The organism is Ruegeria sp. F12 (assembly GCF_056533885.1).
Window position 1 is genome coordinate 227932 of record NZ_JBQFOV010000003.1, and the last position, 113700, is coordinate 341631.

Sequence of the window (113700 nt, forward strand, 5' to 3'; positions counted from 1 at the left end):
GCGACGGTGAACCGGGCGCTGCGTGAATTGGCAGATCAGGGTTTTGTCGAACGCAAACGTAAAAGCGGCACGCGCGTTAAAAAAGAGCCGAGCAAACATGCTAAGCTGGAGTTCTCGCTGGCGCGTCAGTCGGTTGAAAGCCAGAACTCAACCTATCGATACGCTCTTGTCGAAAGGAATGTGGTCCCCAGCCCGGGTTGGTTGGCATCGCAGCTTAGCGTATCGCCTGATGTAAAAGTTCTGCACGTCATCTGTATGCACTACGCTGACAACCGGCCTTTTCAGCTTGAAGAACGCTGGATCAATATCGACGCCGTCCCCGAGGTCGAGCACGCCAATCTGAACGATCACGGCCCGCATGAATGGCTGCTGAACGCAGCCCCCTTTACCGAGGCCGAGGTGGCGTTCTGCGCAATTTCTGCTGATGGACGGCTGGCAGAGTTCATGGGCACGACGGCGGGGACCTCGATGATTCAGCTTGAGCGGACGACATGGAAAGATGGTCAACCCATGACATTTGCTCGGATGACGCACCATCCCGGCTATTGCATCAGAACCAAATACTGACTAGCCGATCGGCCCCGGCAAGCGTTCTTCACTGAGCAAAACATTGGCCTCGACATCGCCTGCACCGGGGAGGGTCATGATCCGACGGCGCAGCACCCGTTCGAAATCGGCCAGATCGCGCGCCACGACGCGCAGACGGTAGTCATATAGTCCCAGAACATGCTCGACCGTCTGAACCTCGGGGATGGCGCTGACGGCACGTTCGAAATCCTCCAGGCTGATCTGACCCTTGCGGGCCAGTTTGACGCCCAGAAACACCGTAACTCCAAACCCAAGCGCCTCGGCGGTTAGGCGCAGGCGCCGGCCTTTGATAACCCCTGCGTCTTCCAGACGACGGATGCGCCTCCATGTGGCGGGTTGGGACAGGCCCAGTTTGCGTCCCAGCGCCCCGGCGCTTTGGGATGCGTCCCGCACGAGCGCACGCAGAATTTTGCGGTCGATTTCATCCAACTCGTTCATACCGGCAGCACCACGTCGCTTTTGACCCGCGCGATATGCATCAACGCTTCGATATCCGCGATATGCGGCAAGGTGAGGATCTGATCGCGGTAGAGCTGCTGATAGTGCGACATGTCCCGCGCCAACACGGACAGGCGTACATCGACACGACCCAAAAAGGTCTGAATCTCGATCACTTCGGCCACGCTACGCGCGGCTGCGGTGAATTCGTCAAACGCACGGGGCTGGGTCTTGTCCAAAGTCACCCGCAACGAGACCTCGACAGCATAGCCTAAAGCCGACCAGTCTATGACGGCCTCCTGCCCCTCTATAATGCCAGCCTCCTGCATTTTTTCGATCCTGCGCCAGCACAGGCTTGTGCTGATGCGCGCGCGTTCCGCCAATTCTGCGGTCGAGAGGCTGGGATCGGCCTGAAAATGCCGCAGTAATCTGCGATCGACATCATCTAGCATGATTTTTTCACCAAGGAGTTAAAGCGAGAATAAATTCTCACGCCTGCCGGAATAATTCAAGTAAAACACCATCGCCTTCCCTGGCATGAGCCAGTAGAACCATCCTCAATCGAAAACAGAAAGGACCGGCGACATGCGCGTCTACTACGATCGCGATTGCGACATCAACCTGATCAAAGACAAGAAAGTGGCGATCTTGGGCTATGGCTCGCAAGGTCACGCCCACGCGCTGAACCTGCGCGACTCGGGTGCGAAGAACCTTGTTGTGGCGCTGCGCGAAGGCTCGGCCTCGGCCAAGAAAGCCGAAGCCGAAGGTCTGACCGTAATGGGTATCGCCGAAGCCGCCGCCTGGTGTGACCTGATCATGTTCACCATGCCCGATGAACTGCAGGCCGAAACCTACAAGAAATACGTGCATGACAACATCAAGCCCGGCGCGGCCATCGCGTTCGCCCATGGCCTGAACGTCCACTTTGGCCTGATTGAGCCGAAAGAAGGCGTCGACGTCATTATGATGGCCCCCAAAGGTCCCGGCCACACCGTGCGCGGCGAATACGTCAAAGGCGGTGGCGTGCCCTGTCTGGTGGCCGTCGACAAGGACGAAACCGGCAAGGCGCTGGAAATCGGCCTGTCCTATTGCTCGGCCATCGGTGGCGGTCGCTCGGGCATCATCGAGACCAACTTCCGCGAAGAATGCGAAACCGACCTGTTCGGCGAGCAGGCCGTTCTGTGCGGCGGTCTGGTTGAGCTGATCCGCTGCGGCTTTGAAACACTGGTCGAAGCCGGTTATGCGCCCGAAATGGCCTATTTCGAGTGTCTGCACGAAGTGAAGCTGATCGTGGACCTGATCTATGAAGGCGGCATCGCGAACATGGACTACTCGATCTCGAACACGGCTGAGTACGGCCAGTACGTCACCGGCCCGCGTATTCTGAAATACGACGAGACCAAAGCGCGTATGAAAGAGGTTCTCAGCGACATTCAGCAGGGCAAGTTCGTCCGCGACTTCATGCTGGAGAACGCCGTTGGCCAGCCGACCATCAAAGCGTCGCGCCGCGCCAATGACGAGCATATGATCGAGGAAACCGGTGCAAAACTGCGCGCCATGATGCCCTGGATCTCGGCCGGTAAAATGGTCGACAAAGAAAAGAACTGATCCCCACGGGATCACGCGAAAGGGCGGCCTTCGGGTCGCCTTTTTTGTCCCAATCGGAGGCCGCGCATGGTCGATCAACCCACATCCCGCGACTGGAGCGGCGTCATCGCACTTGGCCTGATATGGGGCGGCACCTTCATGGTCGTGGCTATGGCGTTGGAAGGGTACGGCCCCGTCACGGTTGCAACCGCGCGGACCACTTTGGGGGCAGTCACTTTGTTGGCAATGATGGCTGTGACTGGTCGCAAATTGCCTGCGGGCGATGCCAAGCTGTGGTCCTTCATTGCCATCATCGGCCTGCTATCGACCGCGTTGCCCTTTCTGTTGCTGAGCTGGGGGCAGCAATATGTGCCTTCGGCCTTTGCGGGGCTGTCGATGGCAGCGATTCCACTAATGGTACTACCGCTGGCGCATTTCTTCTCGGACGAGCCGTTGAATCTACGCAGATTTCTGGGCGTATCGCTGGGTTTTTCCGGGGCATTGGTGCTGATCGGCCCAGGTCTAACGCAGATCGGACAAGGCACGGAACCGCTGGCGCAACTGGCCTGTATCGGAGCGGCGCTTTGTTATTCCTGCGCATCGATCTTCACTCGACGTTGCCCACCGATTGATCCGGTCGCGTTGGCGGCATTGTCGCTGATGGTGGGGGCGGTTCTGTTGCTGCCCGTCATGCTGCTGACCGAGGGCATCCCGCAGTGGCAGGGCACGCGCCCCGGTCTGGCAATCATTGCGCTTGGCCTTCTACCCACTGCCTTCGCCACCCTATTGCGCGTGTCCATTATCCGTAGCGCGGGGTCGGTATTCCTGACGCTGGTTAACTATCAGGTGCCCATCTGGTCGATGGTCTTTGGCGCATGGATTCTGTCTGAGGCGTTGCCGCTGAGATTCTTCATCGCGCTGGCCATGATCCTGACCGGGCTGGCGATCAGCCAATGGTTCAGCCTACGCCGAATGCTGATTGGGCGTTAACCGGCGACAGCCTCGACCTCGGCGACGATGCCATCAACGACTTGGGTCAGCAGCGCATCGTCCTCGCATTCGACCATGACGCGGATCAGTGGCTCGGTCCCCGATTTGCGGATCAGCAAGCGCCCCTGCCCGTTCAGACGCGCCTCGGCATCAGCGATGGCCGCTTTGACGTTCGCAGTATCGAGCGGCGTTTGCCCTTCGCCGTAGCGCACATTCTTAAGTAATTGCGGGACCGTTTCGAATTGCACCGCAAGTTCCGAGGCTTTGCGGCCCGAATGCACCATCTCGGCCAGAAAATGCAGCCCCGCCATCAACCCGTCACCAGTGGTGGCATAGTCACTCATGACGATATGGCCAGATTGTTCGCCGCCCAGATTGAACCCGCCTTCGCGCATCCGTTCGACGACATAGCGGTCTCCAACCGCCGTCCGTTCCAACCGCAACCCAAGCGCGTTCAAATGCCGTTCCAACCCCAGATTGGACATAACTGTCGCCACCAAAGCACCGCCTTTAAGGCGGTCAGCCTCGGCCCAGCTCCCGGCCAGCAGAGCCATCAACTGGTCGCCATCCGCAACCTGCCCGTGTTCATCGACCATAACGACCCGGTCCGCATCGCCATCCAGACAGATGCCTACATCGGCACCATGGGCCACAACCGTCTCAGCCGCGAGTTGAGGTTTGGTCGAGCCGCAATTCAAGTTGATGTTTTTACCGTTTGGCGTGACGCCAACCGGGATGACCTCGGCCCCCAACTCCCAAAGAACCTCGGGCGCGGTGCGGTGGGCGGCCCCGTTGGCGCAATCAACCACCACCTTCAACCCATCCAGCCGAAGATCGCGCGACAGCGAGGATTTGACTCGCTCACCATAACGGAACCGCGCATCGTCCACCCGGCGCGCGCGGCCAATATTTTGCGCTTGCGCGGGTTTGACACCCTCTTCGATCAGACGCTCGATCTCAATCTCAGCCTGATCCGACAGTTTGAACCCGTCCGGGCCAAAGAACTTGATGCCGTTATCCTCGGCCGGGTTGTGGCTGGCCGAGATCATCACGCCCAGATCCGCCCGCATCGATCGCGTCATCAATCCAACCGCAGGCGTCGGCACCGGCCCCAGCAACAACACGTTCATCCCGGTCGAGGTCAGCCCCGCTGTCAGCGCATTTTCCAGCATGTACCCGGACAGGCGCGTGTCCTTGCCAATAACCACGCGGTGCGCACCGGATTGATCGCGGCGGAAATACCGGCCTACGGCCGCTCCCATGCGCAGGGCCATCTCAGCCGTGATCGGATGGGTATTGGCAGTGCCCCGCACCCCGTCGGTTCCGAACAGCTTGCGCATTGGTCTCTCTCCGTCGTTTCTTGCCTGCGACCGGATTACCGGACGGCAGCCCACAGACGCAAGGCCTGAGCGGTCTCAGCCACGTCGTGAACCCGCAGGATCTGTACCCCTTGTGCCAGACCAGCCAGCCCAACCGCAATCGAACCGGGCGCGCGGGCGTCCTTGCGCGTCTCTTTGCCGATCTGCCCGATGAACCCCTTGCGCGACACACCCAATAGGATTGGGCATCCCAACCCGTGAAACAGGCTGAGATTGCGCAACAGAGTTGCGTTGTGGTCCACGGACTTGCCAAAACCGATACCCGGATCGACAATGATCTGGTTGCGGTTCAGACCAAGGGCCTCCAGATACTGCACCTGATCGTTCAAGAAGTCATACACGTCTAGCAGCACGTCATTATATCTGGGATCGTCCTGCATGTTGGTCGGGTCGCCCTGCATATGCATGACGCAGACCGGTGCCCCAACTTCTGCGCAGAACGGGGCCAAGTCTGGATCGAAAGTAAAGCCCGAGACATCGTTGATCAGGCCAGCCCCCGCCTGCCACGCCGCCTTTGCGACGCTGGCTTTGCGCGTGTCGATCGAAATCAGCGCTTTGGTCCGCTCGCAGATCGCTTGGATCAGGGGCTTGGTGCGGGCGATCTCTTCGTCCTCTGGGACAAACGCGGCTCCGGGTCGGGTGGATTCGCCGCCGATATCCAGGATCGTCGCATCTTGCCCAACCATTTGCTCCGCCGCGTCCCGGGCAGTTTGCACCGAATTGTGTACCCCACCGTCCGAGAAACTGTCTGGCGTTGCATTCAAGATGCCCATGATGTGCGGGCAGTTCATATCCAGCCCTGCAATGGGCGCGCGGGGACGCGAAAGGATGGCCAGAATCTCATCAGGCACGTCCTGCACTGCGACAACAGAGGCGTTTTCCGTCCGTCTCAAGCGTTCCACATGGGTAAACCACAGCGCTTGTCCGGCCAAAGTCACGGCCCCTTCAGGACGCCGAGCGCCGTTCTGAACCAAAGGTCTGTAGTAGGTGGTCACAGTTGCGCCTGATCCACAGAGACAGCGCGCAATGGTGTTTTAGGGTCGTCTGGCAGTGCGCCTCCAATGACCATCATCTCGCTGGCTTCAAATGTGGCCGCAAACCAGGCCGCCAGCGCCACCGCGTCCGACGGCGCGGCCGAGGGACCATCAACCGCATCCAGCACGATCTTGGACGGGGCCCAAACGCAAATCTGCCCGTTCTTCATCGCCCAATCCAGCTCGGTCCGGGTCGAGACAACAACGCAGCGGTGATCCCGCGCGGCCAGAACCCAGGCATTTTGTTCGATCGCCAAAAGATCGATCCGACGCTGGGTCATCGCATGACCCGTCTGGGGAACAGCCAAGTCTGCACTTCCAACGCACAGGATAAGCGGGCGTTGCCGGTTCTCAAGCTGGTCGATCCAACCGGTTAGATTGCCCGAGGCAATCGCCTCGTTCGACAGGAAGACAAGACGTGGATGGGGACGTTCTTCCTCGACCACGTCGTGGTGCACAGCATCCTTGCCACGCACAATCTCGACCCCCAGTGCGCCAGGCCCGCGATCCAGTTTTTCAATTCGAACAAAAGCTTTTACAGCCTGCGGTTCAAGCAAAATACGCTCGGCAACACGCTCTGCCAATGTTTCCAGCAGGTTCAACCGCTCGGCAGCCAGTTCAAAGGCAATCGCCTCGGTCACGCGGTCATAGGACAGGATGCGGTCAACATCGTCATCAATCGCATCGGTCAAAGGCCGCACCTCGACCACAATGTTGAAGCAGATGCGCTGTGTGGTCCCACGTTCGGCCTGAAAGGCACCGATCTCGACCTCAACAATGTGATCCCTCAGCGAGATTCGATCCAAAGGCTCTCCGGCGGCCATCGCTTCGGACCGTTCCGAAGGGTGCGCAAAGGCGAGGCGGATTTCAGAACTCATAAGACGGACCTTCTCGGGCATTGGGACTGATCTGCCCAAATTAGACATTGCGGGCGCGTATAGCACCGCAACAAACGCCTTTCCAGTCGTCGAATGCGTCGTCAGGTGACGCGAAACCAGCTCATCATCCCCGATGCGGCATGGCCCAACATGTGACAATGCAACAGCCAACTGCCCGGATTATCCGCAACCAGAGCGACCTGTCGGGTTTGCCCCCGCCCCAGCAGGACGGTGTCGCGCCACGGACCAAGGCTGCCATCCGACAAGATGATACGGAAATGATGGCCATGCATGTGCATCGCATGGGGAAACGCCGTCTGGTTGGCAAACTTGATCTGGTGGGTTTCCCCCAGTCGGGTGTCCAGAAACGGGTCCTTGGGGCGTTCAGCATATCCGTTCAACGCCCAAAACCGCCCAAGTTGGGCCAGTTCCTGCCCCGTCAGCTCGGTTTCGCCCAGCTTGGCCGAGCTGAGCCAACGCATCGCGCCGCCCTGCATCTCCATCCGATGCAGTGGTGCACTATCCGTGGATATCACCGGCAGAGGATTGGGCGGCAGCGCCGCGATGCCGGATCGCACCGCTCTGCCCGCACCCGACACGTCAAAGCGGACCAGGCCGAAACCACCGTCACGCTCAAAGCTGACAAGGCTGGCGGTTTCTGAGGCCAAGGCGCGCACGTCAACGATCATGTCTGCCCGTTGCGCCGGCCCCAGCGGGAAGGTGTCGGTAATCTCCAGCGGGGTCTCCAACGGCATCCCGTCCAGCGCCACGATCCAGCCGGTCAGCCCATCTATACCCAGATCGAATATCCGAGCATTCGAGGCGTTGATCAGACGCAGGCGCAGCCGCTCGGCCGCACCCACCTGATACGAGGGATCCAACTGACCATTTACGGTAATGATATTACCCAGCCGCCCGGCATGGCTGAGGTCATGTCCATTGTCGAAATCATCCGTTATCTGCCCGGTTTCCTGGTCCAGCCGCCAGTCATCCAGCATCAACGTCAGATCCCGATCGACGTCTGGCGCGTCAGGCTCTTCGACGATCAGCGGGCCATAAAGGCCACGGGCCACCTGTTCAACCGTGCGATTGTGTGAGTGATACCAATAGGTTCCGGCATCAGGGACAGCAAAGTCATAGTCGAACGCGCCCCCGGACTCGATGACATCCTGCGTCAGCCCCGGCACACCGTCCATCGCATTGTCAATTCGAATGCCGTGCCAATGCACTGACGTGGCCTGAGGCAGAGCATTCGACACCCTGCGCTGCACGCGCCCGCCTTGCGGTACGCGGATTTCTGTACCCGGTACGGTTCCGCCAAAGCCCCAAACCGGTGTTTTCGGGAATTCCACCGGCGCAATCTGTTGCGCCGCTTCGCGCGCCACTAGTTCTGGAAACGCAGCCAAGCCCACTTTTGGAAAGGCAGATAGGGCAGCAGACGCGCCCAGGAATTGTCGACGGTTAAACAGCATTATGAGCCTCCTGGCCCATAACATAGATCATCCAACGCCCCGCGCCATCAGGGTTCCAGCGCGGGTGCGTCAGTTAGTTGCTAGCCGTCCGATAATTGTGGCGATAGAAAATATGCACACCAATCCGAGCCGTTTCCTTGTAGACCCGCGCCCAGGACGGTTTCACCGCCTTGGTATGATAATGGGTCGCCCCTTCGGTCAGCGCATCGCTGAGGCCGTCAATCGCGGCACGGGCTACTTTGGACACCCGCTCATAGGCTTTTTTCTCTCGGATCACTTCCTTGCGGCCATCACAAGTATAAGTGAACTGGCACTGGTATTTCTTGCCGGTCCCTTGCTTGATCACCCCACACAGCGTGTCCGGAAAGCGGCTGCTGTCTACACGGTTCATGATGACCTCAGCCACGGCAAATTGACCGCGCACGCTTTCCCCACGCGCTTCGAAGTAAAGCGCCTCGGCCAGGCATTTGAAGTGCTCATCCCCGGTTGCGGCGGGCTGGTCATCCAGCCAGTCCTTGGAGTAGGATATTTTCTGCTGTTCAAGTACCTTTCGGGGCTTGAACAAATTCAAGTATTCGCGGAAGTTTTGACCGGGCAGTTCAGTCCGAGTCACAAGTTCACGCTTGGCAGTATCAGTGGTTTCCCTCTCAGCGACGGAAACACTTGGCAGCACGGTTGCCGCCAATGTGGCAGCAGCCAGTATGTATCGTAGCATTCAGATAACCTCGCACAGGCACATTCGGCGCCATACCCTCCCCCGGCGGGCGCGACGAGGCTCATACCGAATTGAATCGGAAACGTCCAGTTTTCTAAAAAAAGCAAGTGGAAAATCGCCGTAACGTCAAAAATATATGACGACGGTGTGATTTGTTTCCTACTAATCCTAGCGGACTGTGCCGCTGTCAACCCCCAAGTCTGGACGAAATCGCCAGTTGCGCGGCAGCCAGCCGAGCGACCGGGACCCGGAAGGGTGAACAGGAGACATAGTCGAATCCAAGCGCACGGCAGATGGCGATTGATTCGGGGTTTCCGCCATGTTCACCACAGACCGATAGGGTCACGTCCGGTTTAACTTGCCGCCCCCTCTCAGCGCCCAGTTTCAGCAGTTCTCCCACGCCATCCGAATCCAACACGTGGAATGGGTCTTCGGCGAATACACCCTGCTGGACATAGGCCGACATAAAGCGTCCGGCATCGTCGCGCGACAGGCCGTAAGTCATCTGGGTCAGGTCGTTGGTACCGAAGCTCAGAAACGCAGTCTGCGGCGCAATCTCATCGGCGCGCAGACAGGCACGCGGGGTTTCGACCATGACACCCAACCGATATTCAAACTCTTGCCCGCGCTCAGCCGCGACCGAGGCGGCAACCGTGTCGATGCGCGATTTGACGAGCTCGACCTCGCGCTTGGCCGAAACCAGAGGGATCATCACCTCGGGCACAACTGGTGCGCCGTTCTTGCTGGCCTCAAGCGTCGCCTCAAAGATGGCGCGGGCCTGCATGTCGTAAATCTCAGGCACGGTCACGCCCAGACGGACGCCGCGCAAACCCAACATGGGGTTATATTCGGTCATTGCGTCCACCCGGCGTTCAACGTCCGAGACCGGCAGATCCAGCGCTTCGGCCAGCTCACGCTGACCGCTGCGAGTGGTGGGCAGGAACTCATGCAATGGTGGGTCGAACAGGCGGATACAGACGGGTTGGCCTTCCATAATGCGGAACAGTTCGACAAAGTCTTCGCGCTGCATCGGCAAAAGGCGTTCCAGCACCGCCGCGCGACCCGAAGAGGTTTGCGCGAAGATCATCTCGCGCATCACGATCAGACGACCGGGATCAAAGAACATGTGTTCAGTCCGGCACAGTCCTATACCCTGCGCCATAAAGTTGCGTGCAGTCTGTGCGTCGGCAGGTGTGTCGGCATTGGCGCGGATGGCAATGTCACGCTCCGCGTCAGCCCAGCCCATAAGCGTTTGAAAACAATCGTCCAGGGCGGCTTCAAGCATTGCGGGCTGCCCTGCCAGAACCTGGCCCGAACTACCGTCGATTGTCAGAACATCCCCGGTTTTGAACATCCGACCATCCGGTGCGGTCAGCAGCTTCTTCTTGGTCTGGAATCGCATCTCGGACGCGCCGACTATGCAGGGCAGACCCAGACCACGGCCAATCACCGCCGCGTGGCTGGTCATCCCGCCCTTCTCGGTTAACACGGCAACAGCTGCGTGCATCCCGCGCACATCCTCCGGCGCGGTTTCGCGGCGGACCAGAATACAGGGTTCACCCCGTGCGGCGCTGGCCTGTGCCTCGGCGGCTGTGAACACGATCTTGCCAGTAGCAGCACCCGGACTGGCGGCAATCCCGGTGGTCAGGACGTCGCGCTGCGCGTCTGGGTGAACCTGACGGTGCAACAACTCGTTCAGCGAATGCGGATCGACTCGCATCACGGCCTCTTGCGGCGGTATGATGCCGTCTTCGGCCAGACGCACGGCAATCCGGACCGCCGCCCGAGCGCTGCGTTGCACCCGCACACCGTCCAGAATATGGACATGACCGTTTTCGATCACGAACTCGACCTGCATCTCCTCGCGTAGCTTGGCTCGCATCTGCGCGGCATGTGCCTTCAGGTCAGCAAACGCGTCAGGCGCAACCTCTTCGAGAGATTTCCCGCGCGGGTCCTTTTCAAGATAGAGCGCGGCCACCCCTTCCCCCAGCGCATCGCGGCCCTGGCTCTGGCTCAGATAGCGACCGGTGATCTGCGGCATTCCTGTTGTCGGATCAATAAGTTGCAACACGCCCGACCCGCATTCTCCCTGACCGACGCCGGGTATCATCTCTTGAATCACAAGGCCCAGCCCGGCATCCGCGGGCGCACCTTTGGCCTGCCGCAGCAACCGCGCCGAAGTTCCATCCCACGCCCGCGCCATCGAGCGCAAAACCGCAACCAATTGCTCGCCCCGGTCCTGCGGAAAGCTTTCATCCGTCTCGTCTTCGTAGGCGCGCAGGGATTGTTGCAGACCTTCGCGCCCGTCCGCGTCGATCTCGTCAAACAAATCCGCGTCCAGACGTGCCACGTGGATCGCGTAGCTTTGGACAAAACGCAGGTACAAAGCTGCCGCAGCCTCGACGCCCATCGAATCCGACAGGTCCACATAGCGCGCGTCGTTCATCCCGATATTCAGAATTGCGCCGGGACCACCCCAATCGGGGTCTTCAGAGCTGGGACGGACACACAACAGATCCGTCTGCGCGAACTGCTCCAGAATAGCGTCGATATCAGGAACTTGGCCCTGCGCAATGTTCTGCACCGCATCAAAAGACAGAGCCACGGTGCGCGGAACCGGCATATCCAGACGCACAAGCCGTTGCAGGCACTTCGCACGCCCCCCGTGCGACGAAGCGGTCACGGGTGCTGTGGGCGTAATTAATGTAGTATGCGGGTTATTCTGCACTGCGGCACCTTTTGTTTGCCCGCAGCATAAGCCCCTGCACCAATGGCGCAAGGGCGATCTGGATCAGCCCTCGATCTTGCTGAGGTCCGCGACGCGCGCGCAGACCTGCCGGATCTGGCTGAGCAGGTTCAGGCGGTTGCGCCGCAGGATGTCATTGTCGGTATTGACCTGAACATCCTCGAAGAAGGCATCTACCGGACCGCGCAGTGCGGCCATAGCGGTCATGGCTGCGGGGAAATCCTCGGCCTTCTGCGCGGCTTCGATCTTACCTTGCGCGTTATCCAGCGCCGCAAACAGCGCCTTTTCGCTGTCGGTCTCGGCGAATTTCACATCCGCACCGTAGGAATACTCGACCCCGTCCTTTTCCTCGGCCTGTGTGAGGATGTTGTTGGCGCGTTTGAAGCCCTGAACAAGGTTCTCGCCATCCTCGGTCGCGATCACCGCGTTCAGAGCACGAGCGCGTTTGACCAACAGGTTGAGGTCATCATTGCCGTCCATCGCGATACAGGCGTCGATGATGTCGTGGCGGATGCCCTCGTCTCGCAGGAACACCTTGAGGCGGTCGTGGAAGAAGGACAGCAGGTCCGCCGGAGCATTGCTGACGATCGCTGTCGCGGCTTCGACCTGATGAGCCAGCCCATGAACCTCTTGCGCGGCGGCCTCAGCATCCTCGGCCTTGGCTTGTTTCGCCTTGGCCTCTAGCAGGGCTGCCTGCCATTCGGGCAGTTTCAGCAAGCTTCCCAATGCCGATGCGAAGGTGTCATTCAGCGACAGTCGCAAATTGTTGTTCAAGATCAACCGGATCACCCCAAGCGCTGCGCGGCGCAGGGCAAACGGGTCTTTCGATCCCGTCGGCTTTTCGTCAATCGCCCAGAACCCGGTCAGCGTGTCCAGCTTGTCTGCCAGCGCCACCGCCACGGAAACCGGCGCGGTCGGCACATCATCCGACGGGCCAAGCGGCGAGTAATGCTCCTGACCGGCCTGCCCCACCTCGGCTGGCAATTCGGCAGCCTGAGCGTAGTAGCGGCCCATCAAGCCCTGCAATTCGGGAAATTCGAACACCATCTCGGATGACAGATCGGCCTTACACGCCTGTGCGGCCATCATCGCCAGTGCGGGCGTCGCACCCGTTGCCCCGGCCAGTTCATGCGCCAGCGCGGCGATGCGCAGAACCCGCTCGCCCTGCGAGCCCAGTTCGGCATGGAACGTCACCGCATTCAGTTTCTCGACCCAAGGTTCGAACCCGTCGGACTTGACGATGCGCAGGTCGTTCTCCCAGAAGAACTTCGCATCCGCCAGCCGGGCGGACAGCACCTTTTGGTTCCCTGCCAGAATGGTCGCACCATTGTCGGCGGTTTCGCGGTTGGCGACGGTTATGAACTTTTCAATCCGACCGGTCTTGGGGTTCTTCACCGAAAAGAACTTCTGATGTTCTTTCATCGAGGTCTGCAGAACCTCAGGGGGCAGGTCCAGAAATTCGTCATCGATCTTACCCATCAGAACCACCGGCCATTCGACCAGACCGGCAACCTCAGCCAGCAGGCCCTTGTCATCGACCACTTCCAGACCGGCAGCAAAGGCCATGTTCTGCGCGTCGTTCCAGATATGCTCGGCCCGGTCCGCAGGGTTCAGGTCCACAAAGGCGCGTTTAAGTTTGGCGGAATAGTCTTCGAAAGACGTGACCGAGAACCGATCCGGAGCCATGAAACGGTGCCCCCCCGTGGTATCCCCGGATTTGATCCCATCAACCTCAAGCGGCACGACCTGAGCGCCCGCCTCATCCGACAGAATGCACAGGATCGAATGCAAAGGGCGCACCCAGCGCAGCGGGCCGCTGCCCCAGCGCATCGACTTGGGCCATGGGAAATTGCGGATGGTGGCCTCAAGCACTTCGGCCACGATCTCGGCTGCCGGGCGACCGGCTTTTTCGATGGTGGCGAAATAAACCGCGCCCTTGGGGGTGTCGCGTTCTTCCAGCTGATCACGGGTCAGACCCGCACCGCGCAGGAAGCCTTCGATGGCTTTGTCCGGGGCGGCGACCTTTGGGCCCTTGCGTTCTTCGCGGATGGTTGGGCTTTCCGCCAGCAGCCCCTCAACCGCCAGAGTCAGGCGGCGCGGCGTGGTCAGCGCTGCGGCCCCGGCATAGGTCAGACCGGCCTCGACCAGACCATCGGTAATCCGCTTTTTCAGATCCTCACCGGCACGGGCTTGCATCCGTGCGGGGATTTCCTCGGAAAACAGTTCGATCAGCAGGTCGGGCATGGTCGGTCCTTAGAAGTTCACGATCGTCTGGATGACGATGGCATTGGCAATATCCACAAAGAACGCGGATACAAGGGGCAGCACGATAAAGGCAATAGGCGACGGGCCATATCGCTTGGTAACAGCGGTCATATTCGCGATAGCGGTCGGAGTGGCCCCAAGGGCGAACCCGCCGAACCCCGCTGACAAGACAGCAGCGCGGTAGCTGCCGCCCATCACCGGGAACAATACCCAGATAACAAAAGCCACGGCCATAAGTGTCTGCGCTGCCAAAATCACAATGATAGCCAGCCCCAACTCGGCAATGGTCCACAGCTGCAAACTCATGAGTGACATGGCCAGAAACGCGCCCAGCGAGAACTCGGAAATAAGCGCCAGCGAGGGCGTTCGGGCAACGGGCGGAGCCTTGGGGAAAAGCGCAGAACGCAGATTGGCAATTACGATCCCCATGATTAGGCAAGGCACGAAAAGCGGCAGCTTCAACCCCGCCGCGCTGATGGCCTGATGAAGCAAATACCCGGCAACAATTGCGATGTTCAGATACAGCATCACCCGCATGATGGTCAGGTGATCCACCTTTGAGGCAGCCTCGGAGGGGTTTTCGGGTAGGCCGACGGTGTGCTCTTCGTCCGGTCGTTCAGGTGTCAGGTTCCGGCCCTCGATCAGATAACGCGCGATGGGGCCGCCGACTAGAGCCGCCAATACAAGGCCCAAGGTTGCAACGGCCACACCCAGTTCGGTCGCGCCCTCTAATCCAGTTACCGCACCCACTTCGGGGGCCCAGGCGATTGCTGTGCCGTGCCCGCCGATCAGCGCGGCCGAGCCGAACAGCACCCCGGCCTGCGCCGGATAGCCAAAAAGCACTGCCCCAACAGCGCCCACGCCATTTTGCAAAATAATCGTCACAAGTGTCAGAATCAGAAGCAAGAGCAACGGCTTCCCGCCCGCGATCAAATCCGACAGCCGGGCATTCAAACCGATCCCTGCAAAGAACACCACCAGCAGGAAATCCCGCGCGGCCAGACCAAAAGTCATCTCAATCCCGAAAAGCAGATAAAGCCCCAGCAGAAAGACCGAGGCCAGCAACCCTCCGGTTACGGGTTCAGGGATGTTGAATTGCCGTAGCGCTGCTACACGGGCGTTGATCTCGGCCCCGATCAGATAGACAGCAAACCCCATTGTGGCCGTCAGGAAATCCGGGATTTGCAGCATCTCTTCGATCATTTCGCTACTCCTGCGGGCGCGGCGGGCACTCTTCGCCCACCACGGTTCCGTCATAAGCTTTTTCGCCGCAATTGTTCAGCGCATGCCAGACATAGCCTTTGCCGTCCTGCGTCACGGCAACGATCCGGTCCACGCCATAGTGGATGTTCTTTTGCCCCATGAAAGCCTGCGCCTGTCCCGTTTTCAGTGCATCCGCAATCGTCACGGCATCATAACAGTCAAACCACCCGGGCGCGGTCAGTGGCTCAGCATTGTCCACCAGCTTGAAAGCGGCCAGATCTTCCTGGGTCAGCTCGGTTTCAAAGCAGGCCCGATACCGGATCGGAGAGCTGTCGGCATCAATCGCCTGAAACGCAGAATAGGTGATCGGTTCTGGCTGATCGGTCTCAACGACCACCAGATTGACATCCCGCCCCGGCTGCGGTTCGACCGTGTAGTAAAACCCATAGACCTGAAGATAATACATTCCCACACCGGCCAAAACAGCCGAGCCAAGCAACAGAAGAGCAAGCAGTTTTCCGGTCATTGGTCACGCAGCCTCTTTCAAATGCGCATGAAATCGGACAGGGTCCGGCACGTAACAGGTTGATACGAGGCTTATCGAATGGACTCCACCCTTACCGTCGGATTCTTCGGCGCTTTGTTTGCGATCATGAACCCGATCACCAACCTGCCCGTTTTCCTCAGCGTGACCGAAGGGTTGTCCTCGGCCGATCAGCGTAAGGTGGCGGCGAAAGTGACGATCTATTGCCTGATCCTGGGGGGGGCTTTTGCGGCCATCGGCAATCAGGCGTTGGGGTTGTTTGGCATTTCGGTCGATGACCTGCGCGTTGCGGGAGGACTGGTCGTCCTGATGATCGGCCTCAACATGCTGAGCGGCAATCAAAGCACCACCCATCACGGTACCGAGGATGAAAAGCAATCCTATCCCGAACCCGACACCGTTGCATTCTATCCGCTGGCCTTTCCCATTCTGGTCGGTCCGGGCACGATCACGACTTTGATCCTCTATGCTCATCACATCACCAAACCAGTGGATGCGATGCTTTATGCAGGCGTATTTCTGGTCGTCCTGCTGTTGCTGTTCGTCACCTTCTGGAACGCATCGGCGCTGGCCAAACGCTTGTCCGCAAACGCGCGCGTTATTATGAGCCGCTTCATGGGCATGATCCTTTCGGCCATCGCCATAAGCATGATCGCCGACGGCCTGAAGGTGTTGCTGCCCGGATTGGCGTGATCTGGCCATCAAGCCTCGTACCCGGCAGCCTCGGTCATGACAAACGCATCTGCGCATTGTTTGGCCAGGGCACGCACCCGCCCGATATAGGCCTGCCGTTCGGTGACTGAAATCACCCCACGCGCATCCAGCAGGTTGAAGATATGGCTGGCCTTGATGCACTGATCATAAGCCGGATGCGCCATCACGATGCGCTTGCCCGTCTTTGGATCATCATGCTCTTGCGCCAGAATAGTGGCGCATTCCGCCTCAGCCTCTTCAAAGTGGCGCAGCAGGACCTCGGTATTGGCCACGTCAAAATTCCAGCGGGCGTATTCTTCCTCGGTCTGTTTGAAGATATCGCCATATTTCAACGGGCTGGGCGATTGAGGGTCATTGAAGGGCATGTCCATCACATGGTCGATACCCAGCACATACATGGCCAGACGCTCCAGCCCATAGGTCAGTTCGCCCGAAACGGGTGTACAGTCGTGGCCGCCGACCTGCTGGAAATAGGTGAACTGGCTGACTTCCATACCGTCGCACCAAACCTCCCAGCCCAGACCCCATGCGCCCAGAGTGGGACTTTCCCAGTCATCCTCGACGAACCTGATATCGTGCAGCTCCATGTCGATACCGATCGCTTCAAGCGAACCCAGATACAGCTCTTGCAGGTCCGGTGGGCTGGGTTTGATCAACACCTGATATTGGTAGTAGTGCTGCAATCGGTTGGGGTTCTCACCATATCGCCCGTCGGTCGGGCGGCGCGAGGGTTGCACATAGGCAGCAGCCCATGCCTTGGACCCCAGGGCGCGCAAAGTCGTCGCCGGGTGGAATGTGCCTGCACCGACCTCCATGTCATAGGGCTGCAGGATCGCGCAGCCTTTCGAGGCCCAATAGGACTGAAGCCGCAGGATAATCTCCTGAAAAGAACGAGGTGCGCTGGACTGTTCGGTCATGACATTCCCTTTGGGCGCCGCTGCGCCGGTAACGATGGGTTTTGCCCTTCCTATGCAAGGGGCCAAGGGGCGTCAACGGGCCAGTGCGTCCGGCCTGTCACTGCGTCGCCACACTGCAAATTCCCCGCAATCTGGGCATGGTGTTCAACCCTGCACTTGGCGTACTCTGCCACCCAGATAAAAATTGCGGACACGGGCAGACAATGACACGCATATTTACAGCAATTCTATTTCTTTTCCTCTTCGGCACCCGCGCCGTTTTCGCCCAGCAAGAGACAGGCGTCTGGGTTCAGGTCGAGGCACGGCCATCCCTGAGCCAAGCCCAAGAGCGCGCGCAGGCCTATGCGTCCCTTCTACCAGACGTGAATGGGTTTCGCTTGAACTCTGGCTGGTACGCCATTGTTATAGGGCCGTATTTACGCGCTGATGCCGAGCAAGTTCTGAGGGTTTATCGCGCTGAAGGCCAAATCCCCTCCGACAGTTACATCGCGGTTTCCAACAATTTTGGGCCGCAGTTCTGGCCTGTTTCGAGCACCAGCCAAGACCGCGCCGCAGTGGAACCTCCGACAACCGCTGCGCCGGAACAACCTGCAACCGGGCTGACGCCGCAGACATCAGATGAAACCCGCGCGCAGGCGCTACAATCCGAACGGCTGCTCAGCGCGCAGGATCGACGCGCGTTGCAAACCGCCCTTCAGGCCGCCGGGTTCTACAATTCGACCATTGATGGAGCTTTCGGGCAAGGCACCCGTCGTTCGATGGCGGATTGGCAGCGCTTCAACGGGTTCGAGGCCACCGGAGTTCTAACCACCGCGCAACGCACCACCTTGATGGACGACTACAACGCCCCTCTGATCAGCGTCGGGATGGCCCGCCATTCCGACCCGCAGGCGGGGATTGATCTGGACCTGCCGCTTAGCGCTGTTGCCTTTGACCGGTATGAGGCCCCGTTTGCCCATTTCAACAGTATCTCTGACCTGAATGCCAAGGCACTGCTGATCAGTCAGGAAGGCGACAAGAACACCCTGCGCGCGCTTTACGAGGTCATGCAATCGCTCGAGATCGTGCCGCTGGACGGCCCTCGTCAGTTGCGCGGTGACCGTTTTACGCTCGAAGGGCGCGGCAATGGCATCGTGTCTTATACCGAAGCCCAGCTGCAAGACGGCCAGATCAAGGGCTTTACCCTTGTATGGCCCGACGGGGATGAGGCCCGCCGCGCCCGTGTGCTGGCGGGAATGAAGGCCAGTTTTGCCACCAATGACGCCGTTCTGGATGCCAGCGCCGGGGCCGAGGCTGAGCAGCGCATTGACCTGATCTCGGGCCTGCAGCTGCGCAAACCCCGTCTGTCGCGTTCGGGCTTTTTCGCGGACGCCAACGGTACGATTTTGACTGTGACCGAGGCCACCGACATGTGCACCCGTCTGACGCTGGACGGTGATCAGGAACTTCAGGTCGCCTGGACCGATGTGGATCTTGGAGTCGCCGTCCTGCGTCCCAAAACCACCCTCGCCCCGCTGAATGTTGCCGAGTTCAACGCCGCTACTCCGCGCATTCAGACCGAGGTCGCCGTGTCCGGGTTCTCCTACGAAGGCGCGTTGGGCGCACCGACGCTGACCTATGGCCAGATCGCCGATGTGCGCGGGCTGAACGGTGAAGAGGGCGTGAAACGTCTGGCGCTGGCCGCACAACCCGGCGACGCAGGTGGCCCGATTTTTGACACCAGCGGTCAGGTTGTGGGGATGCTATTGCCGACGCCCGCGGACGGCCGAACCCTGCCCGCCTCGGTCAGTTTGGCCGCAACCGCGGCGCGTCTGGGTGAAATCCTTGATAAGGCGGGCGTTGTCGGTCAGGCCGGTCAATCCACCGGTCAGGTGTCGCCCAACGAACTGAACCGTCGCGCTACAGGTATGACTGTACTGGTTCACTGCTGGGAGTAAGCACTTAATCCAAAACAAAAAAGCGCCGCAAAACCCATGCAGCGCTTTTCTTATGTCAGGATGTCGGGCGTCACCCGTATCAGCGTCGGACCCGGCGCCGAGAATGCCCCACGAACCGTCTGCTGCATCTCCTCCAGGCTAGAGGGGTTTGCGGACAGAGCGCCAAACGCTTCGGCGAGTTTGCAGAAATCGGGGTTGCGCGCGACCACGGCGTTGGGTGCGATCTGACCCCGGACCATGCTGTCCTCGATCTCTTTCAGCTTGGCGTTGTCCCAGAGAATGATGGGCAGAGACAAGCCCAACTCGACCGCGACACCCAGCTCGGCCATTGTGTAGTGAAACCCGTAATCCCCGGCCATCACCGCCGTCGGTTTTCCGCGCCGTGCAACCGCACCGCCGATCCCGGCGGGTAGAGCGTAACCCAGCGTGCCGAACCCGGTCGGGTGATGCCAGTGGTAGGGGAAGGTCATGTCCCAGACCTCTTTGCCGACATAGGCTAGCTGGGTCATGTCCGAATAGATCATGGTCTCGGCCGGCATCGCTTCGCGCAGCGCGTCCAGCACGGGGACGATGCCGGGGCGTTCGGCGTCCACCTCGACCCGCCATTTCGCGCGGGCTTGCACCACTTCGTCCTCGGTCCAGCCAGTTGCCGGTTTCACATGGTCGATCGCCGCCCAAAGCGCATGGGCGAAGCTTTCTCCATCCACCTGCAATTTGACCGCTGCCCGGTGGCGGTCGGACAGTACAGCCGGGTCCAGATCGACCCGCACCAGATTTCCGGAATACCCCAGATCGTCGCGCCACAGGTCAACTTCACCCAGCTCCGATCCAACGACCACAACCAGATCGGCCGAGTCGATAACTTCCGCGCTGCCCGGCCTGGGCAGGTAGGAACCAAAATCCAACGCATAGTTCAACCCGGCCATGCCGCGCCCCGCATAGGTGGTGAAACAGGCCGCCCCCAGTTGGGTCAGGATCTGCCGCCACAGGTTGGACCGCGCCCCGCCCCCCAAGATGAACAAGGGCCTGCGGGCGATGTTCAGCATCGACAGAACGGGCGCGACATCCGGCGGCGCGGCCTTGGTGCGCAGCCCCGGCTGATTGGGAAACGGGGCCGGATCTGCTTCGGCCTGGAGCTGTTTGATCGGCACCTGAATATGCTTGGGACGCGGGCGCGACAGTTCGAATTCCTCAAAGGCGCGCTCGACCAGCCCGTAAGCGGCTTGGGCCGAATTTGCCTGCACAGACCAATCAGCAACCGTACCGGCGGCCCCGCGCTGGTCCTTCATCTGGTGCAACTGGCCCTTTGACGCCTCGGTCTCGTCCAGACATGAGGACAGAACCAGAATCGGCACCGAATCCGAATATCCCTGCCCCATAGGTGTCATGATGTTGCACAGGCCCGGCCCGGTAATCACATAGGCCACCCCCGGCTTACCAGTTGCCCGCGCATAGCCGTCGGCCATGAACCCGGCCCCTTGTTCGTGCCGAGCCAGAACATGGGTGATGCCCGCCTCTTCGATCCCCCGGTACATTTCCTGATTATGCACGCCGGGGATGCCGAAAATCACATCCACACCGCGATCCCGAAGCATATGCGAGATTTGCGCGCCGAGGGGTCTTTTCATCAGTTTCTCCAGAATTGAACGGTGAACAGGGCGTAAACGGCCAGAAGCTCAAGCCGCCCGACCAGCATCCCGATGGACAGCAACCACTTGGCGGTATCGCTCAGCCCCGCGAAATTGCCTGCCGGACCGATCTGATCACCAAGCCCCGGCCCTACATTGGCCAACGCCGTCGCCGCGCCTGAAACCGAGGTGATAAAGTCCAGACCCGTCAGCGCCAGAGCCCAGGCCAGAACGCCCATTGACAGCACAAAGAACATGAAAAAGCTCATCACCGAGGTCAGAACATCCGTACTTATCGGCCGTCCATCATACAAAGGCATGAACACCCCATGGGGCGAGCGGATGCGGCGTATTTGGGTTTTGATCGAGGCAAACAAAAGCTGGTAGCGGAACACCTTGATCGAACAGGCGGTCGAGCCCGCACAGCCACCGATCAGGCCGATCAAGAAGAAAACCATGACCGGGAAACTGCCCCAGGTCATGTAGTTCACGCTGGCATAGCCTGTGCCCGAGATGATCGAGGTGATGTTGAACAGAGATTCCCGAAACGCTTGTTCCCAGTGATGCGGAAAGACGGTTAGCAGAAAGACGGTCATTATCGCGACTAGCAGAACGATCGTGGCCAGGAAGGCACGGATCTGGCTGTCTTTCCACAGCGAACTGGTGTTGCCATTTGCCAGTTGCACATAGCGCACGAAAGGAAGAGCCGCCAAAATCATGAACACCGAGGCGGCATATTCCGTCGGCCCCGAGAACGTCCCGAACGAGGCGTCGTAGTTCGAGAACCCTCCAGTCGCGATTGTGGTCATGGCGTGGACGACGGCGTCGAAAAAGCTCATGCCAAAGCCGGCATATACCAGCACACAGACGAAGGTCAGAAAGACGTAGATCAGGGAAATCTGACCCGCGATCTCTTGCGCGCGGGGTAGTATTTTCCCCATAGTTTCAAACCCTTCCGAGCGGAAGATCTGCATCCCGCCCACCCGAAGTTCGGGTAGAAATACCATAGCGACGACGATGATCCCGATCCCGCCCAACCATTGCAGCACTCCGCGCCACAGCAACAGGCCCTGCGGGAGCTTATCCAACCCGGAAATCACGGTCGAACCGGTGGTCGTCAGGCCGGACATCGCTTCGAAGTAAGCGTCGACAAAGCGCAGTTCTGTTGCGCCGATCAAAAAAGGGATCGCGCCGAAAAACGGCAGAGCGACCCAAACCCCGGTGGTCAGCAAAAAGGTCTGACGGATTGTCAGACCTTCGCCCACCCCGTTCGAGCAGCTCATTGCCAGAATGACGCCTGTCAGGACGGTGATGATCCCGCTTTCAAGGAACACATGCCATTCGTCGCGCCCTTCGATCAGGTCCGCAAGCAAAGGCAGAATCATGGTCGCCCCAAGAATGGCAACCAGCAGGCCAATCACATATCCAACCGGGCGTATATCCGTCATGAGGCGCAGCGTTGGCGCGCCTGCACGACTGTGTCAAGCGGATGCCCCGATTTACTTTTGCGTTTTGTTGGTCGCGCTGGGCATTGCGGGCGGCTTCGATGGCGCACGGGTCCGGCGGGTTGGTGCCACGACCTCTGCCTTGAGGGCTGCAGGTTTGACGGCTTCGGCCTTGGGTGCAGCAGGTTTCGCGGCTTCGGCCTTGGGTGCAGCAGGTTTCGCGGCTTCGGCCTTGGGTGCTGCGGGTTTGGCAGGTTGCGCCTTGGGTGCGGCTGGTTTGGGTGCCTCTGCCTTGACCTTTGCCGTTTTTGCAACTGCGGGTTTTACCGCCGAAGGCTTAGGAGCGGCTGGTTTTTTCGCCACTGGTTTGGCTATGTGCGGTTTGTTGGCCGGTTTGGCAGCCACTGCTTTGGCCGGTGTGGATTTCACGGCTGCCGGTTTAGGTGATTCGGCGGCTGGCTTCGCTGCCGGTTTCGCTTTGACCGCAGGTTTGGCTTTAGCCGCCGGCGGCGTTTTCACCTTGGCAGCACGGGCTACCGGTTTCGGCTTGGCCGGCGCTGGAGGTTTCGGTGCAACAGGCGCGGGCGCAGCGGATGAGGCGTGTAGTGCCTGCACCTGAAAAAATGGCAGCTCCATCGCCGAGCAAGCCAGAATTTGCATGATTTTCATCTGGTTACTCACCGCGTAGCCTGCCATGCGGATAGCGGCAGCCTGAAATTCCAAGGGCTGGGTAATCGGATTCATACGTAGTCTCTCCTCTGAAAGTAACGCAGCACGCTTGAGAAAAAGAGGCCCTGCCCGCCCTGGGATAACGGGCGGGAAACGATGTCACGCAGGATCAAGCGTTGCACGTTTCAGCTTCCTTCAGAGTGGCTTTCCCATTGACCAACGGTCTAACCACGGCTGCATTCCACATCAGTCTACTTCAAAGACCGTGCGAGTGCAGCATTTTTTGCTGCGATGCGGCAAAAACGTGCCGTAAGGTTAATCCTGAGACTTTGCGCGTTCAGCCGACATGGAACAGAGTCGAGAACAGCCTTGGGTCAAGGCTGGATGACACAAAGGTCGGCCCTTCGGTCAGAACTGATACAGCGTCGTGGCTGTGCAGGCTTTCCTGATGACTGGCCACTATGCGAAAATCACCCACGTGGTGGTCGGCCAGAAGTTCGGCGCAGAATAGGCGCGCAGCATCTTCGACAAAGATCGGGTTTGCGGCGTTCAGCTCGGCAAAGGCTTGCTCGTCCTCGCGTTTAACCATCACTTGTGTTTCCGTGGGCACGGCACGACGGCACAACGCGATCAGGTCCTCGAACCAAAGGCAATCGGCGTCGCAATCTACCACTACCGAAATCCGCGCCACCGACCGCTGTGAATGCGGCGTCGCCAACTGGCCACGTGTTGAACGAGCATGTTCGCTCAGCTCAAGCGAACAGGGACAAGTCGAAGAGTAGACATAGTCCAGATGCATGATCTTCTGGCGCACGCCGTTCTGTTCCACCAGCTCCAGCGCGATGTCGTAATACTGATAGCCTTCCAGCCCCGAGCGCAGGCTTTTCACCTTGTCGGGATAGGAAAACCGCATCTGTATACGCGCGTCAAAGCTGTCCAGATCGGTCATATAATCATCCAGCGCGGCTTCCATGACTTCGAAGCTGAACGTGCGCTCGGCGTGTTTGTAGAAGGACCGCATGATGCGGGACATGTTGATGCCCTTCTTCTCAGCCTCAAGGCTGACCGAGCCCGTGACCGAGGTCTCAAGCGTCAGGTCTTCGCCATCCTTGCGGTGAAACCGGATCGGCAGGCGGAAATTCGAGATACCCACATGCTGAATTTGCTGCTTCGCTCCCCGGATCAAGCTGGACGGACCGTTTTGCAGATCGGGCAGCGTGGCGCGATAGGCCTCATCGGCCTTGAAGTCCTCGGGGTAGTCGCGCGACAAAGACGGATAGTTGGACGTCTCCTGACCCGGCACAAGGCGCGCGATTGCCGGATCAAGCTGACTGATCTCGGCGTCGGTCGCGGATACCGCCCATTTGCGCAGAACTTTCAGCGCCGCAGCGGCCTCGTCATGGTCGGGGGCGTCGTCAATGTCACGGGGATGCACGTTCATCGCTTGGGGTTCCTCGGGGTTCGCCGCCGGACTATATACAGCTTGGGCGTGTTTTCCAGTTTAACCGTATACGCCGGAAAACACAGTCCGGATCGATTTTTGGTGCGGGATGAGCGATTTACCACCCCGCACACATCTCTTTGAGCCTGTTTGTAGCACCGTTGACGCGACGTTTACTGCTGAGAAACGTCCAATGCGCGCTTAATATCGGCAAGCAGGTCGCTAGCATCTTCCAACCCGACCGAGAACCGGATCAAGCCGGGTGTAATGCCCAACTCGTCTTTCTGCGCATCGCTCAGGCGTTGATGGGTCGTTGTTGCCGGATGCGTCGCGATCGACTTGGCGTCGCCCAGATTGTTCGAGATCACCGGGATCGTCATCGCGTTGAGGAAAGCAAAAGCCGCTGCTTTCCCGCCCTTGATGTCCAGGGACAGAACCGTACCGCCCTTGCCGCCCAGCTGAGATTGCACCAACGCATTTTGGGCATGGGTTTTCAGCCCCGGATACAAGGTGCGTTCCAGCGCGGGATGGCCCTCCAACGCCTCGGCAATGATCTGCGCCGTCTCGGCCTGAGCATTCACCCGCAGAGCCATCGTCTCAAGCCCTTTGAGCATGACCCACGCGTTGAACGGGCTAAGCGCGCCGCCGGTATGTTTCAGATAGGGTTCAACGGTGCCACGGATGAACTCTTTGGTACTGATGATCACACCACCCAGAGCCCGGCCCTGCCCGTCAATATGCTTGGTTGCGGAATAGACCACCACGTCCGCGCCCTGCTGGATCGCGCGCGAAAAGACCGGGGTCGAGAACACATTGTCCACGATCACGGTTGCACCGACGGCATGGGCCAGCGTGGCCACCGCTTCGATGTCGATCACCTCAAGGGTGGGGTTCGACATGGATTCGAAGAAAACCGCTTTGGTGTCGGGGCGGATCGCCGCTTTCCACGCGTCCAGATCGGTGCCGTCGACAAAGGTCACTTCAACGCCGTAGCGGGTCAGGATGTTTTCAAGGATATAGAGGCAAGAGCCGAACAAAGCCTTGGCCGACACCACATGGTCGCCCGCCTTCAGCATCGACACCAGCGCCGCGTTCACCGCCGCCATGCCGGATGCAGTGGCGAAGGCGTCCTCGCCCCCTTCCAGCGCCGCGATGCGCTGTTCGAACATGGACACGGTCGGGTTGCCATAACGGGCATAGATGAACTCATCCGGGCCGGTCTCGATAAACCGCGCCTCGGCCTGTTCGGCGTTTTCGTAAACAAAGCCCTGCGTCAAAAAGATCGCCTCGGACACTTCGTTATATTGGCTGCGACGGATGCCGCCATGGACGGCCTGTGTGCGTTTGTTCCAATTCTCGCTCATGTCATTCCTTTCGGCCCCTCTTTGGAGGCAAACAAAAAACCCCAGACGCGGCCAAGCGAAAGGGGTCTTTCATCCTGACCTTTTAGCGGTGTTGTTTAGCGTGGCCCGCAATCCGGTAACAAATCGCCACGTGGTGCCTTGCCCTTACGCCGCGCATGCAAAGGCGTCAAGCCTTAGGCGCAATCAGTCACGGTTTCGTAACAGTTTGCCCCTGCCCCCTTGCCCAATGGCCCGAAACCTTCATGATCGCCGTCAACCGAAGGAGAGACCATGATTGATCTGTATTTCTGGCCTACGCCAAACGGGTGGAAGGCGTCTATCGCTCTGGAAGAGATGGGGCTGCCCTACACCACCCACCTGATCAATATCGGCAAGGGCGATCAGTTCGATCCCGAATTCCTGAAAATCGCGCCCAACAACCGGATGCCTGCCATCGTGGACCCCGACGGCCCGGATGGAGAGCCGATCTCGGTCTTCGAAAGCGGTGCTATCCTAATGTATCTGGCCCGCAAGACCGGGCGGTTCTATGGCGAAACCGAGCGTGACCAGATCGCCGTTGAGGAATGGCTGATGTGGCAAATGGGCGGGGTCGGACCCATGGCCGGTCAGGCGCACCACTTTTTGAAGTACGCCCCGCAACTGGATCCGCCACAAGACCTGCCCTATGCCAAGGATCGCTATCGCACCGAAGTTGGGCGGCTTTACGGCGTGCTCGACCGGCGGCTGGCCGAGAATGAATATGTCGCGGGCGATTTCTACTCCATTGCAGACATGTCGATCTGGGGCTGGGCCAGCCTGTGGGAAGGTCAGCAACAGGTGCTGGAGGACAAACCTCATTTCACCCGCTGGCTGGAAACCGTCAGCGCCCGCCCCGGCGTTCAGGCCGGTCGCGCGCTGCACGCCGAGTTGCGCGGAGATCACCGGGACAAGCAATCGCAGAGCAATTTGTTCAAGCGATGAACACGGTCGGCGGCTGACCCTTTTCCGAAGGGTTCACATTCAAATCACCCCTCTACCGGTGGCACCGCCCGCTGGTAGAGATGCCATGTCGTATGCCCCAGAATCGGCAAGGTGAAGATCAGGCCCAGAAATGCCGGAACTAGTGACAACAGCATCGTGACCGAAATAATCGCCGCCCAACTCAGCATGACCACAGGGTTTTCGGTGACGACGCGGATAGATGTAAGCATGGCCGAGACAAAGTTGGTCTCGCGATCCAGCAACATGGGCATGGCGACGACAGTGACCGAGAACAGGACCGCGGAAAGGAATGCGCCTATGGCCGTGCCAACGGCCAGAAACGTCCAGCCCTGCGGGGTAAAGAAGACGATGTTCAAAAACCCGTCCAAATCCGAGAACGAGGCGTTTTGCAGGATAATCGCCAGCCACAGCCGAACCTGATAAACCCATACCCAGAAAATGAACAGGGTGACAAAGGCCATCCAGCCCATCTCGCGTTTGCGCTGATGGGCCATGACGGTCAGGATGTCGGACCACCCGAACGCCTGTCCCTTTTGCAACCGGCGTGACATTTCATACAGCCCGGCGGCTGCAAATGGTGCAATCAACGGAAAGCCGACAATGGCCGGAATGATCATCCAGATCTTACCCAGCCAGACCATGACCCAAACCAGTAGAATGCCGAAGACCGCATAGAACAGACCAAAAAAGCCGCTCATGACCGGGCGCGCCAGAAAGTCGGAAAACCCCGCCTTCAAAGAGGCCGTGATATCGCCAGCAGTGATCGTATTGACGTTGGCCCTGTCCTGTGGCTGGGGCGTCAGGTCGTCTGGCGGTGTGGAATCTGCGATTTTGGATGGCATGTCACGGTCCTCCCAAAGCGTGGCACGGCAGCCTGTCGGCGCCGCCAAAGTTCCGATGATGAAACTGTGCATCAACGCTGACGTTTGGGCAAGGCAGGAGTAAGTTTCAGGCGGGCCGTGTACCGTATGTCGGCATGTCCAAGAACCACCGGGACAAGCGATAGTCGGCAGAGTGCTAAATCGATCCGCCGCTTTTACCAGGCGGATCTTCATTAAACTGCTCGAAAAACCGCGCAAGCCCGACCAATGGCGACACATACGGCAAGTCGACCAGCGCAATCGAGGACAGACCTTCGGCGGCATCCAATCTAGCATGCAAATGGTCCGCTCCGAAATCCTGCACCCAAAAACCCAAATCTTCGTACAGGTTTCGTCGGCTTCTGATTGTCACTGTCTCACATATCGCGGTCTGCCCTTCGCTGCGGACAGTCAAGCGTTCGACGTCCACGTTGGCCTCTCCTTCAACCGTGTAATAGGTCGAAATAACCTGACTCGTACCGCTCTCTTGCTCGATCTTGCATTTATAGAGCATTTCCATGTTCTCCGGGTCCCAGGTGTCGGGATTTACCGTGTTCATGTTCATCGAGACCGTGAACAACCCATCATCCCCCACCGGGCCGGTTTTGTATTTTCCGCTGTAGCTGTCAGGTGCTGTCTTCAGAATGTCAAAGGCACGCTGTGCAGGGATGAGGTATCTGGCGCGCGACTTCCATTCCCGCAAACCGAGGGGAACATGCAGAAAAACGCTGGGCAGCCAGTTCAGGCCGAGCCATAAGAAAAAACTGACCAGAACCGTTCCGAAAATCGTCCAGGCTGTTGCCTTCCCTTGATTTTGCGTTGGCGCAAGGTCGGGCAGCATCTCAATCACCGGCAAGAGCATTAGCGTTATCCCAAGCACCAAGGCCGTTGTGACCGTCTCCCACCAGACCCGCGGATAAATGAGCACCAGTAACATGATTGCAAGTACACCAAACAAGGCCGTCACGAGTTGCATTTTCGGACCCGCCAAAAGTGCGGAATGACCAAATACCTGCGTCCCCACAGCCCATGGCACGAACAAAAGAAACAAACTAAGAAATATCAGCCGGCGCAGTCGAAATACGCGGTACAAATACTTGTTTTTCATAATGTAATACCCGTCAAACTGGTGACTGAATTACATTCAACCTTGGCAAAACCATGACGTCTGGGTGTTTTCTTCTCACTTGCTTTGGGGCGATTGCCCCTCCCCCCGTACCAACACGTCCAACATGGCCGAGATATCTTCGATCTCTTCCGCGATCACATGGGTTACGGAATGCGCCCGCTGCATCCGCCCCGTGATCCGCAGCAACCGGCCCGAGATCACCGCCCGGCGAAATTGTTCATACATCGCGCGCCAGACAACCACGTTCACGATGCCGGTTTCGTCCTCCAGCGTCAGAAAGATCACGCCCTTGGCTGTACCCGGCCTCTGCCGCAAGATCACCAACCCGGCCACGGTCACACGCGCATGATCGGGCGGATCGTCCAGCCGATTGGCTGGCAGGCAAGCGGGTGGGCGCGGCCAGTCTCGGTTTGAAACTGCACTGCGAACAGGGGTAACAAGCATGAGAACAAAAATAGAACATATCACAGGAATGTCCAGTCGCGGCATCCCGAGTCGCAAATGAGGGTGGAAAGACCTAAATGGCTTGACTAAGGAAGGTTTCGAACATCGTAAAAGGAAGACGCACGCAATGGCAAAGATCACCTATGTCGAGCATGGCGGTACCGAGCACACTGTCGAGGTCGCCAACGGACTGACCGTCATGGAAGGGGCCCGTGACAACAACATCCCCGGCATCGAGGCCGATTGCGGCGGCGCCTGCGCCTGCTCGACCTGCCATGTCTATATCCACCCTGATTGGGTCGAGAAAGTGCCAGCCAAAGACGACATGGAAGAAGACATGCTGGACTTTGCGTTTGAGCCCGACCCAGAGCGGTCCCGCCTGACCTGCCAGATCAAAGTCACCGACGCGCTGGACGGTCTGGTCGTTCAGATGCCCGAGAAACAGATCTGATGATCTCCAAAGCGCCGCGCCGACTCTCTCGCCTCTGGCAAGGCAGGTCACGCGGCGCGCTTATGGCAATGTGCTTGTGGTTGGTCACAACAGCCCCTGCCATTGCAGATACGATTGTCGCGGCTCGTTATACCGAACCCACGACCCGATATCCTCATGGCGTCCTGGGGGATCAGATCGAATATGGAGCGCTTGAGCTTACCATAGAAAACACGCCTGCCACACAAGGCTCGACGGGCGCCAAGGAACGATCTGCCCTGACCATCCGCCTGCCCGAGGACCGTGTTTTCGAAGATCTAGCGCCTCGGCTGTCGGACGTTGATCAAAACGGCACGCTCGAAGTTCTGGTTGTCGAAGCCCAGAAGGATACAGGCGCACAACTCGCCATCTATAACACGCACGGGGAAAAGATCGCCGCCACCCCGCATATCGGCACCCGTTTCCGCTGGCTCGCACCGATCGGCGCGGCCGATCTGGACGGCGACGGCTACGTCGAGATCGCCTATATCGACCGCCCTCACCTGGCCAAAACCCTGCGCATCTGGCGCTTCAAAGATGGCGCACTGACCGAAATCGCGGTACTGCCTGGTCTGACAAACCACAAAATTGGAGAAGCTTATATTTCGAGCGCCATCCGCGATTGCGGCACCGGCCCCGAGATGGTCGTCGCAAGCGCCGACTGGAGCACCATCGTCAGCGTTTCTTACCGAGGCGATTGGCAAACCCGCGACCTTGGCCCCCTCAAGAAGCGCAGTGACCTAACAAACGCACTCATTTGCTGATCCGCCCTTCATCTGGCCCAAAATATCCCAGGGAGCGCGAGGGGCTGGCCCCTCGCCCCAAAAAATCGAGACGGGCGCAGCCCGGCAATCAGATCACAAAGCGCGCCAGCCGATATCGCGGCGAAAGAACCCATCGGGCCAGTCAATCCCATCCACCATCGCATAAGCCCGATCACGCGCCTCCTGCAATGTCTCGCCCCGAGCGGTGACGTTCAGAACCCGACCACCCGTGGCCAATACCTGCCCATCCGCAGCCTTGGTCCCGGCATGAAAGACCATGTTCTTGCTGTCCTCGGGCAGCCCGTCCAGACCGCCAATAACACTGCCCTTCTCGTAAGACCCCGGATATCCCTGAGCCGCCATCACAACGGTCAGCGCATGATCATCGGCCCAGTTCACCTGCGCCTCACGCAAACGGCCCTCGGCTGCGGCATGCATCAGATCCATCGCCTGCGCGCCCAGGCGCATCATCAGCACCTGACATTCGGGATCGCCAAAGCGCACATTGTATTCCACCAGTCGCGGCTGCCCGTCCTTGATCATCAAACCCGCATAGAGAACCCCCTGAAACGGCATCCCGCGCTTTTTCATCTCGGCCACGGTCGGCTTGATGATCTCTTCCATCGCGCGGGCTTCGACCTCGGCGCTCAGGACCGGAGCCGGAGAATACGCTCCCATCCCGCCTGTATTCAGCCCGGTATCCCCCTCGCCTACGCGCTTATGGTCCTGCGCGGTGCCGACCGACAGGATATCCTCACCGTCACACAGCACGAAAAGCGAGGCCTCCTCGCCCTCCATGAATTCCTCGATCACCACCTCAGCCCCGGCCCTGCCAAAAGCCCCGCCAAACATGTCGTCGATGGCCTCCAGCGCGGTCGCTTCGTCCATCGCCACGATCACGCCCTTGCCGGCGGCCAGACCATCGGCCTTGACCACAATCGGCGCGCCTTGTTCGCGGATATAGGCCTTGGCGGGCTCGGCCTCGGTAAAGCGCCCATAGGCTGCCGTCGGCGCGCCCGAGGCGTCGCAGATTTCCTTGGTAAAACTCTTTGATGCCTCCAACTGCGCCGCCGCAGCCGAGGGGCCAAAGACAAGAACGCCCGCTTCGCGTAGGCGGTCGGCAACCCCAGCCGCCAAGGGGGCCTCAGGGCCGACAATCACAAAATCAATCGCGTTGTCTTCGGCAAAGCTGACCACAGCGCCGCCATTTTCGATGTCCAGAGCCGCGCAATCGGCAATCTGAGCAATTCCGGCATTGCCCGGCGCGACTATCAGACGGTCACACTTGGGGTTCTGCATCACCGCCCAGGCTAGGCTGTGTTCGCGTCCACCGCTCCCGAGAATGAGGATATTCATGACTGCTCTCCGATCTGCTTGGCCTCGACTTCCGCGCGTTCTAAGCTGGGTGGGCATTTGACACAAGGCGCTGAAATGTCCGACCTGCTTGACGATCCCATTCCCGGCCAAAACACACCTGAATACAGTGTTTCCGACATTTCCGGCGAGGTAAAACGCACACTGGAAGGCACCTTTGGCCGAATCCGTGTGCGTGGTGAGGTCGGGCGCGTGTTCAAGGCGCGCTCGGGCCATCTTTACTATGATATCAAGGATGACCGGAACGTGCTGGCTTGCACCACGTGGAAGGGTCAGATCTCGGGACTGTCCGTGGTGCCCGAAGAAGGGCTTGAGGTCGTCGTAACCGGGCGTCTCACCGCGTTTGGCGCGCAATCGAAATACAACCTGAATGTCGATGAGGTCGCCGTCGCAGGCCAAGGCGCACTGATGGCGTTGCTGGAAAAGCGTAAGAAACAGCTAGAGGCCGAAGGGCTGTTCGCGCCTGAACGCAAGAAGCCCCTGCCCTATCTACCGCAGATCATCGGCGTAGTGACATCACCATCTGGCGCGGTGATCCGCGATATCCTTCACCGCCTGCGCGACCGGTTCCCGCGCAAGGTGCTGATCTGGCCTGTCGCCGTGCAAGGATCGAACTGCGCGCCCGAGGTTGCCAACGCGATCAACGGTTTCAACCAACTCACCCCCGGAGGCGCCCTGCCGCGCCCAGACCTGATCATCGTCGCCCGCGGCGGCGGGTCGATCGAGGACCTGTGGGGTTTCAACGAAGAGGCCGTCGCACGGGCGGCTGCGACTTCAGACATTCCACTAATCTCAGCCGTGGGGCACGAAACGGATACGACACTGATCGACTATGTCTCGGACCGTCGCGCGCCGACGCCCACCGCCGCCGCCGAACTGGCCGTGCCCGTGCGGATGGAACTGTTGGCCTGGACCGGCGAACAGGGCGCGCGCCTGTCCCGCGCTGCGACCGACGCCGTGCAGCGCCGCAGCCAACGCCTGCGCGACCTGTCCCGGGCGTTACCGCGCCCCGACAGCCTGTTGAACACACCGCGTCAACGTCTTGATCTGATTGCCGATCGCCTGACCCCGGCTTTGGAACGTGGTGTTCAAGCGCGACGCATCAAAGTTGTGGAACTGTCGGCCCATCTACGCCCCTCGACCCTGCGAAATCTGGTGTCCTCACGGCAGGAGGCGGTGCGCAACCTGTCATCCCGCCTGTCCTTGCGCCCTATTCAGCGCGACATTGACGCTCAACGGCAAAACCTGGCCCGCCTGACCGAGCGTCTGAACACCGCCCAAACCAGCCGTTTGGATCGGATGCGTCAGGCGTTGGAGGCCACGGATCGGCTTCGTGAAACACTCAGCTACAAGGCCACGTTACAGCGGGGCTATGCCGTGGTGCGCGCCGACGGTCAGGTTCTGACAACCAAGGCACAGGCGGCAGGCCACACAGCTATTGAGATTGAATTCACTGATGGCATATTGGCGATGGGACCGGCCTCAGCAAAACCTGTTGCAAAGAAATCAGCAAAGAAAACGCCACCCGATCAGGGTTCACTGTTCTAGGTCTGGCTTAAACGCCAACCTCGGGGCCAAGGCAGACCATCTCCTCATCGATATCTTCGGCCTCGTACAGCTCCGTCTGCTCGGGGTTGCCTTCAAACTGAGCAATCAAGCCGCTGCCGGATTCGACAAACACCCAGCATTGCGGGTCCAGCCGGTCTTCGTACAGAAAACAAATCTGGCCATTCTGCTCGTACCAGACGCCTTCCTTGCAATCTCCGTCCAGAAAGGACCAGATCACGCGTCGGTTGGGCAAATAACGTTCGACCCCGTAAACCTGCCCCTCAAAGCCGTAGAACAAGGTTTTACCCTGCGTATACGAGTCAAATTCAGCCCCCGAAAGCGCGGATTGCGCCCCCGCCATCTGCGCGGACATAGCCAGAAGAATCGCAACATGCCTGATCATGTCCGCATGATGTCAGATGCCAACCGGCAATGCCAATTACCAATCTGTCAGGTCAGGCTTCCTTAACGTCATGGGTTGAGTTGCGGACGCATTCCCGATGAAGCTGGACGAAAAAAGGGACACTTGAATGACAACTGCGCTGTTTCTGGTCGCTGCTGCCTGCGCGTTGGCCTATCTGCCCTTGGCGCCTCGCCCGGCCAGCAAACTTAGGTCGGTGCTGAAAACCGCCTCGGTCGCCTGCCTTGCCGTCATCGCCCTGCTGTCTGAGGCGCCACTCCTTTTGATCGCCGCACTGAGCCTCTGCGCCATCGGAGACGCGCTGTTGTCGCGCGAAACCGACGCAACGTTCATGGCAGGGATCGGTGCCTTTGCAGCCGGACACCTGGCCTATATCGCACTGATTCTGTCGCATCCCAGCAGCGATACCAGCCTGATTTTAACTCACCCCGGCCTATTCTGGTCCCTGATCCTGCTGGGTATCGTCGCGGCAACTCTTCTGGCCCCACGTGCCGGGGATCTCAGACTACCAGTTCTGGGCTATATCCCGATCATTCTGGGCGTGGGCGTCACCGTTTTGGCCCTGCCCGACACCGGCGCTTTGCGTTGGGCCCTGCCCGCAGCGATGGCCTTCATCGCCTCGGACCTGATCCTTGCGACCGAGAAATTCCTGCTGCCCGCCCATCACCCGGCCCTGCGGATGACGCCTTATCTGGTCTGGCCGCTATACTGGGGCGCACAGGCCGGTCTGTTGATCGCCTTTCTCTGACCCTTTGCAACTGCCGCAAATCCGCATTAGGTGAAAGGAACACCTGCGGAGACCAAAAATGGCGTTTTTCTCAAAGCTCAAAGACAAGCTGTTCAAATCCTCGTCCCGCCTCGAACAGGGGCTGGATGCAATCGTCGACGATGGCGGAGAGGAAACGGCTGCACCCGAGCCCAGCCCACTTGAGCCTGCACCGCAAACTGAACCCGTCTCCGCACCGCCCGAACCTGAACGCACGCCACAACCGGTCGAAACCGCGCCACCTGAACCTGCCGCACAACCCGCGCCCGAACCAACCCAGCCCAAAGGCGTCTTGAGCCGCCTGTTCAACCGGTCCGAGTCCCAAACCGTTGTCCGTCGCACCCTGGACGATGACATGCTGGAACAGCTCGAAGAGCTGCTGATCGCCTCGGATATGGGCGTCGATACCGCCCTGCGTGTCACCTCGAACATGGCCGAGGGGCGCTTTGGACGCAAATTGTCTACGCAGGAAATCAAGCAGCTGCTGGCACAGGAAGTCGCCCGCGTGATGGAACCCGTGGCCAAGCCCATGCCGCTTTACCCCAAACGCCCGCAGGTCGTGCTGGTTGTGGGTGTCAACGGTTCGGGCAAAACCACCACCATCGGCAAGCTGGCCAGCCAGTTCAAAGCCGCGGGCAAAAAAGTCGTCATCGCCGCGGGGGATACCTTCCGCGCCGCCGCCGTCGAACAATTGCAAGTCTGGGGCGACCGCGCAGGCGTCCCGGTTCTGACCGCCCCCGAAGGCTCGGACCCGGCGTCGCTGGCCTTTGACGCCCTGACCAAAGCTCGGAACGAAGGCGCAGACCTTCTGATGATCGACACCGCTGGCCGATTGCAAAACCGCGCCGACCTGATGGAGGAACTGGCAAAAATTGTCCGCGTCATTCGCAAGGTCGACGACAGCGCCCCTCACAACACCCTGCTGGTACTGGACGCCACCACCGGCCAGAACGCACTCAGCCAGGTCGAAACCTTCAGGAAATTGGCTGATGTATCCGGTCTGGTGATGACCAAGCTCGACGGCACCGCCAAAGGCGGGGTTCTGGTGGCGCTGGCGGATAAATTCGGTCTGCCCATCCACGCCATTGGCGTCGGAGAGCAAATCGACGACCTCGCCCCGTTCGACCCCGAAGAATTCGCCGCCGCCCTCACCGGCCTGCAAAGCTGATCCGCCGCTTCATCTGGCCAAAAATATCCTCGGGGGGGCGTGGGGGGGGCAGACAGCCCCCCACTTCTCCGCCAAAACAAAGACCGAAATTTGAGCGACTGGCTGATCTCCCTTGAAGGCACCGAAGCGGGCCACAGGCTCGCCCTGGCGCTTGCGCTGTCAGCCGCTTTCCTGCACGCAGCCTTTGGCGCGCTGCAAAAAGGGCGCCACGATCCCTGGATGTCGCGCGGGGTGATTGACGCCTGCTATTGCCTTATGGCGGCCCCGTTTGCCCTCTTCGTCGTGCCTTGGCCCGAACCCTTTATGTGGCCCATATTCGCAGTCGTCTGGCTGATCCACATCCTCTACAAAATCCTTCAGGCCCTGGCCTACACCAAAGGCTCATACACAGTGGTTTACCCGGTCGTGCGCGGCACCGGTCCACTGTTCACCGTGATTGGCGCTTACCTGTTGTTTGACGAAACCTTCACCGGCACCCAATGGCTCGGTGTGGCTGTCCTGCTTTGCGGGATTTTCGGACTGGCCGCCTATAACTTCCGGTTTCTCGAAACCAACCGCGAAACGCTGGGCATCGCCTTGGCGCTGGCCATCGCGACCGGTTTGTTCGTCGCGCTCTACACGACCTATGACGCCTATGGCATCCGCGCCACCGCCGACCCGTTCACCTTCCTCGCCTGGTTCTTCATGATCGACGGCGCCACGCTACCCTTCTATGCCTTCCTCAGATGGCGCGCGATGATCCACCGCCCCGCGCTTGGCCCTTTGATGCTGCGCGGGCTGGCTGGCGGTATCATTGCACCTCTGTCTTTCGGTTCGATCATGCTCGCCACCCGTCTGGATAAAGTCGGCGAAGCAGCTGTCCTTCGTGAAACCTCAACCGTCTTCGCAGCGCTTATTGGCTGGCTGGTTTTGAAAGAAACCGTTGGCCCCAGACGCATCGCACTGATGGCATTGATTGCACTCGGCGCCGTAATAGTTGAAATGGGCGGGTAAACAGCAGGAAACCGACATGACAGGCAAGAATGAGATCAACCCGTTTCTGAAACAGGTGCTGGAGCTTGGCCCGCCGCTGGCTTTCTTCTTCATCTATTTGCGCCTGCGCGACGACAGCTTCCAATTCGCAGGAACGGAATATTCCGGCTTTATCGTCGCAACGATCATCTTCGTCCCACTTATGCTGGGCGCAATGGGGATATTGTGGTTCCTGACCGGAAAACTCAGCCGGATGCAGATCTTCACCGCTTTCATGGTGATCTTCTTCGGCGGCCTGACCGCATGGTTCAATGACGAGCGGTTCTTCAAAATGAAAACCACCCTGGTCTATGGCTTTTTCGCCCTGATCCTCGGCATTGGTCTGCTGCAAAAGAAATCCTACCTCGCCTATGTTTTGGACGAGATGCTGCCCATGCGCCACGAAGGTTGGATGATTCTGACACGCCGGCTGTGTGCCTGTTTCGCAGTGCTGGCCGTCGCCAATGAATTCGTCTGGCGCACCATGTCGACCGATCTGTGGGTCAAAATCGAAACCTTTGGTTTTCCGATCGCACTAATGGTCTTTCTCATGCTCCAGTTCAGCATGTTGCAGACCTATATGGACGATCCTGACCAGCAATAGGCCGTAGATTCCGTAAAACTACATAAAATCCTTGGCTAATCGCCGTTGCTGTGGAAAGTTGTGACACCACTCACACCTGCCAGCCGGAGCACCACATCCACATGACGGCCTTTCCCAATACCGGTTTTCTGGCCGAAGCATCCGACCGTCTGCGCGCGATGCTGTCGGCACAGGCGACCGAAATCTCGCTTGATGACGGCGAGACATTGTTTGAACAGGGCGATGAGGGCGATGCGCTCTACGCCATTCTCGCCGGTACGCTCGAAGTGTCCTTTCTGGCGATGAGCGGTCGCAAACTGTCGCTGACCCTGATGAAACCCGGCGAAGTTTTTGGTGAGATAGCGCTGTTCGACAGCGGTCCGCGTACAGCGACCATTGCCGCCGCCGAGCCTTCTCGCGTATTGCGGGTGCGGCGCGCAGATGTGATGAACCAAATCCGACAACACCCGGATTTGGCAGTTGATATGATCCGTTTGGCCGGTCTCAGGATGCGTTGGATGGGGTCCCAGTTGAACGAACAGGTTTTCCTGCCCATGCCGATCCGTCTGGCCCGCAAGCTGCTGCACCTGACCGACCTGCAAGAGGACCCCTCAAGCCGTCTGTCCCTCTCGCAAAGCGAGTTGGCCGAGTTTGTCGGCGCCACGCGCGAGGCCGTATCGAAGACCATCTCGACGTGGAAGCGCGACAAGGTGGTCGAGGCATCGCGGGGCGGGTTGATGATCCACGACTTTGACGCGCTTCGAGAACTGGCGGATTCCGATCTTATCTGATCCGCTGTGACCTGCTTCACATACCTGTGTAGTCGTTAAGACTATCTTCATAACTGTTACCGTAGGAGGTCAGAGAATCATCCCCGATATCTGTCCACTGACCTCTCCCTGTATCAGAGTCGCACGCCTTCCCCGGTGTGCGGCTCTTCTCATTTCCGGTGTATGAAAAAAAGGCCGGGGTGCAGACCCCGGCCATTCTTGCAATCTGAAAGGCAGGTTATTCGCCCAGGCTAAGTGCTACAAAACGTGGATCGCCACCACGCCGTACCAGCAGCAACAGCGACTTGCGGCCCGCTTCGCGTGCTTCGTCCATGCGCGTCTCAAGATCCTGAATCGACGCGACCTTCTGCTGACCGGCTTCGGTGATCAGATCACCCGCCCGCAGGCCCTTGGCATAAGCTTCCGAGGCTTCATCCACATTTGTTACAACCAGTCCCTCAGCGTCAGCATCCAATTCCAGATCGGTGCGCAGCGTCTCAGTCAACGGCGAGATCGTCAGGCCCAGAATATCCGCGTCTTCCTCGACCGGAGCTTCCTCTGCAGGTTCTTCTTCACTCCCACCGGAACGCTCGGCATCCTCACGGCGGCCCAATGTCACCAGAACGGTCTGCGTGCCGCCATCACGGTGCACAACTACGCGGACAGATTTGCCCACCGTAGTTTCACCGACCTGCCGCACCAGACCGCGCGTGTCTTCAACCTCAACACCATCAAAGCTGAGAATCACATCGCCCGCCAGCAGGCCAGCCTCTTTGGCTGGGCCGTCCGGCACATCACTGATCAACGCACCGCCGGGCTTTTCCAGACCCATGGCTTCGGCCATATCCTCGGTCACGTCCTGAATGCGTACACCCAGCCAACCACGGCGGGTCTCACCAAACTCGCGCAGTTGATCCACGACCTTGATCACCACATTCGACGCCATCGAGAAACCAATCCCGATTGAGCCACCATTGGGCGACAGAATCGCTGTGTTCACACCAATGACCTCTCCATCCATATTGAACAGCGGCCCACCCGAGTTACCCCGGTTGATCGCTGCATCGGTCTGGATGTAGTCGTCGTAGGACCCGCTCAGCGCACGATTGCGGGCCGAGACGATCCCGGCTGAAACCGAAAAGCCCTGACCCAGCGGGTTGCCCATCGCAATCACCCAATCGCCCACACGTGCCACATCACTATCGCCGAACTGCACATATTGCAGTGGCCCCGAGGCCTCGACCTTAAGCAGTGCGATATCGGTTTTCTCATCAGTGCCGATGACCTTTGCAGGCAGCTCTTTCTTGGGTTGACCGTCGCCGGGGAAAAATTCAACAAGGATTTCATCGGCTTCGGCAATCACGTGATTGTTCGTGACGATGAAACCATCCTCGGAAATCACAAAACCCGAACCCAGCGCGTTGCTGCGGCGCGGGCGGTTGTCGTCATCACCCTCTCGATCCTGAAACTCCCGAAAGAAATCTTCAAACGGAGAGCCCTCGGGCACAATGCCTTGCGGCCCGGATTGCCCTTCGATCAAGGTTGAAGTGGTGATGTTAACCACCGCCGGGCTGATCTTTTCAGCCAGAGGCGCAAGGCTTTCCCCGCGCGCCTGCGCGGCGACGGTTTGGGCCAGAACCAGAACCATCCCGGCAATGGCCAACCACATCAGCCGCATGAAACCAACAACCTCGTCCCGCCGGACGGAAATACTGCGCGCTTGTGCCTGCACTTGGGAACTCCTTGTCGTCACTACACGGTGGATCGCCCGCAGGCGGACCTTCTTGACAACCAATGTAGTCGGTTTAGCCAAGCCCGCAACTGAGGATCGCGGGGAAATCACCTGCAAGTGAAAAGGCTGTATTAAAACCCGACCTGATACGCGGCCCAAAGCAGCACCAGGCCCGAGACCACGCACAGCAATCCGGCCAGCCGCCGCGCCTGTTCGGGCAGGCTGCGCAACGCTTCCAACATGCGTTCAATAAGCGAAGGGGCCAGCGCATAGGCCAGCCCCTCGACAATCAGTACCAGCCCGAAGGCCAGAAGGATCATACCCATTACTGGGCTGCCTGCCCTGTAGGCGATTTGAGGTAGTTGAAGAACTCGGAATCCGGGCTCAGCACCATCGAACTGTTGCCACCGCCCAGCGCACGTTCATATGCCGACAGCGAGCGGTAGAATTCGAAGAACTCCGGGTCTTTGCCGAAGGCTTCGGCGAAGATCGCGTTTCGTTCGGCGTCAGCCTCACCGCGGATGATCTCGGCCTCACGGTTGGCGTCCGACACCAGTTCAACCACGGTCCGGTCGGCCTGCGCGCGCACACGCTGGGCAGCCTCGTTACCACGGGCACGTTCGTCGGTCGCTTCACGTTCTCGCTCGGCCTTCATCCGGTCGAAGGTCGCGTTCAGGTTGGCCTGCGGCAGGTCCGTCGCCTTCAGGCGTACGTCGATCACGTTCACGCCCAGCGCCCGCGCTTCGGCAATCGCGCTGTTGCGGATGCGCAGCATCAACGCTGCACGGTCGGAGCTCAGGATGTCACGGGACGAGACCGACCCCAGCACTTCCCGCGTTTCAGCGCGGAGGATACGGTCCAGACGATCCTCTGCCACCGGAATGCCGCCGACACCGACCGCCTGACGGAACTGCTCCAGATCCGAAATCCGGTAGCGCGCGAAGGCATCGACCACCAAACGGCGATCGTCCAGAGGCGTCACTTCAAGCGGTTGCACGTCGATCGACAAGATACGGTCGTCATAGCGCACAACTTCCTGAATCAGCGGAATTTTAAAGGCCAAACCGGGTTCTTCCTTGACGGAAACCACGCGTCCGAATTGCAGGACCAACGCCCGTTCACGTTCATCCACGATGAAAATAGAGGACAGGATGCCCACTACCAACAAGACAACTGCACCTAGAATAATTGGTGATTTACGCATCAGTTGCTCTCCTGCCCAGAATTGCGGCGCAGTTCATTTAGCGGCAGGTACGGCACAACGCCCTGCCCCGAACCGGTCGAGTTTTCGTCCAGAATGATCTTGTCCACGTCACCCAAAACCTGCTCCATCCGTTCCAGATAGAGGCGCTTCCGGGTTACGTCGGGTGCTTTGGAATACTCTTCCAGAACCGCACTAAAGCGGCTGGCCTCACCCATGGCGCTGTTGATCTGCTGGGCGCGATAGGCTTCAGCCTCCTCCAGCACCTGCGCGGCTTCACCGCGCGCTTCCGCCAACACGCGGTTGGCATAAGCGTCCGCCACATTTTGCAGACGGTCACGTTCCTGCGCCGCGGCCTGAACGTCGCGGAAGGCGGCGATCACGTCCTGCGGCGGGTCGGCCTTGTCGAAGTTCACACGGATGATGTTTACGCCGGAATCATAGCTGTCCATTGTTGATTGGATCAGCTCTTGCAGGCGTTCTGCGATCACACCACGATCCCTGTTCAGGATCGGTGCCAGCTCACTTTGTGCGATAATCTCACGCATGGCCGACTCAGACACCGCACGGATCGTTTGACGCGCATCGCGCAGATTGAACAGGAACTTGGCGGGGTCGCTGATGTTCCAGACGACCTGATAGTCGATATCGACCACGTTTTCGTCCCCAGTCAGCATCAACCCATCGTCGCTGCCGCGTGTTCCGCCCATGTCTTCGGTCTGTTCCCGAGTGACCGGGATAACCTCGGCGGTGACAAACGGCCAAGGGGCAAAGTTCAGGCCGGGATTTCCGACCGATGAGAATTCGCCCAGAAACAGTTCAACCGACTGTTCTTCGGGTTTGACGGTGTAAAAGCTGGCCGCGCCCCAAAGCACAGCACCAACGACGAGACCGATAAGCACGGTCCCCTTCGTAAACAGCGGACCACCGCCGCCGCCCTTGCCATTGCTTCCTCGGCCCGAACCGCCGCGACCGCCCATCAGGACGCGCAGCTGTTCCTGCCCCTTTTTTACCAGATCGTCGATCTCGGGGATCTGCGGGCCATCGCCTTCGGGTGGGCGTTGCCCGTTCCCGTTGTTACCCCGATTTCCTCCGCCGCCCGAGGAGCCTCCGCCCCCCCAGGGGCCACCGCTGTTGCCCGCCATATGTATCTTTTCCCTTGTGTTGGACCGTGTGATCACGGGTTCCCTTGTAACTTGTGTGCGCGAGGTTGCAAATCAAGCAGTGCGCACAGGTTGACGCATTGTCACCAGTTCTTCGGCCATGACCGGGTGAACGGCGACCGTGCGATCGAAATCTTCTTTGGTTGCGCCCATCTTTACGGCAATGCCCGCCAGCTGGATCATCTCACCCGCGCCAGGCGCGACTATGTGGCAACCCAGGACCTTGCGTGTCGCCTGAGAAACGATCAGCTTCATCATCACTTTGTCGGACCCGCCTGCAAACGCCTTTTGCATCGGTTTGAAAGAGGTCGCATAAACCTCAACCGGTTCCTGCGCGGCGGCCTCCTCCTCGCTCAGACCCACGGTGCCCATTTCGGGCTGCGTGAAAATGGCGGTGGGGATGAGGTCATGATCCACGGGCGTCGGGTTGCCCTTAAAGACGGTTTCCACAAAGGCCATGCCCTCGCGGATCGCAACCGGGGTCAGGTTTACACGATCAGTCACATCCCCGATGGCATAGATCGAGGGCACGCCGGTCTGGCTGTATTCATCCACGATGATCTCACCCTTGCGGCCGCGTTCAACACCCACGGCCTCAAGCCCCAGATTGTCGGCATTGGGCGCGCGACCGGTGGCGTACATGACCACGTCGAACTGATCCTCGGTCCCGTCGGTGGCTTTGACACGGATCTTGTCGCCATCCTTGGCCATTTCAACCACATTGGTACCCAGGCGCACGTCGATCCCGTTTGCGCGCATTTCGTTGCAGATCAAATCGCGGGCCTCTTGGTCAAAGCCGCGAAGGATTTGTTCACCGCGATAGAATTGCGTGGTCTTGACGCCCAGCCCATTCATGATCCCTGCAAATTCGCTGGCGATATAGCCGCCGCCCACGATCAGGATGTTTTCGGGCAGTTTCGGCAGGTGGAAAATCTCGTTTGAAGTGATGGCGAGGTCTGATCCCGGAAACTCAGGCACAACCGGGCGACCGCCGGTGGCGATCAGGATATGCTTGGCGGTCTTGCGGGTGCCATCGGCCAGTTCAACCGTATGCGCATCCACCACGGTGGCCCGCTGGTCAAAGCTTTCCACGCCGTTGTTCTTCAGGATGTTGCGATAGATGCCTTCCAGCCGATCCAGTTCTGTTACCAGCTTGCCGTGGAACGTATTCCAGTCGAACGCGCCGGGCTGGATATCCCAACCGTAAGCCTGCGCGTCACCCACCATGCCCGAGAACTCACTGGCGAAAACCATCAGCTTTTTGGGCACACAGCCCCGGATAACGCAGGTTCCGCCATAGCGATCTTCCTCGGCCAGCGCCACCTTGGCCCCGTTTTCACCCGCCGCGACACGCGCGGCGCGGACTCCACCCGAGCCTCCGCCGATGACGAAAAGATCATAGTCAAAGCTCATCCCGAGTTCCTTTTTGTCAGGCCAAATTTCGTTGCTTATCTGGGGTCGATTGCAAAACTGCCAACCCTTGATGGGCCGGATTTTGTGAAGAAATCATTCGGATCAGTCCGCAATGTCCAAAAACAGGTTCTCATCGCTGTCGGAAGGTTGCTCTGTTTCGGTCGTGCCCTCATTGATATCCCTGATCTCGACCCGGCCATCGCCATGGCCAATCACCACCTTGTCGCAGATGTCGATGAACAACCCGTTTTCGACCACGCCGGGCACCTGATTCAGCACCAGAGCCAGCTGCCGGGCGTTTCCGATACGGTGCAGATGTAGGTCAAGCACATGGTTGCCTTCATCCGTGACAAAGGGCACGTCCCCATCCATCCGCAAAGCGGTCGAAGTACCCAGAACATCCATCGTATCCAGAACCTCTTCGACCAGAGTGCGCGTGGTCTGCCAGCCAAAAGGAATGACCTCAAGCGGCAGGGGGAAAGCGCCAAGGGTCTCAACCTCTTTCCCGGCATCGGCGATGACCACCATCTGATCGCTGGCCGTCGCGACGATCTTTTCCTGCAAATGCGCACCGCCGCCACCCTTGATCAGGTTCATCTCCTGATCGAACTCATCCGCGCCGTCTATGGTCATATCCAGCCATCCGGCCTGATCCAAAGACACGACCTCGATCCCGACCTCACGCGCCAGTTGCGCAGTCCGGGTCGAGGTGGGAACGCCCTTGATCTTCAGGCCTTCCTCCTGCACCCGTTCGCCCAAACGGCGCACCATCCAGGCGGCGGTGGACCCGGTCCCCAGCCCCACGCGCATATCGTCCTGCACCAGATCGGCGGCCCGACGCGCGGCCACGTATTTTGCCCGGTCGATCGGTGACATTTCTGCGGTCATGGCGGCATTCCCCTGTCTTACTGAGGCAACGTATACGGAATGCCCGCGCCAACTGCGAGAGCGAATTGCAGAACCACGCGGGCCAACGCGTCGCGAAACTACGCGTTTCCGATTGGAAACGTCGCAATCGGGGCTTTGGGAAAATGATGTAAGGTATAGATAGGTTTCATGACTGCGCCCTATCGCCTGCACTATGCCCCCGACAACGCCTCGCTGGTGATCCGGCTGGCACTGTCCGAGATGGACCTGCCGTTCGAGACCGTGCTGGTGGATCGCACCCGCAACGCGCAGGACAGCGCATATTATCGCGCGCTGAACCCGAACGGGCTGATCCCGGTGCTGGAAACGCCGCAGGGCCCGATTTTCGAAACAGCCGCTATTCTGCTGTGGCTGTCTGACACCCATGGGCAGTTGGCCCCCGCTGCCACCGATCCCGAGCGGGCCGCGTTTCTGAAATGGATGTTCTTTGCTTCGAACACGCTGCACGCAGATCTGCGCATTTTATTCTATGCCGAGAAATATATCGACGCGGCACAGGCCGACACCCTCCGCGCTGGTATCCGCCCGCGCCTTCGGCATCACCTGAAATTGCTGGATACGCTGGCCCAAAGCACTCCGAACTGGCTGCATCCTGACAGCCCGTCGGTTTTGACCTATTATTTGGCCTGCCAGATGCGCTGGATGGCGCTCTATCCTGCCAAGGCGGATCGCAGTTGGTATCAACTGGCTGATACTCCTCACTTGCAACGCATCGTGATGCAGTTGGAAGCCCGTCCCGCAACCCGCGCCGCCATCGCGGCCGAGGGGTTGGGCGCCACGCCCTTCACCGCCCCGACTTACGCTAACCCTCCAGAAGGCTCTGCTACCTGATATGTTCCTGTCTGTCTTCGATATGTTCAAAGTGGGCATCGGCCCGTCCTCGTCGCACACTATGGGGCCGATGGTGGCCGCCGCGCGGTTTTTGGACCAGATGCGCGCCTCTCCGTTCGAATTTTCGGGGCTGCGCGGGTCTTTGCACGGATCGCTGGCGTTCACCGGTGTCGGCCATGCCACCGACCGCGCCACCATTTTGGGCCTCGCCGGTTTTGTGCCTGACACCTATGACCACGAAAAGGCCGAGGCCGCACTGGCCACGATCAACGAAATGCATAGCGTCACGCCCGAGGGGCTGCCGACGCTGGAGTTCAATCCGAAGACTGATCTGGTCTTTGACTATGAACACAACCTTTCTGGCCACGCCAACGGCATGATCCTGATGGCCACAGATGCACAGGGCGATGTGATTCTGCGGCAGGTCTATTACTCGATCGGCGGCGGCTTTGTTTTGACCGAAGAGGAACTGGCCGAGGGCAAGGCGACCGACGAAGGCGACCCGGTGCCCTTCCCCTTCAAATCCGCAGTCGAGATGCTTGACATGGCCAAAGCCAGTGGCAAAAGCATCGCCGAAATGAAGCGCGCCAACGAGATCGCGCGCGGGTGCGCGGACAGTTTCGCCAAGGGCACCGCGCGCCTGTGGCAGGTGATGAACGACTGTATCGAGCGTGGTCTGAACACCGATGGCATCCTGCCTGGTGGCCTGCATGTGCGCCGCCGCGCCAAGGGCATCCATGACGCGCTGCAAGCCGAGCGGGGCATGAACCTGAACGCCCCGCACACAATCAACGACTGGATGAGCGTTTACGCCATGGCCGTGAACGAGGAGAACGCCGCTGGGGGTCAAGTCGTCACCGCCCCCACCAATGGCGCGGCGGGCGTGCTGCCGGCGGTGCTGCGTTATTACCTGGATCACGTGCCAGGTGCCTCTGAAAGCCGCATTGAGGATTTTCTTCTGACTGCCGCCGCTATTGGCGGTCTGGTCAAGTTCAACGCCTCGATCTCGGGGGCCGAGGCCGGATGTCAGGCCGAGGTCGGCAGCGCTTCAGCCATGGCCGCCGCAGGTTTGTGCGCGGTGATGGGCGGTACGCCGGAACAGGTAGAAAACGCCGCTGAAATCGCGTTGGAGCATCACCTTGGCATGACCTGCGACCCGGTCGCCGGGCTGGTTCAAGTCCCCTGCATCGAACGCAATGGATTGGGGGCGATCAAGGCGGTTTCAGCCGCGTCTCTGGCGCTTCGCGGGGACGGGCATCATTTTGTCCCGCTTGACGCGGTGATCGAGACCATGCGCCAAACCGGGCACGATATGCACGAGAAGTACAAAGAAACCTCGCTGGGCGGTTTGGCTGTAAACGTCCCGAACTGCTGAGACAGGCGCTTTCATCGGCGGCGCAAACCCCGTAGCGTGCCGCCCATGACTCAGGATCGTCCCGTTCTTGGCATCATGTTGATGCTTGGCTTTTGCGTCCTCGCCCCGGCGGGCGATGCGATGGCCAAGCTGTTGGGCGAGACGACCCCAGTAGCCATGCTGGTCTTTGTGCGCTTCGCCGTGCAGGCGCTGGTGCTTGTGCCGCTGGTCGCCCTGACGGGACGGGTCTGGCGGATGACCGGGCGCGTGGTGCGTCTGACCTTGCTGCGCACCGTTCTGCACATCATCGGAATCAGCGCGATGTTCACCTCGCTGCAATATCTGCCGCTGGCAGACGCAGTAGCCATCGCCTTTGTCATGCCCTTCATCATGTTGCTGTTGGGCAAATTCGTGTTGGGGGAAGAGGTCGGCCTGCGCCGCCTGATCGCCTGTATCGTCGGGTTTATCGGTACGCTATTGGTGATTCAGCCCAGCTTTGTACAAGTCGGCGCTGCAGCTTTGTTGCCGCTGGTGGTTGCCGTGGTTTTTTCGCTGTTCATGCTGGTCACACGGCACATTGCGAAAGAGACCGACCCGATTGTTCTGCAAGCCGTTTCCGGCACTATGGCAACGGTCTTGATGTTGCCGTTTCTGCTGATCGGAACCGCCGCAGGCGTGTGGGAACTGTCGCTCGCCCAACCCGCCGATGGCACCTATGCGCTTCTCTGGGCTATCGGTCTGTTAGGCACCGTGGCGCATCTGTTCATGACGTGGTCCCTGCGCTATGCGCCTTCGGCCACACTGGCCCCGATGCAATATCTGGAAATCCCTGTCGCCACCCTGTTCGGCTGGCTGATCTTCCACGACCTGCCCGACGGCATCGCGGCCATCGGGATCGCCATCACCATCGCTGCCGGACTTTTCGTCATTCTGCGAGAGCGGGCCAGCGCCCGGTCCGCCCCGACAGAAACGCCCGCATAACCTGATCCAACGCATCCCGAGGCACCATCACCAGCAGCCCCGGCCCCTCCATTTCCAGTGTCACATCCGCCAGTGCGCGGTTTGAGGTCCCGACCTGCCCATCCGGGGCCAGTTCCAACCCGTCAATCGGCCATTCCAGCCCCTGACTGCGCCCGGTTATGCGCCGCAATGGAAACAATGACACAGTCTGTCCCACCGCCAAAGGCAATGTGATCCGGGGGGGCGCGTGAAACACCACTTCCTGCGCGCCCAACAGGACACACGGACGATCCTGATGCCGAACCAGAGCGTTAAGCACCGCAAGCTGATGATCCAGACGCGCGCCTAGAAACCCAATACCCAGCGCCAGCGGCGTCGCCACATTGCGCAGAACCTTGTCGAAATCCGTGCTGTCCTGTTCACGAATAGGAAACAACCGATCCGTAGGAATCTGGGCCTTGTGGTCTGTTGAAAGCGAATCAAAATCGCCAATCACCGCGTCAGGAATGACCCCCGCATCCAGCAGTGGCGCAGCCCCTCCATCAGCTGCAACGCAGGTTTCGGCGCGAATCAGCGCCAGTTCGATGTCCTTTGGGTTGATTTCTCCGCCGCCGACTAGCGTTATTGGCCCATCACAGCGTACAATTCCCGTATTTTTTCTAAGATTGATCATTTTTCCCGGATTTGGACACATTGAAACCACAAAATGATAGGCTGATTGGCATAGTTCAGGGCCAATGGGTATGCCCATCGCCGGGCGGGTTGGCTCTCGTAGTTTGTAAAGGACGTGCGTCTGATGGTACAGAATAACAAGGTTTTGACCGTTTCATACGGAACCTTCTCATGCACTTTGGAAGGCTTTGACGATTCCTTCGAGACAATGAAGGCAATCGCAGAATATTTCCGCGACCTTGCCGCCGAGGATCGTTACTTCGGGTCAGAACCCCCGCAACCGGATGCCGAGATGCTGGCCCGCATCGCTCAGCGCGATGTCGCGCGCCGGGTGGAAGCCAGCCAGAATGACTCGGGCCTGCTGCTGCGTGCCACTGAACAACCCGCACCCGCCCCGATTGCCACCGCACCCACGCCCACCGCCGACCCTGAGCCTGTACCGTCTCAACCCGATCCGGTGGCTACCGAAGCGGACGAGGTCGAAGACGCGCCCACCCCCGCCGCCGACAGCATCGCCGCCAAACTGCAACGCATCCGCGCGGTCGTTTCCCATTCGGAAGAAAACACCGTCATCTATTCCGAGGATGAAGAAACGACCTTGATGAAGGCGGCGGCCGGACCGTCGGACGCTGTGGCCGCAGCATTCGAAGCTGGTTCGCTAACCGCCGAGGATTTGGGCGAAGCGTCCGATACCGAACCGCAAGAATCCCCGGAAGAGGCCGTGGCCGCGATCGAAGAAGCCTTGGCCGAAGATGAGATTGTCGAAGATGCGCCTGAAGAAACTGAGCAGGTCTTCGACGATACCCTGAGCACCGAATTCGGTGAACCTGCAGAAGAAGTCCAAGCAGCCCCAACCGAAGTCTCTGATGGTGAGCCGGAAGAAGAAATTCAGCCTGCCGCGATGGTTGAAGAGGCCGAGGAAGCAGCGCAAGAAGACCTGACACCCGAAGCCGATGCCATGGAAGAAAACGATCCCGTCAACCTGCTGCAGGAGGACGAGGAAGCCATGGATATGCCGGAGGACGACACCACCCAAGAGGAAGGGGTGTTGACTGCCGACGATGAAGAAGACCTGCTGAGCGAGATTTCGAATGTCGAGGCTTTTCTTGCCCGACGCGCGGCGGACTCTGCCTCGGATACCGGAAGCCTGGACCAGGACGTTTCGCGTCTTATGGACAAAGCCGATGTCCAGATGGAGGACCCGGCAACCACAGATCAGCGCGAGACATACTCGCACCTGCGCGCTGCAGTGGCCGCGACCGAAGCCGAGCGCAAGGACAAGCCAAAAGCCGAAGAAACATCTGATGACAGCGTCTATCGTGATCTGACCGCATCGGTCAGCCCACGCCGGCCGGACATTCAGGTCACCGGCACGCGCCCGCAATCAGATAAGATGGCCCCGCTGAAACTGGTCGCCGAGCAGCGTATCGACGCGGATGCCCCTGAGGCAGCCCCCGTCACGCCGCGCCGCGTGTCTTCATCTGAGGATGCTCAGGCGGGCGAAGAAGGCGGCTTTGCCCTTTTCGCACAAGAACAGGGCGCCCAGTCCTTGCCCGACCTTCTGGAAGCCGCCGCATCCTATCTGTCCTTTATCGAAGGTCAGGAGCAGTTCTCGCGTCCGCAATTGATGAACAAAATCCGGTCGCTCCAACAGGCGGATTTCAACCGCGAGGAAAGCCTGCGCTCATTCGGTCAATTGCTGCGCGACGGCAAAATCGAAAAAGCCGGTGGTGGCCGGTTTGCAGCCTCAACTGATATCGGCTTCCGCCCCGACGACGACGAACGCGCCGCGGGCTGATCGCCAAAAAAACTAAAACCAGAAGGGCCAGAGCAATTCCTCTGGCCCTTTTTTGAGCACTAAACTGAAAGTACCTAGCGTCCTGCTATGCTGCACCGCAGAATTATGCTAGGTTTGAACCAATACGCCAGGCACTTTTCCCTCGGTTCAAACAGAGGTCGCGCCATGTATGAACTTCCGATTCGCCGTCTGAGGCCCTATGACAGGCCCAAAATCGAAAGCCACTTCAAATCATTGGATAATGACGCACTGACATCGCGTTTCGGCGCGCCGGTCAGCACAGAATTCGTTGAAGCTTATCTTTCCGGTATCTTTGATGATGCGGCGTTGATTTTTGGGGCTTTCCCGGATTCACGACTGCGCGGCGTAGGGGAACTTCGGGCTGTTCCGGACAGCCTGAACTACGTAGCAGAGGTCGCGCTAACTGTTGAAACTGGCTGGCAAGACAGGGGCATTGGAGACGGGTTGCTCTCCCGCCTCCTTACCGCTGCACGCAATCGCGGGATCAACGAAGTCCACATGCTGTGCCTTGCCACCAACCAAAAGATGCGTCGTCTGGCAGCCAAGCACAAAGCAGAATTGAAACTAATCACAGGCCAGATCGAAGCAACACTGGCGACGCCATGGCCTTCACCCTTTAGCCTGGCTGAAGAAATCTCCGGAGAATACCATGCATTCGCCCGTGCAATTCTCAGTTGGCCTCGAAGGTGAGGTCGGTATTGACGGTCAATCTTGTGTGTTACCCGGGTCTTCCTTGCCAACACCCTTAAACACAAATTTGAACGGCAAAGCCCAGAGCACGCCCAGAACCACATAGACCAGAAGTTCTAACCAAATCGGCGGTCGATCAAGCCAGTTCACGACCGTCACAACCGCCACGATATAGGCTGGCAGTCCCACCAGCAGCAGAACCAGAGACCATCTACGCCGCGCCTTATAGCTAAGGCCCGGCTTTTCCTCGCTGCTCATCAGTCAGCAAACGGGTCGGTCACCAGAATGGTGTCGTCCCGCTCCGGGCTGGTGGACAAAAGGGCCACAGGGCATTCGATCAGTTCCTCGACCCGGCGCACATACTTGATCGCATTGGCAGGCAAGTCCGCCCAGCTACGCGCGCCTTCAGTGGATTCGCTCCAACCCGGCATGTCTTCGTAAATGGGCTTGCAACGCGCCTGCTGATCCGCAGCGGTGGGCAGGTAGTCCAGACGTTCACCGTCCAGATCGTACCCAACACAGATCTTCAAGGTCTCGAACCCGTCCAGAACGTCCAGTTTCGTCAGCGAGATGCCGTTCACACCACTGGTTGCACAGGTCTGACGCACCAGACAGGCATCAAACCAGCCACAGCGGCGCTTGCGCCCCGTGGTGGTACCGAATTCATGGCCCCGCTCGCCCAAGCGCTGACCGTCGGCATCATCCAGTTCGGTCGGGAACGGACCTTCGCCAACACGGGTCGTGTATGCTTTGACAATGCCCAGCACAAAATCGATCGATCCCGGCCCGATACCCACACCCGTTGCCGCCTGACCGGCAATCACGTTGGACGAGGTCACAAACGGATAGGTGCCGAAATCGATATCCAGCAAAGCCCCCTGTGCCCCTTCGAACAAAATACGCTTACCGGCCTTGCGCTTTTCGTTCAGCACTTTCCAGACCGGTGCGGCGAAGGGCAGGATCTCCGCCGCGACGTTTTTCAACTGCGCAATCAGCGCGTCGCGGTCAACCGGCTCGATCCCCAAGCCCTTACGCAGCGGATCATGATGCTGCAACGCCCGGTCGACGCGCGCCTCGAGCGTTGCCTCATCGGCCAAGTCAGCAACACGAACGGATCGGCGCCCCACCTTATCCTCATAAGCCGGGCCGATCCCACGACCAGTGGTCCCAATCTTGGTGCCCTTGCTTGCGGCTTCCTCGCGTGCCCGATCCAACTCGCCGTGAATTGGCAGGATCAAAGGTGTATTCTCGGCGATCATCAGTGTTTCAGGAGAGATATCGACACCCTGCGCGCGAATGGTCCCAATCTCCTTGAGCAGATGCCAAGGGTCCAACACAACACCATTGCCGATCACGCTCAGCTTGCCTCCTCGGACTACGCCGGACGGCAAAGCGTGCAGTTTGTAGACCTCGCCATCGATAACCAGTGTATGACCGGCATTGTGCCCACCCTGAAAGCGCGCGATCACGTCCGCCCGCTCACTGAGCCAGTCGACGATCTTGCCTTTTCCTTCGTCACCCCACTGGGCGCCGACAACAACCACATTGGCCATAACAGGTCCTTTTGCGCTGAGTAATCAAACTCGGCTCGTATAGCGATGTGTCAGCAACAGGGAAACCGATAATTCGCCGCAGCTTCGAACCGCGCTGCGCGCGGTGCCTCCAGCGGGGATATTTATAGCCAGATGAAGAGCGGATCCCCTGCTTCATCTGGCCCAAAATATCCCGGGGGAGTCGCCCGGAACGGGCGACGGGGGCAGAGCCCCCTACCCGGTTGCCAATTTGACTGGCTGTCCGTGCGGCGTAGTCAGATAGGCATTTTCCCAAGCTGCCAACACTTCGCTGATATCTTGCGCATCGGCCTCTCCGGCGTCTTCCAACAGGGTTTCAAGCGCGTCCAGCCACGCTCGAAAATAGTCGTCTCCGCCATCCAACTCTTTCGAAAGCCCCCGCCGCTTGAGTGTCGCGGAAAATCGGGTGGCCCAATCTGGCCATTCGAATCGGCCTGCTTCATTCAATGCGACAGTCACCGCGAAGACCTGTGCGTGCCAGGGCTCGGCGAAAACGGGTTCGGGCGCTGTGTGTGCGACGCAGTCGGTCATGCGGGCTCCAGATAGCTTTGCCAGAGATCCAGTACGACCTCGTCCTTTGGGTTTTCCGGGTTTGCCCAAAGTTCTGATGCCGCGAAGGCCACCGCGTAGAGGGGTTCGGGCGCTTCCCCTAATCCATGCGCGTTGGAATCAGGTAGAACATGTGTCCCATGGAGGCGCAATATCCGGCCTTGCGCACCGGCCGCGTAAATTGGCAGCCGAGTATGCCCACCGTCGATCAGGCGGTTGGCGGATGGGTGCGCCGTGCGAACGGCCTGTCCCGGCTGGAAACGCATAGCAACCTTGGACGGGCGGTCCGCAGGGCCGCCCTTGGCCAGCGCAGCGCTGACGTTCTCTGCTTTCAGGGCTCGCGACGCCAACGGATGGGGGGTGTCACCGTTCCCGCCTTTTAGGTCCTCCAACGTCAGGACACCCCGTTCAATCAAGAGGTCGGCCAAGCCCGAAATCCATTTCTCGTAGTAGGAAAACCGTGTGTAGTCCTTTGGTGACAGACGTTCGCGCGCATGGCGCGAGATGTCGATATTCCATTGCCCCAGGAAGCCAGCAGCCAAAGTTACGGCCAGAGCACGCCCATGCCATTCCTGCGGGAAAACTGGAGCATCTTCCGCCTCGGGGATAACTGAGCCATCCCCGAACCGCCCGCCCATATCGTGAACGCGGGTCATGCGGGCACCTTGGGAAGACCGGTGCCGATCATGCTGTCGCGGGTAACAAGGGCAGTCAGCTCGTCCTCGGACAGACTTTCTGTGCCTTCAGGACGCATCGGCAGAACCAGATACCGAATCTCAGCCGTTGAGTCCCAGACGCGAATGGCGGTGTCATCGGGCAGAGACACGCCGAAATCAGCCAGAACCTTGCGTGGTTCACGCACGGCGCGGGCGCGGTAGGCATCGGATTTGTACCAGCCCGGCGGAATACCCAGCAGCGGCCACGGATAGCAACTGCACAGGGTACACACGACCATATTGTGCAGCTCGGGCGTGTTTTCCACGACCACGATATGTTCGCCCTGACGCCCGTAAAACCCCAGATCGGCGACAACTGGCGTTGCATCTTCCAGCAAGGCGCGCTTGAACTCGGGGGCCGCCCAGGCCTTGGCGACAACGCGCGCCCCGTTCTGAGGGCCGATCTTGTTCTGATAGGTGTCGATGATTTCATCCAAAGCCGCCGGATCAATCAAACCCTTGCGGGTCAGAATCGTTTCCAGCGCCTTTACTCGAAGCGCAGGTTCCGGCGGCAACAGCGCGTGCGGGTGGCCGTGATCGTCATGTGGCATGGCCGCAGGTTGCGTCACGATCCGCCAGTCTGTCCAGTCCCTTTGACGTGATATCACACATCACCAGAGGTGATGGAAACTCGTGTCTTGCCCCCGGACCCAAACTTGCATAAGTACCACGCGATACACGCCACGCTGTACAGGACCACCATGGAAAACGTCGTTCTCATCATCCATCTTCTTCTGGCTTTGGGCCTGATCGCCGTCGTCCTGATGCAGCGGTCTGAAGGCGGTGGCCTTGGCATGGGTGGCGGTGGCGGTGGCGCCATGACCGGACGCGCTGCCGCAACTGCGCTGAGCAAGGTCACATGGATTCTGGCGGCGTGCTTTATCGTCACCTCGATCACGCTGACGATCATTGCGGCGCAGAAATCCTCGGGCAGCTCAGTCATTGACCGTTTGGGCGTCCCTGCCCCGGCCGCAACCGAAGAAAGCGCACCGGCGGTTCCGTCGGCGGATGATCTGCTGCCTCCGGCGCAGGGCGACAATGCGCCGCTGATCCCGCAAGCGGATTAAGCCACAAAACCTAGAAATCTGACAGAGAACTGCAACAGCATCTTGCGGTTCTCTTGCGCTATGGGCGCGAATCCTTTATATGTGAAGTCCCGTGATGCAGCGGTTTTTCGTAAACCGTCGGGCAGCTGATTTTGACGTCTCACGGGAGCTAGCCGAACAACATGGCGCGTTTTATTTTCATCACCGGTGGTGTGGTTTCGTCCTTGGGCAAAGGGCTGGCTTCGGCGGCTTTGGGCGCTTTGTTGCAGGCGCGGGGCTACTCGGTTCGCCTGCGCAAGCTGGATCCCTATCTGAACGTTGACCCCGGCACGATGTCGCCATTTGAACATGGCGAAGTGTTCGTCACCGACGACGGGGCCGAGACCGATCTGGACCTTGGCCACTATGAACGTTTTACAGGTGTTGCTGCGCGCAAGACCGACTCGGTGAGCTCGGGTCGGATTTACTCTAACGTGCTCGAGAAAGAACGTCGCGGAGACTACCTCGGCAAGACCATTCAGGTGATCCCGCACGTCACCAACGAGATCAAGGATTTCATCGCCATTGGAGAGGATGAGGTCGATTTCATGCTGTGCGAAATCGGCGGCACCGTGGGCGATATCGAGGGCCTGCCCTTCTTTGAGGCCATTCGTCAGTTCAGTCAGGACAAGCCGCGCGGTCAGTGCATGTTTATGCACCTGACACTGCTGCCCTACATCAAAGCGTCGGGCGAGTTGAAAACCAAGCCGACCCAACACTCGGTCAAGGAACTGCGCTCCATCGGTCTGGCGCCGGATATTCTGGTCTGCCGTTCTGAGGGCCCGATTCCGAAGAAAGAACGTGAAAAGCTGGCCCTGTTCTGCAACGTCCGCCCGGACAGCGTGATCGCGGCGCAGGACCTCAGCACCATCTATGACGCTCCGCTGGCCTATCACCGCGAAGGTCTGGATCAGGCTGTTCTGGACGCGTTCCAGATCAGCCCGGCCCCCAAACCCGATCTGGCCAAATGGGAAGATGTCAGCGACCGCATCCACAACGCCGAAGGCGAGGTCAAAGTTGCCATTGTCGGCAAATACACCCAGTTGGAAGACGCCTATAAGTCGATTGCCGAGGCGCTGACCCACGGCGGCATGGCCAACCGTGTCAAGGTCAAGGTCGAATGGGTCGATGCCGAGGTTTTCGACACCGAAGACGCCGCCCCGCATTTAGAGGGCTTCCACGCGATCCTCGTACCCGGTGGTTTTGGCGAGCGTGGGACCGAGGGCAAAATCAAAGCGGCGCAATATGCGCGTGAACATAAGGTGCCTTACCTGGGCATTTGTCTGGGCATGCAGATGGCTGTGATCGAGGCCGCCCGCAACGCAGCAGGCATCACCGAGGCCGGGTCCGAAGAATTCGACCACGAGGCCGGGAAAAAGCGTTTTGAACCCGTGGTGTACCACCTGAAAGAATGGGTGCAGGGCAACCACAAGGTCGAACGCAAAGTTGGCGACGACAAGGGCGGCACCATGCGTCTGGGCGCTTATGATGCGGTTCTGGCGGATGGGTCCAAGGTGGCCGAGGTTTATGGCGGCTCAAATATCGAAGAACGTCACCGTCACCGCTATGAGGTCGACATCAAATATCGGGATAAGTTAGAAAAAGCGGGCCTGAAATTCTCGGGCATGTCACCCGATGGCCGTCTGCCCGAGATTGTCGAATGGTCCGATCATCCATGGTTCATCGGGGTTCAATACCACCCCGAGCTCAAATCCAAACCGTTTGAGCCCCACCCTCTGTTCCGCGACTTCGTACGCGCTGCGAAAGAGACGTCGCGTCTGGTCTAAGTCACCTCAAAGTGAGGGGCGCTTTCGATTTTTCTGTTCGAAACGCCTTATTGCAGGGTTAACTGTCTTCAAATTTCAAGACAGGAGCCCTGCCATGACCGATCAAACCACCCGCGCCAAGACCTTTGCCGCCCTGCATCAAAAGGGCAATCCGGTGATCCTCTACAATATCTGGGACGCGGGCAGCGCCAAGGCCGTGCAGGACGCCGGGGCCAAAGCATTGGCCACGGGCAGCGCACCAGTTGCGATGGCGCAGGGTTTCGGGGACGGTCAGAACATTCCCATGGATTATGTGTTGGACAACGCTCGGCGCATCATCGGTGCGGTGGACCTTCCGGTGACGCTGGATTTCGAAGGGGCCTATGCCACGGATGCGCAGGGCATTTCGGACAACGTGCAGCGCGCGCTGGAAACCGGGGTCATCGGGTTCAATTTCGAGGATCAGATCGTCGGGACCAAGGACCTGTTTGACATCGAAACGCAGGCGACCCGCGTGGCCGCGATGCGCGCGGGTTGTGACGCCGCCGGTATCCCAGCCTTTGTCAACGCGCGGACCGATATCTTCCTTAAGGCGCAGCCGGACACCCATGACGGCGCGATGCTGAACGATGCCATCGCCCGAGCCAAAGCCTATGCTGATGCAGGTGCCAGCGGGTTCTTTGCCCCCGGTTTAAAGGATGAAGCAATGATCGGTCGCCTGTGTGAGGCCACGGATCTGCCGGTGAACATCATTGCACTGCCCGGCACTCCCGACACCGCAACTTTGGCCAAGCTGGGGGTTGCGCGGATCAGCTATGGCCCTGTGCCCTATCGCAAAATGGTGGCGTGGCTACAGGAACAGGCCACAGCGGCCTTGGGCTGACGCCCCGCCACGCAGGGCGACGCCCGGCAAAGAAATGTCAATTTGAGGCTATGACCTGTAGTCCGTGCTTGGCGGACTACAAAATATGGAATATCCTCACGCTATGTTGAAAAAGTTCTTTCAGGCCTTTCGCCCGCCCCAACACGATGCCCTGCCCGACCCCGATGCCGAATTGGCCCTTGGGGCTCTGATGGTGCGGGTCGCGCAAGCGGACCGGGACTATAAACTGGAAGAGATCAGCCTGATCGACCGCATTCTTGCGCGGCTCTATCAGCATAACGCGATCGAGGCCGCCAAGGTTCGCGCCACCTGCGAAAAGCTACACGCTGCCGCGCCAGAAACCGACACGTTCGGCAAGCTGATCCGCGAAACCACAGATCTGCACGAACGCCTCGCCGCGCTTGACGCCTTGTGGGAAGTCGTGTTGGCCGACGGAAAGTCAGATGAGGGAGAGATGAAAATCGTGGAAGAGGCCCGTATTTCGATGGGGCTCAGCTATAATGACAGCCAGACAGCCCGCGAACGGGTGCAAAGGCGCTTGGAAGAGGCTTAGGCCCAATCTATATCTGACCCATGTTCAGTGATTTCTTGTCCCGGCTCACGCAGCCCCAGCCCGACCCACTTGTCGATGATGATGCCCGCCTTGCCCTAACGGCGCTGCTGGTGCGCATCGCGCGGTCTGACAATGACTATGCCGACAGCGAAATGGCGCGAATCGACCGAATTTCCGCCGAACGCTATGGCCTGTCCCCGTTCGAGGCGGCCGGTCTGCGCGCCCGCGCCGAAGACCTTGAGTCCGAGGCCCCCGATACCGTGCGCTTTACCCGCGCCATCAAAGAAGCCGTGGCTTATGACGACCGTCTGGCCGTCGTACAGGCGCTCTGGTCTGTAGCGCTGGCTGATGGGCACCGCACCGGCGAGGAGGACTCGCTGCTACGACTTGTGGTTAGCTTGCTTGGCGTCAGCGATGTGGATTCTGCGCTGGCCAGACAAAAGGCCGCCAAGTCGTGATTGCGATGCTGGGCATGTACGACATGCCCGGCCTGCGGCCTGCCCACGACCGCTTTTGGACCCTGATCCGAGACAATCTGGGCTATGGACCTGTCGAACTGACCCGCGATGTCGACGCCTGGGAGGTTTGGCAAAGCCCTGACCTGTTGTTCGCGCAGACCTGCGGAATGCCCTATCGCACCCATTTGCAAGATCAGGTGCAGCTGGTAGGAACACCGGATCATGGGCTTTCGGGATGCCCACCGGGCCACTATCGTTCGGTTTTTGTGGCGCGAACTCAGGACCCGCGCGACTTGACCGAGCTATCACGTGGTGTTTTTGCCTATAATGAGCCGCTTTCTCAGTCTGGATGGACCGGACCTTTGGTACACCTGGAGGCTTTGGGCCTACGCCCGATGTCTGCTTTGGAAACAGGCGCACACGCCAACTCAGCGCGCGCTGTTGCCGACGGTCTGGCCGATTTCGCAGCGCTGGATGCGCTAACCTGGTTGATGCTGAAGGAACACACCAAGCTGGGAACCGCATTGCGGGATGTCGAGGCAACAGCTCCCACTCCGGCGCTGCCTTATATCACATCGGGCACTCAAGATGCGGCCGCCATAACTCAAGCTGTTCGGCGTGCGATCAACGCCTTATCCCCGCGCGACCGCAATGCATTGCACCTTTTGGATCTGATAGAGATACCGGCCCGCGACTATCTAGCCATCCCCAACCCTTCGCAGGATGCTGCCAAGCTGCTCAATCCCTGACCGATTCGACCAGAACGTCTGGTCAATTTGACGGTTTCGGACCTCATATATGTCATTTGCGCATTGCATTAGGCTGATTTTTAAGCCCTAGTACCGCACCAACACCAATAACACTCAGGTCGCCCGTGACAGATTCCACTCCGGTCATCGAGATCAAGAACCTACACAAAAGCTTCGGCAATCTTGAGGTGCTGAAAGGGGTGGATATTACGGCCAGACGCGGCGATGTCGTATCGCTGATCGGCTCATCCGGGTCCGGAAAATCTACACTACTGCGCTGCTGCAACCTGTTGGAAGACAGCCAACAGGGCGAAATCCTGTTCAAAGGAGAACCGGTTCAGTGGAGCGGTTCGGGCCACAACCGCCGCCCCGCCGACCCCAAACAGGTCCTGCGCATCCGCACCAATCTGTCGATGGTGTTTCAGCAATTCAACTTGTGGTCCCATATGACCATCTTGCAAAACGTGATGGAGGCCCCCGTCACCGTTTTGGGCCGCGACAAGGCCGAAGTTGAGGACAGCGCCCGAAAATACCTGGAAAAAGTGGGCATTGGCGACAAATGTGATGTCTACCCGGCGCAGCTTTCGGGCGGGCAGCAGCAACGCGCCGCCATTGCACGCGGGCTTTGCATGGAGCCCGAGGCCCTGCTGTTTGACGAGCCCACCTCGGCGCTGGACCCCGAACTGGAACAGGAAGTGATTAAGGTGATCAAGGATCTGGCTGCCGAAGGCCGCACCATGATCATCGTGACCCACGACATGAAGATGGCTGCTGATATCTCTAGCCATGTCGTCTTTCTGCATCAGGGCCTCATCGAAGAAGAAGGCCTGCCGGAAGATATCTTCACCACCCCTGAATCCGAACGGCTTCAGGGCTTTCTATCCGCCACTATGGCGGCATAAATTCAGGACAGAACTAAACTGGGGAGTAACCAATGAAAAAACTGATTCTGACCACTGCGGCCTTGGCGCTGAGCGCCGGCATGGCCATGGCGGACACCGTTCGTCTGGGCACCGAAGGCGCCTATGCGCCGTGGAACTTCGTCAACGACGCTGGCGAAATCGACGGGTTCGAGCGTGAACTGGGCGATGAGCTGTGCAAACGCGCAGGTCTGGAATGCGAGTGGGTCAAGAATGACTGGGATTCGATCATTCCGAACCTCGTCTCGGGCAACTACGACGCAATCATCGCCGGCATGTCGATCACCGATGAGCGTGACGAAGTCATCGACTTTACCCAGAACTACACGCCGCCGGATCCGTCGGCCTATATCGCCATGTCTGATGGCGTGGACCTGGCTGGTGGTGTGATCGCCGCCCAGACCGGCACGATTCAGGCGGGTTATGTGGCCGATTCCGGTGCAACTCTGGTTGAGTTCGCCAGCCCCGAGGAAACCATTGCTGCTGTGCGCAACGGCGAAGCGGATGCAGTCCTTGCTGACCGGTCGTTCCTGGCACCCTTTACCGAAGATGGCTCGGGCCTGCTTTTTGTGGGTGACGACGTTCCGCTGGGCGGCGGTGTCGGAATGGGTATCCGCGAATCCGATGGTGAGCTGAAAGAGAAGTTCAACGCGGCCATCCAGTCCATGAAGGACGATGGCAGCCTGAACGCGCTGATCACTAAGTGGGAAGTGTCCTCGACCTTCTGATAAACTCTGCGGCGCGCCTTACTTAGGGCGCGCCGCCTCAGAGCCCTTGCAAGTCAAAGAGGCCCGCCATTTTCTCGTTCTGCACCGATCCCGAAACACTCGGCACGTTCCGTTGGTTTGCCTGTTACCTGACCAACGGTGTGCATTGGCTGTTTTATCTATCCTTCTTCAAGGTCCTGCTGCTGCTGGCGATCACCGCCCCGGTTGCATTGGGGTTCGGCTTTCTGGGGGCCATGGCCGCGCGGTCACATTTTCCACCGCTTGCCATGTTGGGCAAAGGCTATATCGCCATCGTTCGCGGTGTGCCGGATATCGCGTTCTTCATGTTCTTCGTGATAGCGCTGGATCAGGCATTCGAATGGACGCGCCACAAGATTCTTTGCCCCGAATGGACTGACCCCGTTCGACAGGGCAATGATTTCATCGTTTGTCAGGCCGCCAAACTGCCGCTTGGAACTGCACCCGAATGGGTTCACGAGACCTATGGCTTTTTCCTGGCCGTTATTACTTTTTCAATCGTGTTTGGCGCATTTGCCGCCAATGTTCTGTTTGGCGGCATGCGCGCCGTCCCGCATGCGCAACTGGAAACCGCCGAAGCTTACGGTATGACCCGCCGCCAGACATTCTGGCGCATTCTGGTACCACAGATGTGGGTCTACGCCCTGCCCGGCCTGTCTAACCTTTGGATGGTGCTGATCAAGGCCACACCGTTGCTGTTCCTGCTGGGCATCGAAGACATCGTCTATTGGGCCCGCGAACTGGGGTCGTTCAAAAACCCGAAATTCACCCAATACCCGCACGGCGACTGGCGTATGTGGTACTTCCTTGCTCTGCTCGTGTTTTACCTGGGCATGACCCGCGTCTCGGAAATCGGCCTTGAACGGTTGATGCGTCGCCTGTCGCACGGACAAGCCACCGCAGGCGGAGAGCTTCTGCGCAAGGAGACCACCGCATGAGCTGCATCCAGACCATCCAGGACTATGCGCTTCGCTCGGTCGGCATCGGTGAACGCCTTCTGCCGCGCAATGATTTTACACTATGCGAGCAATTCACCCTGATCGGTTCGGGCATGATCTGGAATATTTATTTCGGGATCATGGCGCTGGCGACCGGGTTCTTTCTGGCTACAGCGCTGGCCGTTGGCAAAGCGTCAAGCAAGAAATGGCTGCGCAAACCGTCCGAGTGGTTCATTTTCCTGTTCCGGGGATCTCCTCTGTTCATCCAGTTTTTCTTTGCCTACTTCTTCTTCCTGTCCCTCAAGCAGAGTTTTCCCTTCTTCGACGCACTGACCTCTGCCTGGCTGGGAGCGTTGATCGTGTTGTTCTGCAACACCGCCGCATATTCAGGCGAGATCTTCTATGGTGCCCTACGCTCGATCCCCAAGGGCGATATTGAGGCTGCAGACGCCTATGGAATGACCGGCTGGTCGCGGTTTCGCCGTATCATTTGGCCGACCATGCTGCGGCTTGCCTGGCCTGCCTACACAAATGAGGCAATCTTTTTGTTCCACGCCACCACGCTGGTCTTCTTCTCGGCCTTCCCAGTCTGGCAACAACGAGGCGATGCGCTTTATTACGCGGGCTATTTCGCGGACAAGACGTTCAATCCGTTCATCCCCTACCCTATTCTGGCCTTCTATTTCATTCTGCTGACTCTAGTGGTGATCTGGGGCTTTGGGCTGGTGAACAAACACCTAAACCGGCACCTGCCCGTGGCCAAACGCAGCAAGATGAAGTTGAGACTAAATCTGGCCCGCTGAGACACAGCATTCCTGTCGCGGGCTTTGATGCGGTTCTGGCAGTGGTCCCGAAAGCACGCCACCGCAGAGCGGCCCCGCAGCTTCGCCGGCCAACACCCCGAGGCGTTTCTTCGTGAAGCTCAGAACTTGGAATTTTGATACCACCAAGCCCTTCCGCAGCCTTTGCACCTGTGCTGCCCTGGCGCTTGTCATCTCGGCTCCGTTAACAGCGGCGCTGATGCTGGTATCGTCCATTCCGTTCCTCGTCGGCGAGTCTCAGGCCGGCCCGGTTGTTACACTAGCCTATGTCGGGCTGTCGTTTCTAATGGCAGTTTTTACCCTGCCTTTCATGTTGCCGCTGATATTCTCACTGGTGCCATTCACGGCTCTGTTCCCTCTGGCGGGCGCGGCCCTGTCCTTTCCTTTGATCCGACACGGCCGGATCAAGAAACAGCCGCTCCTGTGGATCTGGGTTGCGCTTTGGCTGATCACCTTCTTTGCAGGAATTCTGTCTGGTAAGATCTCGGTCTAAGGAAAAATCGCCGCCGCGAACGGCAATGCACATGCATTCAGCCGGACAAGCAGCCTTGTAGTTATTCAACCGATGATGAGGGAGATGGTACCGCCTCCCTGGCTTGAACAGGGGACCTCTGGATCCACAATCCAGCGCTCTAACCAACTGAGCTAAGGCGGCACTCGTGAGGGGCGATGTACCGAACGCGCCGAGGGAATGCAAGAGGATTAAAGCCGAATTTCCCAGCTTTGTTCGACAAGATCGACCCCGAAAGAATGCACCGGTTTGCTACCCGTCAATTGCCATCCCGTCGCCTGATACAGCGCGCAAGCGGCACGGTGGCTTTCGTGGGTCCATAGCGACATTTTCTCAAACCCAGTGTCGCGGGCGTGGTCCATACAGGTATGCAGCAAGCGCTTACCCAAACCTTTTCCACGCGCCTCGGGCATCAGAAAGAACAGGCGCAGTTTTGCAGTGGTCTCATCCAGTCGTACGCAGAAGATACTGCCCAGAGGGACGCCGGCCTGTTCCGCGATCCAACCGCGATCACAGGAGGGATCATGGGTTGCCACAAACTCATCCAGTATCTGCTGCACAAGGCGCGCAAAGCTTTTGTCGAACCCTTCATCGCGCTCGTAAAGAAGGCCGTGCTGCGCGACCAGCCACGGAACGTCTGATGGGTGAAAAAGTCTGATCACCGTGTCGTTCATTCCTCATCTGACCCGATCAGCGGCTTGATTCTCAAGTCTTTGCGCGCTAGCACAAACGCTCATCCCCGGAGGCGCAAATGGGTATCAACACCGAACGTGACATTCAGGCCAACCTGCAAATCGGCCCGACCGACCAAGGCATGGTGCGCCTGTTCATCGAGGCTGATGGCGTCGAGATTCCGATGGATTTCGAACCCGACGAGGCTGAAGAAATCGCCGAAGAGATTCGTGCTGCCGCGCAAGCCGCGCTGGCGGTGAAAGGCTAACGCGCTAAAGCCTTGGGTCTCGCAATGCGTGCAGCCTTCGGGCGGCATCGGTTGCAAATTTCTGGATCATCTTCTTCCGGCGCGCCGGAGCCAGCTTATCCTCTGGGGCCATGCGCACGATCTCGGCGTCATAGGCGTCGGCGATGATCAGACCAGTCTCGGCAGGCAACAGCTCGGTCGGGAACTCGGTATCCACGGCCCAGAAGAATCGGTCGCACCACTCCAAATAGCCCTGCCACTTGGAATCCGATTGGTAATCCGCCCGGCTGGATTTGCATTCCACTACCCACAATTCACCCTTGGGGCCCAACCCCATAACGTCCACACGCAACCCGCGCGCCGGCACGAATTCCTCAACAGAAACAAAACCATGCGCGCTGAGATGACGCGCCACGCCGCGTGCTAGCTTCTGGCCGGGTTGTAGATCCAATGTCATTGGGAAAATGTGAACAATTCATGAACAAATTGCAAGGGTGAGATTGCTGTTGACATGATACCATATGGTATCAAATAAATATGAAACCTAATGGTATCGGATATGAGGAAACGGATGCCTGACCAAATCCAAAACGCGTTTCGCGCGCTTGCGGACCCCACGCGCCGGGACATCGTTCAGATGCTTGCATCGCAGGATATGACAATCGCGCAACTGACAGATTGCTTCGACATGACCCGAGCGGCCGTCAAAAAACACCTGACCGTGTTGTCGGACGGAGGCCTCATCCAGGTCGAAGCTCGGGGGCGAGAACGCATCAACCGTCTTGAACCCCAGGGAATGGCCCCTGTTCTGGATTGGTTGAGCTTCTTTGATCAGTTCTGGGACGAGCGCCTGCGTAACTTGAAAGAAGCCATTGAGAGGAAAGAGACATGACCAACGCAGTTTTGCAAAAGACCATCTTCCTGCGCGCTGAGCCGGACACTGTCTGGGCCTATCTGACCGAACCGGAACGCCTTGCCGAATGGTTTCACAAGCCCGAACGCCCACTGGCAGCAGGACAAAAGCTTGAGATGTTCGGAACCACAAGCGGCGATCTGTTGATCTGGGGAGAGGTGCGCGAGGCGCGCAAGCCGCAGTATCTTGAATATACCTTCACGGTAAAACCGATGGGAGACGTTGTCAGCGTGGTCAAATGGACGTTGGAGCCCGTAGACGGCGGCACGCGATTGTCCTTGAAGCACGAAGGCCTGCCGCAGGGCGCCCAGGCTTTCGACCTAATCCTGGCCCTGGACAACGGTTGGGACGAACATTTTGGCAAGATGCGCAAAGCTCTGCACGAAACTGTTGACGCTTAACCCCTTGTGCCAGCCCGTCAGACGCCCTAACTAAGCGCTTGGCGGGTTCTGCCCTTCTTGTGACTGGTAGCATTCTGGTGGCCTTAAGCAATTCCGAGGGGGCTGGCTCTGTTCAGGTCCTGGCCTGATTACCTGGCGCCCACCTGTACATACAGGTCCTCGGGAATCACACCGCACGGTTGACTGGTGGTCCCGCCACATTTTTCTAAAATTATCAGCGCTCTGCGCGTGAGCCTTGCTTGGCCAGCACAGGTTTGAACACATTAACGACGGGTGATCCACGGCGCGGACCACCCGGCCTTTCCGCCATGCTCATGATCTTGTAGGCGAACTGGACACCTGCAAAAACGATGCCGTTCATGAACCAGATCATGACGAGTGCCACCAACCCAACATCCGAACCCCAAATCAACCCGCGCAGATTGGCCACGTTCACAGCCAACAGCACGCCGACAAATACGGCCGAGATCACAAATCCCCAGATAACCTGAGTGATATAAAGACGAATGAGCTTGGGCATAGCGGCACTCCTTGTTTGGTCACAAGCGTAGCCTTCGGATGCTCTGAGTAAAGGCGTCAGAACGCCTCGGGCTGAGCCTCGCGCGCCATGTGGTCCAGTACAGCGTTCACGAATTTCGGCTCTTTGCCTTCCGGGAAAAAGGCGCGGGCCACGTCGACGAATTCGGTGATGACCACTTTGGGCGGCGTGTCACTTTGGGTCAGTTCGGCCCCGGCGGCGCGGAAAGCGGCGCGCAAGGTCGGGTCGATACGTGCGATGGGCCATTTGGCCACCAGCGCGCGGTCGGTCATCTGGTCGATGGGGGCCTGATAGTTCACGGCGTCCTCGACCAGTTTGCGGAACAGGCGGATATCGCCGTCCAGCATCTCTTCCCCCTCATAAACGGCACCAAACCGGTGATCCAGAAACTCGGTCACGACTGCTTCGGTCGTCTGGCCTGACTGCTCCATCTGGAACAGCGCCTGCACGGCGTAAAGCCGGGCGGCGGATTTCATCAGGCGTTTCTGGTTGGCCGGTTTCGGCGCGTCTGTCTGGGTCATGCTGTCGTGGATCCGTTGCTGTCGCCCGCCACAAGGATGGACTCGGACGGCGGCTTGAAGCCCACGCCCTTTTTGGAAGAGCCCCACTTACGGCTGAGCGCGATCAGATGCAAGGCCGCAGCGGCTGCCCCGCCCCCTTTATTCATCTTTTTGGGATTGGCGCGGACCTCGGCCTGTTCGTCATTCTCGACGGTCAGGATACCGTTGCCGATCAGTAGACCCTGAAGACCCATCAGTTGGATGGCCCGACTGGAGTCGTTACAGACAGTTTCATAATGCGTGGTCTCGCCGCGAATAACGCAGCCCAGCGCAACATAGCCGTCGAAATCGCACTGACGGTCGGCCATTGCGATGGCGGTGGGAATCTCCAGCGCGCCGGGAACTTCGACCACTTCACAGGTGCCGCCTGCGGCCTCGATCTCTGCTTTCGCACCGGCGACCATATTGTCCGCGATAGCGCGATAGAACGGAGCCACCACCAGCAGCAGTTTCACCGGCTTGTCGAATGTCGGAGTCGGCAGGACGCCGTGTTTGTCTTGTTCAGCCACGATCAGTCTTCCTTGAGGATGGAACGGGTGCCGACGATGGACAGGCCAAACGCGTCGAGCCCCAGATATACGGTTTCGGGCGAGTCGGTCAGCAGCACCAGCTCGTGAATGCCCAATTTGGACAGGATCTGAGACCCCAGTCCTGTTTGTTTGATGGTCCGAGGGCCTTCATCCTCGACCGCGTAAAGCGAGTTGCGCGGTTGGCGGAACAGACAGACGACGCCGCGCCCCTCTTCGGCGATCTTCTCCATCGCACGCGGCAGTTCGCGCGAAGATTTAGGCCCGAGGCCCAAGATATCCGGCGCTTCGTGCAAAGCATGGGTGCGGGTCAGAACGGGCTCGGGCGTGGTGATGTCGCCTTTGATCATGACCACATGTTCGATGCCATGAAGCTGGTCAGTGAACAGCCGCATCTCCCATTCGCCACCATATTCCGAATTGACGGTTTCACGCGACGTCTCGACCACCAGATTGTCATTGCGGGATCGGTAGGTGATCAGGTCGCTGATCGTACCGATTTTCATGTCATGGGTTTGTGCGAATTCCACCAGATCGGGCAGACGCGCCATTGTGCCGTCGGGCTTCATGATCTCGCAGATCACGCCCGAAGGGTTCAGCCCGGCCAAGCGCGAGATATCAACCGCAGCCTCGGTATGGCCCGCACGCACCAGCACCCCGCCCCGCTTGGCGCGTAAGGGGAAGACATGGCCCGGGGTGGCAATGGCCGCCATCGTGTTTTGTTCATTGATGGCCGTCGCAACAGTCAAGGCGCGGTCAGTGGCGGAAATCCCGGTCGACACACCTTCGCGTGCCTCGATCGACACGGTGAACGCGGTTTCATGACGCGAGGAATTGTTCACCGCCATCATCGGCAGGCCCAGCGCATCCACCCGTTCCGCGGTCATCGGCAGGCAGATCAGGCCGCGCCCATGGGTGGCCATGAAGTTGATCGCCTCGGCATCCGCAAACTCGGCGGCGATAACCAGATCGCCTTCATTCTCACGGTCTTCGTGGTCGACCAGAATATACATCCGACCTTTGCGCGCCTCTTCGATGATCTCTTCAATCGGGCTGATCACGTCGCGCAGTTGCGCCTCGACGGGTCCGGGGGTTTCAAAGCTCATTGGGCAGCCTTTCGCAGAGCATGTTTGCACGGGTGGATAGACCACCCCGCGCGCAAAGACCAGTCTGCAAACGTCCCGAACCGGTCAGAACGCGGCGTTTAACTCAAGACATTTCGGCCAGACGCGCGACGTAACGAGCCAGCGTGTCGATCTCAAGGTTCACCTTGTCTCCGACCGCAACATCGCCCCAGGTTGTCACCTCTTTGGTATGAGGGATGAAGTTGATGCCAAAGTCACATCCGTCCACGTCATTGACGGTCAAAGACGTCCCGTTCAGCGCAACAGATCCTTTCGGCGCGATGAACCGCGCCAAGTCCTTGGGAGCGCGCAGGGTGACGCGGGTGCTGTCGCCTTCGTCCTGCATGGCCACAATTTCGGCCACGCCATCCACATGGCCCGATACGATATGCCCGCCGAGTTCATCGCCAACTTTCAAGGCGCGTTCAAGGTTGACGCGTTTCCCGAGTTTCCAGCCATCCAGATTGGTCTTCGACACGGTCTCGGCGCTGATCTGGACATCGTACCAGTCATCGCCCAGCGCGATCACAGTCAGGCACACGCCGTCACTGGCAATGGATGCGCCGATATCAATCCCAGCGGTGTCATAGCCCGTCTGAATGCGCGCCCGCAAATCGCCCTGCTGATCTAACTCGGTAATGGTTCCGATATCTGTGACGATCCCAGTGAACATTTTCTTTACCCTTGGTTTGCTAACCTATGACCCGTTGTCCCTGTCGAGGTAAGCGTAACCGCCATGGCGGGCAAGCCCTGCCTTGCCGGGAATGATGGAAACGGGCATAAATTTAGCCATAACACCACACGAGCAGTCCTCATGCCACCAATCCCCCCAGACGCGGATCAACGCGTCTTTCTGTTCCTGCAAGGACCGCACGGCCCGTTCTTCAACGCGCTGGGGCGGATTTTGCGCAAAACAGGGGCGACGGTGTGGCGCGTGGGGTTCAACGCTGGCGACCGAGCCTTTTGGTTCGACCGGGCCAGCTATATCCCATTTCGCGGCAGGCCTGAAGATTGGCCGGACACATTCACCCGACTGATAACGGATCTCGGCGTCACAGATCTGGTGCTTTATGGCGACACGCGACCGATCCACGCGCAGGCTGCCGAAATCGCGCAAGAAAACGGGCTGACAGTGCATGTGTTCGAAGAAGGGTATCTTCGCCCCTGGTGGGTGACGTACGAAAGGGCGGGCTCGAACGGGAACTCGCGGCTTATGTCCATGGATATCACGCAGATGCAGGATGCGTTGGAACAGACTGACACTCAGACATCGCCTCCGCCTGCCCATTGGGGCGACATGCGTGAGCATATTTTCTATGGTGCGCTCTATCATTGGTTCGTCCTGTTTCTGAACCAACGCTACCGTAATTTCCGCCGTCACCGGGAATTACCCGTCTCACGGGAGTTTCTGCTTTATTTTAAACGCTTCATGCTGATGCCCTTCCACAGGCTACAACGCTTTTGGGCCACCCAGCGCGTGCACCGGACAGGGCAGCCCTACCATCTGGCGTTGCTGCAACTTGGGCATGACAGCTCAGTACAGGCGCATTCGGATTTCAACGGAATGAGCGAGTTTCTGGAACATGTCATTCGCGGTTTTGCCGAAGGTGCGCTCCGGCATCACCAACTGGTGGTCAAGGAACATCCTCTGGAAAATCATCGGGAGCCTTTGCGACAACGCACACGCGATCTGGCCCGCTCTTTTGGGGTTGCCGACAGGGTGCACTATGTCCCCGGCGGCAAATTGGCCCGTCTGTTGGATGAGGCCAGCTCGGCCGTGACGATCAACTCGACAGCAGGACAGCAGGTGCTTTGGCGCGGCATACCGCTGCGCATTTTTGGACGGTCGGTCTATGACAAGGCGGAATTCGTCTCGCAACAACCGCTTGAGGCGTTTTTTGCCAATCCCACCCGGCCCGATCTGGACGCCTACCGGAGCTATCGCCGGTTTTTGCTGAAGACCAGCCAAATTCCGGGTGGTTTCTACTCGGTGCGAGGGCGTCGGCAGCTGCTTCGCCGTGCGGCTGATTTGATGCTGAACCAATATGATCCCTACCAAACCCTGCTGAACGAGACCGAGAGGCCACAGTTGAAAATCGTGCAAGGACTCGAACGGGTTGAGACTGGAAGTCGTGCGGCGAACCGGTTAGCCTGACACAAACAAAAAAGACTGAGGATATTCGGCAGTGCAGTGCTTTCCCATCCGCTGGGTACGGGGGGTCTCCCTTGTGGCCGCTTTCGGTCTGCTGGCGGCGTGCCAGCTTCCCAAATCTGGTCCTAATAAATCCGAAATATTAGCGGGCTCCACCGCGAATGGAGGCAACGCTTTTGTCGTCGAGGTGGATGACCGCGTCGCCAAGGAAACATCGGCCATCCCACAATTCGGGTTCTCAGCAGCCTTTCGCAGCGCGCCAAATCTGACGGCAGACACGGTGCGCCCCGGCGATGTTCTCGGTCTGTCGATTTGGGAAAACGTCGACAACGGCCTTTTGTCGGTTCAGGCGGGCGCGGCCACATCCCTGAACGAAGTGCAGGTCGATAGCGAGGGCTTCATCTTTGTCCCATATGCCGGGCGGGTCCGCGCAGCGGGCAACACTCCGGAACAATTGCGCATCGTCATCACCGACAAGCTGCGCGAGCAAACCCCTGATCCGCAAGTCGAAGTACGCCGCGCTGCGGGGGATGGGTCAACCGTATCTTTGGTTGGCGGTGTGGCGTCTCCGGGCATTTACCCGATCGAACGCCCGACCCGAACGCTCAGTGGGATGCTGTCGCGGGCTGGTGGTGTTTCGGTCGGTTCCGATATCGCTCTGGTCACACTGATACGCGGCGATCAGCGGGGGACGGTCTGGTACAACGACTTGTTCAGTGATCCCAAACTGGACGTCGCGCTACGCGCCGGAGATCGCATCTTGATCGAGGCGGACACCCGCTCTTACGTGGCGCTTGGCGCCACCGGCGGGCAATCGCGGGTAGCCTTTGACAGTCAGGACCTTTCCGCCCTAGAGGCTTTGGCCCAGGTTGGCGGCTTACAATCTCTGTCCTCAGACCCAACCGGTATTTTCGTGCTGCGCAAGGAACGCGAAGAAATCGCACGTGCGGTCATGGGGCAGCCTGATCTGCAAGGGGATCAGCGCATGATCTACCTATTGAACCTCACCGCACCCAACGGGCTGTTCATCGCGCGCGATTTCGTCATCCGCGATGATGACACGATCTATGTCACCGAAGCCCCCTACTCACAGTGGAGCAAGTCCATCTCGCTGATCGCGGGCGGCCTGACACCGCTGGCAAATGTCACAACGCTGACAGGCGGCTGATGTATTCCGGCACAACAGCCGGGGACAGTCGGACCCGACTGCTTGTCTACAACGGCGGGTTTCTGACCCAACGCCGCATCCGCCGAATCCTGACGCTTGCAGGTTACGACATCCGCCTCGGCCTGCCGAAAGACGGCGACTTGGTGGGTGTCTGGGGCGACAGCCCCACCGCGCATCGTGGCCGATGGGTGGCAGAAAGGTATGACGCACCCATCCTGCATGTCGAAGATGCCTTTCTGCGCTCTCTTCATCCCGGTCGAAGCGGAGAAGCCCCTATGGGTCTGTTGCTGGACCGGTCGGGCCTGCATTTCGACCCGTCGCTACCCTCTGAGCTTGAGACACTTCTGGCCACTCACCCGCTGGACGACACCGCCCTTCTGAACCGCGCCCGTAGCGGGATCGAGCGTTTGCGTGACGGACATCTTGGCAAATACTCGGCCTATCACCCGGACATCAAACCACCTGAACCCGGATATGTTTTGGTCGTTGATCAGGCACGCGATGACGCCTCGGTCAAGGCCAGTGGCGGGGATCTGGCGCGCTTTCGCGAAATGCTGGTGATGGCGCAAGAGGAGAACCCCGGCGCCCGCGTCCTGATCAAAACGCATCCCGAAACCATCCAAGGCCACCGCCCCGGCTATTACTCGGACCATGATGAGACAGACCGGGTCACACTGTTCAGCGATCCGATCAGTCCCTGGACCCTGCTGGAAGGCGCCGTTGGCGTTTACACGCTGTCGTCGCAATTCGGGTTCGAGGCCATTTTGGCCGGGCACAAACCGCGTGTCTTTGGCCTGCCATTCTATGCCGGTTGGGGATTGACGCAGGACGAGCCCTACCTGCCCCGTCGCCAGCGCAACTTGACACGACCGCAGCTATTCGCGGCGGCGATGATCTTGTACCCGACATGGTACGACCCATTCCGAGATCAGCTCTGTCAGTTGGAAACCGTTCTGGACACGCTCGAAGCGCAGACCCGCGCATGGCGGCAGGATCACAGAGGGTGGACCGCCTCGGGGATGCGTTTGTGGAAACGTAAACACATCCAACAGATGTTCGGGCGCGAGAAAAAAGTCAGGTTCACCCCGGATATTCCGACGGCGGGCGAACAACCACATATGGTCTGGGCCAATCAAGCCGGGGCGACGGATCACGTTGTGCGTGTCGAGGATGGATTTCTGCGGTCTCGGGGGCTGGGGGCCCGGCTGGTGCCCCCTCTGTCGCTGGCGACGGATGATCTGGGAATCTACTATGATCCAACCCGTTCCAGCCAATTGGAAAACCTGATCGCCCGGCGCGAAACCCTGCGCCCGGATCAGGAGCTGCGCGCCGAGGGGCTGGTGGCGCAGATCATCTCGGGCCAGATCAGCAAATACAACACAGGCGACACCGCCCCCGCCCTGCCCGATGGGCACCGCATTTTGATTCCAGGTCAGGTCGAGGATGACGCATCGATCCAGCTGGGGGCAAGCGATGTCCGCACCAATGCAGATTTGCTACGCGCTGTGCGCGCCGCCAACCCGGACGCAGTGCTGATCTACAAACCCCATCCTGATGTCGAGGCTGGCCTGCGCAGTGGCAATATCGACGCCCGCGATCTGGTGGACGTCGTCGTCTTGGATACCGATCCGGCCTCATTGTTGGCGCAGGTGCACGAGGTCTGGACCATGACCTCGTTGCTTGGGTTCGAAGCGCTGATGCGTGGGATACCCGTGACCACTCTGGGCGCGCCATTCTATGCAGGTTGGGGATTAACGACCGACCTGGGTTCAGTTCCCGCGCGGCGCGGCGCGCGCCCGTCAATGCTGGGGCTGGTCCATGCCGCATTGATAGACTACCCGCGCTATCTTGATCCTGTGACCGGCCTGCCCTGCCCCGTCGAAGTTGCGGTTCAACGTCTGTCCGAGGGATATCAAAACGACCGGCCTGGATTACGGGCACTGTCGAAACTACAAGGGCTCTTTGCGACCTACGCGCATCTCTGGCGGCGCTAGCGCAGGGATCTTTCCCAGCGGTGCAGGATATCCGGCCCGATGGCACGGGTTTCCATCAAAGAAAACCGGGGCGCGGCCTCCAGCGTTTCAAGTCCCAGCGCCCCAATCGCGGGCAGCCCCTCGGCCCCGATGGTCAACCCGGCGCTGAAACCGATCAGCTCATCCACGAGATCCTGCGCGAGCAAAGACGCAGCCAAAGCCGAGCCGCCCTCACAAAAGACACGAGTCAAACCGGCCTGCCCAAGTTGCTGCACCAAATCCAAGGGATCAATTTGATGATCGTGCAAGGCACAAGGGATCAAACGCGCGCCCAACCCCTCCCACGCTTTTACCCGCTCGGGGTCGGGGGATGGTCCGTGACAGAGCCAGACCGGGATGTCCTTGGCCGTTCTGGCCAGTTGCCCCAATAAGGGAAGGTCCAAATGGCGCGAGACCACCACGCGAACCGGTTGCGCCTGGACCCCCAAATCACGCACCGTCAGTGAGGGGTCATCCGCCCGTGCGGTCCCAGCGCCCACCATCACCGCATCGTGGCGCGCGCGCATTGCGTGGACGGCTCGGCGCGCCGTGGGACCGGTAATCCACTGGCTGTGCCCGGACGACGTGGCAATACGGCCGTCAAAACTGCTGGCCAGCTTGAGCGTTACAAACGGGCGACCCTGCTCGTTCTTCAGGAAAAAGCCCGCGTGATCCCGCTCGGCCTGATCCAAGAGGACACCGGTCGTGACTTCGATCCCCGCGTCGCGCAACATCGCAAAGCCCTGCCCCGCCACGCGCGGATCACTGTCTTCGATGGGTGAAACCACGCGCGAAACACCCGCAGCAATCAGCGCCTGCGCGCAGGGAGGTGTCTTGCCATGATGCGCACATGGTTCCAGCGAGACATAGGCCGTCGCACCGCGAGCCGCGTCACCAGCCTGTTTCAGTGCCTCGGTTTCAGCATGCGGGCGACCGCCGGGCTGCGTCCAACCGCGCCCGACAATCCAACCGTCCCGCACAAGGACACAGCCCACAGACGGGTTAGGCCAGCACAACCCCTGTCCGCGCTGCCCCAAAGACAGGGCCAGCGCCATATATCGCTTATCTGAGTCGCTCACTCGTCCGTCGAAGGCTGCGGCGGGCGCAGTTCGTGGACAAATTCCTCGAAATCATCGGCCGCCTGGAAATTCTTGTATACGCTTGCAAAACGTACATAGGCGACGGTATCGATCCGTGCCAGAGCTTCCATGACAATCTCACCGATTTTGTTCGAGGGGATATCCGTCTCGCCCATGCTTTCCAGCCGCCGAACGATGCCCGAGATCATCTGGTCTATACGCTCGGGGTCAATGGGCCGTTTCTGCATCGAGATACGGATCGACCGTTCCAGCTTGTCGCGGTCGAAATCTTCGCGCTTGCCGTTTGTCTTGATCACGACCAGATCGCGCAACTGGACCCGTTCATAGGTGGTAAACCGCCCGCCACATGCCGGGCAAAAGCGACGTCTGCGGATCGCAACGTGATCCTCAGCCGGGCGTGAATCTTTCACCTGTGTGTCAATATTTCCGCAAAACGGGCAGCGCATCCGCCGTCTCCTCGTCCCTATATCCGCCTCTTTTGTAAGCGCTGTGGCTTACTTATCCACAACTATAGGGCAGCCGCTAGGGTTTGGGTAGTCGGAAAATTTTACCGCAATATCCTGATTCTAAGCAAAATGCGCCGCGACCTTGCGGGTATGTGGCTGGGAGCGATGTTCAAAAACGTAGATCCCTTGCCACGTTCCCAGAACCGGGCGACCGTTCGCCACCGGGATAGTCAGCGACACAGGCAACAAGGCTGCCTTGATATGCGCAGGCATATCGTCTGGGCCCTCATAAGTGTGCCGCAAGTAAGACATCGATGGATGGTTCGAGGGCGGCACCAGCCGTTGAAAAAAAGCATTCATGTCCGTCTGCACCTCGGGGTCTGCGTTCTCCTGTATCACCAGAGAACACGACGTATGGCGCACGAACAGGGTCAAAAGCCCGTCTGCTTGGACCGAGTTGAGCCAGTTACACACGTCGCGGGTGAATTCATACAAACCCGGTCCGCGCGTCGAAATAATAAACTCGGTCTGCAAGACGGCGCTAGACTCCGTTAGTCGTCAAAGATTTGGCGACGGTAGCACAGCGAATTGGCACTTTGAACCGATCTGCTTTGACCGGCGACAAACCCGACAGACACAGTCTTGGTCGGGGTGCTGACACCCGCTGGCGGATTGATCGAGAATTGGACCGCCGTACGACGACCGGTCGCTTCGCTGGGACCATAGCCGCGCACAACATAGATCGGCTGTTTCCAACCCGCACCCAATGTTCTGCGCGCGTAATCCGCAGCGGCGCACCAATATCCGTCCACATCAGTTCGACCACGCGGGATCACTTCGTAAACGTTGCTGTTGACGGGCGCGATTTGGTACCCAAGTCGTGCAAATCCCGTCGCTGAGACCGGCGTACTCAGCACCACTGCCGCCACAGCGGCATATGTCATAACCTGTTTCATAATCATACTCTTTCCTGTTACGAGGTAAGACTGGAAATAGTATACGCAGCTTGCAGTCAAAGGCGGTTCACGATCAATTCAGCCTCAGTCGGGGCTCGCGTGATCCGGCGTTAGCCATCCGTGATATCGGATGAGCAGTCCCAATACGGGCAATCTGGCCGAAACGTCAAAACGGAACCGACCCACCGCGTCCTGCCATTCGACGGTCGAGGATTTGGGCACCAAAACGCCCGGACATGGCACCCCGAAAACAGACAAGCCCTGAATTTTCAATTTCAGTTCTGCGCCGTTCCATATCGGTTTTAGCCAAAATGTCAGTACGCCCGCCTTTTCACAGACCAACATGGTCTTTGGATCAAACCGAATTGACGATTGCATCAGATGCCCGGCAAAATCTCGCGTCCAAAACCACGTCTCATTGTCCTGTCGGGTCACGATGCGGATCGCAATGTCGCTAGCCACGGGTGGGAACCTACCCAGCCATAGCGCTGATCTTACGACCCAACTTGATCCGGCCTCGACCGAACAACGCCCTGAAAACTTGCCAGGATGCCCGTGCAGAGCGCGAAGCGCGTCAGGCAAATCGGAATGCGTTGGCAGGGCTTGCCAGAACGGGTCCAATCAGAACCCTCCGGGCAGAAAACGCGTGTGGATTGCCGCGTCTGGTATCAGGCAGCTAGGCTTTTGCCCGAATAGTCTGTAGCGGTTGCGCGCGACTGCAAAATAGACCGGGTCTTTCATAATTCTTGGCAAAAAGCGGCACAGCCCAAGAACCGGCCACAAACCTGGCAAAGCCCGCATAGCTGCAGCAAAAGCATCCAGACGTTGGAACACCTGGCCATCAACAATGACCAGGTTGGTCTCAAAATCCTCGGTTGGCAGGCCAAGGCCGGTATACATCTGCTGCCCCAGCGGCGACTGCGCCGTGACGAATTTGAACCGAGCCAGCCTATCGTGTCTTAGCATGAACTGAAAAAAACCAGCACACAGGACACATTCGCCGTCGAAAACGATTACGTCCTGGTCTTTCGTCACGCTGGTCAGATCAAAATGCTGCATGCCGCCCTTTTCACGCCAGTTTTGCGCTGGTTGCGTGAATGGAGCAATGCGACACAATTGGACACGGGTGTGCCGGGGAGCCACTGACAATCCGTTTTGTGTCCGGACTGGGCTCGACCTCATCCCCGAGAAGGTTCTAACCCGGCAACGAGGCTCAGATAATGCCTTAGTAGAAAAAGCGCTTGTGACTTTGCGCCAAGCTTTTTCGACAACCGGACAATGGTCTTTGCAGCATAGATGCAAAATCTGGGCAAACAGGCTATGATGAACCTATGGACGTCGACATCGCCCGCATTCAGACATTGACCCGAACGCTTGATCAGAAAGCGGCGGACAATTCTGTCGCCAACAAATTGCTTGAGAAATGTGGGCTCAGCCGGCCCGAGGTCGAAGCGCTAAACAGCGGGATCAGCGCAAAAACCGAAGCTCTGTTCACCAGATATGCCTGTGATGCCCTAGGCGATCCGACGTTTGCCGCGCAAGCGGGGCTGGCCTTCAAGTCATCCTCGAGCCTGACGGCCTATGTCAGCAAATACTCTCGCGATCTGAAGCAGGTACTGGAAAACGCGGCCCGCTATCATGGCCTTATTGATCCCGCCCTGCGCTTCAGTCTGCGCGTGGCCGGGAACTTTGCCACGATCGAGGCCGAGTGGAAGGACGCCAGCTATGCCCGTTTTCATCGCCGGACCGAGTTTCTGATGTTCGCCGGTCTTTCACGTATGCGCGACCTTACCCAGATTGATTTTTACCCGATAGAAATGTGTTTTCAGCACGAAGTTGGGGAAAACAAGGCGCAGTATCAGAAACTTGCAGGATTTCCCGTCTCTTTCGGAACCGAGAGGCTCGAGATCATTCTGGCCCTATCAACGCTAGATTTACCTGTCCCGACATATGACCCCAAATTGCGTCAGCATCTGTTGGAGTATGGGGATCGCGTCATGGCCGACAGACGCCAACCCAAACAGAAATTGCGCGCGCAGGTCGAAGGGCTGATCACCAGATCCCTTCCTGGTGCAATCCTGCAAGCCGAGGAAGCCGCCGCCAATTTGGGTCTTAGCACCCGTACCTTTGCGCGTCGATTAAAGGATGAAGGAACCAGCTATCGCGAGATCGTCGATGACCTCAGATGCGATCTGGCGCAGACCTTCATTACCAACGGAATGAACTTGACCGAGATTGCCTATTCGCTTGGCTATGCCGATCAACCCGCCTTCTCCACCGCTTTCAAGCGCTGGACCGGGCAAGCCCCAAGCACGTTCCGCAGCAGATTGGATCCTCCACCCCAAGGGTGAGACCGGGGGTCATCGGCGCAGATGCCTCGCCCCGGTCCGTCCCATGAGTGGACAACAGTGAGGTAAGTACCGCTGCTGCTCAGAACTTGTGAAATCCTGCCAAAGCGTTTTCTGTAACGGTCATCTGAATGAAAAAAGGCGCCTTGGTTGAGGCGCCTTTTGTTTATTGGTCTAGGAAGGATCGCAGTTTTCGTGACCTGCTGGGGTGTTTCAACTTCCGCAACGCCTTCGCCTCGATCTGGCGGATACGTTCGCGGGTCACGCTGAACTGCTGGCCAACCTCTTCCAGCGTATGGTCGGTGTTCATACCGATGCCAAAGCGCATCCGCAGCACCCGCTCCTCACGCGGAGTGAGAGAGGCCAGAACCCGTGTGGTGGTCTCTTTGAGGTTTTCCTGAATGGCGCTGTCCAGAGGCAACACTGCATTCTTGTCCTCGATGAAATCGCCCAGTTGGCTGTCTTCCTCGTCGCCGATCGGTGTTTCCAGAGAGATCGGCTCTTTGGCGATTTTCATCACCTTGCGAACCTTCTCTAGCGGCATTTGAAGCTTTTCGGCCAGTTCTTCCGGCGTCGGCTCGCGACCGATTTCATGCAGCATCTGGCGACCGGTCCGAACCAGCTTGTTGATCGTCTCGATCATATGAACCGGAATACGAATGGTGCGCGCCTGATCCGCGATAGACCGCGTGATCGCCTGACGAATCCACCAGGTCGCATAGGTCGAGAATTTGTAGCCGCGGCGGTATTCGAACTTGTCCACCGCCTTCATCAGGCCAATGTTCCCTTCCTGGATCAGATCAAGGAATTGCAGGCCACGGTTGGTGTATTTCTTGGCGATCGAAATCACCAGACGCAGGTTGGCCTCGACCATTTCCTTCTTGGCCTGCCGCGCCTCTTTCTCACCCTTCTGAACCTGCTGCACGATGCGGCGGAATTCGGGGATGTCCAAACCGACATACTGACCGACCTGAGCCATATCGTTGCGAAGTTCTTCGACCTTCGCGGTCGAGCGTTCAATGAACATCTGCCAGCCCCGACCCGGCTTTTCCGCCATATCCGACAGCCAGTTGGGGTCCAGCTCGCGCCCGCGATAGGCGTCGATAAACTCACGGCGGTTGATCCGTGCCTGATCCGCCAGCTTCACCATCGAACTGTCCAGCGACATCACGCGGCGGTTGATACCGTAAAGCTGGTCGATCAGCGCTTCGATTCGGTTGTTATGCAGGTGCAGTCCATTCACCAGCTCAACAATCTCGGCGCGCAGCTTTTGGTATGTTGCCTCGTCCTGTTCGCTGAAGGTGCCGTCTTCATTCAGTGTGGCTGAAATTCGGCTGTCCTGCATTTCCGACAGCATCGAGAAGTCGGTCGAGATGCGTTCCAGCGTGGTCAGAACCTGATCCTTCAGCGCGGCTTCCATCGCGGCCAGTGACATGTTGGCCTGATCATCGTCGTCATCATCGTCGTCGTTGTTCAGCGGGTTGCCGTCGGCGTCCAGCTCGGGGCCGGTATCCTCTTTCGCGGGCTTGGCGGCCTGCACGTTCGAGGTGTCAACCACTGGTTCCTCGACGTCGCCGTCTTCGTCCATCTGGTTGCCAAAAGTGGCCTCCAAATCGATGACGTCGCGCAGCAGAATGTCTTCGGACAGCAATTCGTCGTGCCAGATGGTGATCGCCTGGAACGTCAGCGGGCTTTCGCACAGGCCTGCGATCATCGTGTTCCGCCCGGCCTCAATCCGTTTGGCGATGGCAATCTCGCCCTCGCGGCTCAGCAGTTCGACGCTGCCCATCTCGCGCAGATACATGCGCACAGGGTCGTCGGTGCGGTCCAGCTTTTCGGTCGCCGCCCCGGCCAAAGCAACCTCGCGGTTGCTTTCGGTCGTGGTTAGTTCGGTCGAGCCTTTGTTTTCTTCTTCCTCGGCCTCTTCATCTTCGATGATGTTGATGCCCATCTCGGACAGCATCGACATCACGTCTTCGATCTGCTCCGAGCTGACCTGATCCGGCGGCAAAACCTGATTGAGCTGGTCGTAGGTGATGTAACCTTTCTCGCGGGCCTCGGCGATCATCTTCTTGACCTGGGCCTGGCTCATATCCAGCGAGATTTCCTGTTCCTGCTCGTCGGATTTGCGGTCTTCGTTGGTATCCTTGGCGGCCATTCAATGCTCCTGCAGGGATGGGTGATTCGTTTGAACCGAATCATTAGCGCGTAGAAGTGATTCGGCCACCCGTTTACCCGTTTTTCTTTTCCAGTGCCTTACGAAAACACCACTTTACCGGCGTTTCCGCTCGAAATTGATCCCGGACATGATTGCCTCAAACTTGTCTTTCTCGTCGCGGTTGATTCGCGCGCCATTGTCGGCCACGTCGAATATCGCCCTGTCCTCATTCTGGCTGCGGCTTGTGCGGTTACGCTCTTCGGCGGCCTGGGCCAGCCGGTATGTCAGCGCCTCATCGGCCAGATCAGACAGTTCCTCCTCGGCTTCGGCAATCTCTGCGTCCAACCCCCTGAGAGCTTTGATCTTTGCGAGCTCCTCGGCCAGCGTCATTTCGGCCTTTTCGACATCGCCCGGTTTATACACACAAGGGATCACTGCGACATGGCGAAGGGCCAGCAGGTTTTCAAGGGCTTCGGGCCCCAAAGTTTCAGCAATGTGGTCTTTCAGATTCTCGGGGTCATCAATCGCATGGCGCAGGATGGCGTGGCGCAGAGCGGCGTGGTCGGGGTCACGGCACTCCATCTCTTCCAACTGGATTTCGAACTGCACAACCACCTGCGGGTTCAGCGCTGCAATGGCCAGAATCGCCGCTTCGCGCAGTTGGATTTCCGAACCTTCGGACGAGGCCAGGAAGGACGCGCGTGCTCCTGGTGTCGCCGTCGGCTGAGGCTGCCACTTGCCGCGCGGTTGCCATTGACGGTTCTGCGGTTGGCGCTGCGGGCGGAACAACTGCCAACGCAGGTCCTTGATTTCCTGCCCGTAATGCGACCGGATCGAGGGGTCGCGGATAAGCTTGATCTTCTCGCGCAGCGCCTTGTCCAGCGCCGCTTTGCGCTCGGGACTGTCGAACACCTTGCCCTCGGTCTCGCGCTGCCACAGCAGCTTGACCATGGGAATTGCGCCTTCCAGCACGGCTTGCACGGCCCCCGGCCCTTCGGCGCGCAGCAGGTCGTCGGGGTCCTTGCCCTCGGGCATCAGGGCAAACCGCAGAGATTTCCCTGCCTCAAGCAGCGGCAGGGCCAGATCAACCGCGCGCATCGCGGCGCGCAAGCCCGCCGTGTCACCATCCAATGCAATGACCGGCTCATCGGATATGCGCCAGAGCAGTTGCAGTTGATGTTCGGTAATCGCGGTGCCCAGCGGAGCAACCGACGCGCCAAACCCGGCCTCGGCCAGCGCGATCACATCCATATAGCCTTCGGCCACGATCAGAGGTCGCCCCTTCCCCGCCGCTTGCCGCGCGGGCCCGTGGTTGTAGAGGCTGCGCCCCTTATCGAACAATTCGGTCTCGGGCGAGTTCAGGTATTTCGCATTATCATTGGGGTCCATCGCCCGCCCGCCGAAGGCAATACACCGCCCACGCGGGTCACGGATCGGGTACATGATCCGGTTTCGGAAGGTATCATAAGGCTTTTTGCCTTTGTTCGACGGTTTCGCCAGACCCGCCCCCAGGATCAGATCCTCGGCCACATTCTTGCCGCTCAGATGATCCCACAGAGCCTGCCATCCATCGGGGGCGAAGCCAATCTCCCATCGATCCAGCGCCTGCGCGTCCAACCCCCGGCGGGTCAGGTAATCGCGCGCCGCACTCCCGGCCCCGGTCTTGAGCTGCAGACGGAAGAACTGCACCGCCTGCTCCATCACCTCGGCCAGTTGCGCCCGGCGGTCCTGCTTTTCCTGCGCCTTGGGATCGCGCTGCGGCATCGGCATCCCGGCCTCGCGGGCCAGAATCTCGACCGCTTCGATGAATGAGACATTCTCGGTCTCTTTCACGAAACTGATCGCATCCCCTTTGGCGTGGCACCCAAAGCAGTAGTAAAACCCCTTTTGATCATCCACATGGAACGACGCCGTCTTTTCATGGTGAAACGGGCACGGCGCCCACATATCACCCTTGCCTTGATTGGATTTGCGCTGGTCCCACATGACCTTTCGCCCCACGACCTGAGACAGGCTGAGGCGCGTACGCAGTTCATCCAGAAATCCGGGGGGCAATGACATGTGCTAAACCTGCCAGAAATGAAAACGCGCGCCAAGGGGATGGCGCGCGGTTGTCCACAGGGAAATGGCGGACCTGTGGATTATTGCTGCAAGCACAGCTCCAGCCAGGCGGCACCAAGGTCTTTCTTGCGCACGTCGCGCATCTTTTGCTCATAGACCCAAGGCGTGATCAGCGGGATAGCCGCATTGTAATTTTCTGGCCAAGTGGGCCCTGCATCGGCGACAGCCTGCGGCACGTCGCGTTCCTTCACCCGGTCCAGCCGCGCCTGCTGAATGGCGGCCACGACGTCGGCTTGAAACTTGCAGCTTTGTTCCTTGGTTTCCTGAGCGGCCAGAGGGGTAGCCAGTACAAGGGCCGCAACGGCGATACGCAACATGTAGGTCTCCGGGATTCGTTTCTGTTCCGGCAGTCTATCCCCGGCAAACCCGTCCCGCCATCGCCGTTTTGCACCTCGCGCCTTCGTGTTGCACAGGGGCGACCCAAGGCCGCCCCTGCGCTGACATCACAACCCTTTAGCGCGATAGCTTTTCGAGACCCGGTCGATCGCCACGATATACGCAGCTGTGCGCAGGTCTTCGACATCATCGCGGCTATGCCAAACCTCACGCATGGATTGATACGCAATCCGCATCGTGTCATCGAGGCCCGAGCGCACTAGCTCAAGCTCATCCGCACCTTTCAGGTACTTGGCCTTGAAGTCCGGTGACATCGACCAGGCATCGCCCAGATACCGGTCCAGACGCTCCAGTTCGCTGACGATCAGTTCGTGCCGCGCCTCTTCCTGCCGGCGCTGCATCCGGCCAAAGCGGATATGGCTGAGGTTCTTGACCCACTCGAAATACGAGACCGTCACACCACCTGCGTTGGCATACATATCCGGGATGATCACGGTGCCCTTTTTACGCAGAATCTCGTCCGCGCCCGCCGTCACAGGGCCGTTGGCCGCCTCGATGATCAGCGGGGCCTTGATGCGATCAGCGTTTTCCAGGTTGATCACGCCTTCCAGCGCCGCCGGGATGAGGATATCGCATTCTTTTTCCAGCACTGCCGAGCCTTCGGCGGAATGGGTCGCGTCCGGGTAACCCTTGACGCCGCCATGTTTGACGATCCACTGCCGAACAGATTCAACGTCGATCCCATCAGGGTTATATAGCGCGCCATCCCACTCTATGATGCCGGTGACAATCGCTCCGTCCTCTTCGCTCAGGAATTTAGCCGCGTGATAGCCCACGTTACCCAATCCCTGAATGATCACCCGCTTGCCGTCCAGCTTCCCTGAAAGGCCCGCCTTCTGGATATCTTCCGGGTGGCGGAAGAACTCGCGCAGCGCGTATTGCACACCGCGCCCCGTTGCCTCGACCCGCCCGGCGATACCACCTGCGTTCAGCGGCTTGCCAGTTACACAAGCGCGCGCGTTGATATCGGTGGTGTTCATCCGCGCATATTGGTCGGCCATCCAGGCCATCTCCCGCTCACCTGTACCCATGTCGGGGGCCGGAACGTTCTGAGACGGGTTGATTAGGTCCCGCTTGGCCAATTCATAGGCGAAGCGCCGAGTGATCTGCTCAAGCTCATGCTCTTCATACTTGCGCGGGTCGATGCATAGCCCGCCTTTCGAGCCGCCAAACGGCGTTTCTACCAAGGCACATTTATAAGTCATCAGCGCAGCCAGCGCCTCGACCTCGTCCTGATTTACGGCCAGCGCATAGCGGATACCGCCTTTCACGGGTTCCATATGCTCGGAATGAACCGATCTGTATCCGGTGAAGGTGTGTATGTCGCCACGTAGGCGCACACCGAAACGAACTGTGTAGGTGGCATTGCAGACACGTATCTTTTCTTCAAGTCCGGGGGGCAAATCCATCAGGGACGCCGCCCTGTTGAACATCAAATCAACACTCTCACGAAAACTTGGTTCATTAATGGCCGTCATCTATACCTCCGTGCCAACGAACGACTGGCGTTCTGACGTTTTGTCGCACCCCTGACTTAAACGATCAATATTTAAGCAGAAATAAAAGTCGAAATTTTCTGCACATCTTGTTGAACCCCCGCTGAGTCGCGAGGGATCGTCAGCGCCAACGCGATTGTCGCCAGCGGGAAAACAGAGCAACACGTGTTCGATAAATTATCCTCCATTTGCCCCCAAAAGGGCCTAAAGGGGGGCCGTTTCGCCCAATTCCCGCCACGTTTCACCAGTAATTTCCATGCGTTAACTTTTTCCTAGCAGCTTGGGATGTCTGCTCAACGAGGTCTGCATAATGATTGAACACGCACGTCACGGCGGCAAAACGTTTTTTGGTCGACAAATTCCTTTAGCTCGTCATTTCGCGCAGCGAGAAGACGGTGCATTCACCATTTTTGTGCTGCTGGGTTTCCTTGTCATTTTGGCAACGACCGGTATGGGCGTTGACCTGATGAACTTTGAGCGAGATCGCGCGAACCTTCAGTCCACGTTGGACCGCGCCGTTCTGGCAGCCGCGGATCTTGATCAGCAACTGCCTCCGAAAGCGGTCGTGGTTTCTTATCTGGAAAAGGCCGGGCTTGGAGATAAACTGGTCGGAGAACCCGTTGTCGAGGAAGGCTTAGGGTCTCGTCGAGTTTCTGCCACGGCGCAGACCGTCGTTCCCACTCATTTCATGCGGTTCTCGGGTGTCAAACAACTCACGGCCGTTGCGGCAAGTACCGCCGAGGAATCCATCGGCGCTGTCGAAATCTCGTTGGTTCTGGATATGTCCGGGTCCATGAACGAAGATTCAGCCGAACCAAACAAGACCAAGATTGAGGTTCTCAGGGATGCGGCAAAGGAATTTGTCACGCTGATGCTGCAAAAGCAGGAAGGCAGCGAGATTTCGATGTCAATCATCCCCTATGCCACTCAGGTGAACGCGGGTGCTGACATTTTGGACAAGTTCACCAATGTCTCAAGCGAGCACAGCTTTTCGCATTGCGTTAACTTCACTTCGACTCAGTTCCAGCAAGCAGCCCTTGACCCGGCAACGGCGTTGGAACGCACCGGACATTTCGACGTTTTCACGAACTCGGAAAACCCGATCAGTGCCCCTGTTTGCCCGGTCCGCGCCGGGAGCGAGATTACGCCTGTCACGGACGACATTACCGTATTGCACAACCGAATTGATGCTCTGACAGCGACCGGGAACACCTCGATTGACGTCGGCATGAAATGGGGTACGGCATTGCTGGACCCTGCCTTCCAGGATGTCGTCAGCGATCTGTCGACTGACGGCAACGTCCCGGCAAAATTCAGCAACCGCCCGCTGGGATACGAAGAAGATGTTCTGAAAATTGTGATTGTTATGACCGACGGCCAGAACACCTCGCAATTCCGTTTACGCTCGGACTTGCGCAGCGGCAACTCGAACGTCTGGTACAACCCCAACTACGTTCATTTCAACGGCCAACGAGGTGAATACAGCACCCGCGTTTCCAGCAACCCGCCCACTTATTTCTGGACACGTCAAGGCGTTTTCCGCGATCACCCTTTTGGTGACAACGAACCAGGTCGGGCCACTCGCCTGACATACCCCCAACTGTTTAATCAAGCATCCCTGTTCTGGAACGCGGTCAACAACTACCGCTGGCAGAACAACCACCGCACCAACTGGTACAACAACGCCTTCCGCTCGACAGGGGCGTCCAGCAAGAATACGCGCACAACCAATATCTGCTCCGCGGCCAAGAACAAGGGCACGATTATCTACGGTATCGCTTTTGAAGCCCCCGCGGCGGGTCTGACTACGATCAAGAATTGCGCAAGTTCCGACAGCCATGTCTACGAAGTCGACGAGTTTGATGATCCCGAAGGTATCTCTTTGGAAGAGGCATTCGCCTCGATCGCATCGTCGATCAAAAAGTTGAGGTTGACTCAATGACACATCGAGCATTCAAGAAACTACGGCTTTTTAGAAAGTCTGAAAACGGATCGATCACACTCGAATTCGCACTCCTGTTTCCTGCATTCATCTTCTTCATCCTGAGCGCGACGGAGTATTCGCTGGTCACGCTCCAGCAGGCGATGTTGGAACGCGCTGTGGATCAATCCGTAAGGGACGTGCGCTTGGGAACCGGCACGGCCCCTACACATGATTCCATCAAGGATTCGATCTGCGAACGGACCCTGGTTATCAAGAACTGCCAAGACAACATGCGTCTTGAGATGATCGTGCAGAGCGCATTCACCGGAGTTGTCTTGCCGCAAACGCCTGACTGCACCGACAACTCGGAAGAAGCCAGACCTGTGCGCGAGTTTACACCGGGCCTGTCAAACGAGCTGATGATTTTGCGGGCCTGCGCCAAAGTGGACCCTGTATTCCCCACTTCGTTGATGGGCCGCGCTTTGTCTGACGACAGGGGCCAGATCGCTCTGACCGCCACCACAGCATTTGTTCAGGAGCCTTGATAGTCCCATGTCCCTGCTTGCAAAAGTTCGAAACCTATTAAACCGCAAAGCCCGTGACGAACGCGGTGCCCTGTCGGTCGAGGCTGTTCTGGTCTTTCCGATGCTGTTCTGGACGGTCACCGGCACCTACACGTTTTTCGACGGTTTCCGGCAAAGCGCCGCCAACCTTCGGGCCGCCTATACCGTTGGAGATCTGATCTCGAGGGAAACGTCAGAGGTTACGGATACATACGTAGACTCCATGCAGGAACTGATGGAGCGTATGGTCGACAATGGTACGCCACTACGTGTTCGTATTTCGCTGGTCAGGTATGATGAAGGCGATGCACGACATTATGTTGACTGGTCTGCCATTCGCGGCTTCTGCGATCAATTGGACAATGACAACATCACCAGCATTAGCGGCTCTTTGCCGCCGATGCCGGATCAGGACACACTTATCATCGTTGAAACCTCAAATGACTTCGATCCGGCCTTTGGTGGCGCCGCAGTCATCGGGGATTGGGTAAGCGACGATTCAACCTTCGAAAATTTTGTATTCACTCGTCCGCGTTTTACGAACGCTATTGCGCAGAACCTTGGCCCTCAGCCGGTCTGTTCATAAGCAAGATAGAAAGCGCCTCAGACATGAATTTGGTTTCGGCGGCGGATGTCATGCCGCCGATGCCAACCCGACGGCCTAGACGCCACCAAAGTCCCGGTGCCCAGGCGTTCGCCTGACCCTCTTTCGTGCGAACCAAAAAGCCGTTTGAGGGCTTGAACGCAAAGACCCCGCGATCCACGGCCTCGATACTGTCGACATAAGCGATAACGCGCCCTGACCCTGTACGCATCTCGGTTTTGGTCAACTCGATCCAGTCGGCAGTTGCAGTCCACATACGGTGCGCCAGCCAGAATGCCGCGATCCCAACCAAGACCAGAAACACCTGCCAGGCCGGCTCTGGCGGGGTTGCCGCTGCCACATAGAGAACCAGCGCTCCAACCACAGCCAACATGCCAACGCCAAGCCAACGTCTTGGTGTTGAAGCCCTTACAGTGGCCAGTACCTCTTGCTGCATCGTCATATCCCCGCGTTCGTTTGACCGGATGTAGCCGCTTTCGCTGACGAAGGACAGAGGGCGGTGCATTGCATTTTTGCGCACAGGTCCCGTGCCTGACTGCAAATTGACGAACCTTACCCGCGCGATACATGGTTCGCATAAGATACAGGAGGCCCATATGTCGCTTAGACCCACGCTGGAGACCAGAAAAGCCATGCCAACGATGGAAGGCGCGGGCGTCAAATTGCACCGCGCATTCGGGTTTCAGGACCCGTCCGAATTAGACCCCTTCCTGCTCTTCGATGATTTCCGAAATGAACGTCCGCAGGACTACATGGCCGGTTTTCCATGGCACCCCCACCGCGGGATAGAGACGATCACTTATGTGCTGTCCGGCACGGTCGAGCATTCGGATTCTCTGGGCAACACCGGCACCTTGGGCGCGGGCGACGTACAATGGATGACCGCCGGGTCCGGCATTCTGCATCAGGAAATGCCCAAGGGAAACAGCTCTGGGCAGATGCACGGGTTTCAACTTTGGGGCAACCTGCCTTCAGCCCAGAAAATGACTTCACCGCGGTACCAGGATGTGGAAAGCAAAGAGATCCCCGAAATCACGGATGATGACGGCACCAAGGTTCGCGTCATTGTTGGTGAGTTCTGGGGCAAAACCGGCCCGGTAGACGGCATCGCCGCTGAACCGCAATATCTCGATATCCAGATCCCGGCGGGCGTGAAAAAGACCTTTCGCGTCGACACCTATCGCCGCGCCTTTGCCTATGTGTTTCAGGGACAGGCGGCCTTCGCCGATGCCTCGCAACCCACTGGCGTCTTGCTGGAAAAAGAGGTCGCAGGGCAAGAGGTCAATATCCGCGACATGTCCGGCGATCGCACATTGGTGCGGTTTGGAACCGGGGATGAGGTCACGGTTCAGGCCGGGCCGGATGGGGTCCGTTTCCTGCTGATCTCAGGTGCTCCGATCGACGAGCCGGTGGCGTGGCACGGACCCATCGTCATGAACACGCGCGCCGAACTGGAGCAGGCCTTTCGAGAGCTGCAAAACGGCACCTTCATTCGCCCCGCGCACTGACCGAGCGTCGCACCATATCCCAATAAATCCGCTCGACCTCGTCCAGCGACAAACGCCCGCCCGCGCGATACCAGGTCATCACGCCATTCAGCATTGCAATCACGGCCAACGTGGCGATCTTGGTATCCGCGATGTCAAACTGCCCTGCCCGCTGACCGTCTTGCAGAATTGTCTCCAGCGAATCCTCATAGCTGCGGCGCAGAGCCTCAATCTCGGCAAAATTCTCGGGGGTCAGATTGCGCAGTTCCATATAGGCGATGAAGACCTCATCGGGGCGTTGCATGTGAAACCGGATATGGAAGCCGACAAAGCGGCGCAGGGCCTCAATGGCATCACCTGCGGGATCCAGCGCGCCATAGGCTGTCAGAAGGTCCTGCATGTGGTCGGACATCAGCCTGTATAGAAGGCTCTGCTTGTCGGGTGTGTAGTTATACAGCGCACCGGCCTGCACACCGACTTCGGCCGCGATCTGGCGCATCGACACCGCTGCATAGCCGTGGCGAGCAAACAAAGCCAGCGCCGCCTTGCGAATGCGGGGGCCAGTGATATCGGAATGTGAACCTTGCGTGCGTGCCATAACTCAACAATATCTGAACAGGTGTTCAGATAGAACCCCGCTTGAACCGCCGTCGCAAAAGAGGCATCACTGGAGCAGTCCTGTTCGAAAGGGTTCTGAATGAAACCCCTGCCATTTCTGATCGCTGTGCTGGCTTGCGCAGCCTGTGCAAACTTCCCGGAATTGGAGGGAGAGGAACCCACCAACGTGAAAAAGGCACGCTATCCCAAGCTGATCGCGTTGCAGCAGAATCTGGGCCCGCCAGTCGACCCCGTCAGCGAAGCCGCCGAGGTCGAAGAAGAGCTGAACGCCCGCCGCGAAGCGCTGGAAAACAAGGCGGATCAACTGCAGAACGCAGAAATCAACTGAACGTCGTCAAAATCCCTTGTTGGCCCGGTTCGGGACGCATTGCACCCTTGCGCCGAACCCGCTAAGGCAGCGGAGAACGGGCAAGGCCCGAAAGGCGATGAATTCGAGCGAAAGGAACCCACGGGATGACACAGGCGCTGCGGCTTGGAATTGCGGGCTTGGGAACGGTCGGCGTGGGTGTCGTCAAGATCGTGCGCCAACATGCGGATTTGCTGCAAGCGCGTACTGGCCGCCCCATTGAAATCACCGCCGTATCGGCGCGCGACGCGTCCAAGGATCGCGGCGTGAACCTGTCGGGCTATGCGTGGGAAACCGACCCGGTTGCCCTGGCGCAGCGGGACGATATCGACGTCTATGTTGAACTGATGGGCGGTGAAAACGGCCCCGCCAAAGCCTCGGTCGAGGCGGCGCTGGCCAGTGGCAAAGACGTCGTAACCGCAAACAAAGCGCTGCTGGCGATCCACGGGCAAGAGCTGGCCGAAAAGGCCGAAGCCGCCGGGCGCGTGATCCGGTTCGAGGCCGCCGTTGCAGGCGGTATTCCCGTGATCAAATCCCTGACCGAAGGTCTTGCCGGCAATGAAATCACCCGCGTCATGGGCGTGATGAACGGCACCTGCAACTATATTCTGACCCGGATGCAATCGCAGGAGCTGGGCTATAACGCCCTGTTCGAAGAATGCGCCCAGCTGGGGTACCTCGAAGCTGATCCAAATCTGGATGTCGGCGGCATCGACGCGGCACATAAACTGGCGCTGCTGTCGTCGATTGCCTTCGGCACCAAACCCAACTTCGACGGGATCGAGATTGAGGGCATTCAGCAGATCAGCCTCGATGACATCCACCAGGCCGACGATATGGGCTATCGCATCAAGCTGCTAGGTGTGGCGCAGAAAACCGCGCGTGGGCTGGTCCAACGGATGCAGCCCTGCCTTGTACCCAGCGGCTCGGCGCTGGGGCAACTGGAAGGCGGCACCAACATGGTGGTGATCGAGGGCGACTCAGTTGACCAAGTCGTTCTGCGCGGCCCTGGCGCGGGCGAAGGCCCCACGGCTAGTGCCGTGATGGGCGATGTCTGCGATCTGGCGCGCGGGTTGCAAATCCCGACCTTTGGCCGGCCCGCGACCTCGTTGCAGGATGCGGCACCGGCGATCACCGGCCTGCCTGCCCCTTACTACCTGCGTCTTGCGCTGTTCGACAAACCCGGCGCGCTGGCGAAAGTGGCTGCCATTCTGGGCGATGCCGGTGTGTCGATCGACCGGATGCGCCAATATGGCCACTCGGACAGCACCGCGCCGGTCCTGATCGTAACGCATAAAACAACACGGGCCACGCTGGATGTGGCGCTGGACGGGTTCCGCGACACCGATGTGGTGTCGGGCGAACCGGTCGCGCTGCGCATTGAAGAGGTTTGACCCTTGCGGCCTGCCTAGGCCGCAGGCTATGCCCAAGAAAACGCCTATACTGACCTGAGGATAGTGAAAATGAGTGCTGCCAAGATTGATTTCAACGACCGACTGCTGTCGCTGGGCCTGGCGCGGGTTGCGGAACAGGCTGCTCTGGCCTCTGCCTCGCTGGTGGGACGTGGTGACGAGAAGGCAGCCGATCAGGCAGCGGTCAACGCGATGCGCGAACAGTTGAACCTGCTAGATATCGCAGGCGTCGTGGTCATCGGCGAAGGCGAGCGGGACGAAGCGCCGATGCTTTATATCGGTGAAGAGGTCGGCACCGGTAATGGCCCCGGCGTGGACATCGCGCTGGACCCGCTGGAAGGCACCACCCTGACCGCCAAGGACATGCCCAATGCCCTGACCGTGATCGCCATGGGCCCGCGCGGCTCGATGCTCCATGCGCCCGACGTTTATATGGACAAGCTGGCCGTGGGTCCGGGCTATCCCGAAGGCGTCGTGAATCTGGACATGAGCCCGCGTGAACGGGTCGAGGCTCTGGCCAAAGCCAAGGGCTGCGCGCCCGCTGACATTACAGTTTGCATTCTGGAACGCCCCCGGCACGAGGCGATGATCGCCGAAGTACGCGAGACCGGAGCCTCGATCCGTCTGATCACCGATGGGGACGTGGCCGGTGTGATGCATTGCGCCGAAAGTGAAGAGACCGGCATCGACATGTATATGGGCCAAGGCGGCGCGCCCGAGGGTGTGCTGGCTGCAGCGGCCTTGAAATGCATGGGTGGTCAGATCTTTGGCCGCCTGCTGTTCCGCAACGATGACGAACGAGGCCGCGCGGCCAAGGCGGGCATCACCGATCTGGACCGTATCTACGCACGCGATGAGATGGTGACAGCCGACGTGATTTTCGCCGCAACCGGCGTGACCGGCGGGTCGCTGTTGCCGCGCATTAAGCGCGAGCCGGGTTGGCTGGAAACCACCACCCTGCTGATGCGCTCCAAGACCGGATCGGTTCGGCGCATGTCCTATCGCACCCCTCTGTGGTCGCACGACAACTAGCGGCTTGCGCCGCGGCCTCCGGCGGTCGTATTTTGAACGAGAAGAAGGGCCGGGTCCGAAAGGTATCCGGCCTTGGCATATCAGGGGCGGGTCATGAGCTTTCTTGGGGTTGAACAGTCTTTGTCCGGGCGGCGGTGGGTCGGCCCCTCGGCGGATGTGGAACGCGCAACCGAGATGCTGGTGCAACAGGCTGGGCTGCCGCGTGCTGTTTGCCAAGTGCTGGCGCGCCGTGGCATTCCCGCGATGGAGGCCCCCGGTTTCCTGGAGCCAAAGCTGAAAGAACTGCTGCCCGATCCGCGCGACATGAAGGATATGGAAACCGCAGCCACCCGGTTCCTGACGGCAGTGCGGGACAAGCAGCGGATTGCTGTTTTTGCGGATTATGATGTGGATGGCGGTAGCTCAGCCGCCTTGTTGCTGGTCTGGCTGCGGCAGATGGGGTTGCAGGCGACGCTGTACGTGCCCGACCGAATTGATGAGGGCTATGGCCCCAATGTACCCGCAATGCAGGAGTTGGCGGCGCAGCACGATCTGATTATCTGTGTCGATTGCGGCACGCTGAGCCATGAACCGATCGCGGCAGCCAAAGATGCGGATGTGATCGTTTTGGATCACCATTTGGGGTGTGAGACTCTGCCCGAATGCGTGGCCGTGGTGAACCCGAACCGGCAGGATGAAAGTGGCGATCTGGGCTATCTGTGTGCGGCTGGCGTGGTGTTCTTAATGCTGGTCGAGGCCGGGCGGCAACTGCGTGAGGCCGGGGTTAAGGGACCGGACTTGATCTCGCTGCTGGATTTGGTGGCGCTGGCGACCGTGGCAGATGTCGCTCCTCTGATCGGGGCGAACCGCGCGCTGGTGCGTCAGGGGCTGAAGGTGATGGCCCAACGGCAGCGGCCCGGTCTGGTGGCCCTGTCGGACGTGGCGCGGATGGATTCGGCCCCCAACAGCTATCACCTTGGGTTCATGCTGGGACCGCGCGTGAACGCGGGCGGACGCATTGGCCAGGCCGATCTGGGAGCGCGGTTGCTCAGCACCGATTCGATGCACGAGGCCGAGGCCCTGTCGCAGCGCTTGGACGAACTGAATACCGAGCGCCGCGATATCGAAAGCACCGTACGCGCAGCCGCCATGGAACAGGCCGAGGAACGTGGAGTGGACGCCCCCCTTGTCTGGGCCGCTGGTGAGGGCTGGCATCCCGGCGTCGTTGGCATCGTTGCGTCGCGTCTGAAAGAGGCCGCGAACCGCCCAGCCATCGTGATCGGCTTTGACGGGGATGAAGGCAAGGGCTCGGGTCGCTCGGTTTCGGGCGTCGATCTGGGGGCTTCGATCCAGCGTCTGGCTGCCGAAGGGCTGCTGCTCAAAGGTGGCGGGCACAAGATGGCAGCCGGGCTGACCGTGATGCGCGATCAGCTGGAACCGGCGATGGCGCGGTTGTCGGAACTATTGGCCAAACAGGGCGCGGGCGAAGGCGGCCCGGCGGACCTGAAACTGGACGGCACATTGATGCCGGGTGCTGCCACAGTGGACCTGATCGAACAGATCGAAAAAGCTGGCCCATTTGGCGCCAGCGCCCCTGCCCCACGTTATGCTCTGCCCGATCTGCAAGTGCGCTTTGCCAAACGCGTAGGCGAGTCACATCTGAAACTGTCCCTGTCCGATGGTGTGGGCAGCGGTCTGGACGCCATCGCGTTCGGTGCGTTCGACGGGCCAATCGGGGAAAAACTGTCCAACCACGGTGGCGCTCGGTTCCATTTTGCTGGGCGGCTCGAGGTCAATACGTGGGGCGGACGGCAATCCGTGCAGCTTCGGTTGGAGGATGCAGCTGAGGCAAATTAGGCCCGCGCCCGACCCCGCCAAAAAACTTGTCCCTCCCTGCATTTTTCGGCTTGCGGGGGGTGTAGGTAAACCGTAAAAGGCCCTCCACAAGCAAGCGTGGCCCGTTCGTCTATCGGTTAGGACGCCAGGTTTTCAACCTGGAAAGAGGGGTTCGATTCCCCTACGGGCTGCCACTTGTGCTTGTTCGGCTTAAATGGCCCGTTCGTCTATCGGTTAGGACGCCAGGTTTTCAACCTGGAAAGAGGGGTTCGATTCCCCTACGGGCTGCCATTTCCCCCCTCTTTTTCGCCGTGCAGTCCGCCGGTTTCGCTTTGGATGTCTGGGAATCGATTTCAACGACAAACCCGAACTCACAGTTGCGGCAAACCACCTCTCAGCCTTTTGTCTGTCTTGAAACTGCGCTCGCAATAACTTGAAAAGTGTTTTTTTTCAGCGCACTACACGACGTCAATTTCATTTACTAAAAATTTAGTTTGACACATATGCAAAAAATCGCCGATGCTCCTCGCCATCCGGTTCGCGCCGGAAACCATAATCTTTGGGAGGAGACAGATGCGGAGACATCTACTTTCCGCCGTGGCGGCAGCAGCCGTCATTGCGGGGCACGGTACCGCTTGGGCCGACGAAGCCGCAGCAACACGTTGGATTGACGACGAATTCCAGCCATCGACCCTGTCGAAAGACGAACAGATGGGTGAGATGAAATGGTTCATCGAAGCTGCACAACCCTATGCGGGCATGGAGATCAACGTCCTGTCCGAGGGCATCCCGACCCATTCCTATGAATCCGAGGTGCTGACCAAGGCATTCGAGGAGATCACCGGCATCAAGGTAAACCACCAGATCCTCGGTGAGGGCGAAGTGGTTCAGGCCGTGCAGACCCAGATGCAGACCGGCCGGAACCTGTATGACGGTTACGTCAATGACAGCGACCTGATCGGCACGCACTCGCGCCTGCAACTGGCCTATAACCTGACCGAACAGATGGCAGGTGACTGGGCGGCGACCACATCGCCGACATTGGATCTGGATGACTTCATGGGTATTCAGTTCACCACTGGCCCGGACGGTAACCTGTACCAGCTGCCCGACCAGCAGTTCGCGAACCTCTACTGGTTCCGCAAGGACTGGTTCGATGATGAGGCCAACAAGGCCGCGTTCAAAGAGAAGTATGGTTACGACCTGGGCGTTCCGGTCAACTGGTCAGCCTACGAAGACATCGCCGAGTTCTTCACCAACGACGTGAAAGAAGTCGATGGTGTGGCGATCTATGGCCACATGGATTACGGCAAACGTGCGCCTGACCTTGGGTGGCGTATGACTGACGCGTGGCTCTCGATGGCCGGCGCAGGCGACGTAGGTGAGCCGAACGGCGTTCCCGTCGACGAATGGGGCATCCGCATGGAAGCGGGCACCTGTAACCCAGTTGGTGCGTCCGTCTCGCGCGGTGGTGCTGCAAACGGCCCGGCTGCGGTTTATGCGATCCGTAAATGGGATGAGTGGCTGCGGAACTACGCGCCTCCGGGTGCGGCGTCCTATGACTTCTACCAGTCGCTGCCGGCGCTCAGCCAAGGCAACGTGGCCCAGCAGATCTTCTGGTACACCGCCTTTACCGCCGACATGGTGAAGCCGAAGTCCGAAGGCAACAACACCGTGGATGACGAAGGCACGCCGCTGTGGCGGATGGCGCCCAGCCCGCACGGCCCCTACTGGGAAGATGGCCAGAAGGTCGGCTATCAGGACGTGGGCTCCTGGACGTTCCTCAAATCGACCCCCTCGGATCGTGCCCAGGCCGCGTGGCTGTACGCTCAGTTCGTGACGTCCAAGACTGTCGATGTGAAGAAGTCCCACGTGGGCCTGACCTTCATCCGCGACAGCTCGGTCAACCACGAGTCCTTCACCGAACGCGCTCCCAAGCTAGGTGGTCTGGTCGAGTTCTACCGCTCGCCTGACCGTGTGGCATGGTCGCCGACCGGCATCAACGTGCCTGACTATCCGAAGCTGGCCCAGATCTGGTGGCAGCAGATCGGTGACGTGAACTCGGGCGCCTTCACCCCGCAAGAGGCGATGGACCGTCTGGCCGAGGAAATGGACATCACCATGTCCCGGATGCAGGCCGCCGATGAGGCTGCCAACGTCTATGGCGGCTGTGGCCCGCGCCTGAACGAGCCGCAGGACCCTGCCTTCTGGCTGGAGAAAGCCGGTTCGCCCAAGGCCAAGTTGGAAAACGAAAAGCCGCAAGGCCAGACCGTCAACTATGACGAGCTGGTTGCGCGCTGGCAGGCCAACTAAGCCAATGCAACCGGGGATGCCGTGCGCGGCATCCCCACCCCACGACCAGTGCGCCGCACTGAAGGACCGGAACCCACGGACATGATCGAACTTCAAGACGCCACCAAGCGGGTTGGCAATGTTATCCATATCAAGCCAACCAACCTGACGCTGCAGACCGGCCATTTCAATGTGCTGTTAGGTGCGACAGGATCGGGCAAGACCTCTCTGATCAAGATGATGGCCGGGCTGGATCCGATGGCCTCGGGCAAAGTGCTGATGGATGGGCAGGATGTGACCCGGCTGAACACGCAAAAGCGACAAATCAGCCTGGTGCACCAGTTCTTTGTGAACTACCCGCATATGACTGTTTTCGACAATATCGCCTCGCCCCTGCGCGTGGCGGGCATGGCGCAATCCGAGATCGAAGGCCGCGTGGAAGAGGCCGCCGACCTGCTGCAGTTGCGCCCCATGCTGCACCGCCGCCCGCATGAGCTGTCGGGTGGTCAGCAACAGCGTACAGCTCTCGCCCGCGCGATTGCCAAGGAAAGCCGCGCGGTGTTTCTGGACGAGCCGCTGGCAAACCTCGACTACAAGCTGCGCGAGGAACTGCGCGAACAACTGCCCGATCTGTTCGCCGGGCGCGGTGCCGTGGTGGTCTATGCCACCTCGGAACCCGAAGAGGCGCTGTTGCTAGGTGGCTACACCGCCCTAATGGAGGATGGCCGCGTGACGCAGTTCGGCCCCACAGCAGATATCTATCGCAATCCTGAAAACATCGCCGCCGCGCGTGTGTTCTCGGACCCGCCGATCAACGTGGCCCACATCACCGTATCGGGCGCTCAAGCGCAACTGGCAGGTGGCGGTGGCTGGGCCGTTTCGGACATGGCCGATGGAGACTACATGGTCGCCGTGCGCCCGCACCGAGTGACGCCGTTCCGCACATCGGATGCGGATGTTGAACTGACCGGCCGGGTCATTGTGACCGAGCTGTCGGGATCTGATTCCAGCGCGCATTTCCGCCATGGATCGGATGATTGGGTTTCGCTGGCGGCGGGGGTGCATCCCTATCAAGTCGGCGAGGATCACAGTTTCTACTTGAACCCGGCGCATTGCCGGTATTTCGGCCGAGACGGCAAAAGGGTGGCCTGACATGGCACAGATCAAACTTTCCAATCTGCGACACAGCTATATGCCCGCGCCGAAAGGCCCCGAAGATTATGCGCTGAAGGAAATCGACGTCACATGGCGCGATGGCGGGGCCTATGCGCTGCTGGGGCCGTCGGGCTGCGGCAAGTCCACCTTGCTGAACATCATCTCGGGCCTTCTGACCCCGTCCGAAGGGCAAATCTTATTCGATGATCGGGATGTGACCGCCCTGCCCCCCGACCAGCGCAACATTGCGCAGGTGTTCCAGTTCCCGGTGATCTACGACACGATGACTGTGGGCGAAAACCTGGCCTTTCCGCTGAAGAACCGAGGCGTTGACCCAGCAACAATCAAACGCCGTGTCGATGAGATCGCCGAGATGTTGGACGTCACGGATATGCTGAGCACCCGCGCCAGCGGCCTCAGCCCGGACAACAAGCAGAAAATCTCGATGGGGCGTGGACTGGTCCGCGATGACGTGAATGCAGTGATGTTTGACGAACCGCTGACCGTGATCGACCCGCATCTGAAATGGAAACTGCGGTCCAAGCTGAAAGAGCTGCACCAGCGGGTCAAAGCCACGATGATCTACGTGACCCATGACCAGACCGAGGCCCTGACCTTCGCCGACGAAGTCGTGGTGATGCAGGAAGGCGAAGTGGTGCAGATCGGCACACCGGTTGAACTGTTCGAGCGCCCTCAGCACACATTTGTGGGTCACTTCATCGGCTCCCCCGGCATGAATGTCCTACCCTGCGAAGCCAAAGGTGACCGCGCGGTTTTCGAAGGCCACGAGGTCATGCTGGAAGGCCCCACCCATGGCGACGGAGGCCGCACCGACCTGGGTATCCGCCCCGAATATGTGGGCTTTGGCGATACCGGCATCCCGGCGCATGTGACCAAGGTTTCCGACATCGGCCGCCACTATGTGGTCAGCGCCATGGTTGGAAATACCGCCCTGAAAGCCGTAACCGAACACAGTGTGCCCGAGCCGGGCTCGCAGGTCTTCCTGCAATTCAAACCTGAACAATCCCGCGTCTACCGCGACGGCTGGATCGCAACCGAGGAACGCAGCTGATGAGAACGGAAAACCAAAAAGCGTGGTTCTTTGTCCTGCCGGTACTCGCGCTGGTCGCATTCAACGCGCTGGTGCCGATGATGACGGTGGTCAACTACTCGGTGCAGGAAACCTTTGGCAACAACCAGTTCTTCTGGGAAGGCCTTGGCTGGTTCGAGCAAATCCTGCGCTCGGACCGTTTTCAGGCTGCTTTGGGACGGCAATTCCTGTTTACCTTCCTGATCCTGCTAATCGAGGTGCCCCTCGGCATCATCGTCGCCCTGTCGATGCCGCGCAAAGGCTTCTGGGTGCCGGTCTGTCTGGTCCTGATGGCCCTGCCGATGCTGATCCCGTGGAACGTAGTCGGCTCGATGTGGAACATCTTTACCCTGCCCAAGATCGGCCTGCTGGGCTACTTCCTGAATGATGTTCTGGGCATCAACTATGACATGACGCAACAGCCTCTGTCGGCTTGGATCACGGTCGTCGTCATGGATGTCTGGCACTGGACGTCGCTGGTTGTTCTGCTGTGCTATGCGGGCCTCGTGTCGATCCCCGATGCCTATTATCAGGCCGCCAAAATCGACGGTGCCAGCCCTTGGTCGGTGTTCCGCTATATCCAGCTGCCCAAGATGAAAACCGTTCTGACCATCGCCGTTCTGCTGCGGTTCATGGACAGTTTCAACATCTATACCGAGCCCTTCGTTCTGACCGGCGGTGGCCCCGGCAACTCAACCACCTTGCTGTCGATCGACCTTGTGAAGATCGCGCTGGGACAGTTCGACCTCGGCCCTGCAGCCGCGATGAGCCTGATATATTTCGCTATCACGCTGCTGGTCAGCTGGGTCTTCTACACTCTGATGACAAAGGATGACGCGCAATGAAGAAGCGGTCTCTTATCCCGATCCTCTATATCGCGTTCCTGATGCTGCCGATCTATTGGCTGGTGGCGATGTCCTTCAAGACAACGAACGAAATCCTGTCGGGCTTTTCCCTATTCCCCCAGACCTTTACGCTGGAAAATTACATCACCATCTTCACCGATCCGACATGGTATTGGGGTTATATCAACTCGATCATCTACGTAACACTGAACACGGTGCTGTCGGTCTGTGTGGCCCTGCCTGCGGCCTATGCGTTCTCGCGCTATCGGTTTCTGGGCGACAAGCAGCTGTTCTTTTGGCTGTTGACCAACCGGATGGCCCCGGCGGCGGTGTTCGCGCTGCCCTTCTTTCAGCTGTATTCTTCCATCGGGCTGTTTGACACGCATCTCGCCGTGGCGCTGGCGCATACGCTGTTCAACGTGCCGCTGGCGGTGTGGATTCTGGAAGGCTTCATGCGCGGCATCCCAAAGGAACTGGATGAAACCGCCTATGTCGACGGCTATTCCTTCCCGCGCTTCTTCGTGACGATTTTCCTACCCAACATCAAGGCGGGCGTCGGCGTGGCGGCGTTCTTCTGCTTCATGTTCTCGTGGGTCGAGATGCTTCTAGCCAAAACCCTTACGGCGGTTGAGGCCAAGCCCATCGCCGCCGTGATGACTCGTACTGCATCCAGCGCGGGGTATGAATTGGGCCTGCTGGCAGCCGCCGGAACACTGACCATCATTCCCGGCGCCATCGTCATCTGGTTTGTCCGCAACTACATCGCGCGTGGTTTCGCGATGGGCCGTGTGTGAGGTTCGATATGCGTAAACTTCTTCTCACCCTCCCCTTTCTACCCTCGATGGCGGCTGCCCAGCAGGCCGGTTGGGGCAGCGTCGGCCAGCAGGAGGAAAAAGGGTTTTCCTGGACCGATCCCTTGTGGCCCGATTTCTGGATGGCTTGGACCCCCGCAACGCTGGCGCTGTTCGTCGGTATCTTTTCGGCCATCGCCCTGATCGGCGTGCTGGAGGGGTTCAAGTTCCGCGACGGGATCGAACGGCGCGGCGTTCTGGGCCTGACCACTACGCTAGGGGATCGACTGTTCATCACCCTATTGGGATCGGCCTATATCTTCCTTGCTTGGCTGGGATTGGTTGGACAGCCCGTCTGGGCACCGCTTTTCCTGTCGATCGGCTGGGGATTCTTCGTCTTCTGGAAAGTTTGAGCTTTGCGAAACAGCGAAAGGATGCTTGTCTGTCAGGCATACAAAAAATGCGACACGAAAGACCGATGCGAAAGAAAAAGACAACAAACCTTCTGACCGAGGTAGAGCTGGAGTTCATGAATGAGCTCTGGGCACTTGGTCAGGGCTCGGTCCGTGACGTGCTTGATCGTCTGCCTCCAGAACGCAATCTGGCCTATACCTCCGGCGCAACCATCCTGCGGATTCTCGACGAGAAAGGCTTCGTCGAAAGCCGCAAGGACGGCAAGACGCTGATCTATACGCCGCTGCTGGAGAAAGACAAATATCAGGCACGGTCGTTGCAGAACCTCTCGCGTACATTGTTCGATGACACGCCTGCCTCGCTGGTGGCGCGTCTGGTAGACGATGCGGGCCTGAGCGAAGCCGATCTGGAGGAAATTCGAGCACTGGTAGAAAGGAGACTGCACAATGACGGCGGTTAAACCGGTTCTCGACGCGTATCTGGAATGGAATATCGTACTGGCCCTCGCGGCACTGGTGTGGCTGGTCGTGCGGGCCATTATGGGTCGGACGCGGCTGCAATATGGCTTTGTTGCGCAGCTTCAGGCGCTCAAGGCCCTGTGCCTTTGCGTCGTTCTTAGCCCTGTTCTGGCCATTGGGGCATTTGCACTCACCTCAGCCCATGGCACCGTTGCTTTGGGGGACATCGCTGTTGCCGCCTATCTGCGCGGCGACATCGCCATGCCCGCAACCCAATTCGAGGCGCTTTTGAACACACGCGAACGCTGGGTCGAAGTATTTGTTTCCGGTGCATACCCGGTTCTGTCCGCGATCTTCGGTCTGGTGATCGTGATGGCCGCGGCCTATGCCGTGCGCGTCCTGCGCGATGGGCTGGCGATCCGTGAAACGATCCAGACCAGCTTTTTGTGGCGGCATTCGGCCAAGGTCGATATACGCCTCTCCGACCGGATCGCCGTGCCCTTTGCCGTGCGCGGCCTTCGTCGCCGCCATGTTGTCCTGCCCAGCCATCTGCTGGACACGCCGCGCGAATTGCGCTTTGCGCTGGCGCATGAGCTTCAGCACGTGCGTGCGGGCGATGTGGAGTGGGAGCTAGGGTTCGAAATTTTACGCCCATTGCTGTTCTGGAACCCCGCCTATCTGGTGCTGAAATATCAGTTCGACCGTCTGCGCGAGCTGGCCTGCGACCAATCCGTGGTTGCCCGCCGCGGGATCAACGCGCGCGATTATACCGCTTGCCTGCTGGACTATTGCGCCCGCACGGTGCGCAAGGGCAGCCCTCGGGTTCTGAATGTCGCGCTGGTCACGGGAGGCAAAGCAAAGCGCGTGTTGCGCCAACGCGTGATGGCGCTGGCTGAGGCTCCCTCGGTCCGCTCTGGCACTCCGGTGCTGTTTCTGGGCCTGACGCTGGTCTTTGCAACCGTGCTGGGTTTTGGTGCCGCCTCCGTGCAACAGACCGAGGATTGGAGCCACGACCGATTGATGCTGTCGACAGTAGTTAACCTTGAACGGCTCGAGGCTCGCAACAGCGGCAACTGATCCCGCCTACCAACCACGCCGCCCAAACAGCGCGTGAAGTCGGTTCTGCCCGGCAAACGGGTCCGGCTTTTGCGGCGTGCTGAGCTTTGACACAACGCGGCGCACCATCACCCAGCAGACAACCGCAAAGACAACGCCCCCCAGCGCCTGCCCCATCAGGACACCGGGCGCGCCTGCAAGGATGCCTCCGACCACGGCAAACGGCCAAGTACCCAACGTATGCCGCCCCCAATTGACCCATGTGGAATAGATGGGATGGCCAAGATTGTTAAAGCTGGCATTGGCAACAAAGATTACCCCGTTGAAGAAAGACGCCAGCGCCAGAGGACCGCAGAACAGATAGATCAGCGCCCGCGTTTCCCCCTGCGCCAGAAACAGATCCGCAATTGGGCCTCGAAGGGCAAACAAGACAGCGGCCATCAGCAGAACGTAGATGGCGGTGAATTTGACCCCGGCCAGAAACGTCTCTTTCACCCGATCATACTGCCCCGCACCATAGTTCTGGCCAACGATGGGACCGATCGCGCCAGACAGGGCAAACACAACCGAAAACGCCACCGGCATCAATCGCGCTATAACCGCCATGCCGGCTACGGCATCGGTTCCGAACTGTGCCACCTCACGGATGACAATGGCGTTGCCGACGGGCGTGGCTATGTTGGTTAAGACGGCTGGTACAGCTATGGCACGCACCGGGCGTACATCCTGAACCACTTGCTTAAGCGAAGGCCGCGCGAACCCTCGATGCACCTTTATAGCAGGTCGCATCACCGCTATCAGCATACAGACCCGCGCGATGACCGAGGCTATCGCCGCCCCGTCCAGCCCAAGCCCAACCGCAAAGATCAGGATCGGATCCAGCACCGCGTTAACCAGCCCGCCGAAAATCGTCGCCTGCATGGAACGGCGCGCATCCCCATGGGCCCGCAAGACCGCCATCCCGGCCATAGCCAAAGCCATCACCCACATGGTCGGAAGAATGATCCGGCTATAGCGTGCCGCCAGATGCAGAACCTCTCCCTCGGCCCCTAACAGCGACAACAGTGTGTTTAGGTTCAGCAGCACAAGCGCGGACAGGATCATGCCCGAGATCGCACCCAGAACGGCAACGCTGGTTCCGAACCGCCTTGCTTGATCGGGCCGCCCTGCCCCAAGCTCGCGCGCGACCAGCGCGCCTGCGGCGATAGACAGGCCGACATTGACCGAGTTGGTAAAGAACAGCAGCGTCCCGGCATAGCCAACCGCCGCCGCCAACGCGTCGTTCCCCAGCATCGAGATGAACACCATATCGACGAAGTCGACAGCGAAGATCGCCATCAGGCCGATACTGGTGGTCAATGACATGCGCGTGACATGGCGCATCAGGCTGCCCGACAGAAAGACTGCCTGCCCCGAGCTTTGAGATGTCATGAACGCCCCCCTTGTGCGGGGCTAACCTGCCAGTGGAATACAGGGGGCTTCAACCCCCAAACCCCGTCAGGCAGAAGGCCCAAGCAAATGATCCGCCAGCCGCAGGGACAGTTGTACAATAGTAAACGTGGGGTTGGCGTGGCCGCAGGTCGCAAACACACCTGACCCCGCAACATAGAGGTTCGCGGCCCCATGCACCTTACAGTCGGCATCGACCACGCCAGTCTCGGGCGTCTCGGACATGCGCGCTCCGCCCATATGGTGGCTGCCATAGTCCAACGGCAGGTTTTCGAATGCATCGCGGTTCCACAAGGCGGGGTCCATCCGCATCCGGCCCAGCCCGTTTCGGATCAGGAACTTGGCCACTTCAATGGTTGATCCGCGCAGGGTCTCGATGTCTTCGGGCATCAGCCGCAGGTCCAGCCCGACCGTATTCAGATCAAACCGATCCCGCTGGTCGGTCAGAACAACCCGGCTGGCAGGGTTCGGGCGCTGTTCAGCCGTGACCTGAGAGTTGCTGGTAAAAAAGTAATCCTCGTCGAATTTCAAACCGTTGATAAAGCCCGTGTCCCCCAGCTCTTCGGGCGGCAGTTTTCTGCGTCTTAGTCGCCGCATCCGCACGGCTGAGTTGGTCCAGCCGTTTTTCAGCATCTGGTCCTGGCTGGGACTCAGCACAAGCTCGGGGCGGGAGCGCCGCGTCAGGCGTTCGAATTCCCATGTCGGGGAATGAGAATAAAGACGCCGTGTGATGAAGTATGTTTCATGGTCGATTACCGGATGCTCCATGAAACAGCGACCAACCATGTCGTTCTGATTGCCGAACCTGTTGTTTTGCCGGGCGTTCAGATGCAGCAACATACGGCTGTTTTCCAAGCCGCCCATGGCCAGCACAAAGCGTCCGGCAGCCACCGCCCCCTCGCCATCACCATAGTTACGAATCTGCGCCTGCGTGATTTGGCCGGTCTCACCATCGACGTCGAACCCTACCACATTGGCATTCAAGACAAGGTCGATGTTCGGCTCATCCTCCAATTGCCCCTGATAGAATGGACCGAAGCGTACCGGGTCCGTGTTGCCGATATCATAAAACGCCCGGTCAGAGCTGAACCTCTGCTCAACAACATCCAGCGTGCCGCTGTCGTCAACCGGTTTGCGGAAGCCGCCCGAGAACTGCCCTGTTTGCAAAAGTTTAGCTGTCTCCGCCTGATACGGGGCCAGATCCTCGTACCGAATGGGCCATCCGCTGAGGGGTACGTCCGGGCGCGGCAGAAAGTCGGACCGGTCCAGCAAAAGACATTGCCCGCCCCAATGACCGGTCGTCCCCCCAAGCGCTCGCAGCCGGGGCGCAGACAGAGGGTAATATTCCAGGCCCAGATTTTCGCCCTCATAGAGGTCCTGCGAGTCGGGCGTGACCTCACGGTCTCCGGCCTCTAGAAGAACCACTCGACGGCCCGCCTGTGCCAGTTTCAGCGCAAGCGTGATACCAGCCGGCCCCGCGCCTACGATGCAGCAGTCATAGGGCCCCTCTAACGCCGGGATTTCAGCGCGCGCATCCAGGATCATGACAACCCGTCCACATCCAGGTCGCTCGCATCCAACAGCCAGCCATCAGCAAAAACCACTTTCGGATCGGAAATGGGAGGCAGCGGATTATCCCGCGACTTCAAAACTGCAATCCGGGCAACCGGTGGGACAACGACCACCGCAGCAACAGCCCCAAGAAGATGACGCCTTTTCAAAGAAAACTTCAACGAACACACCAAACAAACAACAATTCCGGCAAGGCGACTGCATTGCCGTCTCTTTAACTTTATTGACAAGGGCCTGATTATTGCAAACCATAAAGTGATTGTTTTGCCCCGCCGCAATTCTCGCGTGACCTGGTCGGGTCGGACGGAAGCCTGTAATTTGGTCAACAGGTGAAGATTTATAAGGTTAATGAGTTCTGATGCGCCTATTGTCTCTTGAACAAGCCAGCGCCCGCGATTGGGATGTGGTGATCGCAGGCAGCAGCTTTTCCGCGATGTTTTTCGCCCACGGCTTGCCCGATCATCTTAACATCCTGTTTGTCGAAAAAGGGCAGGACTATTCTCATGCAGACCAGATCGCGCATGGGTGGGCCGTCCGTGAAAAGATCGAGCAACGCAACAGCTCGGGCGCACACAAGGAATGGGTTGCATTCACCTTGTTTGGCGGGAATTCGAACTATTGGTGGGGCAACACTCCGCGTCTGCATCCCGATGATTTCATCCTGAAAAGCAAGTTCGGTATCGGCGAAGATTGGCCCATAACCTACGATGATCTTGAACCTTTCTGGATTCAGGCCGAAGAGATGATTGAAGTCTGCGGTGGGCAATCCGATCACATCCTTCCGCGCAGCGCGCCGTTTCCGTATCCGCCCCACGCGCCATCTCGCTCTGACATAGCTTTGCGTGAAGACAGCCCGCTATGGGTGCCCTTGCCAAGCGCGACCTCGAACGGAGGCTCGCGAGCGCGGTGTTGTGCAAACGGTGTCTGCCGCATCTGCCCAGTGGACGCGAAATTTACAATTCTGAACGGGTTCGAGCGGCTGGAACATCCCGGCGCGCACTACCTGTTGGGCACTGAAGTACGCACGGTGGATATCGAAGGCGGTCAGGCCCGCGCAGTACAGGTCAAGACTGCTGACGGGGCTGAGGCGCGCTTGCGCGGCAACACAATTGCGCTGGGAACAAACGGGATATTCAACGCTGCCATTTTGCTGAGATCAGGAATAAAAAACAAAGCTCTAGGTGCGTACCTTCATGAGCAAGGTGAGGTTGATATCATTCTGGACACCGCAAATATCAAAGCCTTCTACGGCGGCGCGTCCGAAACCGGGCATGGGTATCATTTCTACCATGACATTGACCGATCAGAGGCCGGCGCTGTTCTGATCGAAACCGTTAACGCCCCGGTCTCGATCCGGCGAGAACAGGGCAAATGGGCCAACCGACTGCATCTCCGGTTAACCGTCGATGATATTCCAATGGCAGAGAACAGGGTCCTGCTGGAGGACGACGAACCCGTCATCGAATGGGTCGGGTACACCGACTATGCGATGCGCGGCCTGCGACGGGCGATTGACGGCTTGCCGGACATCATCCCCGATACGGTCGAGGACCTGATAGTGGACGAAAAAATTCGCACACAGGCGCATATTCAAGGCACGCACCGCATGGGTCCCTCGGCCGAGTCATCGGTGGTTGACGATCGGTTGCGCCTGCATGGGGTTCCAAACCTGTTCGTACTGGGCTCGGGCGCTTTCCCGACCTGCTCGCCTGCCAACCCATCCCTGACCATTTCCGCCCTATCCCTCAGAGCATCGGAGGTTGTCACATGAGCTGGTCGCGCCGTCGCGTTCTTGCCTTGGGGGTTGGTGCCTTTGGCGCAGGTGTTGCCTACCGGCTGATCAAGGGGCACGGCATTGCCGGTCACGCGCTTGACGTCATCAACCGGATCTATGGCCCCCAGATCGCGCGACAGGATGCGGCCACTGAGTTCGCCTATGCTTACGAAGAATTCGTTCTAGAGAAAGGGATCGAAGGGAAGGCTCTGGATTTGGGATATTGGAGCGGGCTGCACCGATTGCCCTATGCAAAAGACGTCCTCGGCAAGATCGACGACAGCGTCATCGACAAATTTGCAACTTCGACTAATGTCATCCGTGCAGCAGAGGACGGACTACCGCTGGAATTTGTCGCCTTGTTCGAACCCTATCACACCCCCTGCCTGAGCCAATTGGGGGCGTTTGCAGTGTCGTGACTTGCGGTTTACCCGGATATCTCTCACATTTGAATGACCGCTATTTTCTAAGTCATGAAAGGCCGTTGGGATGCGCCTGCGAGCAGTTTTGATCTGTGCGTTTTCAGTATTGTGTGCGCCCCTCGGGACATGGGCCGCGACGCCATTGCTTTGGTCTGAATTGCCCGACCCATCCGTACAGGATTTTCACGACCCGTTTCGCGCACTCAGCCCGGAACAGTTCGATGATGTTGTTTACGTCCTGCGTTTGCGCAGCCGCTTGCAACAGGCTGTAGGCACCGCCGAGGAACGGCAGATGTGGCAACAAAATCTGTTTGAAACCGAAGATGCTCTTGCCGCTGAAAAAATCGACATCGACCGATTGTTGAGTCAGCGCGACAATGTGATCGCGCAGCGCGCGAAAGCCGGTTCCCAAGGCAATCCCGATCTTGAGGGTAAAGCCGCCACAATTCGAGGCTATGCTATCCCGGCTCCTCAAGCTCCTAACGGTGCTTCAATCATATACCTTGTACCGAGGCCAGGCATGTGCAGCCATTTACCGCCGCCGCCTCCGAACCAGATGATCCGCGTCGAACTGGAGACGGATTGGATGCCCGAATACATTCACCAAAGTGTAGAGGTCACTGGCCGGCTGACGATTTCCCCGAGCAACACTCAATTTATTGTCGTGGATGGACCTGTCGCAATGCGTGCCACGTTTCTTCTATCTGATGCCATTGTCACCCAGGCTGACGTTGCAGACAGCGCGACCCAGACTTTCAAGGACCGTCTGCGTGCCGCATCCCGCAACAAAACGGGTGGCGCGGTTTTGTCGAATGAAAACTAAATTCATCGCCTGCTCGACCTACGTGACGAGATGAAGCGGCACGCAGGTCGGGCTACTATCTTTCGTTGAAAGCACGGCCCAAAGTCGTCTGGACAGGTCTCAACATATAGGACAACAGCGTTTGCTCCCCTGTCGTCATCTCGGCCACAACCGTCATCCCGGCCTGAAGTGGCCTTTCATAAGGTCCACGTCCCACATTGCCTTCAACCAAAACAAAGGATGCGCGAAAATAGGTCTCGCCGGTCCTCTCATCGGTAAGCGGCATGGGGTAGACAGTTTGCAATCGCCCTTGGATCTTTCCGAACCTGCGCACATCGAATGTGTCAACGCTGACGGACACTGGCTGACTGGTATCCACATGACCGATATCCGCGTTTGGAATGCGTGCCTCAACCAATAGCGCGTCATGTGTTGGCGACAATTCGAACAGCACCTCACCCGGCGCAATGACCTCTCCCGGATTGGGATAGGCAGCAGCTTGAACGACTCCGCGGGCCGGAGCCACGATGGCCAGGCTCGCGATCTGAGCTCCCACTATCTTGAGAGCGGCAATAAGCTCTGCCCTTTCCTGATCCAGATCAGAAAGTTTCGTCAATACCTCTTCGCGCAGAGCCAGAGTTTCCTCTGCCATAGACGCGCGGGCCAAATTCAACGCATTTTCAGCCTGGGCCAACCGAACCCGCGCGTCCGATGCCGCAATTCGAACCGCTTCAACCTCATCTTCCTCTTCAAGATAGTCGCTCAAGGTTTTCAATCCGCGTGCCCTAAGCTGTGCATATCTTGCCAGAAGATCTTGTTTTCTTTCGACCCGTGCTGCTGACAGTTCGGCTGCATCTTGCAAAATTCGCAGCGTCCCCTCTTGCTGCTGGATCGATACCTGCTGGATCGTCTGGCTTTCAGAATACAGATCCAGCCTAGCCGCGGCATTGGTCAGGCCTCTACTCCTTATCTCATCAAGCGCGCGGTCACTTGGCAAAGTCTCGCTGTCTAGCATGGACAAAACGGTTTTGGCATTTTCGGTCTGACGAATAATTGCTGAAAGCTGACCCGTCATAATGTCCTGCTCACGCGAAAGGTCTGGATGGTCCAATTCCACCAAAAGTTGGCCCGCCTCGACCGTTTGGCCATTGCGCACATGAACGGCACTGACCACGCCTCCGTGCAGAGTTTCGATCTGAGCATAGTCCCCGAACGGCAAGATTGTCCCCGGGGCCCGCGTGATTTGAGGAACGTTGGTTTGCCCCGCCAGAACTAGTATCACGCCCAGAAAGCCCGAGATCGTCAGCGCCAAAAACGCGGCCACCCTTGGAGGTCGCATCCGACGACGATTTATTAAACGTGCCGTGGGACCGGAGGTCGAATTTTGTTGTGTCTGCTCTCTCATTTTATTTTTCCATTGCCTTTAAAATGGCCTTCAACTTTCCGCGCCCGACCTCTCCGGTGTCATTCAAAACCACGCGCTCTCCGTTTAGAAACACAAAGCGATCTGCGATCGAAAGGAAGGACCGGTCCGCAGTTGCGATCACAACGGTGCTCCGCCTCTTTTGCTGTCGCACCCACTCTTTGAAGGCAGCACGGCGCTGATCTGACAAACCATTGGTCGGTTCCGAAAACAGATAAACCGATGAAGGGCGCGCCATGCTACGCGAAAGGGTCAGAGCCTTGAGGGTTTCATCTGGCAACTGCGCCAGGTGAGCGTCGGTCAGACGAGTTTCAAGACCATCTGGCAACAACTCCTGGTCCTGCGACAATCCCATCTGCGACAAGGCCGTTTCGATTTGGCAATCACTTAGTGACACAGACGCCAATCGAAAATTCTGTGCGATCGTGCCGTAGAACAGCTTTTTTTCAAAGGTCGCGTAAGTAACCGAAGTGCGCAGTTCGTCCCTGGCGATTTGCCGCAAGTCAACGTCATCATAAGATACAGTGCCCGCCAAAGGCGTAGCCAACCCGTCCATCAGGTCTAAGACCGCCGTTCGCACGGCTGCATCACTGCTCATGATTAAGGTGACTTCACCGGGATCACAGCTCAAACTCGCCTGCGACAGAAGCGGTGCATTCAGCGGATCTGGGCGAAAAGTGACGGCAGAAAACTGGATCGCGCCCTGAATGTCTTTGCGATGAGAATGCTCCAACCCCAGTTCAAGCTCTTCGGGCAATGAAAGCACCCGATCAGCCTGATTGCGGCTGTGACTGAAAATCAGGATTTGAGCCCAGCAACTACACAATGTCTGTACCGGGGCAAGAATTTTTGACACCAGAGCAATCACAGCGATTAAAGCGCCAAAACTGAGATCGCCATTCACCGCTGCATAAGCGCTGAGAATAATGGCCCCCACAGTGGCCAACGCTGTCATCGATTGGGACAAGGACTGCGTGAATGCCTGAAACACACGTGCACGCCGCGTTGCATCCTCTGCCGCTTCGGACAAAGACAAGCTGCGATCCAGCCATCTCTGTTGCAGTCCCAAGTCGCTCATCATGCGCTGGTGCAATATCGCCTGCTGCATTGCAGATTGACTTTTTGCAGCCGCATCTGAGGCTGCACTGTCCAGTCGCCGCTGTTCGGGGATGGTGACGAAACCGAGTATCACCAAAAAAACAACAAGCCCAAGCGTCAACAATCCGACCTGAGGGGCAAGAAAAGTCAGGACGGCAAAGAAAATTAAAACGAAAGGCAAATCGAGCAAGCTGGTCATGATCTGGCCTGTGAACACGTCTCGCAGGGCTTCGAATTGCCTGAAACGAGAGAGCTGTTGGCTGATATCCGACTTCTGCAACTGCTGCAGGGGCAGCGACATCAGTTTGTGAAACAACGCAATCATGAGTTGGTGTTCGCCGCGCGCGCCGATATACGCCAATGCCTGTGTTCGCGCGTGTCGGAAACACATATCCGAGAGGCCGATAACCAAGACCGCAACAACCAATGACGTAAGCATTGCCACCGAACCCGATGGGATAACCTTGTCATAAATCGCCATGATCAAAAGTGGCGCAGCCAAGCCCAATAAATTGATGAGGAGTGACGCAAAAAAAAGCCAAGGCAACATCGGCCTAAAGACTCGGAATGCCATACGAACAGTTTGCGGCGTACCATCCTTTTCGCGCCAAGCCTTCGATTCAATTCGGATGACCAAACACTTACGACGTTTTGGTGAGTGGTCTTTCGCGCCAGCCACCCGCAAGGACAAGCCGTTACGCCCCAAGGCGACGTACCACGGCCCGGTTTCGGGAATAACCAAAGCCGGGCAATCCGCGTCCACAATGGTGTCTTCCCGGCATCGAGTTTTGGTATAAGAAATTTTCAGCGTGTCGAGCACATCCAGAATGTCATCCTGATCTAGCCTTTCTGATTGATGTGGGAGTGCTTCCAGCAACGTGTTTAGACTGCTTCGGCGCCCTTGGTTGTAAAGCAGAGCGTCCAGCAGGCCGGTTGCTTTTTCTACTTCAAGCGTCGTCATGCGGCCCCCTTTTGCATGGCCTCTGATGTCAGCCTTTCAAGATCCGTATCCGCGACCCACGCTGCCATGTCGCGTGACTTGGTTGCACTTAGCCTGACGACCTGTGGCGCAAATTGCTTAAAACGCGGGTCGGGCGATGCCACGATAAGCGTCGGTCGCACTTCTAACTTAGCCAGATAATCTGCCAGCGCCTGTCGCTCAGCCGTATCAAGCACAGCGGTCGGCTCGTTCATTAGCAGGATGTGAGGCTGTAGAGCCAGTGCGCGCACCAATGCGATCAATTGCCGGTTCACCGGGTCGCGTTCGAACTCCGACCCAATTGTCATTGGGGTGTTGTACCCAAGCGGCAGGCGAAAAATCCGGCGTTCCAACCCCAATGCAGCGGCAACCGTCTTGGCGCTTTCGATCCGCTCGTGATCACCAAACGCACTTAGGTTTTCCAGCAAGGTACCTGAAAGGATAACCGGTTCGCTCTCCAGCGCGACCAACGCGTTTTCGCCGCGAAAGGCAACTCTTTTCTTGGCATCCACTCTGTCGAAAAGAATGCTTCCCTGATCCAGGTCGCACTGTCCCGTTAGCGCATCAAAAAGGGCGTCGACCATCCAGCTTTCCTCGGCTTCGATCAAAACGCCTCTATCGGCGCTGGCTGTAAAACTGACCGTTGAAAATGACGCACCGTTTCCATGCAAACGCCTGACCGAGACGTCCGAGGCCGTAACAACACCCGATAGCTTCCCGTCGCCAGACGTCGCGACTAGATGCGTTTCAAGCTCATTCATCTCTTTCAATCTGGACCAGGCGACAGTGATATTTTCAGCCTGGACCCACATTGCCATCAATTTGGTCAGCGGCTGCACGATCCGCCCATTCAGAAGCATACAGGCCGCCATTTCCGCGATACCAATCTGATTTCGGATCGCCAGATAAGCGCCCAACAAGCCCATTGCGGCCACCGATACCTGAGCAAAAACGGTGCCAAAACTCTGTGCGAAGCCGGCGAAACGTATCATTCGGCCGCTGATGTCGACTGTCTGATCCTCAAGCATCTCAAATCGCCGCGACATTTGCGGCTCCATCCGGTTAGCCTTGATTGTCTTCATGTTCGACAAAAGCTCGGACAAAAAGGCGTATCTGCGGGTGTCCAGCGTCTTACGCTGTCGGAACAAGTTCCATTGAGCACGTTTCATTACGGCCGCAAAAATCAGGACGATGCCAAAAGCACCCAATGGAACCAGAACGAGCCAGCCGCCAATCAATCCGATCAAGATTGCAAACATGAGCGTAAACGGCAGATCAATCGAAAGCGTTTGCCCTTGCCCCGCATAATGATCCCGAAGTTGCGCAATCGCAGCGTAGCGCTCGGCATAACTGCTGGGTGGCTCTTTGGCGAAGGTCAGGGTATTTGCCGTCAGAACCTGTCTCATAAAAAGGCTGTAGTTGGCGCGCGCTGCATCCTCTGCGGCGGTCGACAATAGAATGGATCGGCAATGTCGCAAAACAAGTTCAAACCCCGCACTGAACAGTAGAACGCAGGTCAGAACGTGCAGAGTTTCCATGGATTGGAATGGAATGATCCGGTCGAAAATCAACAGGATTGAGATCGGCATAAAAAGTGACAATACGTTCAAAGACAGGGAAGCCACCCAAACCGGAACACCCAACCGTGGCGTCAGTTTTCGTCCGATAAATTCG

At 58.7% G+C, this 113700-nt stretch carries 114 protein-coding genes, 3 tRNA genes and 1 riboswitch (2 of these 118 cut by a window edge); of the genes, 59 read left to right on the forward strand and 58 right to left on the reverse strand.

From position 1 onward, the window contains the following. Positions 1-567, forward strand: partial view of a GntR family transcriptional regulator gene (locus tag ACR0CA_RS05825; RefSeq protein WP_170769416.1) — the 3' portion only. Its footprint begins 135 nt before the window's first position; only the last 567 of its 702 coding nucleotides appear in the window; the start codon falls outside the window, past its left edge; it ends in the stop codon at positions 565-567. Here the strand turns inward: ACR0CA_RS05825 and ACR0CA_RS05830 are convergent, their stop codons facing one another. Continuing rightward, complete coding sequence (locus ACR0CA_RS05830) at positions 568-1026, reverse strand: Lrp/AsnC family transcriptional regulator (protein WP_480897747.1); 459 nt, start codon at positions 1024-1026, stop codon at positions 568-570. Then, entirely contained in the window at positions 1023-1478 is a 456-nt protein-coding gene (locus ACR0CA_RS05835; protein WP_170769414.1) for an Lrp/AsnC family transcriptional regulator, read from the reverse strand. Before ACR0CA_RS05835 ends, ACR0CA_RS05830 begins: the two co-directional genes overlap by 4 nt. Positions 1479-1611: 133 nt before the next feature. Here ACR0CA_RS05835 and ilvC point away from each other — a divergent pair, with 133 nt between their 5' ends. Together ilvC and ACR0CA_RS05845 are read left to right on the forward strand one after the other, a co-directional pair. Further along, positions 1612-2634 carry a ketol-acid reductoisomerase gene (ilvC, locus tag ACR0CA_RS05840; RefSeq protein ID WP_170769413.1) on the forward strand — a complete coding sequence of 341 codons (1023 nt, stop codon included), beginning with the start codon at positions 1612-1614 and terminating at the stop codon, positions 2632-2634. Positions 2635-2700: 66 nt separating this feature from the next. After that, positions 2701-3603 (forward strand): DMT family transporter, encoded by a 903-nt coding sequence (locus ACR0CA_RS05845; RefSeq protein ID WP_170788474.1) that lies wholly within the window; start codon positions 2701-2703, stop codon positions 3601-3603. Here ACR0CA_RS05845 and glmM read toward each other — a convergent pair. From glmM to ACR0CA_RS05890, 9 genes are all read right to left on the reverse strand, one after another. Next, positions 3600-4943, reverse strand: coding sequence for a phosphoglucosamine mutase (glmM, locus tag ACR0CA_RS05850; protein ID WP_170788473.1), 1344 nt, complete (start codon positions 4941-4943; stop codon positions 3600-3602). The two genes, ACR0CA_RS05845 and glmM, sit on opposite strands and share 4 nt — an antisense overlap. Before the next feature lie 35 nt (positions 4944-4978). Next, positions 4979-5977, reverse strand: coding sequence for a dihydropteroate synthase (gene folP, locus ACR0CA_RS05855; RefSeq protein ID WP_170788472.1), 999 nt, complete (start codon positions 5975-5977; stop codon positions 4979-4981). Further along, entirely contained in the window at positions 5974-6894 is a 921-nt protein-coding gene (locus ACR0CA_RS05860; protein ID WP_170769409.1) for a dihydroneopterin aldolase, read from the reverse strand. The genes folP and ACR0CA_RS05860 overlap by 4 nt, the downstream gene beginning before the upstream one ends. 101 nt (positions 6895-6995) lie before the next feature. Next, positions 6996-8366 carry a multicopper oxidase family protein gene (locus ACR0CA_RS05865; RefSeq protein ID WP_480897749.1) on the reverse strand — a complete coding sequence of 457 codons (1371 nt, stop codon included), beginning with the start codon at positions 8364-8366 and terminating at the stop codon, positions 6996-6998. Between the two features lie 73 nt (positions 8367-8439). Beyond that, positions 8440-9081 (reverse strand): cell wall hydrolase, encoded by a 642-nt coding sequence (locus tag ACR0CA_RS05870; protein ID WP_170769407.1) that lies wholly within the window; start codon positions 9079-9081, stop codon positions 8440-8442. Positions 9082-9268: 187 nt separating this feature from the next. After that, the gene (locus ACR0CA_RS05875; protein ID WP_480897750.1) at positions 9269-11764 is read right to left on the reverse strand and encodes a putative PEP-binding protein; all 2496 of its coding nucleotides are present in this window, start codon (positions 11762-11764) and stop codon (positions 9269-9271) included. Between the two features lie 108 nt (positions 11765-11872). Then, the gene (glyS, locus tag ACR0CA_RS05880) at positions 11873-14071 is read right to left on the reverse strand and encodes a glycine--tRNA ligase subunit beta (protein WP_480897752.1); all 2199 of its coding nucleotides are present in this window, start codon (positions 14069-14071) and stop codon (positions 11873-11875) included. Between the two features lie 9 nt (positions 14072-14080). Continuing rightward, entirely contained in the window at positions 14081-15295 is a 1215-nt protein-coding gene (gene gltS, locus ACR0CA_RS05885) for a sodium/glutamate symporter (protein ID WP_480897754.1), read from the reverse strand. A 4-nt stretch (positions 15296-15299) separates the two neighbouring features. Next, positions 15300-15821, reverse strand: coding sequence for a DUF6446 family protein (locus ACR0CA_RS05890; protein ID WP_480897756.1), 522 nt, complete (start codon positions 15819-15821; stop codon positions 15300-15302). Between the two features lie 78 nt (positions 15822-15899). Between ACR0CA_RS05890 and ACR0CA_RS05895 the strand changes: the two genes are divergently transcribed. Continuing rightward, entirely contained in the window at positions 15900-16532 is a 633-nt protein-coding gene (locus ACR0CA_RS05895; RefSeq protein ID WP_170788468.1) for a MarC family protein, read from the forward strand. Positions 16533-16540: 8 nt separating this feature from the next. Here the strand turns inward: ACR0CA_RS05895 and ACR0CA_RS05900 are convergent, their stop codons facing one another. Next, on the reverse strand, positions 16541-17470 hold the full coding sequence (locus ACR0CA_RS05900; RefSeq protein ID WP_170769402.1) for a glycine--tRNA ligase subunit alpha: 930 nt from the start codon (positions 17468-17470) through the stop codon (positions 16541-16543). A 203-nt stretch (positions 17471-17673) separates the two neighbouring features. Here ACR0CA_RS05900 and ACR0CA_RS05905 point away from each other — a divergent pair, with 203 nt between their 5' ends. Beyond that, on the forward strand, positions 17674-19407 hold the full coding sequence (locus tag ACR0CA_RS05905; RefSeq protein ID WP_480897758.1) for a serine protease: 1734 nt from the start codon (positions 17674-17676) through the stop codon (positions 19405-19407). 50 nt (positions 19408-19457) lie between these two features. On the opposite strand, the gene ACR0CA_RS05910 is transcribed toward ACR0CA_RS05905, so the two are convergent. Together ACR0CA_RS05910 and ACR0CA_RS05915 are read right to left on the reverse strand one after the other, a co-directional pair. Continuing rightward, complete coding sequence (locus ACR0CA_RS05910; protein WP_480897759.1) at positions 19458-21035, reverse strand: thiamine pyrophosphate-binding protein; 1578 nt, start codon at positions 21033-21035, stop codon at positions 19458-19460. Beyond that, positions 21035-22483: a TrkH family potassium uptake protein gene (locus ACR0CA_RS05915; protein WP_480897761.1), complete on the reverse strand. Its 1449-nt coding sequence runs from the start codon at positions 22481-22483 to the stop codon at positions 21035-21037. Before ACR0CA_RS05915 ends, ACR0CA_RS05910 begins: the two co-directional genes overlap by 1 nt. On the opposite strand from ACR0CA_RS05915, the gene ACR0CA_RS05920 reads away from it, so the two are divergent. Further along, the gene (locus ACR0CA_RS05920) at positions 22482-23099 is read left to right on the forward strand and encodes a hypothetical protein (RefSeq protein WP_480897763.1); all 618 of its coding nucleotides are present in this window, start codon (positions 22482-22484) and stop codon (positions 23097-23099) included. The two genes, ACR0CA_RS05915 and ACR0CA_RS05920, sit on opposite strands and share 2 nt — an antisense overlap. A 387-nt stretch (positions 23100-23486) precedes the next feature. On the opposite strand, the gene folE2 is transcribed toward ACR0CA_RS05920, so the two are convergent. Then, positions 23487-24590 carry a GTP cyclohydrolase FolE2 gene (folE2, locus tag ACR0CA_RS05925; RefSeq protein ID WP_170784365.1) on the reverse strand — a complete coding sequence of 368 codons (1104 nt, stop codon included), beginning with the start codon at positions 24588-24590 and terminating at the stop codon, positions 23487-23489. Between the two features lie 173 nt (positions 24591-24763). Beyond that, on the reverse strand, positions 24764-25954 hold the full coding sequence (gene metZ, locus ACR0CA_RS05930; RefSeq protein ID WP_170784364.1) for an O-succinylhomoserine sulfhydrylase: 1191 nt from the start codon (positions 25952-25954) through the stop codon (positions 24764-24766). Positions 25955-26016: 62 nt separating this feature from the next. Next, positions 26017-26094: riboswitch (SAM riboswitch) on the reverse strand. A 130-nt stretch (positions 26095-26224) separates the two neighbouring features. Between metZ and ACR0CA_RS05935 the strand changes: the two genes are divergently transcribed. Continuing rightward, positions 26225-26914, forward strand: coding sequence for a glutathione S-transferase N-terminal domain-containing protein (locus tag ACR0CA_RS05935; RefSeq protein WP_480897765.1), 690 nt, complete (start codon positions 26225-26227; stop codon positions 26912-26914). A gap of 44 nt (positions 26915-26958) precedes the next feature. Here the strand turns inward: ACR0CA_RS05935 and ACR0CA_RS05940 are convergent, their stop codons facing one another. The 3 genes from ACR0CA_RS05940 to ACR0CA_RS05950 all read right to left on the reverse strand — a co-directional run bounded on the left by ACR0CA_RS05940 (position 26959) and on the right by ACR0CA_RS05950 (position 29368). Then, on the reverse strand, positions 26959-27849 hold the full coding sequence (locus ACR0CA_RS05940; protein WP_480897767.1) for a DUF2189 domain-containing protein: 891 nt from the start codon (positions 27847-27849) through the stop codon (positions 26959-26961). A gap of 103 nt (positions 27850-27952) precedes the next feature. Further along, complete coding sequence (locus ACR0CA_RS05945) at positions 27953-28903, reverse strand: hypothetical protein (RefSeq protein WP_480897768.1); 951 nt, start codon at positions 28901-28903, stop codon at positions 27953-27955. A 75-nt stretch (positions 28904-28978) separates the two neighbouring features. After that, a complete protein-coding gene (locus ACR0CA_RS05950; protein WP_480897769.1) occupies positions 28979-29368 on the reverse strand; it encodes an OB-fold nucleic acid binding domain-containing protein in 390 nt (129 codons plus the stop codon). Positions 29369-29495: 127 nt separating this feature from the next. Here ACR0CA_RS05950 and ACR0CA_RS05955 point away from each other — a divergent pair, with 127 nt between their 5' ends. Together ACR0CA_RS05955 and ACR0CA_RS05960 are read left to right on the forward strand one after the other, a co-directional pair. Beyond that, a complete protein-coding gene (locus tag ACR0CA_RS05955) occupies positions 29496-29819 on the forward strand; it encodes a 2Fe-2S iron-sulfur cluster-binding protein (protein WP_170769391.1) in 324 nt (107 codons plus the stop codon). Between the two features lie 68 nt (positions 29820-29887). Continuing rightward, positions 29888-30601: an FG-GAP repeat domain-containing protein gene (locus ACR0CA_RS05960; protein WP_480897770.1), complete on the forward strand. Its 714-nt coding sequence runs from the start codon at positions 29888-29890 to the stop codon at positions 30599-30601. A gap of 93 nt (positions 30602-30694) precedes the next feature. On the opposite strand, the gene purD is transcribed toward ACR0CA_RS05960, so the two are convergent. Beyond that, positions 30695-31957, reverse strand: a complete 1263-nt coding sequence (gene purD / locus ACR0CA_RS05965; protein WP_480897772.1) for a phosphoribosylamine--glycine ligase — start codon at positions 31955-31957, stop codon at positions 30695-30697. A 75-nt stretch (positions 31958-32032) separates the two neighbouring features. On the opposite strand from purD, the gene xseA reads away from it, so the two are divergent. Then, the gene (gene xseA / locus ACR0CA_RS05970; RefSeq protein WP_480897774.1) at positions 32033-33523 is read left to right on the forward strand and encodes an exodeoxyribonuclease VII large subunit; all 1491 of its coding nucleotides are present in this window, start codon (positions 32033-32035) and stop codon (positions 33521-33523) included. A 7-nt stretch (positions 33524-33530) separates the two neighbouring features. On the opposite strand, the gene ACR0CA_RS05975 is transcribed toward xseA, so the two are convergent. Next, positions 33531-33926: a hypothetical protein gene (locus tag ACR0CA_RS05975; protein ID WP_480897776.1), complete on the reverse strand. Its 396-nt coding sequence runs from the start codon at positions 33924-33926 to the stop codon at positions 33531-33533. A gap of 127 nt (positions 33927-34053) precedes the next feature. Here ACR0CA_RS05975 and ACR0CA_RS05980 point away from each other — a divergent pair, with 127 nt between their 5' ends. The 5 genes from ACR0CA_RS05980 (at position 34054) to ACR0CA_RS06000 (ending at position 38263) form a co-directional block, all read left to right on the forward strand. Then, positions 34054-34692: a lysoplasmalogenase family protein gene (locus ACR0CA_RS05980; RefSeq protein WP_480897777.1), complete on the forward strand. Its 639-nt coding sequence runs from the start codon at positions 34054-34056 to the stop codon at positions 34690-34692. Positions 34693-34750: 58 nt separating this feature from the next. Then, a complete protein-coding gene (ftsY, locus tag ACR0CA_RS05985) occupies positions 34751-35878 on the forward strand; it encodes a signal recognition particle-docking protein FtsY (RefSeq protein ID WP_480549667.1) in 1128 nt (375 codons plus the stop codon). A 90-nt stretch (positions 35879-35968) separates the two neighbouring features. Then, complete coding sequence (locus ACR0CA_RS05990; protein ID WP_170769385.1) at positions 35969-36871, forward strand: EamA family transporter; 903 nt, start codon at positions 35969-35971, stop codon at positions 36869-36871. A gap of 16 nt (positions 36872-36887) precedes the next feature. Then, complete coding sequence (locus ACR0CA_RS05995; RefSeq protein WP_170769384.1) at positions 36888-37493, forward strand: inner membrane-spanning protein YciB; 606 nt, start codon at positions 36888-36890, stop codon at positions 37491-37493. Positions 37494-37594: 101 nt separating this feature from the next. After that, positions 37595-38263 (forward strand): Crp/Fnr family transcriptional regulator, encoded by a 669-nt coding sequence (locus ACR0CA_RS06000; RefSeq protein WP_480897780.1) that lies wholly within the window; start codon positions 37595-37597, stop codon positions 38261-38263. Between the two features lie 217 nt (positions 38264-38480). On the opposite strand, the gene ACR0CA_RS06005 is transcribed toward ACR0CA_RS06000, so the two are convergent. From ACR0CA_RS06005 to rpiA, 6 genes are all read right to left on the reverse strand, one after another. Then, complete coding sequence (locus ACR0CA_RS06005) at positions 38481-39920, reverse strand: Do family serine endopeptidase (protein WP_170769838.1); 1440 nt, start codon at positions 39918-39920, stop codon at positions 38481-38483. A 185-nt stretch (positions 39921-40105) separates the two neighbouring features. Beyond that, complete coding sequence (locus ACR0CA_RS06010) at positions 40106-40300, reverse strand: DUF2065 domain-containing protein (protein WP_170769382.1); 195 nt, start codon at positions 40298-40300, stop codon at positions 40106-40108. After that, the gene (gene hflC, locus ACR0CA_RS06015) at positions 40300-41178 is read right to left on the reverse strand and encodes a protease modulator HflC (RefSeq protein WP_170788450.1); all 879 of its coding nucleotides are present in this window, start codon (positions 41176-41178) and stop codon (positions 40300-40302) included. Before hflC ends, ACR0CA_RS06010 begins: the two co-directional genes overlap by 1 nt. Continuing rightward, on the reverse strand, positions 41178-42320 hold the full coding sequence (gene hflK / locus ACR0CA_RS06020) for an FtsH protease activity modulator HflK (RefSeq protein WP_170788449.1): 1143 nt from the start codon (positions 42318-42320) through the stop codon (positions 41178-41180). Before hflK ends, hflC begins: the two co-directional genes overlap by 1 nt. A gap of 72 nt (positions 42321-42392) precedes the next feature. Beyond that, entirely contained in the window at positions 42393-43751 is a 1359-nt protein-coding gene (gene gor, locus ACR0CA_RS06025) for a glutathione-disulfide reductase (protein ID WP_480503044.1), read from the reverse strand. A gap of 102 nt (positions 43752-43853) precedes the next feature. Then, positions 43854-44639, reverse strand: coding sequence for a ribose-5-phosphate isomerase RpiA (gene rpiA / locus ACR0CA_RS06030; protein WP_480897781.1), 786 nt, complete (start codon positions 44637-44639; stop codon positions 43854-43856). Between the two features lie 168 nt (positions 44640-44807). On the opposite strand from rpiA, the gene ACR0CA_RS06035 reads away from it, so the two are divergent. The 3 genes from ACR0CA_RS06035 to ACR0CA_RS06045 are packed head-to-tail and all read left to right on the forward strand — an operon-like array spanning position 44808 to position 47844. After that, positions 44808-45509, forward strand: coding sequence for a glutathione S-transferase family protein (locus tag ACR0CA_RS06035; protein WP_480856690.1), 702 nt, complete (start codon positions 44808-44810; stop codon positions 45507-45509). A gap of 1 nt (position 45510) precedes the next feature. Beyond that, positions 45511-46884 (forward strand): L-serine ammonia-lyase, encoded by a 1374-nt coding sequence (locus ACR0CA_RS06040; protein WP_170788445.1) that lies wholly within the window; start codon positions 45511-45513, stop codon positions 46882-46884. Between the two features lie 45 nt (positions 46885-46929). After that, complete coding sequence (locus tag ACR0CA_RS06045; RefSeq protein ID WP_480897782.1) at positions 46930-47844, forward strand: DMT family transporter; 915 nt, start codon at positions 46930-46932, stop codon at positions 47842-47844. Here ACR0CA_RS06045 and ACR0CA_RS06050 read toward each other — a convergent pair. Then, a complete protein-coding gene (locus tag ACR0CA_RS06050) occupies positions 47789-48496 on the reverse strand; it encodes a thiamine diphosphokinase (RefSeq protein WP_170788443.1) in 708 nt (235 codons plus the stop codon). The two genes, ACR0CA_RS06045 and ACR0CA_RS06050, sit on opposite strands and share 56 nt — an antisense overlap. A 123-nt stretch (positions 48497-48619) precedes the next feature. Between ACR0CA_RS06050 and ACR0CA_RS06055 the strand changes: the two genes are divergently transcribed. Together ACR0CA_RS06055 and ACR0CA_RS06060 are read left to right on the forward strand one after the other, a co-directional pair. Beyond that, a complete protein-coding gene (locus ACR0CA_RS06055; RefSeq protein WP_480897784.1) occupies positions 48620-50293 on the forward strand; it encodes a hypothetical protein in 1674 nt (557 codons plus the stop codon). A 165-nt stretch (positions 50294-50458) separates the two neighbouring features. Next, positions 50459-51004 carry an N-acetyltransferase family protein gene (locus ACR0CA_RS06060; protein WP_480897785.1) on the forward strand — a complete coding sequence of 182 codons (546 nt, stop codon included), beginning with the start codon at positions 50459-50461 and terminating at the stop codon, positions 51002-51004. A gap of 15 nt (positions 51005-51019) precedes the next feature. Here ACR0CA_RS06060 and ACR0CA_RS06065 read toward each other — a convergent pair whose 3' ends face one another. From ACR0CA_RS06065 to nthA, 5 genes are all read right to left on the reverse strand, one after another. Further along, positions 51020-51262 (reverse strand): DUF2842 domain-containing protein, encoded by a 243-nt coding sequence (locus ACR0CA_RS06065; protein WP_170784346.1) that lies wholly within the window; start codon positions 51260-51262, stop codon positions 51020-51022. Further along, the gene (locus ACR0CA_RS06070) at positions 51262-52557 is read right to left on the reverse strand and encodes an adenylosuccinate synthase (RefSeq protein ID WP_170784345.1); all 1296 of its coding nucleotides are present in this window, start codon (positions 52555-52557) and stop codon (positions 51262-51264) included. Before ACR0CA_RS06070 ends, ACR0CA_RS06065 begins: the two co-directional genes overlap by 1 nt. Before the next feature lie 213 nt (positions 52558-52770). Next, the gene (locus ACR0CA_RS06075) at positions 52771-53106 is read right to left on the reverse strand and encodes a nitrile hydratase accessory protein (RefSeq protein WP_237215747.1); all 336 of its coding nucleotides are present in this window, start codon (positions 53104-53106) and stop codon (positions 52771-52773) included. Then, entirely contained in the window at positions 53103-53780 is a 678-nt protein-coding gene (nthB, locus tag ACR0CA_RS06080; protein ID WP_170784344.1) for a nitrile hydratase subunit beta, read from the reverse strand. The genes ACR0CA_RS06075 and nthB overlap by 4 nt, the downstream gene beginning before the upstream one ends. After that, on the reverse strand, positions 53777-54391 hold the full coding sequence (gene nthA, locus ACR0CA_RS06085; RefSeq protein ID WP_480897884.1) for a nitrile hydratase subunit alpha: 615 nt from the start codon (positions 54389-54391) through the stop codon (positions 53777-53779). Before nthA ends, nthB begins: the two co-directional genes overlap by 4 nt. Positions 54392-54541: 150 nt before the next feature. Between nthA and secG the strand changes: the two genes are divergently transcribed. From secG to ACR0CA_RS06140, 11 genes are all read left to right on the forward strand, one after another. Beyond that, positions 54542-54907: a preprotein translocase subunit SecG gene (gene secG / locus ACR0CA_RS06090; protein ID WP_170788438.1), complete on the forward strand. Its 366-nt coding sequence runs from the start codon at positions 54542-54544 to the stop codon at positions 54905-54907. A gap of 161 nt (positions 54908-55068) precedes the next feature. Continuing rightward, positions 55069-56712 carry a CTP synthase gene (locus ACR0CA_RS06095; protein ID WP_170788437.1) on the forward strand — a complete coding sequence of 548 codons (1644 nt, stop codon included), beginning with the start codon at positions 55069-55071 and terminating at the stop codon, positions 56710-56712. Between the two features lie 94 nt (positions 56713-56806). Then, positions 56807-57574, forward strand: coding sequence for an isocitrate lyase/PEP mutase family protein (locus ACR0CA_RS06100; protein ID WP_480897788.1), 768 nt, complete (start codon positions 56807-56809; stop codon positions 57572-57574). Between the two features lie 103 nt (positions 57575-57677). After that, positions 57678-58127 (forward strand): tellurite resistance TerB family protein, encoded by a 450-nt coding sequence (locus tag ACR0CA_RS06105; protein ID WP_170769836.1) that lies wholly within the window; start codon positions 57678-57680, stop codon positions 58125-58127. Between the two features lie 20 nt (positions 58128-58147). Beyond that, a complete protein-coding gene (locus ACR0CA_RS06110) occupies positions 58148-58585 on the forward strand; it encodes a tellurite resistance TerB family protein (protein ID WP_170769364.1) in 438 nt (145 codons plus the stop codon). A 5-nt stretch (positions 58586-58590) separates the two neighbouring features. Beyond that, complete coding sequence (locus ACR0CA_RS06115) at positions 58591-59334, forward strand: phosphate/phosphite/phosphonate ABC transporter substrate-binding protein (RefSeq protein WP_174819334.1); 744 nt, start codon at positions 58591-58593, stop codon at positions 59332-59334. A 125-nt stretch (positions 59335-59459) separates the two neighbouring features. Further along, positions 59460-60236: an ABC transporter ATP-binding protein gene (locus ACR0CA_RS06120; RefSeq protein WP_170769362.1), complete on the forward strand. Its 777-nt coding sequence runs from the start codon at positions 59460-59462 to the stop codon at positions 60234-60236. Positions 60237-60268: 32 nt separating this feature from the next. Then, positions 60269-60982 carry a transporter substrate-binding domain-containing protein gene (locus tag ACR0CA_RS06125; protein WP_170769361.1) on the forward strand — a complete coding sequence of 238 codons (714 nt, stop codon included), beginning with the start codon at positions 60269-60271 and terminating at the stop codon, positions 60980-60982. Positions 60983-61050: 68 nt separating this feature from the next. After that, complete coding sequence (locus tag ACR0CA_RS06130) at positions 61051-61938, forward strand: ABC transporter permease (RefSeq protein WP_170769835.1); 888 nt, start codon at positions 61051-61053, stop codon at positions 61936-61938. Continuing rightward, entirely contained in the window at positions 61935-62741 is an 807-nt protein-coding gene (locus ACR0CA_RS06135; RefSeq protein ID WP_170788435.1) for an ABC transporter permease, read from the forward strand. Before ACR0CA_RS06130 ends, ACR0CA_RS06135 begins: the two co-directional genes overlap by 4 nt. Positions 62742-62853: 112 nt before the next feature. Then, positions 62854-63252, forward strand: coding sequence for a hypothetical protein (locus ACR0CA_RS06140; protein WP_480897790.1), 399 nt, complete (start codon positions 62854-62856; stop codon positions 63250-63252). An 85-nt stretch (positions 63253-63337) separates the two neighbouring features. Here ACR0CA_RS06140 and ACR0CA_RS06145 read toward each other — a convergent pair. Both ACR0CA_RS06145 and ACR0CA_RS06150 read right to left on the reverse strand, forming a co-directional pair. Next, positions 63338-63414 (reverse strand) — tRNA-His (locus ACR0CA_RS06145). 47 nt (positions 63415-63461) lie between these two features. Then, complete coding sequence (locus ACR0CA_RS06150) at positions 63462-63944, reverse strand: GNAT family N-acetyltransferase (protein WP_480503056.1); 483 nt, start codon at positions 63942-63944, stop codon at positions 63462-63464. Positions 63945-64021: 77 nt separating this feature from the next. Between ACR0CA_RS06150 and ACR0CA_RS06155 the strand changes: the two genes are divergently transcribed. Further along, complete coding sequence (locus ACR0CA_RS06155) at positions 64022-64210, forward strand: DUF6324 family protein (RefSeq protein ID WP_170769357.1); 189 nt, start codon at positions 64022-64024, stop codon at positions 64208-64210. A 4-nt stretch (positions 64211-64214) separates the two neighbouring features. Here the strand turns inward: ACR0CA_RS06155 and ACR0CA_RS06160 are convergent, their stop codons facing one another. Then, positions 64215-64646, reverse strand: coding sequence for an MmcB family DNA repair protein (locus ACR0CA_RS06160; protein ID WP_170784335.1), 432 nt, complete (start codon positions 64644-64646; stop codon positions 64215-64217). 114 nt (positions 64647-64760) lie between these two features. Between ACR0CA_RS06160 and ACR0CA_RS06165 the strand changes: the two genes are divergently transcribed. Together ACR0CA_RS06165 and ACR0CA_RS06170 are read left to right on the forward strand one after the other, a co-directional pair. Further along, a complete protein-coding gene (locus ACR0CA_RS06165) occupies positions 64761-65081 on the forward strand; it encodes an ArsR/SmtB family transcription factor (RefSeq protein ID WP_480875103.1) in 321 nt (106 codons plus the stop codon). Next, positions 65078-65503: an SRPBCC family protein gene (locus ACR0CA_RS06170; protein WP_480897791.1), complete on the forward strand. Its 426-nt coding sequence runs from the start codon at positions 65078-65080 to the stop codon at positions 65501-65503. Before ACR0CA_RS06165 ends, ACR0CA_RS06170 begins: the two co-directional genes overlap by 4 nt. Positions 65504-65717: 214 nt before the next feature. Here the strand turns inward: ACR0CA_RS06170 and ACR0CA_RS06175 are convergent, their stop codons facing one another. The 5 genes from ACR0CA_RS06175 to ACR0CA_RS06195 all read right to left on the reverse strand — a co-directional run bounded on the left by ACR0CA_RS06175 (position 65718) and on the right by ACR0CA_RS06195 (position 68925). Next, positions 65718-66023 (reverse strand): hypothetical protein, encoded by a 306-nt coding sequence (locus ACR0CA_RS06175; RefSeq protein WP_170352750.1) that lies wholly within the window; start codon positions 66021-66023, stop codon positions 65718-65720. A gap of 56 nt (positions 66024-66079) precedes the next feature. Next, a complete protein-coding gene (gene nusB, locus ACR0CA_RS06180) occupies positions 66080-66562 on the reverse strand; it encodes a transcription antitermination factor NusB (RefSeq protein WP_170784329.1) in 483 nt (160 codons plus the stop codon). Next, positions 66559-67110: a 6,7-dimethyl-8-ribityllumazine synthase gene (locus ACR0CA_RS06185; RefSeq protein WP_480503057.1), complete on the reverse strand. Its 552-nt coding sequence runs from the start codon at positions 67108-67110 to the stop codon at positions 66559-66561. The genes nusB and ACR0CA_RS06185 overlap by 4 nt, the downstream gene beginning before the upstream one ends. A 2-nt stretch (positions 67111-67112) precedes the next feature. After that, positions 67113-68234 carry a 3,4-dihydroxy-2-butanone-4-phosphate synthase gene (ribB, locus tag ACR0CA_RS06190; RefSeq protein ID WP_480856709.1) on the reverse strand — a complete coding sequence of 374 codons (1122 nt, stop codon included), beginning with the start codon at positions 68232-68234 and terminating at the stop codon, positions 67113-67115. 103 nt (positions 68235-68337) lie between these two features. Beyond that, entirely contained in the window at positions 68338-68925 is a 588-nt protein-coding gene (locus ACR0CA_RS06195; RefSeq protein WP_170769349.1) for a riboflavin synthase, read from the reverse strand. A gap of 141 nt (positions 68926-69066) precedes the next feature. Between ACR0CA_RS06195 and ACR0CA_RS06200 the strand changes: the two genes are divergently transcribed. From ACR0CA_RS06200 to ACR0CA_RS06210, 3 genes are read left to right on the forward strand one after another with little or no spacing between them, the layout of a single operon-like run. Next, positions 69067-70407, forward strand: a complete 1341-nt coding sequence (locus tag ACR0CA_RS06200) for a capsule biosynthesis protein (RefSeq protein ID WP_480897794.1) — start codon at positions 69067-69069, stop codon at positions 70405-70407. 31 nt (positions 70408-70438) lie between these two features. Next, positions 70439-71572, forward strand: coding sequence for a polysaccharide biosynthesis/export family protein (locus ACR0CA_RS06205; RefSeq protein ID WP_480897795.1), 1134 nt, complete (start codon positions 70439-70441; stop codon positions 71570-71572). Then, complete coding sequence (locus tag ACR0CA_RS06210; protein ID WP_480897796.1) at positions 71572-73566, forward strand: capsular polysaccharide biosynthesis protein; 1995 nt, start codon at positions 71572-71574, stop codon at positions 73564-73566. Before ACR0CA_RS06205 ends, ACR0CA_RS06210 begins: the two co-directional genes overlap by 1 nt. Here ACR0CA_RS06210 and ribD read toward each other — a convergent pair. The 6 genes from ribD to ACR0CA_RS06240 form a co-directional block, all read right to left on the reverse strand. Next, positions 73563-74663, reverse strand: a complete 1101-nt coding sequence (gene ribD / locus ACR0CA_RS06215; RefSeq protein WP_480897797.1) for a bifunctional diaminohydroxyphosphoribosylaminopyrimidine deaminase/5-amino-6-(5-phosphoribosylamino)uracil reductase RibD — start codon at positions 74661-74663, stop codon at positions 73563-73565. The two genes, ACR0CA_RS06210 and ribD, sit on opposite strands and share 4 nt — an antisense overlap. Further along, positions 74660-75130 carry a transcriptional regulator NrdR gene (gene nrdR / locus ACR0CA_RS06220; RefSeq protein WP_008756450.1) on the reverse strand — a complete coding sequence of 157 codons (471 nt, stop codon included), beginning with the start codon at positions 75128-75130 and terminating at the stop codon, positions 74660-74662. The genes ribD and nrdR overlap by 4 nt, the downstream gene beginning before the upstream one ends. Positions 75131-75250: 120 nt before the next feature. Further along, positions 75251-75664, reverse strand: coding sequence for a secondary thiamine-phosphate synthase enzyme YjbQ (locus tag ACR0CA_RS06225; protein ID WP_480875123.1), 414 nt, complete (start codon positions 75662-75664; stop codon positions 75251-75253). A 17-nt stretch (positions 75665-75681) separates the two neighbouring features. Next, positions 75682-76086 (reverse strand): hypothetical protein, encoded by a 405-nt coding sequence (locus ACR0CA_RS06230; protein WP_170769345.1) that lies wholly within the window; start codon positions 76084-76086, stop codon positions 75682-75684. 84 nt (positions 76087-76170) lie between these two features. Beyond that, a complete protein-coding gene (locus ACR0CA_RS06235; RefSeq protein WP_170788422.1) occupies positions 76171-76707 on the reverse strand; it encodes a DUF4166 domain-containing protein in 537 nt (178 codons plus the stop codon). After that, on the reverse strand, positions 76708-77145 hold the full coding sequence (locus ACR0CA_RS06240; protein ID WP_480897798.1) for a thiol-disulfide oxidoreductase DCC family protein: 438 nt from the start codon (positions 77143-77145) through the stop codon (positions 76708-76710). Positions 77146-77417: 272 nt separating this feature from the next. Between ACR0CA_RS06240 and ACR0CA_RS06245 the strand changes: the two genes are divergently transcribed. After that, a complete protein-coding gene (locus tag ACR0CA_RS06245) occupies positions 77418-78437 on the forward strand; it encodes a helix-turn-helix domain-containing protein (protein WP_170769342.1) in 1020 nt (339 codons plus the stop codon). Positions 78438-78600: 163 nt separating this feature from the next. Here ACR0CA_RS06245 and rpoD read toward each other — a convergent pair whose 3' ends face one another. From rpoD to ACR0CA_RS06265, 4 genes are all read right to left on the reverse strand, one after another. Further along, positions 78601-80592: an RNA polymerase sigma factor RpoD gene (rpoD, locus tag ACR0CA_RS06250; RefSeq protein ID WP_170769341.1), complete on the reverse strand. Its 1992-nt coding sequence runs from the start codon at positions 80590-80592 to the stop codon at positions 78601-78603. Positions 80593-80706: 114 nt separating this feature from the next. Further along, entirely contained in the window at positions 80707-82653 is a 1947-nt protein-coding gene (gene dnaG, locus ACR0CA_RS06255) for a DNA primase (protein ID WP_170769340.1), read from the reverse strand. Between the two features lie 80 nt (positions 82654-82733). Beyond that, positions 82734-83030 carry a hypothetical protein gene (locus ACR0CA_RS06260; protein ID WP_170769339.1) on the reverse strand — a complete coding sequence of 99 codons (297 nt, stop codon included), beginning with the start codon at positions 83028-83030 and terminating at the stop codon, positions 82734-82736. A gap of 126 nt (positions 83031-83156) precedes the next feature. Next, positions 83157-84587, reverse strand: a complete 1431-nt coding sequence (locus ACR0CA_RS06265; protein ID WP_480897799.1) for a Glu/Leu/Phe/Val family dehydrogenase — start codon at positions 84585-84587, stop codon at positions 83157-83159. A gap of 328 nt (positions 84588-84915) precedes the next feature. On the opposite strand from ACR0CA_RS06265, the gene ACR0CA_RS06270 reads away from it, so the two are divergent. The 3 genes from ACR0CA_RS06270 to ACR0CA_RS06280 are packed head-to-tail and all read left to right on the forward strand — an operon-like array spanning position 84916 to position 87678. Next, a complete protein-coding gene (locus ACR0CA_RS06270; RefSeq protein ID WP_480897801.1) occupies positions 84916-86547 on the forward strand; it encodes a pilus assembly protein TadG-related protein in 1632 nt (543 codons plus the stop codon). Next, positions 86544-87074 (forward strand): TadE/TadG family type IV pilus assembly protein, encoded by a 531-nt coding sequence (locus ACR0CA_RS06275; protein WP_170769336.1) that lies wholly within the window; start codon positions 86544-86546, stop codon positions 87072-87074. The genes ACR0CA_RS06270 and ACR0CA_RS06275 overlap by 4 nt, the downstream gene beginning before the upstream one ends. Before the next feature lie 7 nt (positions 87075-87081). Continuing rightward, entirely contained in the window at positions 87082-87678 is a 597-nt protein-coding gene (locus tag ACR0CA_RS06280) for a TadE/TadG family type IV pilus assembly protein (protein ID WP_170788416.1), read from the forward strand. Here ACR0CA_RS06280 and ACR0CA_RS06285 read toward each other — a convergent pair. Then, on the reverse strand, positions 87638-88201 hold the full coding sequence (locus ACR0CA_RS06285) for a hypothetical protein (protein ID WP_331252068.1): 564 nt from the start codon (positions 88199-88201) through the stop codon (positions 87638-87640). The genes ACR0CA_RS06280 and ACR0CA_RS06285 overlap by 41 nt on opposite strands. 91 nt (positions 88202-88292) lie before the next feature. Here ACR0CA_RS06285 and ACR0CA_RS06290 point away from each other — a divergent pair, with 91 nt between their 5' ends. Then, the gene (locus ACR0CA_RS06290) at positions 88293-89204 is read left to right on the forward strand and encodes a pirin family protein (RefSeq protein ID WP_480897803.1); all 912 of its coding nucleotides are present in this window, start codon (positions 88293-88295) and stop codon (positions 89202-89204) included. Here ACR0CA_RS06290 and ACR0CA_RS06295 read toward each other — a convergent pair. Further along, on the reverse strand, positions 89185-89781 hold the full coding sequence (locus ACR0CA_RS06295; protein WP_480897804.1) for a TetR/AcrR family transcriptional regulator: 597 nt from the start codon (positions 89779-89781) through the stop codon (positions 89185-89187). The two genes, ACR0CA_RS06290 and ACR0CA_RS06295, sit on opposite strands and share 20 nt — an antisense overlap. A gap of 99 nt (positions 89782-89880) precedes the next feature. On the opposite strand from ACR0CA_RS06295, the gene ACR0CA_RS06300 reads away from it, so the two are divergent. The 14 genes from ACR0CA_RS06300 to ACR0CA_RS06365 all read left to right on the forward strand — a co-directional run bounded on the left by ACR0CA_RS06300 (position 89881) and on the right by ACR0CA_RS06365 (position 102528). After that, on the forward strand, positions 89881-90129 hold the full coding sequence (locus tag ACR0CA_RS06300) for a hypothetical protein (RefSeq protein WP_170769332.1): 249 nt from the start codon (positions 89881-89883) through the stop codon (positions 90127-90129). A gap of 125 nt (positions 90130-90254) precedes the next feature. Continuing rightward, positions 90255-91541 carry a homoserine dehydrogenase gene (locus ACR0CA_RS06305; RefSeq protein WP_480875142.1) on the forward strand — a complete coding sequence of 429 codons (1287 nt, stop codon included), beginning with the start codon at positions 90255-90257 and terminating at the stop codon, positions 91539-91541. A gap of 69 nt (positions 91542-91610) precedes the next feature. Beyond that, positions 91611-92591, forward strand: coding sequence for a class II fructose-bisphosphatase (glpX, locus tag ACR0CA_RS06310; RefSeq protein ID WP_170769330.1), 981 nt, complete (start codon positions 91611-91613; stop codon positions 92589-92591). A gap of 93 nt (positions 92592-92684) precedes the next feature. Further along, positions 92685-94427: a single-stranded-DNA-specific exonuclease RecJ gene (recJ, locus tag ACR0CA_RS06315; RefSeq protein WP_480897807.1), complete on the forward strand. Its 1743-nt coding sequence runs from the start codon at positions 92685-92687 to the stop codon at positions 94425-94427. A 98-nt stretch (positions 94428-94525) separates the two neighbouring features. Next, a tRNA-Glu gene (locus ACR0CA_RS06320) sits at positions 94526-94600 on the forward strand. Between the two features lie 22 nt (positions 94601-94622). Beyond that, positions 94623-94697 (forward strand) — tRNA-Glu (locus ACR0CA_RS06325). 282 nt (positions 94698-94979) lie between these two features. Further along, positions 94980-96719, forward strand: coding sequence for an ABC transporter substrate-binding protein (locus ACR0CA_RS06330; protein WP_170769328.1), 1740 nt, complete (start codon positions 94980-94982; stop codon positions 96717-96719). Positions 96720-96800: 81 nt separating this feature from the next. Continuing rightward, entirely contained in the window at positions 96801-97850 is a 1050-nt protein-coding gene (locus ACR0CA_RS06335) for an ABC transporter ATP-binding protein (protein WP_480897808.1), read from the forward strand. Position 97851: 1 nt separating this feature from the next. Next, on the forward strand, positions 97852-98925 hold the full coding sequence (locus ACR0CA_RS06340; protein ID WP_480503077.1) for an ABC transporter ATP-binding protein: 1074 nt from the start codon (positions 97852-97854) through the stop codon (positions 98923-98925). Beyond that, positions 98925-99788, forward strand: a complete 864-nt coding sequence (locus ACR0CA_RS06345) for a carbohydrate ABC transporter permease (RefSeq protein WP_085807799.1) — start codon at positions 98925-98927, stop codon at positions 99786-99788. Before ACR0CA_RS06340 ends, ACR0CA_RS06345 begins: the two co-directional genes overlap by 1 nt. After that, positions 99785-100582: a carbohydrate ABC transporter permease gene (locus tag ACR0CA_RS06350; RefSeq protein WP_085807800.1), complete on the forward strand. Its 798-nt coding sequence runs from the start codon at positions 99785-99787 to the stop codon at positions 100580-100582. Before ACR0CA_RS06345 ends, ACR0CA_RS06350 begins: the two co-directional genes overlap by 4 nt. An 8-nt stretch (positions 100583-100590) precedes the next feature. After that, complete coding sequence (locus tag ACR0CA_RS06355; protein ID WP_170769323.1) at positions 100591-100992, forward strand: DUF2160 domain-containing protein; 402 nt, start codon at positions 100591-100593, stop codon at positions 100990-100992. A gap of 65 nt (positions 100993-101057) precedes the next feature. After that, on the forward strand, positions 101058-101453 hold the full coding sequence (locus tag ACR0CA_RS06360) for a BlaI/MecI/CopY family transcriptional regulator (protein WP_170769322.1): 396 nt from the start codon (positions 101058-101060) through the stop codon (positions 101451-101453). Continuing rightward, on the forward strand, positions 101440-102528 hold the full coding sequence (locus ACR0CA_RS06365; RefSeq protein WP_170784292.1) for a M56 family metallopeptidase: 1089 nt from the start codon (positions 101440-101442) through the stop codon (positions 102526-102528). The genes ACR0CA_RS06360 and ACR0CA_RS06365 overlap by 14 nt, the downstream gene beginning before the upstream one ends. A 6-nt stretch (positions 102529-102534) precedes the next feature. Here the strand turns inward: ACR0CA_RS06365 and ACR0CA_RS06370 are convergent, their stop codons facing one another. Together ACR0CA_RS06370 and ACR0CA_RS06375 are read right to left on the reverse strand one after the other, a co-directional pair. Then, positions 102535-103938: an MATE family efflux transporter gene (locus tag ACR0CA_RS06370; RefSeq protein ID WP_480856731.1), complete on the reverse strand. Its 1404-nt coding sequence runs from the start codon at positions 103936-103938 to the stop codon at positions 102535-102537. A gap of 66 nt (positions 103939-104004) precedes the next feature. Further along, positions 104005-105501, reverse strand: a complete 1497-nt coding sequence (locus ACR0CA_RS06375; RefSeq protein ID WP_480897811.1) for a GMC oxidoreductase — start codon at positions 105499-105501, stop codon at positions 104005-104007. Between the two features lie 385 nt (positions 105502-105886). Here ACR0CA_RS06375 and ACR0CA_RS06380 point away from each other — a divergent pair, with 385 nt between their 5' ends. The 3 genes from ACR0CA_RS06380 (at position 105887) to ACR0CA_RS06390 (ending at position 108547) form a co-directional block, all read left to right on the forward strand. Then, positions 105887-107299 (forward strand): GMC oxidoreductase, encoded by a 1413-nt coding sequence (locus ACR0CA_RS06380; RefSeq protein WP_480897812.1) that lies wholly within the window; start codon positions 105887-105889, stop codon positions 107297-107299. Beyond that, on the forward strand, positions 107296-107721 hold the full coding sequence (locus ACR0CA_RS06385; protein ID WP_480897814.1) for a hypothetical protein: 426 nt from the start codon (positions 107296-107298) through the stop codon (positions 107719-107721). Before ACR0CA_RS06380 ends, ACR0CA_RS06385 begins: the two co-directional genes overlap by 4 nt. A gap of 247 nt (positions 107722-107968) precedes the next feature. Next, positions 107969-108547 carry a DUF3299 domain-containing protein gene (locus ACR0CA_RS06390; protein WP_480897816.1) on the forward strand — a complete coding sequence of 193 codons (579 nt, stop codon included), beginning with the start codon at positions 107969-107971 and terminating at the stop codon, positions 108545-108547. Positions 108548-108602: 55 nt separating this feature from the next. Here the strand turns inward: ACR0CA_RS06390 and ACR0CA_RS06395 are convergent, their stop codons facing one another. From ACR0CA_RS06395 to ACR0CA_RS06405, 3 genes are all read right to left on the reverse strand, one after another. Continuing rightward, positions 108603-109865, reverse strand: coding sequence for an HlyD family type I secretion periplasmic adaptor subunit (locus ACR0CA_RS06395; RefSeq protein ID WP_480897817.1), 1263 nt, complete (start codon positions 109863-109865; stop codon positions 108603-108605). A 67-nt stretch (positions 109866-109932) separates the two neighbouring features. Then, positions 109933-112008 carry an ABC transporter transmembrane domain-containing protein gene (locus ACR0CA_RS06400; RefSeq protein ID WP_480897819.1) on the reverse strand — a complete coding sequence of 692 codons (2076 nt, stop codon included), beginning with the start codon at positions 112006-112008 and terminating at the stop codon, positions 109933-109935. Continuing rightward, positions 112005-113700, reverse strand: partial view of an ABC transporter transmembrane domain-containing protein gene (locus ACR0CA_RS06405; protein ID WP_480897821.1) — the 3' portion only. The gene runs 11 nt beyond the window's last position; the window shows 1696 of its 1707 coding nt (coding positions 12-1707); the start codon falls outside the window, past its right edge; it ends in the stop codon at positions 112005-112007. The genes ACR0CA_RS06400 and ACR0CA_RS06405 overlap by 4 nt, the downstream gene beginning before the upstream one ends.

Coding starts and splice junctions, on each gene's coding strand:
- ACR0CA_RS06065 (WP_170784346.1), bottom strand. CDS start 51,262: ATGAGCAGCGAGGAAAAGCCGGGCCTTAGCTATAAGGCGCGGCGTAGA.
- ACR0CA_RS06395 (WP_480897817.1), bottom strand. CDS start 109,865: ATGCGACCTCCAAGGGTGGCCGCGTTTTTGGCGCTGACGATCTCGGGC.
- ACR0CA_RS06000 (WP_480897780.1), top strand. CDS start 37,595: ATGACGGCCTTTCCCAATACCGGTTTTCTGGCCGAAGCATCCGACCGT.
- ACR0CA_RS06010 (WP_170769382.1), bottom strand. CDS start 40,300: ATGGGTATGATCCTTCTGGCCTTCGGGCTGGTACTGATTGTCGAGGGG.
- ACR0CA_RS05960 (WP_480897770.1), top strand. CDS start 29,888: ATGTGCTTGTGGTTGGTCACAACAGCCCCTGCCATTGCAGATACGATT.
- ACR0CA_RS05860 (WP_170769409.1), bottom strand. CDS start 6,894: ATGAGTTCTGAAATCCGCCTCGCCTTTGCGCACCCTTCGGAACGGTCC.
- dnaG (WP_170769340.1), bottom strand. CDS start 82,653: ATGTCATTGCCCCCCGGATTTCTGGATGAACTGCGTACGCGCCTCAGC.
- ACR0CA_RS06345 (WP_085807799.1), top strand. CDS start 98,925: ATGAGAACGGAAAACCAAAAAGCGTGGTTCTTTGTCCTGCCGGTACTC.
- ACR0CA_RS05995 (WP_170769384.1), top strand. CDS start 36,888: ATGACAGGCAAGAATGAGATCAACCCGTTTCTGAAACAGGTGCTGGAG.
- ACR0CA_RS06175 (WP_170352750.1), bottom strand. CDS start 66,023: ATGCCCAAGCTCATTCGTCTTTATATCACTCAGGTTATCTGGGGATTT.
- ACR0CA_RS06330 (WP_170769328.1), top strand. CDS start 94,980: ATGCGGAGACATCTACTTTCCGCCGTGGCGGCAGCAGCCGTCATTGCG.
- xseA (WP_480897774.1), top strand. CDS start 32,033: ATGTCCGACCTGCTTGACGATCCCATTCCCGGCCAAAACACACCTGAA.
- ACR0CA_RS06270 (WP_480897801.1), top strand. CDS start 84,916: ATGATTGAACACGCACGTCACGGCGGCAAAACGTTTTTTGGTCGACAA.
- ACR0CA_RS05870 (WP_170769407.1), bottom strand. CDS start 9,081: ATGCTACGATACATACTGGCTGCTGCCACATTGGCGGCAACCGTGCTG.
- ACR0CA_RS06195 (WP_170769349.1), bottom strand. CDS start 68,925: ATGTTCACTGGGATCGTCACAGATATCGGAACCATTACCGAGTTAGAT.
- ACR0CA_RS06285 (WP_331252068.1), bottom strand. CDS start 88,201: ATGCACCGCCCTCTGTCCTTCGTCAGCGAAAGCGGCTACATCCGGTCA.
- nrdR (WP_008756450.1), bottom strand. CDS start 75,130: ATGCGCTGCCCGTTTTGCGGAAATATTGACACACAGGTGAAAGATTCA.
- ACR0CA_RS06260 (WP_170769339.1), bottom strand. CDS start 83,030: ATGTTGCGTATCGCCGTTGCGGCCCTTGTACTGGCTACCCCTCTGGCC.
- ACR0CA_RS05845 (WP_170788474.1), top strand. CDS start 2,701: ATGGTCGATCAACCCACATCCCGCGACTGGAGCGGCGTCATCGCACTT.
- purD (WP_480897772.1), bottom strand. CDS start 31,957: ATGAATATCCTCATTCTCGGGAGCGGTGGACGCGAACACAGCCTAGCC.
- ACR0CA_RS05895 (WP_170788468.1), top strand. CDS start 15,900: ATGGACTCCACCCTTACCGTCGGATTCTTCGGCGCTTTGTTTGCGATC.
- ACR0CA_RS06380 (WP_480897812.1), top strand. CDS start 105,887: ATGCGCCTATTGTCTCTTGAACAAGCCAGCGCCCGCGATTGGGATGTG.
- ACR0CA_RS05900 (WP_170769402.1), bottom strand. CDS start 17,470: ATGACCGAACAGTCCAGCGCACCTCGTTCTTTTCAGGAGATTATCCTG.
- ribB (WP_480856709.1), bottom strand. CDS start 68,234: ATGAGCTTTGAAACCCCCGGACCCGTCGAGGCGCAACTGCGCGACGTG.
- ACR0CA_RS06100 (WP_480897788.1), top strand. CDS start 56,807: ATGACCGATCAAACCACCCGCGCCAAGACCTTTGCCGCCCTGCATCAA.
- ACR0CA_RS05940 (WP_480897767.1), bottom strand. CDS start 27,849: ATGCACAGTTTCATCATCGGAACTTTGGCGGCGCCGACAGGCTGCCGT.
- ACR0CA_RS06275 (WP_170769336.1), top strand. CDS start 86,544: ATGACACATCGAGCATTCAAGAAACTACGGCTTTTTAGAAAGTCTGAA.
- ACR0CA_RS06280 (WP_170788416.1), top strand. CDS start 87,082: ATGTCCCTGCTTGCAAAAGTTCGAAACCTATTAAACCGCAAAGCCCGT.
- folE2 (WP_170784365.1), bottom strand. CDS start 24,590: ATGAACGTGCATCCCCGTGACATTGACGACGCCCCCGACCATGACGAG.
- ACR0CA_RS06150 (WP_480503056.1), bottom strand. CDS start 63,944: ATGAACGACACGGTGATCAGACTTTTTCACCCATCAGACGTTCCGTGG.
- ACR0CA_RS05910 (WP_480897759.1), bottom strand. CDS start 21,035: ATGAAAAGACCCCTCGGCGCGCAAATCTCGCATATGCTTCGGGATCGC.
- ACR0CA_RS06290 (WP_480897803.1), top strand. CDS start 88,293: ATGTCGCTTAGACCCACGCTGGAGACCAGAAAAGCCATGCCAACGATG.
- ACR0CA_RS06370 (WP_480856731.1), bottom strand. CDS start 103,938: ATGACATCTCAAAGCTCGGGGCAGGCAGTCTTTCTGTCGGGCAGCCTG.
- ACR0CA_RS06400 (WP_480897819.1), bottom strand. CDS start 112,008: ATGACGACGCTTGAAGTAGAAAAAGCAACCGGCCTGCTGGACGCTCTG.
- ACR0CA_RS06110 (WP_170769364.1), top strand. CDS start 58,148: ATGTTCAGTGATTTCTTGTCCCGGCTCACGCAGCCCCAGCCCGACCCA.
- ACR0CA_RS06240 (WP_480897798.1), bottom strand. CDS start 77,145: ATGCAGCATTTTGATCTGACCAGCGTGACGAAAGACCAGGACGTAATC.
- ACR0CA_RS06005 (WP_170769838.1), bottom strand. CDS start 39,920: ATGCGGCTGATGTGGTTGGCCATTGCCGGGATGGTTCTGGTTCTGGCC.
- ACR0CA_RS06070 (WP_170784345.1), bottom strand. CDS start 52,557: ATGGCCAATGTGGTTGTTGTCGGCGCCCAGTGGGGTGACGAAGGAAAA.
- ACR0CA_RS06365 (WP_170784292.1), top strand. CDS start 101,440: ATGACGGCGGTTAAACCGGTTCTCGACGCGTATCTGGAATGGAATATC.
- hflC (WP_170788450.1), bottom strand. CDS start 41,178: ATGCGTAAATCACCAATTATTCTAGGTGCAGTTGTCTTGTTGGTAGTG.
- ACR0CA_RS06075 (WP_237215747.1), bottom strand. CDS start 53,106: ATGACCGACTGCGTCGCACACACAGCGCCCGAACCCGTTTTCGCCGAG.
- ACR0CA_RS06105 (WP_170769836.1), top strand. CDS start 57,678: ATGTTGAAAAAGTTCTTTCAGGCCTTTCGCCCGCCCCAACACGATGCC.
- ACR0CA_RS06375 (WP_480897811.1), bottom strand. CDS start 105,501: ATGATCCTGGATGCGCGCGCTGAAATCCCGGCGTTAGAGGGGCCCTAT.
- ACR0CA_RS05835 (WP_170769414.1), bottom strand. CDS start 1,478: ATGCTAGATGATGTCGATCGCAGATTACTGCGGCATTTTCAGGCCGAT.
- ACR0CA_RS06095 (WP_170788437.1), top strand. CDS start 55,069: ATGGCGCGTTTTATTTTCATCACCGGTGGTGTGGTTTCGTCCTTGGGC.
- ACR0CA_RS05830 (WP_480897747.1), bottom strand. CDS start 1,026: ATGAACGAGTTGGATGAAATCGACCGCAAAATTCTGCGTGCGCTCGTG.
- ACR0CA_RS06210 (WP_480897796.1), top strand. CDS start 71,572: ATGTATTCCGGCACAACAGCCGGGGACAGTCGGACCCGACTGCTTGTC.
- ACR0CA_RS06230 (WP_170769345.1), bottom strand. CDS start 76,086: ATGAAACAGGTTATGACATATGCCGCTGTGGCGGCAGTGGTGCTGAGT.
- ACR0CA_RS05945 (WP_480897768.1), bottom strand. CDS start 28,903: ATGAAAAACAAGTATTTGTACCGCGTATTTCGACTGCGCCGGCTGATA.
- glpX (WP_170769330.1), top strand. CDS start 91,611: ATGAGTGCTGCCAAGATTGATTTCAACGACCGACTGCTGTCGCTGGGC.
- ACR0CA_RS06050 (WP_170788443.1), bottom strand. CDS start 48,496: ATGATCAATCTTAGAAAAAATACGGGAATTGTACGCTGTGATGGGCCA.
- ACR0CA_RS06125 (WP_170769361.1), top strand. CDS start 60,269: ATGAAAAAACTGATTCTGACCACTGCGGCCTTGGCGCTGAGCGCCGGC.
- glyS (WP_480897752.1), bottom strand. CDS start 14,071: ATGCCCGACCTGCTGATCGAACTGTTTTCCGAGGAAATCCCCGCACGG.
- ACR0CA_RS05980 (WP_480897777.1), top strand. CDS start 34,054: ATGACAACTGCGCTGTTTCTGGTCGCTGCTGCCTGCGCGTTGGCCTAT.
- rpiA (WP_480897781.1), bottom strand. CDS start 44,639: ATGACCGCAGAAATGTCACCGATCGACCGGGCAAAATACGTGGCCGCG.
- ACR0CA_RS05915 (WP_480897761.1), bottom strand. CDS start 22,483: ATGACGGATATACGCCCGGTTGGATATGTGATTGGCCTGCTGGTTGCC.
- ACR0CA_RS05955 (WP_170769391.1), top strand. CDS start 29,496: ATGGCAAAGATCACCTATGTCGAGCATGGCGGTACCGAGCACACTGTC.
- ACR0CA_RS05865 (WP_480897749.1), bottom strand. CDS start 8,366: ATGCTGTTTAACCGTCGACAATTCCTGGGCGCGTCTGCTGCCCTATCT.
- ACR0CA_RS05905 (WP_480897758.1), top strand. CDS start 17,674: ATGACACGCATATTTACAGCAATTCTATTTCTTTTCCTCTTCGGCACC.
- rpoD (WP_170769341.1), bottom strand. CDS start 80,592: ATGGCCGCCAAGGATACCAACGAAGACCGCAAATCCGACGAGCAGGAA.
- ACR0CA_RS06385 (WP_480897814.1), top strand. CDS start 107,296: ATGAGCTGGTCGCGCCGTCGCGTTCTTGCCTTGGGGGTTGGTGCCTTT.
- ACR0CA_RS05975 (WP_480897776.1), bottom strand. CDS start 33,926: ATGATCAGGCATGTTGCGATTCTTCTGGCTATGTCCGCGCAGATGGCG.
- ACR0CA_RS06340 (WP_480503077.1), top strand. CDS start 97,852: ATGGCACAGATCAAACTTTCCAATCTGCGACACAGCTATATGCCCGCG.
- ACR0CA_RS06135 (WP_170788435.1), top strand. CDS start 61,935: ATGAGCTGCATCCAGACCATCCAGGACTATGCGCTTCGCTCGGTCGGC.
- ACR0CA_RS06335 (WP_480897808.1), top strand. CDS start 96,801: ATGATCGAACTTCAAGACGCCACCAAGCGGGTTGGCAATGTTATCCAT.
- nthA (WP_480897884.1), bottom strand. CDS start 54,391: ATGCCACATGACGATCACGGCCACCCGCACGCGCTGTTGCCGCCGGAA.
- ACR0CA_RS05920 (WP_480897763.1), top strand. CDS start 22,482: ATGAGGCGCAGCGTTGGCGCGCCTGCACGACTGTGTCAAGCGGATGCC.
- ACR0CA_RS06060 (WP_480897785.1), top strand. CDS start 50,459: ATGTATGAACTTCCGATTCGCCGTCTGAGGCCCTATGACAGGCCCAAA.
- ACR0CA_RS06165 (WP_480875103.1), top strand. CDS start 64,761: ATGCCTGACCAAATCCAAAACGCGTTTCGCGCGCTTGCGGACCCCACG.
- glmM (WP_170788473.1), bottom strand. CDS start 4,943: ATGCGCAAGCTGTTCGGAACCGACGGGGTGCGGGGCACTGCCAATACC.
- ACR0CA_RS05935 (WP_480897765.1), top strand. CDS start 26,225: ATGATTGATCTGTATTTCTGGCCTACGCCAAACGGGTGGAAGGCGTCT.
- ACR0CA_RS06155 (WP_170769357.1), top strand. CDS start 64,022: ATGGGTATCAACACCGAACGTGACATTCAGGCCAACCTGCAAATCGGC.
- ACR0CA_RS06035 (WP_480856690.1), top strand. CDS start 44,808: ATGACTGCGCCCTATCGCCTGCACTATGCCCCCGACAACGCCTCGCTG.
- ilvC (WP_170769413.1), top strand. CDS start 1,612: ATGCGCGTCTACTACGATCGCGATTGCGACATCAACCTGATCAAAGAC.
- ACR0CA_RS06360 (WP_170769322.1), top strand. CDS start 101,058: ATGCGAAAGAAAAAGACAACAAACCTTCTGACCGAGGTAGAGCTGGAG.
- hflK (WP_170788449.1), bottom strand. CDS start 42,320: ATGGCGGGCAACAGCGGTGGCCCCTGGGGGGGCGGAGGCTCCTCGGGC.
- ACR0CA_RS06040 (WP_170788445.1), top strand. CDS start 45,511: ATGTTCCTGTCTGTCTTCGATATGTTCAAAGTGGGCATCGGCCCGTCC.
- ACR0CA_RS06305 (WP_480875142.1), top strand. CDS start 90,255: ATGACACAGGCGCTGCGGCTTGGAATTGCGGGCTTGGGAACGGTCGGC.
- ACR0CA_RS06295 (WP_480897804.1), bottom strand. CDS start 89,781: ATGGCACGCACGCAAGGTTCACATTCCGATATCACTGGCCCCCGCATT.
- ACR0CA_RS05950 (WP_480897769.1), bottom strand. CDS start 29,368: ATGCTTGTTACCCCTGTTCGCAGTGCAGTTTCAAACCGAGACTGGCCG.
- secG (WP_170788438.1), top strand. CDS start 54,542: ATGGAAAACGTCGTTCTCATCATCCATCTTCTTCTGGCTTTGGGCCTG.
- ACR0CA_RS06115 (WP_174819334.1), top strand. CDS start 58,591: ATGCTGGGCATGTACGACATGCCCGGCCTGCGGCCTGCCCACGACCGC.
- ACR0CA_RS05890 (WP_480897756.1), bottom strand. CDS start 15,821: ATGACCGGAAAACTGCTTGCTCTTCTGTTGCTTGGCTCGGCTGTTTTG.
- ACR0CA_RS06045 (WP_480897782.1), top strand. CDS start 46,930: ATGACTCAGGATCGTCCCGTTCTTGGCATCATGTTGATGCTTGGCTTT.
- metZ (WP_170784364.1), bottom strand. CDS start 25,954: ATGAGCGAGAATTGGAACAAACGCACACAGGCCGTCCATGGCGGCATC.
- nthB (WP_170784344.1), bottom strand. CDS start 53,780: ATGACCCGCGTTCACGATATGGGCGGGCGGTTCGGGGATGGCTCAGTT.
- ACR0CA_RS06160 (WP_170784335.1), bottom strand. CDS start 64,646: ATGACATTGGATCTACAACCCGGCCAGAAGCTAGCACGCGGCGTGGCG.
- ACR0CA_RS06350 (WP_085807800.1), top strand. CDS start 99,785: ATGAAGAAGCGGTCTCTTATCCCGATCCTCTATATCGCGTTCCTGATG.
- ACR0CA_RS06265 (WP_480897799.1), bottom strand. CDS start 84,587: ATGACGGCCATTAATGAACCAAGTTTTCGTGAGAGTGTTGATTTGATG.
- ACR0CA_RS06170 (WP_480897791.1), top strand. CDS start 65,078: ATGACCAACGCAGTTTTGCAAAAGACCATCTTCCTGCGCGCTGAGCCG.
- gor (WP_480503044.1), bottom strand. CDS start 43,751: ATGAGCTTTGACTATGATCTTTTCGTCATCGGCGGAGGCTCGGGTGGA.
- ftsY (WP_480549667.1), top strand. CDS start 34,751: ATGGCGTTTTTCTCAAAGCTCAAAGACAAGCTGTTCAAATCCTCGTCC.
- ACR0CA_RS06355 (WP_170769323.1), top strand. CDS start 100,591: ATGCGTAAACTTCTTCTCACCCTCCCCTTTCTACCCTCGATGGCGGCT.
- ACR0CA_RS06200 (WP_480897794.1), top strand. CDS start 69,067: ATGCCACCAATCCCCCCAGACGCGGATCAACGCGTCTTTCTGTTCCTG.
- gltS (WP_480897754.1), bottom strand. CDS start 15,295: ATGATCGAAGAGATGCTGCAAATCCCGGATTTCCTGACGGCCACAATG.
- ACR0CA_RS06245 (WP_170769342.1), top strand. CDS start 77,418: ATGGACGTCGACATCGCCCGCATTCAGACATTGACCCGAACGCTTGAT.
- ACR0CA_RS06055 (WP_480897784.1), top strand. CDS start 48,620: ATGGTACAGAATAACAAGGTTTTGACCGTTTCATACGGAACCTTCTCA.
- nusB (WP_170784329.1), bottom strand. CDS start 66,562: ATGACCCAGACAGACGCGCCGAAACCGGCCAACCAGAAACGCCTGATG.
- recJ (WP_480897807.1), top strand. CDS start 92,685: ATGAGCTTTCTTGGGGTTGAACAGTCTTTGTCCGGGCGGCGGTGGGTC.
- ACR0CA_RS06300 (WP_170769332.1), top strand. CDS start 89,881: ATGAAACCCCTGCCATTTCTGATCGCTGTGCTGGCTTGCGCAGCCTGT.